The sequence below is a fragment of the Planctomycetota bacterium genome (assembly GCA_016125255.1).
Classification (GTDB): Bacteria; Planctomycetota; Phycisphaerae; order Phycisphaerales; family Zrk34; genus RI-421.
In genome coordinates this window covers 1-114,011 of record WGMD01000009.1, presented here as the reverse complement: position 1 = coordinate 114,011, position 114,011 = coordinate 1, and the positions used below count along the sequence as shown (strand labels likewise).

The following is a 114,011-nucleotide window of genomic DNA, read 5'->3' as shown; positions in this document are numbered from 1 at the left end:
CAACTGCGTCGCGGCGCGGAACAAGCGGAACTTTCGGCTCTGGAACGTCGGCGGGGATGCGGATCACCCGGCGAAGCTGACCAACTGCCTCGGCGTGGCGAGTCTACGCCGCGGCGGCATCGGGTCGAGCGTCGGATTGTGGACCTGCGGGGCGGTGGTGGCGGAGCGATGCACATTCGCCGACAACATGGAGCACGCCGTCGCTGTTGAAAACAACAAGCACGCGGGGAACATGACGCTTCGTCGGTGCATCCTCAGCAGCGCGACGGCGCAGAAGCTCATCCTGCAGGAGTCCGACACGCAATTTTCCGCGGAGGAAACGGTGATGTTCACGCCTTCGCAGCCCGGCGAGGGCGACCCGCAGTTCGTCGCGCCGGCGAAGGATTGGTCGGGCGAACCGGCCAATGCGTTTGACAGCCGGCGGTATCCGGAGCGGGGGTACGTCGCGCCCTGATGTGGGGGAGCGCTAAGCCGCAAGCGGCTGAGGCGGCGCCTCCGCCGGGCGGGCGAGGACGAGGATCATCAGGGACCAAAGACACTGCACGACGTTCTGAATGGGCAATTGCAGCGCCAGCGGCAGGCAGTAAATGAGCACCACCGCCGGCAGCCACACGCCCCAGTTGGACACCATCAGCGGCATGACGTAGAGGCGATACCAGTGACCGATCGGCCGAATGCGCATGCGACGCCGATCGTAACCCGCATCCTTGAATTGATACACCAGCACCGTCAGCGGCAGTGCGTAGATTGTGGTGAACAGCCCCTGATCGAACGCGACTTTCGACACGACCGCCCGCACGCCGCTCTCCCCGAACGCCCACGCCTCGGCTCGGTAAAGCCCATCGACCTGCAAGCCGACCAAGGCCCAGAAGCACGTCAGATACACGATCGACCGCCGGGCCGCGATGACCTCCGCACGATGGCGTCCGCCGGGCATGATCGACGCCAGCGCGATCGGCAGGAGCGAACCGAAGCATGCCGTGCAGACGACGGAGTAGATGTATCCGTAGCGTGTTTTGAGCTGGGCGACGTGCTCGAGCAGATCGTGGCCGGTCTGGGTGAAATAGTAGCTGAGCACGATCGCCGCGGCGGCGAGTTGCAGCAGCGTCCCCGGCAGCACGTTCACCTTCGCCGCGTAAAACCCCATCCGAATCGCCTGCCCGAACGTCGGCGCAGCCGGGGGCGCCGCCGGCGTTGCGGCGGCGGGTAGCACAGGCATGGGTGAAACCGTCTGCGTCATGCGGCGATCATAGCCCCCCGCCGCTCCGCTTTCCGTCCCACACATATCCGGGTCATCCGCTATGATGCTCCGCACCATGAAACGCTACTTCGCCGAAGCCATCGGAACCTTCATGCTCGTCCTCGCCGGATGCGGCGCCATCGCCGTCAACCAGCTCAGCGACGGCGCCATCACCCACCCCGGCATCGCCCTGACCTTCGGCCTCGTCGTCATGGCCATGATCTACGCCCTCGGCGACACCTCCGGAGCCCATCTCAATCCCGCCGTCTCGATCGCCTTCCGCGTCGCCGGACGACTCCCCACACGCGACATGCTCGCCTACATCCTCGCGCAATGCCTCGGCGCCATCGCCGCCGCCGCGCTCCTCAAATGGCTCTTCCCATCCAGCCAAACCCTCGGCGCCACCCTCCCCGCCGGCTCGAACGCTCAGTCCTTCGTCCTCGAACTGATCATCACCCTCATGCTCATGTACGTCATCCTCGCCGTCGCCACCGGCGCCAAGGAAAAGGGCATCATGGCCGGCATCGCCATCGGCTCCACCGTCGCCCTCAACGCCCTCTGGGCCGGACCCATCTGCGGCGCCTCCATGAACCCCGCCCGATCGCTCGCCCCCGCACTCCTCTCCGGCCACACCGAGTCACTCTGGCTCTACCTCCTCGCCCCCACCCTCGGCTCCGTCGCCGCCGTCTTCCTCTGCCGCCTCACCCACGCCCCCGGCACCTGCTGCACCCCCGACACCGCCTGCACCTGATCGCCCCCGTTCAGCGACGCCGCTTCCTTGCGGTAAGCCCGTCGAACGGGCGGCGGGCTTCCCCATCCCGCGCACCGGCGCGCACCATCCCCCGATTTTCGCCCGCCCCGCGCGCCCCCGTTTCCACCTCCCAAATCCCGCAAAACCCTCGCCCAACTCGCTTTCCCGCGCGCACGGGCGCGCCGATGCGCACCGCCATGGCGCGCCCCGACACGCCTGTGCGACGCATTGACTGGACTTACAAAAACCCGTGCGCACACGACGGGCAAAGATGACGCGCCCATGCGCGATTCGCGCCGCCCCCGTGCGCCGCCCAACCCCTGCGCCTCATCACGCCATGCACGCACACCGCCGTTGCACCGAGCCCGGTCAACATTCGGATGCCCCTCATCCAATCCCCGACCCGCTCGCGATCGGTCCGGAATATGACACGGAAAACACACGACGCCCGATGGATCATCGATGAATATCAGGAATCATGATCCTGCGGGCGGCTCGCTGCGGAGCTCCGTTTGGCGTCCGGCGCGCTGACACGAGGTTGTCACCGGCGTTCGCTAATCTCAGCTCATCATGGCCAACGAACCGAAAAGCAATTCGTTCACTGTGCGCAGCGCGGACAATTTTCACTACATGGACGACGACGAAACGGACACGCTCGGGGTGTTCGGGACGTGGGAGGCGGCGGTGGAGGCGGCGCGGTGGATCGTGGACCGCTCGCTGGATCAATCGTATCGGCCGGGGATCAGCGCGGCGGAGTGGTATGACCACTACACCTCGTTCGGGGAAGACCCGTTCATCACCCCGGAGCCGCCTGGCGAACATTTTTCGGCATGGAATTACGCCCGCAAAAGGTGCGAGGACCGGTGCGCGCCAGGGGCGTGAACCGTAGCGCTCGATGGCGATCCGCCGGGCGGGGTATACTCCCTTGCGCGTCCGCCGCGCGGGCGGCGGACGCGGGGATGTGTCGCCCGCATGGGAGAGGTTTGAGCAATGGGTCGATCCGCGGATCGTCAGTCGGTGGAAGTGCGGCGGCCGATCGCTTCGCTCATCAGCAAGTCGGAAAAGGCGCTCGGGAAGCTGGCGCCGGGGACGTGGCAGCATGACATGCTGCGCGACAATCTCAGGGCGCTGCATCTGGCATCGGCGCTATTGAACGGGGACAAAACGGCGGGCGAAGGGGTCACATCGAGCGATCTGCACCCGGCGCTGGCGGCGCTGGGGGCGATGATTCGCCGGGTCGAAAAAGCCCGGGCGGGTTTGGCGGCGGGGACTTCGCAACATACGTTGCAGCAGAACCGGCTCAAGGCGCTGCGTATCGCGCGGACGCTGGTGCGGGAGAAGGTTGAAGCGACAGCGGCCGCGCGGCGTGAGAAATTAAGTCGAAAAATTCAAAAAAAGTCTGGCCCGCGGCGGATGACACGGTAAATTATAACTATGGATTCTGCCGGTCCATCGGCTGCGGGGGGCTCCGCGGCCGCGAGGCACATTTCGGAGAATGAGACTATGCAACCACGAGGGATGTTCGCCCTGATCGTCGCGGCGATGCTGCTGGCCGGTGTGTCGGCGCAAGCGGCCGTCACCACTGTTTTCTTCGATGACTTTGACACGGACCCCGGGACGGCCGGGGCGGGCGGGCGCGGCGGGGTCGATCCGAATTTCGCCGATGCCTGGACCGAACTCGTCGATCACGGGTCCGACGCCGACGCCATCGCCGACATCCTCCCCACCGGAGCGGGCGAAGCGCAGTTCAAATCCGACGGCCCGTCGCACACGGACAACGATCAATTCTTCATCACCCGCACGATCGACGCCACGGGCTACAGCAATCTGCGCGTGTCCCTCGCCCTGCGCGAAAGCGACACGCTCGAAGTGCAGGACACCGTCAAGGTGCAGATCGACACGGGCTCGGGATTCTTCGATGTGGCCTCCGTCGCCGGCGACTTTAACAACATCACGCTCGGCCCGGCACCCTTGGGCACAACGGCCAACAACACGACGTTTCAGCTTCGCGTCGCGGGGGCGACGAACGTCGAGGACATCTTCCTCGACCGCATCGAAGTGACGAGCATCGATGTGGGCTCGGAGATTTATTCCGACACGTTCACGATCAGCCCGAACCCCGCCGCCGCCGGCGCGACGGGGCGCAACGGGTTCACCGATGGATGGACGATCGAATTGGGCGAGACGGGCGGGACGCGCTCGGTCGTCAACACCGCCGGCGACGCGGTGATGCACCGCACCGATTCGGATACGAGCCCCGATGAAAACGACTACGAGCAGATCACCCACACGTTCAGCACGGTCGGCTACCGCGACATCACGCTGGACCTGACCGCCAGCCAGACGAACACGACATGGGAATCGGATGACCATCTTCAGATTCTCTACAGCGTCGACGGCGTGAACTTCATCCCGCTGCTGACGGACTTCGGCATCTGGGACGGCGGCGGCCCGAGCGTCGGCGGCACCGGCAACACGACGCCGACCAACACCGGCTCGATCGCCATCGACGACCCCAACGCCAACAACAACCCCAACTTCGCCATCCGCATCATCGGCTTTCACAACGCCAGCTCCGAGGACTACCACATCCAGGACATCTCGATTCAGGGCTTCGCCATTCCCACCCCCGCCGCCCTCCCCGCCGGCCTCGCCCTGCTGACGCTCACGACCCTGCGCCGCCGGCGCGCGTAAGTGACGTAGGGCAGGATTTATCCTGCCTTACACAGAACGTGTGTGAGCAGGCGGAGTTTAACGAGCCGCGACCGTCAGGGAGCGGTCACGGCACCACTCATTGTTGCCTGTTTCGACCGCTCCCTCACGGTCGCGGCTCGTCGATCCATGGCCTTCCCGCACAGGTTCTCAGATGTTCATGCCCGGGGACGACGGTCCCCGGCCTTTATTGACGGCGCATATGATGGGGGATGAAGGACACGCGATGGATTTCGATCGGGCGCGCGGGCGCGGTGGTGTGGGTGCTGTGCCTTGCGGCGGCGGGCGTACGCGCGCAGTCGATCACGCTCGATGAGGCGAAGGCGCTTCATGACGATGCAACCGCGGCGCGGGAGGCGATCGAGCGCGTGGGGCAGACGGCGACGACGGCCGCGCAGCGGAAAGACGCGGGCGATGCGAAGGCCGCGATTGGGCGGGTGACGGAGCGCCTTGACGGGTGGATCAAGCAGCTTGAGGCGGAGGAAGCGGGGAATGCGGGGGATGTGTATGCGGGGGGAACGAAGTATCCGGCGGCGGCGCGGGTTCGGATCGAGCCGTTCAGCGTGCCGGTGGATGCGACGGTGGTGCATGTGCCGGTGACGCTGGACATGGCGAGCGTGAACACGGTGATTGCGTACATCCGCGTGTTCGACGGCGACGGCGGGCGGGCGGCCCCGGATACGCAGAAGTCGGTGATTTTTCGGCCGGGCGATCCGCTGACGAAAACGGTCCGTTTTCATGTGCGGAACATGAGCGCGGGCAATGATGTGCGGGCGGTGCAGTATGAAGTGGCGGACGGGGCGGACACCGAGGGCGGCGGCATCCGCATCACGGCGGAGGCGGGCGCGGTCAATGAGCCGATCGAAGGCGGACGGGCACCGATGCATTTCGAGCCGCACGGGGAGCTGACGTATTCGGCGACCGGCGCGACGATCCGGTACGACGATCAGGGCGGTCCGGGCGTTTTCGCCACGGGCTTGCCGCACGGGCGGACGCAGGTCGGCAATGGCGAAACCGGTTACTACGGCACGGTCGATATGGGCGGGTTCAAGCCCACGGACGACGGGCTGATGCTCATGTCCCGCCGGCTCGACGAGCCGGTCATGGTCGGTTCGCCGGCGACGGCGTATCCGTTTCTGGCGACCGTCTTGTCGGGGCGACACACACCGGAGACGTATTTCAAATATGGCAGTGTTGAGTGGGTCGTGAAGATGCCCAATCGGAAGGACTCGTGGCCGGCGCTTTGGCTGATGGCGGTCGGGGGCTGGCCGCCGGAGATCGATGTGTACGAGGGGTTCGGGTACAACGGGTCATGGCGTTTCGCGTCGAGCTTGTCATCGAATCTGCACGGCGGGACGAACGGGCGGCGAACCTTCACGCGCCCGGCGATGCGGATGTCCATGCAGAACTTCGGCCTCGACCCGACGCTCGACACCGCCTTCCACACCTTCGCCGCCACGGTCGAACCGGAGTGGATCACCATCTTCGTCGACGGCGTCGAAACGATGCGCTACGCGAATCCCTTCGCGGGCCAGACGTGGTTCCCCCTGACCAACGTCGCCGTCAAAGCGCCGGTCGAGTCAGCGTACGAGGATGGCACAGGCGCGATGACGGTGCGGTCGATCAAGGTGTGGCGCGCGGAGTGATGTAGGGCGGTTCATTGACCCGCGCCGATCGATGGACGTATCACGAAACGAAGACGCGGGTCGATGACCCGCCCTACTGAGCCGCACGCCAGCGTGTCATTTCGGTACATCGTGGTGAGCCAGACTGGTCGTGGGTTGTTTGGCGGATTGCGGCGTTGGGGTTGAGCGGGGTTTTGGACGAAGGGTCGGGGATCAGCGCAAAATATCTGACGGGGAGCAGGTTATGAATCGACGAGGCCGGGCGGTGTGGACGCGGGTCGGCGGGGCGAATCCGCGGCATGCGGTTTGCAAATACCCTGCATTGCGATGCGCCATGGGGCGAGCGATGCACGCATCGATCGTGCTTCGCGACGACTTCGGGTCCGTGTGACGGACTGCGGGTTGACGGGTATCGGCGCGGCGGCGTAGCCGCGGCGAACGGCTACCGGCGCATGGATTGGGGTTCGGTGCAACCATGTCGGGCCAATGCCCGAAGGAGTTATCATGTTCTCGTTGGTAAGGCGTCTGTCGGGCGTGTGGGTGATGGTGTTGATGTTGTGCATGGCGGCGTCGGCGTCGCAAGCGGCGACGATCGCGCAGTACACGTTTCCGGGCGACGGGCTGGCGCCGACCACAACGGGCGCGAATGTGTCGGTCGGTAACGTGAATTTCACGGGCAGCGGCGCGAGTCAAAATGTGATCGGCATCGGTGTTGTGGCGGTGAACGCGGCGGGAGGCGCCGGCAACGCCGCGACGGCGGTCAGCACCAACAGCTTCCTCCAGTTCACGGTCACACCCGACGGCGGATTCGCGTTGAACCTCGCCTCGCTCGCCTTCAAGAGCACCGTCGGCTCCACAGGCAGCGGTTACGTCGTGCGATCCAGCGTCGACGGCTTCGCGGCGACCCTGTCGACCAGCGTGGTGCCCACTTCGTTCCCCACTTTCACAGACTTCTTGATCGATCTGAGCGGCGCGGCGTTCCAGGGTCTGACCACCGCGACCACATTCCGGATTTACACATTCATCGGAGGTGGAGCTGGTAATCCGGCCCTGGCGTATGACGATCTGACGCTCAACGGCACCGTCGATGCCGCGGGCATCACCGCGCCCGAGCCGGCCAGTGCGACGATGCTGGGCCTGCTGGGTCTGGCCGTTGCGGCACGACGCCGCGGCGCGACCTCACGGTAAGACGATCATCAAAGATCCGCACGACAAGAGCCCGGCGATCGCGGTCGCCGGGTTTTTTCATGGACACTCATCGGCGGCGGATCAAGGGGAGAGCGGCGAGGGCCAGGAGTGCGAAGCTGGCGGGTTCGGGGATGGCGTCGAACTCGACGACGAAGGCGACGGGGAGCGGGCGGCCGCTGGTGGTGGCGTCATCGGGGTAGTCGTTCCATGTGTCGCCGATGAGTGCGCCGTGTCCGAAGTATTCGATGAAGTCTTCATTGCCGCCGAAGTTGTTGGGTTCGCCGGCGGCGAAGTTGGAGAAGCTGAACGGTTCGCCGGAGACCCATGCGAAGGATCCGCCGGAGCGGACGCCGCCGGTCCAGGGTCCGATGCCGTTGCTTGCGGCGTCGATGAGCCAGAGGTTGGCGTCGGCGCTGATGAGGGAGAAGATGAAGGCGTTTTCCTCGGCGGTGACGGGGGTGGCGAGGTATCCGCCGAGGGCGGCGGCGGCATCGGCGGCGGCGGTGCGCGTGATGCCGCGCGGGGCGGCGACGACGTCGTAGAAGTGCCCGTTATTGCCGGGGCCGCTGTTCCATTGGACCGGCACGGCGCGAGCGGCCGAAGCGCCGACGAGCGCGACGAAACACGACGCAACGATGGACATCACACGATGGGGCATGATTCTCACCTTTCAATCTATTTTGAATTCAAGGCGTCCGACCCGACACCGAACACGCTTCGATTTTAATGGGGGCCTTTCAAAATACAAGGAAAATAGGCGATGTGGTGCGGGCCGGCGATGCGGCGGGCGATGCGGGCGCATGAAAAAAGCCCACGGCGGAAGGCCGTGGGCTTGGGTTGGGTTGGGGTGTGATGGACGGATCAGACTTCGGCGGGGACCGGGGTTCGGTCGGGGGTGCGGGCGCGTTCGGGTTCGTTGTCCCATGCGATGACGCCGGGGATGAACGGGGTGGCCATCGCCGGGTTGCCGGGGATGACGCGGACGGCCATGCCGTGCTTGCCGGAGTTATCGACGGCGAAGGAGCCGGTGTATTCGTGGACGCCGGCGCCGAGGTCGTTGGTCTGCGACATGTCGACGCAGGTGCCGCCCTGAATGCGGCCCTCGACGTCGAGCGGGCCGTAGTAAATCTGCACGCGCACATCCGCCGGCGCCAGGTCGCCGAGGTTCACCTTGGCGATGACGTTCATGGGCTGGCGCACGCCCAGCGGCTTGCCGGTGTTGGCATTGATCTCCTGAATGCGGACCTGGCCCCAGTGCTGGTGCAGGTTGGAGATGTAGTGCGAGAGTTCGACGCCGCCCTTGAGGCCGTCGGCGGTGAGCTTGCGCGTGCGGCGATGCGCGGGCAGGTAATACTTCTGGACATAGTCGGCGACCATGCGATTGGTGTTGTACACCGGGCTCATCGCGCGCATCGTGTTCTTCATCCACTTGATCCACATGCGCGGAAGTCCGTTGCCGTCGCGATCGTAGTACATCGGCACGATCTGCTTCTCGAGCAGGTCATAAAGCGACTGGCTTTCGACCTGGTCCTGATAGTCGTAGTTGGAGTACGCCTCGCCGCGCCCGATGGCCCAGCCGACGTCCTTCGCCCACGCCTCGTCCCACCACCCGTCGAGAATCGAGCAGTTAAGCACGCCGTTGAGCGCCGCCTTCATGCCGCTCGTCCCCGACGCCTCCATGCCGCGGCGGGGCGTATTGAGCCACACGTCCACGCCCTGCACGAGGTAGCGGGCGACGTGCATGTTGTAGTTCTCGATGAACACGACGCGCGTCGACGCCCCGTTTTCCCGGGCGAAATGCACAATCTGACGGATCAGCTCCTTGCCCTGCGTGTCGGCGGGGTGGGCCTTGCCGGCGATGACGATCTGCACCGGGCGATCCTTGCTGCCGAGAATCCGCATGAGCCGCTCGGGATCGCGGAACAAAAGATTCGCGCGCTTGTACGTGGCGAACCGGCGTGCGAAACCGATGGTCAGCGCCTTGTGATCGAACAATTCGTCGATCGCGCCAAGTTCGGCGCTGGACGCGCCGCGGCGCTCCATCTGCTCCTTGTGCGTGCGGCGGAGCCAGTGCACCAGACGCTGGCGGCGATGACCGTGAATCCGCCATAGCTCCTCGTCGGGGATCTGCTTGATGCCGTCCCAGACGCTCTGATCGTTGGGCTTGAACTTCCAGTTGCGCGACAGGTAGCGATCGAAGAGCCAGATCAGATCGGGCGAGAGCCACGTGCGGGCATGCACGCCGTTGGTCACGTGACCGATCGGCACTTCTTCGTTGGGCAGCTTGGGCCAGATGTTCGCCCACATGTCGCGCGACACTTCGCCGTGCAGCTTCGAGACGCCGTTGGCGCCGTCGGAGGTGCGGATGGCAAGCACGGCCATGGAGAAGAACTCGTTGCGATTGGCGACGTTCTCGCGGCCGAGCGCGAGCAGGCCTTCCATGTCGAGCTTCAGCGAGCTGTGATAATCCTTGAAGTAGCGCTGGATCATCTCCGGGGGGAAGCGGTCGATGCCGGCGGGGACGGGGGTATGCGTGGTGAACACATGGCTCGCCGCGGCGGACTGACGGGCTTCGTCGAAGGTGAGGTTGTACTTTTCGATGAGCACGCGGATGTGCTCAAGCGCGAGGAATGCGGCGTGGCCTTCGTTCATGTGCAGCACGGACGGCTTGATCTGCATCGCCGTCAGCGCCCGCAGACCGCCGATGCCCAGCACCAGCTCCTGCTTGATGCGCAGTTCCATGTCGCCGCCGTAAAGCTGGCTCGTGATCCCGCGGTCGTCGCCTTCGTTGGTCGGCAGATTCGTGTCCAAAAGGAACAGGCGCGTGCGCCCGACCTTCGCCTCCCACACCGCGATGTTGAGCTTGCGGCCGGGCAGATCGACCGACACCGTCAACTGATGGCCGTCCGCGTCATGCACCGGGCGGATCGGCAGATTCGTAAAGTCCAGTTCGGGATAAAACTCCTGCTGCCATCCGTCGGCGTTGAGGTACTGCTGGAAGTAACCATTGCGGTAGAGCAAGCCGACCGCCACCAGCGGAACGGCCAGTTCGGAGGCGCTCTTGAGATGGTCGCCGGCAAGAATGCCCAGGCCGCCGGAGTAGACCTGCAGGCATTCGGTCAGACCGAACTCGGCGCAGAAGTACGCGACGCAGCAGTCGTTGGCATCGGGGAAGTTCCGCTGGAACCACCCGTCGGTTTTGAGATGATCGTTGAGTTCCTCTTCGACGCGCTTGATGGCGGAGAGGAACGATTCGTCGCGAGCCAGCTCTTCGAGCCGATCCTGCGGACACGAGCCGAGCAGGCGGACGGGATTGTGCTTGGTCTGCCGCCAGAGGTCGCCGTCAACGCGCATGAACAATTCGACCGCTTCGGGGTGCCATGCCCACCAGAGATTGCGCGCGATGGTCAGAAGCGGTTCGAGCGGCTCGGGGAGCGAGGGGACGACCTTGAACGGGTGGATACGGGCCTGCTGGGGTGAAAGCATGTGCGTCTATCCCTGATGAATGAAAATATCGGACCTACCTGGCGCGTCAAGCCGGATGGCTTGTTCGGGACGCTGATCGACGTCCCGACCTATCTTTCGACCAATCCGGGGGGGCGTCTTGATCGTTAGACGCTGGTCGTTATCGAAACCTTATGCGGCGGAGGATCACCGTGCAAAACGCAAAGCAAATTCCGGGCCGCGATGTCGCTCATCGCCGCGCGGGTCTGATGGGTCGCCGACCCGAGATGGGGGAGCAGAAGCGCATTGTCGCAAGCCGCAAGCCCCTGCTCAAGCTCAGGTTCCCGTTCATATACATCGAGCCCCGCCCCCGCGATCTGCCCCGCCTGTAGTGCTTTGACGAGTGCCTGCTCATCGACAACGGGCCCGCGAGCGGTGTTGATTAAATAGGCAGTGGGCTTCATCAACGCCAATCGACGCGCATCGATCAGGTGGTGCGTCGCCTCCGAAAGCGGCACATGAATCGACACGAAGTCCGCCTCCGATAGCGCCTGATCGAGCTCGACGCGGCGGGCGCCGAGCCGGTCGAACTCCCGCTTGTCATGTCGGGCGACGTATAGCAGCGGCATGTCCCAGCCGATGGACCGCTTGGCCATGGCATACCCGATCCGCCCCGCGCCGATGATCGCCAGCGTTCGCCCGGCGATGTCCGAGCCGAGCAGTTGATGGGGGTTCCACCCGGTCCACCGCCCTTCCCGCACCATGCGATCGCCTTCGCTGACCCGCCGGGCGATGCCCATGAGCAGGGCCCAGGCGATGTCGGCCGTGGCGTCCGTCAGCACGCCGGGCGTGTTGCAGACCGTCACCCCCCGCCGCTCCGCTTCCGCCACATCAATGTTGTTGAAGCCCACGGCGTAGTTGCTGACCACCTTCAGGCCCGGCCCCGCCGCCTCGAAAAACGCCCCATCGACCTTGTCACGCAACTGCGTCAGCACGCCGGCGCACCCGGCGATCGCCCGGTGCAGCTCATCGGTGCTCAGGAACCGCTCGACGGGGTTGACGATCAAATCGTGCGCCGATTCGCGCAGCAGCTCGATGCCCGGACCGGGGATGGGATAAGTGACGTAAATCTGCGGCACGGTCGCTCCTTCCGGGCCTCAAAGAGCCGAGTATACCACCCGCCCCGCCCGGCACAAATCCGCCCCAAAGGTCAAAAAAACGCTTGCGGCGGGTTTGATGGATCGTGTATCATCCTCGATGCAAGAGGATTCGCCGGAGACACTTCGAGAAAACGCCCCGGCGAAAGAACGATACGCCCGACAAACCAGATTGAGGAAACGAGACATGGTGCGGAAGAACCTCGCTGTATGTGCGGCTGTTGTGGCCGTCGGTTGCCCGTTCGTGCTGAGCCAACGTGCTTGGGCGGCGGCGGTGACGTTGACGGGGAATGATCCCCTCGGCTCGTCCAGCTGGAACACCGGACTCAACTGGTCCGACAGCACCGCCCCCTCCGCCGCCAATGACTACACCGTCGGCAGCGGCCTGACCCTCCGCACGCCCGACAGCGTCGCCGGCACCGTCTTCGCCGGTAATAGTCTCACGCTTCAGGGCGGCATCCTCATGAAGCACAACACCAATACCTCCGTCAGCGCCAACCTGATCGTCTCCGGCACCAGCGCCGCGATCACCAATGGCGTCGGCGGAACCGATGAGGGCTTCGGCGGAACCATCACACTCAACGCCGCCAGTCTCCTGTCCTTCACCACCGCCGAAACCAACCGCACCATCTCGCTGTCCGCAGACGTCTCCGGCTCGGGCAACATCAGCAAGACCGGCGGACACACACTCATTCTCTCCGGCAACAACTCCTTCGGCTCCGGCACACTCAACTACGGCTCGGGCACCACGGACGCCGGCGCGATCCGACTCGCCTCCGCCAACGCACTCGGCAATTACACCACCGTCAACCTCACCGGCAACAACGGCGGCGCCGACCGCATCGAGCTGACCGGCTCCATCAACTTCAACACCTACAACATCACCACCTCCGGCCGCGCCAATCAACAAACCACCGGCGCGACCCTCGTCAACATCTCCGGCAACAACACATGGAACGGCAACATCACCATCAACAACACCGGCGGGGCCTACGGCATCCGTTCCGACGCCGGCACGCTGACCATCGCCGGCAATGTCCTTAACGGCATCGCCAACACGCGCACATGGGACCTGGGCGGCGCCGGCAACATCCTCGTCAACGGCATCATTGATGAAAACGGCGGCGCGGGGAACCTGGCCCTGACCAAGTTCGGAACCGGCACGCTGACACTCGCCGGCGCCAACGCCTACAACGGCTCGACCGTCATCTCCGCCGGTACGCTCGCCGTCGGCAACGGTGGAACGACCGGCCAACTCGGCGGCGGAAGCGTCACCAACAGTTCCGTCCTGACCTTCAACCGCTCCAACGCCATGACCGTCGGCAACCTCATCGCCGGCGCCGGCGCCGTCAATCAAAACGGCTCGGGCGCCACCACGCTCACCAACGCCAACTCGTATGACGGACTGACCACCATCAACGACGGCGTCCTGGAAATTCAGAACGCCAGCGCCCTGGGCTCCACCGCCGCCGGCACGCGCATCGTCGGCAACAGTGCTGATGGACAACTCGCACTCTCCGGCTCGATCACCACCAGCGCCGAGGCACTGACCCTCGAAGCACGACAGGGCGCCGCCATCAACGCCGCCCATCTCGAAAACCTCAGCGGCAACAACACCTTCTCCGGCGCGATCACCTTCGACGTCGGCGGCTCCGACTACAACTTCGACTCCGCCTCCGGCACGCTCACCCTCACCGGCGGCATCGTCTTTACGCCCGGCTCCGGCACGCGAAACATCAAGCTCACCGGCGCAGGCAACGGCGTCTTCTCCGGCGGCGCGATCGCCATGAACCCCGCCGCAACCACCAACGCCATCTACAAGTCCGGCGCCGGCACATGGACGCTCTCAAGCACCATCACCGGCGTCGACCTCGTCAACGTCAACGGCGGAACGCTCAAGATGGGCGCGGAGAACATCATGGCCTCCGAATCCGCCCTCTCCCTGAGCACCGGCGCCTTCGACGCCAACTCGCTCAACCAGACCTTCCAAAGCATCCGCTTCGCCGGCGGCTCCATCGCCAACGCTGCCGCCTCCGGCAAAACACTCTCCCTCAACGCCACCGGCGACGCCATCATCTACGCCACCGGCGCCGGCCCCACGCTCAATGCGACCCTGACCGGCGCGACCGGCGGACGCGTCGTCACCAGCGGGTTCTCCGGCAGCGCCTCCTACGATGGTTCCCTCGACCTCGGCGGACAGATTCGCGAATTCTCCATCGCCGACACCAACGCCGGCGGATCGGACATGTTCTTCAACGGCAAGATCACCAACGGCGGCATCCTCAAAACCGGCGCCGGCACGCTCAAATTCCTCTCGACGTCCAACTCGTTCTCGACGCTGGAGATTCAGAACGGCGCCGTCTTCGTGCAGTTCGCCGGCAATCACCTGCCCGACAACCTCGCCGTCAACATCAACGGCGCCTCCGCCGCGCTGAGCATTACCGCCAATGACGAAACCGTCGGCACGGTGAAGCTCACCGACGGTTTGATCACCGGCGACAGCGTGCTGAGCGCGACCAGCTTCGACGTCCGCAACGGCAGCTCGGTGATCGTGCTCGGCGGCGCGGCGGCGACGCTGACCAAGAACACGAGCGGCACGGTCACGCTCTCGGCCGCCAACACCTACGGCGGCAACACCACCGTGAACCTGGGCGTGTTGAACGTCACCGGTGCGCTGGCCAACAACGGGTCCGACAAGGTGTTCATCGCCGCCGATGCCGAGGGTGATTTTTCCAGCGGGACCGAGGCGACGCTGTCGCGGGCCGTGGCGGCCTCCGCTTCGTACACCGGGCTCGGCTCGTCGATCACCAGCTCCATGATGACGGCGGCGGACCTGCTGGGCGGGACGAACGGCACAGCGGGGACGCAGACATTGAGCATGGGCTGGCGCGACAAGGCGAGCACGAGCGGCGAAGTGCACGCAGAACTGCTCCTCAGCGATGTGCTGAGCGTCACGGGCATCGACGGGTCCGTGTTCGTCCTGCAGATGAACTACGCCGACTTCGCCGGCGACGTGTCGCTCGCTTCCTCGGGCCTGCTGCATCTGGCGTGGCTGGACACCAGCGACAACACCTGGAAGAACGCCATCGAAGGCAACCACGGGTCGAACATCGGCGCGACGAATGTGTTCGGCTCGTGGGCGGGCGCGGGCGGGAGCACGCTGGCGCTGGGGGCATGGGGCGTGGATACGGACAACAACGTGGTCTGGGCGGTGCTCGACCACAACAGTCAATTCGCCGTGCTGGCGCCGACGCCGTTGGCCCTGCCGGCGGGATTGATGCTGATGGGAGCGCTGGCGATGCGGCGTCGGCGCTGAGTCGTGAGGCAAAACCCGCGCCCGTAAAACCGGCTTGTGAGGCAAGCCGGTTTTTTTATTGATGCGAATCCCGGGCCCCATGTCGGATACGAAGAATCCGAACGCTCGATTCGTGGACTTGGTACATGATCCGATAGGAACCGACAAAAACCTCGCGCATCATCGGATCGCCGATTTCAGGAATCACACGACCGCTGTTCGGGAATCTTCCCACCTCGATCGCCCGCTCGCGAATCCGTTGAACGAAATGGGCGGCATTTTCGGGTGAATCTTGCGCGATGAAGGCCGCGATCTGACGAAGGTTCTCCACGCCCGCATGGAGAAGACTACTTGAGCCACTGGGCGAACTCCCTCTCAAAGTCCGCCATCGTCAACGACTCGCCGGCTTCGATCTGCCGAATGCCTTCGTCAAGCTCCAGCCGAATCGCGATCGCCTCCACGATCTGACGCGCCGTCGCGTTGTCAGGCAGTTGATCGATGACTTGCTGGAACTTCTGTTTTGTCGTCACTGTCATTGCTCCAGGGGATTGGAGAATTATACGCCCAAAAAAAATAACCGGCCGCGCGGGCGGCCGGTGGGAAGATGAAGATGGGAAGCGGATTTAGCGCTTGGAGAACTGGAATCGACGGCGGGCGCCGGCCTGGCCGTACTTCTTGCGTTCGACTTCGCGGGCGTCGCGGGTCATGTAGCCGTTGTCGCGGAAGGTCTGCTCCAGCGTGGGGTCGTAGCTGGAGAGGGCGCGGGCGAGGCCGAGCAGGATGGCGCCGGCCTGGCCGGTGATGCCGCCGCCGGAGACGCTGACGAAGACGTCGATCTTGCCGGCGGTGTTGGTGGCGGTCAGCGGGGCCTGGGCGTCGGTGCGGTGCTGAATTTCGGAGAAGTAGTTGTCGACTTCACGGTCGTTGATGAGGAACTTGCCGGAGCCGGGACGGACGCGGACGCGGGCGATGGCGGACTTGCGTCGGCCGGTGCCCCACCAGAAGCCGAATTTCGGCTTGTCGGCCGCCTTGGGTTCAGTCGTTTGCGGAAGCGTTTGAGTCTGAGTCATCTGGATACCTTTGCATGAAGCCCGCCGGCCGCATCGGCCCGCTGAGGCGATGGAGTCCTTAGAGTTCGACCGCCTGCGGGGCCTGGGCCTGGTGCGGATGATCCGTACCGGCGTAGATCTTGAGCTTGGTGAGCATCTTCACGCCCATGTGCCCCTTGGGCAGCATGCGGCGGACGGCCAGCTCCAAAAGACGCTCGGGATGCTTGGTGCGCATTTCGCCGAAGCTCATCGACTTCTGCCCGCCGGGGTAGCGGCTGTAGGTCTGATGGAAGTTCTGCTCCGCCTTGCGGCCGGTCAGAACGATCTTCTCGGCGTTGAGCACAACGACGAAGTCGCCCACGTCGCAATGAGCGGTGTACTGGGGCTTGTTCTTGCCCTGCAAAATCGTCGCGAGCTTGGCGGCCAGACGCCCGAGGACCTTGCCCTCCGCGTCCACCATGAGCCAGCGCTGTTCCACTTCACCGGGCTTGGCGAAATAAGTCTGTCGTTCCATGATCCACCTAAAAGGGTCTGCTGGGGAGAATCGCAAAGTTTAGCCGGTTTCGGCGCACTGTCAAGCCGCCGGCGGGGAGAAATGACCAATGATCAAGCACCAAATCGCAGGGCAATGACCAATGCCCAAATCCCAATGACCAAGGAAGGAACGGCCTGCGGCCTTTGATTTTGACATTGTGCCTTTGAACAGTCCCTTGGTCATTGGTGCTTGGTCATTGGTCATTTCTCCCGGATTCTCCAGCTTGACCGGGTCGGACCGGATGCTACACTTACGGACCGTTTCCCACGAGGGAGCCGACCGTGACGAGCCGATGGCGAGGCGCGGTTATGGGCAGGCCTGCGGCACAAGTGGCCAGTCCCGCTCCGGTGAAACGAGCCGCGGAATCGTTCGTGTCGCGCCCTTCTCGATGACGGGCCTGATCGACGGACGCCGCGATTGACGATCGAGGCGACCGGCGCGGATCGGGCTCGTGCCCTCTCCAACCCAAAAGCCGACAACCCAAGCCCGTGGTGTAATTGGTAACACACCAGGTTTTGGTCCTGGCATTCCTGGTTCGAGTCCAGGCGGGCTTGCTTGGACATATGGTGAAGTCGTGATGTGGTGAAATGGTGAAGCGGCGACGATCGGCTCGATATCGCCACATCACCCCTTCGCAATATCGCCACTTGAATCGCGAGCGACTGTACGCATGACTGACGACTGCCAACAACCTCAACGTCCCGTGCAGGCGATCATCCTCGCCGCCGGCAGGGGCACGCGCATGGGCAGCGACATCGCCAAGGTGTTGCACCCGGTGGCGGCGAGGCCGATGGTCGAGTGGGTCATCGACGCGTGCGAGGCGGTCGATTCACAGCGTCAGATCATCATCGTCGGACATCAGGCCGACCGCGTCCGTTCCGCCCTGTCGGACCGCGAGCGCTGCCTGTTCGTGGAGCAGACGCAGCAGCTTGGCACGGGTCACGCGGTCATGATGGCCGAACCGTGCTTTCCGAAGAATGATCGCAACTATGATGTGCTGATTCTCTGCGGCGACGGCCCGCTGATCGAGGCGGCGACGCTGCACACGATGCTCGAGCGTCATCGCGCGACCCGCGCTGTCGCCACGCTCGCGACTTCCGTCATCGACGACCCGACCGGCTACGGGCGCATCGTGCGCGACGCGGCCGGCCGATTCGAGCGCATCGTCGAGCACAAGGACGCCACCGAGGCGGAGCGTCAGATTCACGAGATCAACCCGAGCTACTACTGCGTCCGGGCGGACGCCTTGTTCGATGCCCTTTCGCGCATCGACAACAAGAACGCCAAGGGCGAGTACTACCTGACGGATATTCTGGGGATTTTTGTGGCGGACTCTGAGCGTGTCGAGGTGATCGACGCGGTGCCGCCGCGGGATGTTTTGAGCATTAACACGCCCCAGCAGCTCGCCGAGGTGGACGCGATCCTGCGTCAGCGTCTCGGACTGGAGGTCAGTCGATGAGTCGGGCCGACGCCAACGATATCAAGGTCTTCTGCGGCCGCGCCAGCCGTGATCTGTCCGAGGCGATCTGCCGCAACCTCGATGTGCCGCTTGGACAGGGGCACACGGAGATGTTCCCGGACGGGGAGATCATCGTGAAGCTCGAAGAGGACGTGCGCGGGCGCGACTGCTTTGTGATTCAGTCGACGCACCATCCGGTGAACGCCCATCTGATGGAACTGCTCATCTACATCGACTGCCTCCGCCGCGCTTCGGCGCAGCGCATCACGGCGGTGATCCCCTACTTCGGCTACGCCCGGCAGGACCGAAAAGACGAGGGCCGCACGCCGATCACGGCCAAGCTCGTGGCGAACCTGATCACGGCGGCGGGAGCGAACCGCGTGCTCGCCATCGACCTGCACGCCGCGCAGATTCAGGGCTTCTTCGACATCCCCGTCGATCATCTGCTGGCCGTCCCCGTCTTCGTCGAATACATCCAGTCGATCCGCAAGGACCTGGGCGACACCGTCGTGGTCAGCCCCGACGTCGGCAACGTCAAGACGGCCAACATGTACGCCAACCTCCTCGGCGGCGACCTGGCCATCATCGACAAACGCCGCAAGTCCGGCTCCGAAGTCGTCTCCTCAAACATCATCGGCGAAGTCAAAGGCAAGACCGTCCTCATGTTCGACGACATGATCTCGACCGCCGGCACCGTCTGCGAAGCCGCCAAGCTCGTCATGAATCAGGGCGCCAAGGACGTCATCGTCACCGCGACGCACCCGGTGCTCGTGGGTCTGGCGATGGAACGGCTTCAGGACGCGCCCATCAGCAAAATCATCGTGTCCGACACCATCCCCTGCGGACAGCGCTGCGAGAAGATCGCCGACAAGCTCGTCGTGCTCTCGGTCTCGAATCTTCTGGCGCAGGCGATCCACCGCATTCACCACCACCAGTCGGTCAGCGCCCTGTTCCGTCCGGGCACGGCCGGCAAAAGATAAACAGCCAACAAACTCGGAGATCCACCCATGTCCCACGAACGCCCCAAACTCAAAGCCACGCCCCGCGATCGCCTCGGCTCCAAGTACGCCGCCCGCCTTCGCGCCACCGGCCAGCTCCCCGCCGTCGTCTACGGCCACGGACAGGACCCGGACCACGTGGCCCTCGAAGCTGAGTCCTTCCTGCACTCGCTGCATGAAGGCGCTCACCTTTTGGACCTTGACGCCGACGGCAAGGCGCAGACCTGCCTCATCAAGGATGTGCAGTACGACTATCTCGGCACGAACATCATCCACGTCGACCTGACGCGCGTCGATCTCTCGGAAGAGGTCGAAGTGTCGGTGCCGATCGAGCTCAAGGGCGAAGACAAGAGCCCCGGCGCCAAGGCGGCTAACGCGGTGCTCGAGCAGCCGATCGTGGACCTGGAGGTCATCTGCCGCGCCGACTCGATTCCCGATGCGATCTACGTCGACATCAGCGCGATGAACGTCGACGATGCGATCACGGTCGGCGACCTGAAGCTGCCCGAAGGCGTGCGGACGGAAGTCGACGCCGACGCGGTCGTCGTGTCGATCTCGCTGGCGGCTGAGGAGACCGAAGCCGCGCCGACCGAAGGCGCCCCGACCGAGCCGATCGTCCTCACCGAGCGCAAGGAAGAAGCGCCCCCGGCTGCGGAAGGCAAGAAATAAACAGGCCGCAAGCGGCCTCGCTCAACGGCGGGCCGCTTGAACACGGAGCCCGCGCGGACCATGAAACTGATCGTCGGACTCGGCAACCCGGGCGCTCAGTACCGCAACACCCGGCACAACGCCGGCTTCATGGTCGTGGAGCGATTGGCGGTGCGTCACGGAATGGACGCACCCAAGGAAAAGTTTCACGCCGCCTGCATCGAAGGCCGCATTGGAAACGAACGTGTCATGCTCATGCAGCCGCTCACTTACATGAACCGCAGTGGTCTGGCCGTCGGCGAGGCCCTGTCGTTCTACAAGGCCGATCGGGACACGGACCTGCTCATCGTCGTCGATGATCTGGCCCTGCCCATCGGCGCGGTCCGCGTCCGCAAAAGCGGCGGATCGGGCGGGCACAACGGGCTGGCCGACATCGAGCGGGCGCTGGGCACGATCGCCTACCCGCGACTGCGACTGGGCATCGGCGAGCCGTTCATCAATGGCCAGCGCATCGCGATGCACGACTACGTGCTCGGCGCTTTCACCGCCGAGCAGGCCGAGCCGCTCGCAAAAGGCGTCGAAACCGCCGCCGATGCCGTGGAATGTTTCCTCGCGTCGGACCTCGCCACGGCGATGAACCGTTACAACCCCAAACTCAACACCCCCAACTAAGACAGCACACATTCAACGACTGGAGCAACCCATGGCTACGCAGACCAAGACCGCCAAGACCCGCATGTACGAAGGCATGTTCCTGCTCAACCCCGCCGCGATCAATTCGAGCGTGGGCAAGGCCACCGAGATCATCGCCGAAATCCTCAAGCGCGCACACGCTGAGGTGGTTTCGATGAGCAAGTGGGACGATCGCAAACTGGCCTACAAGATCGAGGGGCAGAAGCGCGGCCTGTTCATCCTCGCTCACTTCAACGCCGACCCGTCGCAGGTCGCGCACATCGAGCGCGACGTGAATCTGTCCGAAACCGTCCTGCGCTGCCTGATCATCCGCGGCGAACATCTGGGCGAAACCGAGATGCAGATCTTCACCGACGCGCAGAACGTCACGCGCGACGCCATCGCCCTCGAAGCGTCCAACCCGCAGCCCGCCGCCGCCAGCGATGACGACGACAGCGATGCCAGCGATTCGGACGTCGATACCGACACCGAGTCGGAAGAAGAAGCCGAGTAAGCCGACGTCGGCTTGAGCGGTGATCGTTTACAATCGTGCCCGCCCTACCAAGACGCCAATAGATAAAAGGAAACGACCAATGGCTGGCAGTTACAACAAAATCCTCCTGATGGGCAACCTGACGCGCGACCCCGAGCTCAAATATCTGCCTTCCAACACGCCCGTCGCCGAGTTCGGTCTGGCGTGCAACCGCAAGTTCAAGCGGCAGGACGGCGAGATGGGCGAGGAAGTCCTCTTCGTCGACTGCACCGCGTTCGGCCGCACCGCGGAAGTGCTCAACCAGTACTTCAAGAAGGGCCGACCCATCTTCATCGAAGGCCGCCTCAAGCTCGACCGCTGGCAGGACAAGGACGGCGGCAACCGCTCCAAACACACCGTCGTCATCGAAAACTTCCAGTTCTGCGACTCCCGCGAAGGCGGCGCTCCCGGAAGCGGCGACTCGGGCGGCAGTTCCGGCGGCGGCCGCTCCTACTCCCGCTCCGGCGGGGGGTCCGGCGGCGGTTCCGGCGGTCCTCCCATGCCCGAACCCGACATGGGCGGCGATGACATCCCGTTCTGAAAACGTGAATACAATCACGCCGCAAGCGGCGTCGCTAAACTGGAAATTCCGCACTCCGAACTCTACACTCCGCACTCCCCATGATGACGCCCCGGCCAGCGTGGTCCCCGGCGTCTAACTCCCAACCCGATTGGAGGACATCATGTCCACGAAGAAGAACGTCAAGCTCCTGCTCACCGAAAACATCGACAACCTCGGCATCGTCGGCGACGTCGTCAACGTCCGGGCCGGCTACGCCCGCAACTATCTCCTCCCGCACAACCTCGCGACCAGCCCCACGCCCGGCAACATGAAGAAGGTCGAAGCCCGCCGCGCCGAGGTCGAGAAGCAGATGCGCGAGCAGCGCGCCCAGCGCGAAGCTCTCCTCGCCAAGCTCGAGGGCTTCGAGATCTCCCTCATGCGCGCCGCCAACGAAGACGGCATTCTCTACGGCTCCGTCTCGCAGCACGACATCGCCGTCGCGCTCCAGGAAGAGGGCTTCGCCATCACCGACCGCGACATCCGCATCGGCGACCAGATCAAGCGCCTCGATTCCTACATGATCCCCGTCCAGATCGAGCGCGACCTCAAGACCGAAGTCAAGCTATGGGTCGTCTCCGACAAGCCCGCCGAGAACCTCATGGCCGAAGAAGACGCCAAGCACCAGGCCGAGGAAACCGAAGAAGCCGAGGCCTGAGCTTCGCATTCCAGTTGACACACCGCCGCCGGCTCCCGCATGGGCCGGCGGTTTTTTTATGCGCCGCGCCGATCAGCGTGAGGATTCATCCGCCTCCGCTTCAAGCCGCTGGATGCGTTGCGCCCAGACTGAAATTTCCTCACGCTGAATCTCCAGATTGCAAGTCAGGCACTTCCCTTTCGGGCGAGGCACACACGCCCGCACCTTCTTCGCTTCGTAAAGCGCCGCCTCCCGCAGACCCAGCGCATTGCACACGTAATACAGCGTCGCCCGCCCGTTGTATTCCGCGTCCTTGAAAAACAGATAGGCCCCGATCACCGTCACGAACGAAACCGCCCAGATCAGCTTGTCCCGCCGGTGCGTGCTCATATCGATAAGGACGCCCCGAGGCGACGCCGGTTCCCGCGCCCTTGACGAACGGGCACAAGCGTCGAGTATCATGGTCCCGCCCGCACATCCATCTTCCGAAAGGGACACCCATGCGACGTCTTGCCCGGCGATGGTTCATCGTGATGTTCTGCTTCTTCGCCGCGATCGCCCTGGCGGCCGACGAGGGCGTCAAGGAATACGAAGTGCCCAACCACGGCTCGCTCAAGCTCGCGCCGCCCAAGACGTGGAAACAAGCCATCCGTCCCGCGCCGCCCGGGCTGCCCGTCGGCCCGACCGTCGAATTCTCCGACCCCGCCGGCAAGGACTTCAAGGTCCTCATCTCCATCGTCCCCGACTTCAATGGCAATCCCGACTTCAACTCCCCCGCGTCCCTCAAGGCCATGGTCGAAAAACTCAAAGCCCACTTCCTGCCCGGCGCGAAGGAGAAGGACGTCCAAATCATGGAACTCAAAGGCCCGCACATGGTCGGCTACTACTTCATGGTCACCGACAAAGCCCCCAAACCCGGCGAGTACGAATGCATGACCACCGCCGCCCTCGGCGTCGGCGACCTGCTCCTGCCCGTCACCATCCTTCACCACGCCCCCGACACCCCCGACCGCCAGGCCGCCCTGACCATGCTCAAAAACGCCGAGCAGGCCGCGAAGAAATGATCTACACCATAAAGCCCGGGGACGGCCGTCCCCGGGCTTTATCCATCAACACACATCAGCGTTTCAGCGCTTCGCGAATCCTCTCGGCAAGAAGCTGCGCCATCGCCTGTTTCGCCTCGTCATTGAAGTGAATGTGATCCTCGTTGATCCATTCCTTCACATGCGGCTGCGTCAGGGCGTAGAGGTCGGCGATCGGGACATGGTGCGATTCCATCAGCTTCGCCGCCGCGGCGTTGTAGCGCTGGGCGTTGGAAAGGTACAGCGGGAAGCGCGGGATGAGGTTGTCGCTGATCGTGCCGGTGCTGGCGACCCAGATGGGTTTGGTGCCGTACTGATCGAACACGGCGAGCACCTGTTCGAGGCGCTTGGCGTAGGCGGCTTCGGAGCCGGGCTGCGCGGCGGCGAATTCGTGGATGCCCATGTTGAAGGTGATCACGTCAAAGTGCTCGCGGCTGGCGAGGAAATACTTGAGTTGATCGTTGGCGAGCGAGCCGGTCGTCGTGTAGCAGCGCGGGCCCATGCTGCGCCATCCCTTGCCGTCGGCCTCGCCGATCACATTGGCTTCGTCCTTGAGCAGCGTGCGCAGCGGTTCGTGGTACCCGCCGCTGATGGAGTCGCCGATGATGAGCACGCGCGGCAGGCGGGGGTTTTCGATGTAGAGGGCCTTGCGCGTGAAGTAACGGTCGACGGTGTCGGGCGCGGTGATCGAACCGGTGTAGGTCGGATGCGTGTCCGTGCGGAAAGGTGCGGCGGGCAGGCCGTTTTTGCCCATCAGCGTCGGCCGGCGATCGGGCAGATCCTGATAGGCGTAGCGCACGCCCTCGGGCTTGTCGACGCCGGGCGCGGTGACGATGAGCGTGTCGCCGTCGATCTTCACATCCGCCCAGACCCACCGATACATCGAACTCGCCAGCGCGATGTCGCGCGGCTTGTCGGCATCGAAGACGAGGCCCCCGCCGGTGTGCGTGAATGAGAGCGTCGTTGTCGCGCCATCGACCTTCACGGACGCGAGGCGCGGGCCGACGGGGTCGGTGTCGGTGCGCTGATATGCATCGAAGAGCGCGATGCGGGCGAGTCGATCGGCGAGCGCGATCGCCGGGGTTTTGCCGGGCAGGTCGACCGTGTTGGCGACGAACACATGCGATAGCTCACGCTCCGCCATTGACTGGCCTTCGCGCAGCTCCGCCCCGCAGCGGTCATCGAACTTGCCGAAGCGCTCGGGGCGAAGTTCGACGAGGGCGAAGGTCATCGCCTCATTGGCGAAGGCGCGGCGCCAATCGGCGATCAGCACGGGGAGCAGGCGGCTTTCCTGCACGCCGTGCATGACGCTCTGTTCGTTGTCGCCATGATCGAAGACGACGCCGCGGAAGGCGAGCCCGGCCAGCGGCGCGATCAGGGCGTTGTACACGCCGGCGGGCCGCAGGTGACGATCGTCGATGCGCTTGCCCGGCTCGGGCTTGGGCGGCGGATCGAGCGGGAGCGACTGACGGATCTTCATCCATTCATCAAGCTTCTGCTGATAAGCTTCGTCCGCCTTCTTGTTCCATCCGCCGTCGGCATAGAACTGGAGAATCGGCTTGGCGGCGGGCGCAGCTTCGAGCGCCGGGTGACTGATCCATGCTTCGATCGGCGAGCCGGGGAACGGCGCGGCGAGGACGATGACGCCGACGGGCGCGTCGAGCGCTGCGCCAAGCCGTTGTGCGAAGAGCATCGCTTCAGCGCTGAGCAACCGGGCCGCGCCGGCGTTGACCGCTTTCCATTCCCCCGCCAGTTGATCCTTCGGTTCGTCAGCAACGGCGGGCGAAGCATCATAGATTCGAATCGGTGATTCACCGACGAGCGCCGCCAGCTTGTCGCTGTCATTTTCAAAGCGCAGATCGCGCTTCATGTCCGCCCCACCGGCCATGACCCACACTTCACCGACGAGGACATTCGAGAGCGTGATGCGATTGGACGCCGCGACTGTCAGCGTCATGGGCTTCTTCGAGGCGTTCATCGCAGGCAGTTCGGCGGCCCAGCGCCCGTCGCGATCGGCGCGCGCGGTCGCATGCGCATCGCCCAGCGTCAGGTCGATCGCTTCGTCCGCCGCGGCGCGGCCCCAAAGATGAATCGGCTTGCCCTGCTGAAGCACCATGTTCGAGGCGAACACCGGCGAGAGCGTCACTTGGCCGTGCGCCCGCATCGAAAACACCACGAGCGCGATCAGAATGAAAAGGCATAGCAGGACGTTCTTGCGCATCACGTTTTGCATGGAAAAGCTCGCAAAAAGGCGGGAAGATCAGTCGTCGGCGTCGCGGGTCCACATCCCCTTGGCGCCATCGTCATCGCGCGGCGGGCCGCCGACCCAACCGGAGCCGACCGTGTCGGCCGGGAGCATCAGATCGACGTGACCGTCGCAGAAGAGGTAATTCCATTTTTTGAAGTCGTCATGCCACGGCGCGCTGGGGCCCCATCCGACGACGCCCATACCGACCTGGTTGTACGGACTCGTCACTACGGCTCCGCGCAGGTTCGAGCCGAGCTTGTCGACATCGGACTCGCCGATCTCGATCGTGGCATGCGGCAGCGGGACATCGGTGAGGCGCACGGAGTGCTGCGCCGACGCAATGCCGACGGGCGGATTGGTCGTGCCCCATTGTCCGCCGTTGATCCCGTAGCATCGGCGGAAGGCGTCGGCGCCCTTGTACTCGGGGCAGCGGTAGATGGCGTTGTACTTCTGAACGTAGGGTTCCTTGGGCAGCCCGTCGCGCAGCCAGCGTTCGAGCATGCCGGCGCGCCCGAGGCGTCGCCCGTCATAACCGTATCCGCCCAGCAGATCGTCATACGAAATGAGACTGCCGCCGACCGGCGACCACGGCGCGTTCTCCGTCGGAAACGCCTGATACGCGTAGGTGTAGTAGTTTTTGTTGTCGCCGCAGTAGAAGGTCATGGCCAGATGGAGGGTCTTTTCGTTGGCGGCGCACGTGATGATGCGCGCCACGGCACGAGCGCGGGCCAGCGACGGAAGCAGAATCGCGATCAACAACGCGATGATCGCGACGACAACGAGGAGTTCGATCAGGGTGAACGCGCGGCGGTTGGCGCATTTAGCGGCGGGGCTTGCCCCGCGCGGCTCAATGCGCCGACCGCGCGGGGCAAGCCCCGCCGCTAAATGATGCGCGCGATGGACACGGGTGCATGTCATTTGCGTCGGAGCGTCACCAGCGCCAACAGCGCCACGCCGGCGGGCAGCGCGGCGGGCGCGGGCACGATGGTCAGCGTCAGCTTGACGGGATTGCCGGCGCTGGGGGCGTTGAAACGGAAGCCGCCGTGATCGCCGGAGGCGTCGGTGTTGACACGGATGACGAGATATTTGCCGGCGACGTTGGCGTAGCCGAGCGTGTCGTAGAGGTTCTTGATGTAGGAGCCGATGCTGATGCTTTGTGCGGTCGTGGTCGTAGGCGTGCCGGTGACGAAGACGCCGGAGGCGATGAAGTTGTCGACGAGCTTGGCGTGCCCGGAGACGCCGTCGGTGTTGGATTCGATGAACTGGGTGTTGGAGCGCGTCGGCGTGGTCTGAAGTCCGAGGGACCAGATGTCGGCGTTGGCGCCCGAGAGCGTGCCGGTGTTGCTGACGGGGAAACTCAGGACACCCTTGTTCACAAACTCAGTGGGCGCGAGCGTCGGGAGCTGGAAGAACATGATGCCGTTGTAATTGACGGAGCCGGTGGAGAATCCGACGATGTGATTGGTGTTGCCGAAGTTGGCCGCGGCACGGACCCACCCGCCGGTCGAGTCGGTGTTGATGGTGACGATGTCCGCGTCGGCTTGTCGATTCACCAGCGATGCGGCGACGAGAACGAGGATGAAAGCGGCTCTTTTCATGATCCATTGCTCCTTTGCAGGGATTCGGTGGACTGTGCAGGTTTGATCGACAGGTCGTCGAGATACGCGCGGCCGGTGGATTTGCCGCCGTCGCGATAGATGAGCGAGATGAGCATTTCCTGAGCGCCGGGCGGAATGTCGAAGACGTCGCGCGTCCAGCGATAGTCGTCGGCGGCGTCCTTGGGCGAAAGCAGCGTGAACTCGACGTTGCGGCCGACGGCGTGCGCCCGTGACTCGGCGAAGAAGCGGATGCGGACGGAAAGCGACTGCGCGGAGTCGGCGGCGAGCGGGTCGTCGGCGTCATGCCGGGCGTAGGCCTCGAAGATCGCCATCGAGCCGGCGAGCGAATGCACGTCGACGCTCTGCCATGCCGTCACCACGCCCCCGCCGCTGGTGAACAGAAGCGCGGACTTGCCGGTGCGGACGTGATCAGTGGTGCGGCGAACGTGATCGTTGAAGCCGGCCCAGCCCCTGGCGTCGCCCGGACCTTCGAAGCCCGGATCGCGCAACAGTTCCTGCGGCTCCTCCGCGCTCGGATCGGCCAGACTCCACTGCCGCACCTGACCCTCGCGCACGAGCACCGCATCCATCGCGGTCAATTCCATCACCGTCCCCGACACATCATGCGGATGCACGCGGACCCGGCCCTCCCAGACGCGCACTTGCGTCGCGCCCGTCGGAGTCACATCGACGTTGAACCGCGTGCCCAGATCGACGCAGCGGGCGGCGGGCGTTTCGATGGCGAAACCCGCCGCCTGATGCGGCACGTGCACGGACAGATGCCCTTGCGAAAGACGCGCCGCCCGCGGATCGCGCAGGTCCAGATCGCACGGTCCGATCAGCGTCACGATCGCCCCGCTGGCGAAGGCGATTTCCGCCTGTCCCTCCGGCAGATGCACATACCCGGCGTAAAGGTCATCGCCGACGGCCAGAGCGGCGTCGCGCTGCGTGATCGACGCGGTCGCGCGCGTCAGCCGGGCGATCGGTACGGGGCGCTGCATGTAGACGAACACGCCGACCGCCAGCAGCACCCCCGCCGCCGCGGCGAGACCGCGCAGCGGGCGCCATTGACGTTGCGACATGATTGTCCGCGAGCGCGCGGATGACGCAGCGTGTCCGTCGGCATGCTCCCATTCGAGCAGCGCATCAAGCTGCATCAGCGCGACGTACGCATCGCGCTTCGCCGGATCGTCGCGCAGCATCGCCGTCAGGTTCGTCCGACCGGCGGCATCGAGTGTGCGGTCGATCAGGGCCGCCAGCAGCGACTCGAAGCGATCGGGATGTGGCGACGCGGCATGGCTCATCCGCCGGCGCTCCCCATGGTGTGCGTGATGCATTCCTGAAGTTTGCGGCGGATGCGGTTGAGCGCGACGGACAGCGCGTTGGTCGAACGCCCGCTCAGTTCGGCCATGCGCTGCACCGAGCCCTGCGGGTGGTATCGCTGGCGGATGAGTTGGCGCTGGTGATCGGTGAGCTTGGCCAGGCACAGGCGCAGCGCCGCGGCGCGGGCTTCGCCCAGGTCCGCCTGCGCCGTCGCCCGCTCAGCCAGGTCATCGAGCAGGGCTGCATCGAGGAACAGGTGCCGATCGCGCCCCCGGTCGCGCGCCCATGCGAGCACCTGACGCTTGGCCACGCCGCACGCCCACGTCGTGAACTTCATCGACGGGTCATATTCGCCCGCCCGACGCCAGAGCACGACATTCGTCTCCTGAAGAATGTCGTCGGCGTCGTCGACGTCCATGACCAGCGTGCGGATGTACCCCACGAGCACCTTCTGCGAAGCGGCGATCCGCTCCACAAAAAGCTCCGCGCGGCGGGCATCAATCGGCTGACCGGGGTTGGATTGTCCTTCTAAACGCTCTGCATCAGACATTTTGCGCCATCCACACTCACAAACCGCCTCCGGTTGACGCACAAGGCCTCTTTTCCGTACTACTGATTACCGCCTTGCCCGGCGATCTTAGCATGCGGACCACAAAAAATGCATAAATTTCGGCGAGGGCGAGGGATGAATCGCTTGGCGCACAAAAAAACCGCCGCGGCGGGGCGGCGGTTTGGATGCCTCCCCGGATGGGGGGCATCGTTCATGGAGGCGATGAATTATTTGCCGGAGAGGATGGCGTCGATGTCCTGCTCGAGCGTTTCCTTGAGTTCGGGGCTGAAGCCGATATGCACCGCGCGGACGATGCCGTCCTTGTCGATGACGACGGTCTGGGGAATCCCGCTGACTTTGAAAAGCTGACCGACTTCGCCCTTGGTGTCCAGCAGCACGGTCACATCGAGGTTCTGCTTCTTGAGGAACGCTTCGATCTTGTCCTTGCCTTCCTGCTGATTGACGGCGTAGAGGACGACGTGACGATCCTTGTACGCTTTGGCGACTTCGTCGACGAGCGGCATGGCGCGCACGCAAGGCCCGCACCACGTCGCCCAGAAATCGAGTATCACGATGTCCTTGCCCTTGTGGTCCGCCAGATTGATCGGCGCGCCGGTGAGCTGATCGAGCGTGAACGGCGAGGCGGCCTTGCCCACCAAGGGGTGCTTGGGCTCGGCGCTCTGATAGAAGCTGTCCACCTTCTCCGCCCCGAGCGGCGCCTTGAAGGCGAATGTGTCGTCGGCCAGCGCGGGATTCTCCTTCATGTCCTTGAAGAAGATCGTCAGCGTGATCTTGACATCCTGCCCCGCACGCCGGGCCTTGTCCTCCATCTCCGACATGTCCGGCTTGACCTGCACAAGCTGGGGCTTGTCACCGGTGGCGATCCACGCGTCCCACGCTACCTGCGCTTCTTCCGCACGGATGTGATGGCACTCGACGCCCTGCATCTGCTCGGTGCCGACGTACTTGGCCTTGACGACGTTTTTGAACATCCGATCGTAGGGGTCTTCGCACATGAGCGAGCCGGCGATCTTGCCCACCTGGTTGGAGAGCATGCCGACAAGCCGATTGTTCACGACGCTGTCGAGGTCAGCGGGGCTTTTTTCGGTGGTGTACTTGTTGTAGCGCGCGATGTAGATGCTCAGGTTGTCGCCGTCGCTGATGATCTGGCCCCATCGCCCGCTGCTGATGCCCGTGGGGCGCATGGCGAAACGGTTGGGGCGCTGGAGGGCGAATTCGAATTCGTTGGTGATGTTCTGGCTTTGGCCCTGAAACTGGCGGCCCATCTCGACGGCACCGGTCAGCGTCAGACTCTTGAGCCCTTTGTAGTAGTCGGCCATGGCGTGCCCGACCTGCGCCGCCTTGGCGTCGATCTGCCCCGCCGCCGGCTCGTCCGCCGCCCGCGCCCCGGTGCCAATGCTCAGTGCCAGCACAATCGCCGGCGCCATCCATGAAATTCGACGGGTCGCTCGCTGCATGGTAATCGTCTCCGTATCTGTCACGGCGTAAAAGACCGATATGCGTCCTGTCCCGCGCGTGGTACGTTCAGAGTGCATCGGCAGTTCATCTCAGTCACATGATAGCTCAAACGACGCATTTCACCGCCCCGCCGATAAATGCACCGGCGAAGGGTCATCCCCTACGATCCAAACCGCGCCTCGGACGTTCAATAGATAGAGGCACACGATGACTTACTCCCGCCGTATTCGAAGACCCCAACCGCGACAATGAGCCGGTGCTCGCTTTTCGCGCATGAAAAAACCCGTGGTTTTGGCCACGGGTCCGCTCCCTGTTGATCGGAATCAAATGATGGCGTTGACGACCTTCCGGTACAGGCAAAGCCCAGGGAGCGCACACAGGGCCCGCGATCCCCTCCGCCCCTTTCAGGACGGGCGGGACCCCGTATGCCCTGCCTCTTCCGCACGGTGTGCGGCTCTTTCTTCCCACACCGCCCGCTTCCACATCGATACATAACGCAAGCACCGTGCCAGAGGTCCGATACCCCGCCGCGGGGGCAGTTCATCTTCGTTTTTTGTCTGATAATGCGGTCGGTGGAGTTGCGATAGAACAAGACATGGGGAAAATTCCCCACCCCATGTTCAGACCCGATGGGGCAAATCACCCACCGTTGGACGGGCTGAGGTTGTACTTTTTGATGCGATAGCGCAGATGATCGCGGCTGATGCCCAGCTTGCGTGCCGCCGCCGACTGATTCCAATCCGCTTCGTAAAGCGCTTTGGCGATCAAGGCGCGTTCGTGGTCGGCGAGCTTGGACCCGGCGGGGGAAGGACGCCCGTCGCTCGAAGCGGATTCGCCCGCGTCCGTGGCCGCGCCTTCGACGATCTCGCGCGGAATCACTGAGAGCGTGATCGCGCCCTGCCCGCTGGCCAGCAGCGTGCAGCGCTCGATGACGTTGCGCAATTCGCGGATGTTGCCCGGCCAGGGATACTGCATCAGCGCCATCATCGCATCGTCATCGACGCTCATCGCCTGCACGCCCAGACTCGGCGCGATCTGCCGGACGAAATGCTCGACGAGCAGCGGCAGGTCCTCGATCCGGTCGCGCAGCGGCGGGAGCGTAATCGGGAACACATTGAGCCGATAGTAGAGGTCTTCGCGGAATCGGTCGGCCTGCATCTCCTGCCGCAGGTCCCGGTTCGTCGCCGCGATGATGCGGACATCGCAGGTGATCGTCTGCGTTCCGCCGACGCGGACGAACTCGCGTTCCTGCAAAACACGCAGGAGCTTGACCTGAATCGCCGGGCTCAGCTCGCCGATTTCGTCAAGGAAAAGCGTGCCTCCATCGGCCAGCTCGAAGCGTCCGAGCTTCTGCCCGGCCGCGCCGGTGAACGCGCCCTTCTCGTGACCAAAAAGCTCGCTTTCCAGCAGGGATTCGGGCAATGCGGCGCAGTTGATGGCGATGAACGGCTTGTCGCGCCGGGCGGAGAATTCATGCACCGATCGGGCCGCCAGTTCCTTGCCCGTCCCGGTTTCGCCATAGAGGAGCACGGTCGCGGAAGACAGGGCGACCTTGCGGCACATCTCGATGACTTGTCGGACCGCGGCGGAGCGCCCGATGGTCTGCTCGGCCCGGCGCGATTCGACATGACCTTTGTTCTGCTTGGACACTTTCGCATAGGCCTGCGCGTTGGCGGCGGCGGCGCTGACGAGGTTGGCGAAGACTTCCAGAAGCTCCAGATCGCGCTGAGTGAATTTGGGGCGGTCGATGGGATTGAGCACTTCGACGACGCCGAGCACCTGATCCTGATGAATCAAGGGTGCGGCAAGGATGCTGCGGGTGCGCATCTGGGTCTTGGCGTCGATGCCGGCGAAGAAGTGCCGGTTCTGGCGCACGTCGTCGACGCACATGGCGCGGCCGGCCTTGACGCACTGACCGGCGATGCCCAGGTCGGCGTCGAATCGCTCGCCGATGAGTTGATCGGCGCCCGGACCGATCGCCGCCTGAAACACGAGCTGAGCGCGCTCGGCGTCGAAGATCAGCACGCTGGCGCCCTCGGCGGCGAGCACCGACGCGGCATGCTCGGCGAGTCGCTTGAACACCTCGTCCAGGTCGAATTCGCTGATGATCGCCCGGCTCGCATCGACGAGCGCCATGAGCGTCTTGCGGTCCAGTGAGGCGGGTTCGGCGGCCATGTACTAGTCCTCGGATGGGCGAAATTCCCCAACTGGGGATACGACCATTATATGAAATATTCCCCAATCGGGCGCGGGAAGGGACGGCTTTTCGGCGGATATTCAGAGCCATGCGAACGAACCCCCGCCGATAAATAGTGTCGGAAATGCGGTTGATGTGGTACGTTTGGGCGATGAAACACATCATCGCAATGGTCATACTGTCGCTGGCGGGGTCGGTTCACGCGGGCGACGACTGGCCGCAGTTCCGCGGGCCCACGGGGCAGGGGCATGTCACCAGCGACGCGGAACTGCCGCTGCACTGGAGCGCGACGGAGAACGTGACGTGGAAGCAGACGATTCCGGGACGCGGGTGGTCCTCCCCGATCGTCGTGGACGGCAAGGTGTATCTGACGACGGCGGTGCAGGATGACACGGGTTACGCCCTGCGCACGCTCTGCCTCGACGCCCGTGACGGCAAGACGCTCTGGGACACGGCTGTGTTCGAAGAGCACAAAGGCGCAGCCAACATTCACAACAAGAACTCGCACGCCAGCCCAACCCCCCTGCTCGTCGGCGACAAGCTGTTCGTTCACTTCGGGCACATGGGGACGGCCTGCCTCGCGCTGGACGGGCGCGTGATCTGGCGCAATAACGTGCTGCACTACACGCCGGTGCACGGCAACGGGGGGTCGCCGGTGCTTGTCGGCGAGGCGCTGATTTTCAGTGCCGACGGGGCGAACGATCCGTTCGTGGCGGCACTGTCGGCGAAGGATGGTCATGTGCTTTGGCGCGTGCCGCGCAGCGAGACGGAGGCACGGAAGAAGTTTTCGTTCTGCACGCCGCTGGTGATCGAGGTCAAGGGACAGACGCAGGTGATCCTGCCCGGCAGCGGCGCGGTGTTCGCGTATGACCCGGCGAACGGGAAGGAGATCTGGCGCGTGCGTTACGGGCAGGGGTATTCGGTGGTGCCCCGGCCGGTGTTCGGGAACGGGATGATTTACGTGAGTTCCGGCTTCGATCGGCCGATCGTGATGGCGATCCGCGTGGACGGGCACGGGGATGTGACGGATACGCATGTGGCGTGGACCGTGCAGCGCGGCGGGCCGAATACGCCGTCGCTGCTCTTGCGCGGCGAGGAGCTTTACATGATCGCCGATCGCGGGATCGCCACGTGCGTCAACGCCCTGAACGGCGAAGAAATCTGGCAGAACCGCATCGACGGCAATTACTCGGCTTCGCCCATCGACGCCGGCGAACGAATTTACGTGCAGAGCGAGGAGGGACTGGGCGTCGTGCTCAAGGCGGGCAAGCAGTTCGAGGTGCTCGCGCGTAACGATCTGGGCGAGCGCAGTCTCGCGTCATATGCGGTCAGCGACGGCAGTCTGTTCATCCGCACCGAAGAACATCTGTATCGCATCGGTCAATAAAAAGCGGGGGGACTGAAGTCCCCCCGCCTCGAATTGCAAATGCGGCGCGGATTACTTGCTGAGGTTCTCGGCGGCCTTGTCGAGTTCCTTCTTGGCGTCATCCGCGGCGGCGGCGCCGGTCTTGGCGGCGTCGGCACCGGCTTCCTTGGCCTTGTCCAGCGCATCGCTGGCGGCGCCTTCGGCCGGCTTCGTGTCCGGCGGCGTGACCGACGGCGGGGTCATCGGCTTGGGCTCTTCCTTGTTGCAGCCGGCGACGCCGAAGCTCATCGCGCCGGCCAGCAGGCCCATGCAAAGCATCTTGGACAGGTTCATGGTCATACTCCTTCTGGAGTCTCGCAGCCGCCGCGTCGCACGCCGACGCGACCAGCCACATCTGTTGAAATCGGCCACCCTCATGGGAGCACACGCTCCCACTGAATTGATCCGGCGTGCGGATTACTCCTCGATATTATACTCGATTGTGTAGTTGGGGCTTTCCTTGGTGATCGTGATGTCATGCGGATGGCTCTCGGCCAGCGACGCGCCGCTGATGCGGCAGAATCGCCCGTTGGCCCGAAGCTCCGCGATCGTCGGCGTCCCGCAGTAGCCCATCCCCGCCCGAAGCCCGCCGACGATCTGATACACAAAATCACCGAGCGGCCCGCGATACGGCACGCGGCCCTCCACGCCTTCGGGCACGAACTTCTTGCGCTCCGTCACGCCCTTCTGCCCGTACCGGTCCGCCGACCCGCTCATCATCGCGCCTTCGGAACCCATCCCGCGATACGACTTGTACCGCCGGCCCTTGTGAATCACCATCTCGCCCGGCGATTCGTCGAGCCCCGCGAACAGCGAGCCGAGCATCACGCATGACGCCCCCGCCGCCAGCGCCTTGGTGATATCGCCCGAGTGGCGGATGCCGCCGTCGGCGATGACGGGAATGTTCGAGCCGTCGGCGGCCTTGCAGGCGTTGACGATCGCCGTGATCTGCGGCACGCCCACGCCCGACACGACGCGCGTCGTGCAGATCGACCCGGGTCCGATGCCGACTTTCACCGCATCCGCCCCCGCTTCGATCAGATCGCGCGCGCCTTCGGTCGTCGCCACGTTGCCGGCGATGACGTCGATGTCGAACTGCTTTTTGATCGCCTGCACCGTTTCGATCACGTTGGCGGAGTGACCATGCGCGGTGTCGACAATGAGCACATCGACTTCCGCGCCGATCAGCGCCGCGACGCGATCGAGTTGATGCACGCCCACCGCCGCCCCGACCCGCAGGCGCCCGCGCCCGTCGCGGCACGCCCGCGGGAACTGATGGAGCATGTCCACGTCGCGCATCGTGATGAGCCCCCGCAGGTGCATGCCTTCATCGACGAGCAGCAGCTTTTCGACCTTGTTGGCGTTGAGGACGTATTCAGCGCGTTCGAGCGTCGTGTCGGGCGAGCCGGTCACGAGATTGTCGCGCGTCATGACTTCGCGAATCGGGCGGTCGTCGTGTTCGAGGAATTTGAGGTCGCGCCGCGTGAGGATGCCGACGACTTTGCCGTGGGGCTGGCCGTCTTCGGTGATGGGCACGCCGGAGATGTTCTGCTCGCGCATCAGCCGCCGCGCATCGGCGACGGGCGCGGTCGGGGGCAGGGTCTGCGGCTCGGTGATGATGCCGTTGGCGGAGCGCTTGACCTTGACGACTTCGCGGACCTGCTGCTCGATGGTGAGGTTTTTATGGATGACGCCCAGGCCGCCTTCCTGCGCCAGCGCGATGGCGAGGGCGGCTTCGGTGACGGTGTCCATCGGGGCCGAGAGCAGCGGGATGTTCAGTTGGATGCGGCGGGTCAGACGGGTCGTGGTGTCCGCGTCGATCGGGACGAAGTCGCTTCGGGCCGGAAGGAGCAGCACGTCGTCGAAAGTAATGCCGTCGAGAATGATCTTGTGTTCCATGAAACATAATTATCGGGTCATGGGGTGCATGTCAAGGTTGCGCGGCGTGCGCCGATGAAAGCACAGGCATGGCCATGCCTGAGCTTTCGCGCGATTGTGTGGGCGGCATTTGCAATGTGCGAACAGCGCATGAAAAAACCCCGCGTCCGGTTGGACACGGGGCTTTGTCTTGTGTCGATGGACGACGCTGGGATTACCAGCGGTCGCGACCACCACCACCGCCGCCGCGGTGACCGCCGCGGGAGCCGCCGCCGCCACCACCGCCAGCGCGGGGCTCGCGCGGACGGGCTTCATTGACGGTCAGGGTGCGACCTTCGAATTCCTTGCCGTTGAGGGCTTCGATGGCGGCCGAGGCGCCGGCGTCGTCCATGGTGACGAAGCCGAAGCCGCGCGGACGACCGGTTTCACGGTCCGTCACAATCGCCACTTCCTGCACTTCGCCGTACTCGGCGAAGAGTTGCTCAAGGGATTCCTGGGTCGTCTTGAAAGACATGTTACCAACGTAGAGCTTCACGATGAATCTCCGAAACAGGTGACGGCAGCTTGCAGGTCAATCCGGAGAACATCGGGAAGGACGTTGGGCCTGGGTCACGGGAACAGGTTTGCCGGGCGAACGCTCGCTCGGACTTGCCTCTATTATATCCGGGCAGTCAAGTAAAGCGAGAAACATGCGCTACATCATCGCCACCCGCCGCCGCCGGGGTATCCGATGGGGGGTTTGGACATGGGTAGGCCGGTGGTGTACCCTTTTCGTTCACCCACTCCAAGGAGCGTTTCATGGGTCTGATGGACGGTAAGAAGGGCATCGTTTTCGGGATCGCCAACGAGCGGAGCTACGCCTGGTTCATCGCCCAGGCCCTGATCCGTGAAGGCGCCCAGCTCGCCTTTACGTATCTGCCGCTGGGCAAGATGGAAAGGCGCGTCGGCAAGGCCATCGAAGCCCTCGGCGTCACCGAGCCCTGGCTCGAATCCTGCGACGCCGGTTCGGATGCCGACCTGGACCGGGTGTTCACCAAGCTTGGACAGGATTGGGGCAACATCGACTTCGTGGTTCACTCGATCGCCTTCGCCGACCGCGAATACCTCCGCCCTGACATGTTCCATAAGACCCCCCGGGCGGCGTTTACGCAGGCCATGGACGTCTCCGCCTATACGCTCGTCGCCATGGCTCAGCGCGCCATGCCGCTCATGCCGAGCGGCGGGTCCCTCGTCTCGCTCTCCTACTTCGGCGGCGAAAAGGTCGTGCCCGGCTACAACGTCATGGGCGTCGCCAAGGCCTGCCTCGAACACACCACGCGCTACCTCGCCTACGAACTGGGCGACCAGAACCGCAACATCCGCGTCAACTCCATCTCCGCCGGCCCGTTCAAGACCCTCGCCGGCGCCGGCGTCGGCGGCATGGATGAAATGATCGCTCATCAGGAAAAGAAAGCATCGCTCAAACGCGCCAACACCGGCGAGGAAGTCGGCAACGCCGCCGTCTATCTGCTCAGCGACATGTCCAGCGGAACGACCGGCGAAATCCTCTACGTCGACTGCGGGTTCAACATCGTGGGAATATGATCGACTGTCCCGCCATCCCGCCGCTTGCGGCTAAGCAGCCCCGAGGTCGCGCATGACACAACGCATCACCGGCGCTCTCGTATGTATGCTCCTGATCGCATCGTTTGTGTTCGCCGCCAAGGATGATCGCACCGCCGACGGCCCGCCGCACAATGATCCCATCGGCAGCTACGAAGTGATGCAGGTCGAGGGATGGACCCTGCGCGTGTCGCATCGGTACGTGGATCACGCTGATGACAAAAAGCGCGTCCTCGACGAAATCGCAGCGCAACTTCGCCGCATCACACTCGTGATGCAGCCGGCCCCGCTCGCCCAGATGCGCAAGACTGAAATCTGGGTCGAGTACGATTACCCTTGGCGCGGACAGTATCATCCCAAGGACAACGCCAAGTGGCTCGTCGATCATGGGTACATTCCTGAGAAGGCCGGGACGATCGAAGTCGCCTCGGCGAAGAATCTCATGGAATGGGCCGGCAGCCCGGTGATGATGATCCTTCATGAACTGACCCATTCGTATCACGACAAAGTGCTCGGCTTCAACGACCCGCGCATCATCAAGCTCTACGAACAAGCCAAGGCCTCGGGCAAATTCGACAAGGTCATCCGCGACAGCGGACGTGAAGAAAAGCACTACGGGCTCACCACGCCGCAGGAATACTTCGCTGAGATGTCCGAAGCGTATCTGTGGGTCAATGACTACTACCCCTTCGTCTACGGCGAACTGAAGGAAGCCGACCCCGACATGGCCAAGCTGCTCCACGAAATCTGGGGCGACCGCCGCCACTGATCCTCAGCCGCTCGCGGCTTAGCACGCCTCTCTTCTTCGATGCCCCAAACCCTCACGCAGATCAAATCCCTCCTCGCCGAACGCGGCCTGACCCCCCGCCACCGCTTCGGCCAGAACTTCCTCCACGACGCCAACAAACTCGCCGCCATTCTCGTCGCCGCCGACCTGTCCGCCGACGATGTCATCCTCGAAGTCGGCCCGGGCACCGGCGTGCTCACCGAAGCGATGCTCGAAGCCGGCGCGCGCGTCGTCGCCGTCGAACTCGATCGCGACATGGTCATGCTCCTGCGCGACCGCCTCGGCCCCGACTCCGATCGATTCACGCTCATCGAAGGCGACGCCCTCGATGGCAAGCACGCCCTCAACACCGCCATCGACGCCGCCCTCGGCGGGCGGGGCAAGCCGTTCAAGCTCGTGGCGAATCTGCCTTACAACATCGCCTCGCCGCTGCTGGCGATTCTCGCCGCCGACTGGCCCGGCATGACGCTGGGCATCGTCATGATCCAGCGCGAAGTCGCCGACCGACTCGTCGCCGCGCCGGGGTCGAAAACCTATGGCCCCATCAGCGTGATCCTGCAAGCCATGTGCGAACTGGACGTCGTCACGAATCTCTCGCCGCACTGCTTCTGGCCCAAGCCCAAAGTCGACTCGGCCGTCGTGCGACTCCGCCGCCGCGCAGCGCCGCTCTGCGACGATCCGCATGCGCTGTCCGCCTTTTTGCAGACGCTCTTTTCCAAACGCCGCAAACAGATCGGCGCCATCCTCGGGCGCGATCAGCCGATGCCCCCCGGACTCGATCTCTCGCTCCGACCCGAACAACTGTCGGTCGAGCAGATCATCGCGCTTTGCAGCTTGCACATGAACCGGTAGGATCGATGGCGAATCAGCGGTCAGTCGTCAGCTTTCAGGGGTCAGCAGGGATGTTTTCGCTGACGCCTGACCGCTGATCGCTGACACCTTCCTCTGGAGCTTTTCATGTCAGATGTGAAGATCGGCCTCATCGGCGGCAGCGGACTCGGCGAAGCGCTGGGCGCGCGCGAAGGCGAGCGCCACGACATCGACACCCCCTTCGGCAAACCCAGCGCCCCGCTGGTGACAACGAAGTGGAACAACATCGACGTCGTCCTCTGTCAGCGCCACGGCGAGGGCCACGTGCTCAACCCCTCGCAGGTCCCCTACCGCGCCAACATCTTCGCGCTCAAGTCGCTGGGCGTCACGCATATCGTCGCCAGCGGCGCGGTCGGCTCGCTGCGCGAAGAGATCAAGCCCCGCGATCTGGTCATCGCCGATCAGGTCATCGACAAGACCACGAAGCGCGCCAATACGTTTTACGAAAAGGCGGCCGTGCATGTGGAGTTCGCCCAGCCGTTCTGCCCGATCGTGCGCCGCTGGCTGATTCAGACGCGGCGGCATGCCGTCACCGACAAGCGCGCCACCCCCCTCGACTTCATCACCGTCCATGAAAAGGGAACCTACGTCTGCATGGAAGGCCCGGCCTTCTCGACGATCGCGGAGTCGAATATGCATCGAAGCTGGGGCGGCGATCTGATCGGCATGACCGTCATGCCCGAAGCGAAACTCGCGCGCGAAGCGGAGATCGCCTACGCGCTCATCGCCCTGCCGACCGACTACGACTGCTGGCGGCCCCATGACATCACCGCCACGCCGCAGCAGCTCCTTGAGGAAATCATCGGCAACCTCGAAGCCGCCACCGCCAACGCCATCGAACTCATCCGCAGCGCCCTCGAAGACATCACCGTGCTTCAGGAAAACCCCAGCCCGGCGCACGAAGCGCTGAAGCTGGCCATCTGGTCCAACAAGAAACACATCCCCACTGATGAAATCGAACGTCTCGCCGTCCTCTGGGGCCGCCATTTCAAATAAGCCGCTCGCGGCTTCGCAGGAGTCCTCCACCGATGTACAAATCCATCAAAATCACCGACAAAATCGCCAAACCCGACGCCCTCGCCGTCGCGCTCTTCGACAAGACGAAGAAACTGCCCGCCGCGTACGACAAGCTGGACAAATCCTGCGGCGGGGCGCTTTCGTCGGCGATCGGGCGCGCGGAGTTCACCGCGGGCGCGGGGAGCGTCGCATGCGTGTACACCACCAAGGGCCCCGGCCGGGTCTACATTCTGGGGCTCGGCGAAAAAGGCAATGGTGACCTCGTCGCCCTGCGCAGCGCCGCCGCTTCGCTCACCGCCGCCGCGGCGCGCGCGAGGGTGAAGTCGATCGACATTCATGTCACGCCCGCGCTCGACAAACCGGACGCCGAGTTGGTCGGCCGAGCGCTCGGTGAAGCGCTCGAATTGGGCAACCTCGCCTTCGACGAGCGCAAGGGCAGCACTTCGCCGAAGAAGGACGGGCTCAAGTCGTTGACGGTCGCGGTGGAGAAATCGCTTTACAAGCCGGCGAAGCGCGGCGTGACGATCGCCGAGTCGGCCAATGCGTCGCGCCGGCTGGCGGCGACGCCGCCGAATGTGTGCAACCCCGGGTACCTCGTCAAATACTGCAGGAAAATGGCTCAAAAGACGGGACTTTCGTGCTCGGTCATCGACGCGAAGAAGGCGAAGGCGATGGGCATGGGCGGGCTCACGGCGGTCGGTTCCGGGGGTTCGACGCCGCCGGCGCTGATCTGCCTGGAGCACAAGCCGCGCGGCGCGAAGAACAAGAAGCCGCTCGTGCTCGTGGGCAAGGCGATCACGTTCGACACCGGCGGGTATTCGATCAAACCGCCGACAAGCATGGTGCGCATGAAGTACGACAAGTGCGGCGGAATGGCGGTGCTGGGCGCAATGCATGCGGCCGCGACGCTCAAGCTGCCGGTGCATGTCGTGGGCCTGATCGCCACGGCGGAGAACATGATCGACGCGGCGAGCTATCGCGTCGATGACATACTGACGATGTACAACGGCGTCACCGTCGAGATCACCAACACCGACGCCGAAGGCCGCCTCGTGCTCGCCGATGCGTTGGCGTATGGATGCAAACATTACAAGCCCGCCGCGATGGTCGAGCTTTCAACGCTGACCGGCGGCGTCGTCGTCGCGCTGGGCGAATACTGCGCCGGCGCGTTCTGCAATGACGAGAAGCTGCGCAAACAGCTTTTCGACGCGGGCGCGGATGTCGGCGAGCGGCTCTGGCGTCTGCCGCTCTGGAAAGAGCACCGCCGGCTGATGCGCTCCTCGCAGGCGGACATCGTCAACAGCGGCATCCGCGAAGCGCACCCGATTCAGGGCGCGGTGTTTTTGTCGTATTTCGTCGAGGAAAACGTGCCTTGGGCCCATCTGGACATCGCGGGCGTGGCGGACATCGGCGCGGATCGCGACTGGACCGGACTGTTCCCGAAGGGCCCGACGGCGTTCGGCGTGCGCCTGCTGGTGCGGGCGATGGAGCAGTGGAAGTAGCCCGCGGAAAGGAAAGCTGAGGCATGGCGATGCCTGAGCTTTCGGGCGGGGGTCATTGGGGGTCGGGGAGGTTTTGGCAGAAGGCGGCGAGGTCGGCGAGGGTGGGGCTGGCGGCGTTGCGGACGTAGGAGCCGCTGGTGGCGGTGCCGACGCAGAGGGCTTGTTCGATGGGGAGGCCGGCGATCATGGCGGTGCAGAACCCGGCGTTGAAGTTGTCGCCGGCGCCGGTGGAGAGCTTGGGTTCCTTCACCAGTGGGCCGGCGAAATAGGCGGCGTCGCCATTGATGGTCGCGGCGGCGGCGCCGGCGCGCGGATGGATCACGACGGTGTGCAGGCCGACTTTTTCGCGGATCGCACCGGCGGTCTTGACGATGTTCGCTTCGGGGTCGGAGCCGACGTCGATGCCGAGGACCTGGGCGACCTGCGTGGATTCCTTGAGGTTGCAGCCGAGGATGGTGTCGGCGTATTTCTGAAATTTACCGCAGAGTTGAAGTGCGCCGCGGAGGTCATCGCGCGTGCGCTTCTCGGGGTCGGTCAGATCGATGAAGACCCATCGCCGACCGGCGACCTTCGGCAGGACATCCGCGAGCATGTAGTTCCAGATTTCGTTGAGGCGGGTGAGCATGGCCCAGTTGACCATGCCGATGAGCACGGACTTGCCCATGATGTCGCGCAGACGATCGTCGCCGACGACCTGGCGAAGCTGCTCGGCGTTGACGTCCTTGAGCGAGCTGTGCTTGCCCATCATGAGCTTGCCGTCGGTGAACTCGAGCGCATCGGTGTAGCCGGGCTCGGCGAAGCTGATGCACGTCGCCTTTTCGGCGAGCGGCTCGAAGGCCGGGTGCACGGCGGGGTAGCCGACGTTGCCGATGTAGGTCACGGGGAAGCCGATGGTCGCCATGGCGTTGGCCATGATCGGCCCGTTGCCGCCGAGCTTCTGAAGCTTGGTGACCAGTTCGTAGTTGGAGCTTTGACCGGCGGCGGCGAGGACGCGTTTGCCGAAGGCGTCGATGGTGGCGAAGGGCGTGTAGTGATCGGCGTCGGTGCGCTGATCGACGACGGCCATGATCGAATCGACGAATCCGTCGAACCCGATGGCGACGGGCGATTGGGTCATGCGTGCGGCGAATTGCTTAAGAGCGTCGGCGGCCTGACGGGCGATTTGAGCGCGTGGGTTCATGCCCCGATGATAACGGAATTGTCAGTTCTCCGCCGCCCACGTCCGCATCCGCGGCAGGACGACTTCGACCATCAGAATCTTGCCGCACGCCACGATCGGAATACACAAGAGCAGCCCGTACAGCCCGCCGACCGCCCCGCCGACGAACACGGCGATGAGGATCGTGACCATCGACATTTCCAGACTCTGGCCCTGAATCCACGGCGTAAGCACCCACGCTTCGAGCATCTGCACGACGATGTACACGACGCTGGGCCAGACCATCACCACCCACATATCGAAGCCCGCCGCGTCGTCGCCGCTCGTGACCGCGAGCCACTTGAGAATGACGGCGAGCGGCCAGCCGATCGCCGACGCGTAGGGAATCAGACTCAAAAGCCCGCTGCCCATGCCCAGCAGGAACCAGTACGGCACGCCGAACCACCACCATCCGACGGAGAACAGCACGCCCATGATGATGGCGATCGTGACGCGGGCACGGAAGAACGTCGCCACGGTTTTGTCCATGCGTCCGAGGATATCGAGAATGCGCTGGCGGCGCGAGGCCGGCAGAAACTGCTCGAAATACCCGACGAGCGGGCCGAACTGCCATGCGAAGAAAAAGAAGTACAGCGGGATGAGCAGGAGCGTGACGACGATGTAGGTCGTCGTTCCGAGCACGCGGCCGACGACGTCGACGGCGTGCCCGGTGCCGGTGAACAGGAGCATGGCCTTGTCCGCCAGAAACGCGCGGGGATCCTTGCCGACTTCCTCGGCGAACTGGCGCACCTGCTCGCGCACGTCGATGTTGTAACGATCGGAAAGTATCTGCGCGTAGCGGGGCGCATCGTGGACGAACTGGACGAGCTGGTTGATGAACTTGGGCGCGAGCCAGGCCATGAACCCCACGCCGCCGAGGATCATCACGGCGAGGATGACGGCGATCGTCGCCGGGCGCGGCATATTCCATCGGCGCTCAGCGAGCGTGATGATCGGATGAAACAGATAGGCGAGGGCGAGAGCGACGAGGACGGGCGTGAAGATGGCGCTCAGCTCGTAGCCGAACCAGATGAAAAAGACGACGGCGGCGATCCAGATCAGGTCGCGCACGGGCTTGATCTGCCAGAGGTGGCGATCCGGCCAGGGTCGGATTGGCGGTTCAGTTCGCTGCGGCAAAACGGATCAACCCTGCTGCACCGGATCGGGCTCGAAGCCCTCGGCCGGCACGCCGTCGACGGAGACCTGAAGTTGGAATGCGGCGTCGAAAGGAAAGATGCCGTCAAAGTCGCGGACGGAGTCGGACTCGGTGGCCTGCATGAGTCCGCCTTCGACCATGGCGAAGACGACCTGTCCGAAGTCCTCGGTGCGGTGAATGTTCCATCGCGCCAGCACGGTGCGGGCGAGCAGGCCGTATTGGTCGATGGCGAAATCGCGGAGGCCTTCGGAGAGTTGGCGACCGGTGACGTGTCGCTGCTGCTCGGTGAGGGCTTCAGGGTTTTCGTGGATGCGGTGGACGGTGAAGTCCAGGCCGCGTCGGATGAAGTGGAAAGCGTCGAGCGGGTAGCGCGTGGCTGCGGCGATTTCCTGGAGACTCTTGGGTTCCATTTCGGCCATAAAAATACCCCATTGGGACGCGTAAGCATAGGCCCCGCGGTCGTGGTTTTCGAGTATGATGCGACGCCATGAGTCAAGACCCGTTCATGGCGGCGGCCATCGAAGAAGCCCGCAAGGGACTGGCCGAGGGCGGTATTCCGATCGGCTCCGTACTGGTCCGTGACGGGCAAATTATCGGGCGGGGCCACAACAAGCGTGTTCAGGACGGCGACCCGATCACGCATGCCGAGATCGACTGTCTCCGCAACGCCGGCCGCATCGGCTCCTATCGCGACACCGTGCTCTACTCGACGCTGATGCCCTGCTATCTTTGCAGCGGGGCCGTCGTGCAGTTCGCCGTGCCGAAGGTCATCGTCGGCGAGTCCGTCACGTTCCCCGGCGGACCGGAGTTCATGAAACAGCACGGCGTCGAAGTCGTCGATCTTGGCGATGAAGAGTGCATCGAGATGATGCGGAAGTTCATCGCCGAGCGGCCGGAGCTTTGGAACGAGGACATCGGGGAATTGTGAACGTGATGATATTTCAAAAGAAAAAGCGGGGTGACTGAAGTCACCCCGCCTTGTCATTTCATGGGGTTGTGCATCACTCGGCGACGGTCACGGAGAAGTGGACGGGGCCGACGCTGATGCTGTCGCCGTCGTGAAGTTTGGCTTCGGAGACGGGGCGGCCGTTGTGGAAAGTGCCGTTCTTGGAGCCCAGGTCGCGGAGCCACAGTCCGTCGACCCGCTCGATGATGTGACAATGCTCGCGGGAGACGGTGCTGACGGGGACGCGGAGCCGGCAGTGCGATTCGCGTCCGATGAGCGTGCAGGCGTCGCTGAGCGGAACGGGGCGCTGCGAACCCTGCGGTCCGTAGACGACGAGCGTCGTCTGCGTCGCCGAGAGGCAGGCCGCAGGAGCAACGGGCGTCGGCAACACGATCGACGCCGGGGCTTCGGTGGCGACGATCTTCGCCTGCATCGCCGCCCGCTGCTTGAGCAGGCCGCGCATCTTCACCAGCCGGCGGCGGCGCTGCTCGAGCTTCGCCGTCGTCGAGCGAACCTTGTCCTGCTGCGCCGCGATCGCCGTCCGCTCCGCCGCGATCCGCCGGCACAGTTCCTCTTTTTCCGTGCGCTCCGCCGCGACGGTTTCCAATGCTTCCTCAAGCTCGCGCGTCAGACGTTCGATGCGCAGCCGCTGTTCGATCAGCGTTTCATCATCGACCGGCGCCGCGCCTTCGAGCTTGGCGAGCCGCTCCGCTTCCGCGTCCAGTTCCGCCTGATGCCGCGCCAGCGTCGCCTGCCGCTGCTCCAGATGCGTCAGCCGGCCGGTCAGTTCCGCTTCGCGCTCGTCCAGTTCCTGCGTGCGGGTCTGAAGCGCGGTGCGCTGCTCGGCGATCGCCTGATGCTCGTGCGCCATGGCGATCTGATGAGCGTCGAGGCGCTCCTTGAGGGCCGCGCGCTCCGTCGACACCGCTTCGCGTTCGCCAGCGATGGTCTGCCGTTCGTCCGCGATCGCCGCTGCTTCGTCGGCCTTCTGACGCCGCCAATGGTCCTGCGCCGTCGTCAATTCGACGCGCTCCAGCAGCAGCGCCGCCATGTCCGCTTCGAGCTTCTGCCGGCCCGAAACGAGCTTGGCGACGTCGGCTTCAAGCTTCTCCCGGGCATCATCGAGCGAGCGGCGCACCGTTTCCAGCCCCGCCTGCTCATTGGCCAGCGACTCGCGCTGCCGCGTCAACTCGCGCAGCTCGATCTCGACACGCTGATGTTCCGCGATCATGTGCGAAGCGTCCGCTTCCGTGGCGGGCGAAGCGGCCCGGTCGGCGATCGCCTGCCGATACGCCTTGAGCCGCGACGCACGCGCGGTCAGGCGTGTCGCCATCGCGTCGAGCGTCGCCTGTTTGACCGCGATCTGCTTTTCCCAGTTGATCGTGACCTTGCGGCGGTGCTCGATCTCGACCGACTCGCGGTCGAGCTGATCGAGCCGCAGGCGCAGGGACTGGGTCAGTTCGACCGCATCGGCGGCGGCGGTGCGCTGCGTGTCGATCGTCGGCTCCGCTGGCGGAGTTTCCTCCAGCTCCGGCATCGAGAGCCGCACAATCGCATACAGATCGCCACGCCGCCCTTCTTCATCAACGAGCCCCGCCCGACGGACAAGCAGTTTTTCTCCGCCCTGCGTGCCGCGCGGTACGTTGAGCTCCAGTTCGCCTTCGAGCGTGCCCGCCCGGACACGGCCGCCGCGCTTGGCGACGTCCGTCGGCACGGTCACATCCATATACAGATCCAGCCCGTCGCGCTTGAGGCGCGGATGGGCCTTGACGTTCACCAGCAGGATCAAATCGCCGGCATGTTCGCCCGGCGCCTTGCGCAGACCCATGCCCGGAATGCGAAGCAGCGTGCCTTCCTCGATCCCGCGCGGCACGCGCACCTCGACGCGGTCCGGCCCGGTCGGTGCGAGCCGCTCCACCGATACGCGACCGCCCAAAGCCGCCTGATCGAACGTCAGCGAGAGCATCTGATAGATGTCGTCGCTTGTGACCGGACGCGCTTCGGTGATGTCCATCAGCGCCCGGTCATAACTGGTGCGCAGATGCGGCTGCGTCAGCACGCCGTACGCCTGTTCGATCTGCCTCAGTGCCCGCGCATCGCCTTCGCCCTGCTCCGGTCGATACCGCTTCAGCAGTGTGCGGTACGCACGCGTAATGGTGATTTCCGGCTCGGTCCGCTCGACGCCCAACACCTGATAATAATCATGCGACATGACCGTCTCCGCTCACAACCGGCCGACACTCTCCGCGCGGCCGATCATCTCTATGCACACTCAGCATCGTCTCTCCCGCTGACAGACGAGCCCCTCAAAACTTCCGCAACCAGTATAACCTGCGTGGACGAAACGTAAATCTATTTCCGGCTCACATGCGGGTTTCCCCGGACGTAGAATCGCAACATCTTGTCCGCCCAGTCTTTAGCATATCCCACGCCGATGCGCTTGGAGCGAATAATTTCCTCGTTCCCCGCCAGTCGCCCCCGCCGCAGGTAAAGTCGCGGGTCCGACACGAGGTCGATCCCATCGAGCGAACGATCGATGTTCATCGCCTGCGTGAGCTTCGCCGGACCCGAGCAAAGCTCGCCATCTGCGCGGCCGCCCCGCCGCTCGCGCATCAACTCGACACCCTCGATCGGCTCCAGCGCACGGATCAGGCAGGCCGTCGGAACCTCCGCCGCGTCCGCGGTGATGTTCACGCAGTAGTGCATGCCGTACGTGAAGTACACATACGCATGACCGGCATCGAGGTACATGCTCTCATTGCGCGCCGTGCGCCGCCCGCCGAACGTATGCGCCGCCCGGTCGATGACGCCGAGATACGCCTCCGTCTCGACGATCCGCCCCGCCATCACCTCGCCCGACTCGAGCACGCGCACCAACACCTGCCCCAGCAGCGCGATCGCCAACGACTCGGCATCCCGCCGAAAAAACCGCCGACCGAGTCGTTCACTTGTGCGCGATGCGCCTCTCATGCCGACATGATACCGCCGCGACACCCTCCCCCTCCGAGGGGGAGGGCTGGGTGGGGGTGAATCGTGTCAGTCAAATGATGCAACGCAACGATGCGCGCCGCGAATCGTGATGCGCTCATACTGATGCGCCTCACCCGCCCCCCGCCCCGCCCTCAAGGGCGGGGAGTTTACATATTGCGCAACATCACCACATCGCCCTTCGGCTCGTCGCGCGACTCCGCGAAACTCCGCCAAAGATGGCGCGGCATCAGGCCCAGGGCGATGATGACAAGCTGGCTGCACACGAAGACGATGAGCCAGAAGGCGACGGAGCTGATGAAGCCGTAGCTGTGCAGGCCCACGCCGAGCTGGTTGACGCCGAACCATGACCAGCTTGTGACGATATTGCCCATGACGGCGAGCACGGCCAGGCCACGCGATTTGACCATGCCGCCCCAACGGGCGTGCAGAATCAAAGCGTTCCACAGCACGATGATCAGCGCCCCGTTTTCCTTGGGGTCCCAACCCCAGAATCGGCCCCATGAATCATCGGCCCACAGTCCGCCCAGCACCGTGCCGACGAAGCTGTTGAGCAGCGCGAAGCAGACGACGCCGTAGATCATGCGCGTGAAGATCTTTTCGAGGTTCTTGTCGATCGTCGCGGTGAGCGTGCCGCGGATGATGTAGACCATCGCGATGAACCCGGCGAGGTAGGTCGCCACGTAGCCGAGGTTGATGATGATCACGTGCGTGGCGAGCCAGAATTTCGTGTCGAGCACGGCCTGCATCATCTGAAGCGTGTCGCCGTCGAGCGAGAGGAAATGCGCGATGAGCAGCGTCGTGAACCCGATCACCGCGGCGACGAGATTGCCCACGCCGATTGGGTACAGGAACTCCAGCAGCACGCCCAGAAGGACGCAGCCCCAGCCGATGAAAATCGCCGTGCCGTAGAGGTTCGTGATCGGCGGATACCCGCTGATGTAGATGCGCGAGCCCAGCGCGAAGGTGTGCCCGATGAGCGTCACGACGATTAACCCGAGCGCCGCCTTGTTGAGCACGTCGCCCCAGACCAGCCACGCGAAACACACCAGCACCAGCGCAACCACATACAGCACCGCGCACTGATAGAACGGCTCGAAGTGGTTGAAGAACGTCTCGTAGCTCAGTTTGCCGATGCGGTCGGCGGGGAACCACGACTTGGCGAGCCGCTGGCAGTTTTTGACTTCGCTGTTGAACGTCGCCACATCGCCCCGGCCCCATGCGTCGATGATCGTCGCCAGCGACTGCGTATACGGATTCGGCGCCGCCATCGACAGCCGCGCCCGCAGATCCGGATCGCTCGCCAGCATCGACTCCAGCGACGCCCGCATGAACGGCTTCCACTTCTCCTTGGCGTCCCGCGGCGGGATCGTCAGCGGCAAGGGAAACTGCTCGAGCTGCGTAAGCCGCGCCATCATCGGCTGCAAATCCGCCGCAGACTGAATCGGGGGCGTGCGGCTGGACTCGACGATGCGCGAAAACAACTGCACGTGATCCGCGAATTCGAGAATCTGCTTGTCGAACGCATCGCGCTGTGCGTCCTCCAGCGCGTGCGCCCGGTTGCCCTGCTTGTCGAGCTCGGCGATCTTCGGGGCGAACTCCTGAACGCTGTAACGGAATCCCGGACGCGACTCCAGCCCCATCACCTCGAGCACCTGCGGGTTCTCGACGCGGAAGACCTTGGCGGAGAAACCCGCCTCCGACTGCGACATGATGTTCAGCAGCCACGTGATCGCCGGCTGTTCCTTGTCATTTTCGTCGCGCCATGTCTGGCGGTCGGAGATGATCGTCAGACTGTTGCGGGCGAAGGTGTCGAACGGCTTGACGCGCCCGCCGTAGACCATCGGCAGCTTGCCGAACGCCTGCACGTCCATCGTGCCGATTTCGTCCGTGGGCGGCACGGCGACGCTGATCAAATAGGCCGCGCCCAGCACCGCCGTCACGATCGCCGCGAACCATGCCATCGACTTATTCATGCCTTGGCCCTCCTGCGAAGGAAGCTCAGCAGGTTCATCCCGAAATGCACCGCCATGCCCGTGCCGACGATCATGCACGCCACATACGGCACCATCCACCCCGCGTTCTTGACCACCTGCAGAATCGTCACGCGGTCGCCCGGCTCAAACGACGACTGGTAGAACGTCTCGCCCTGATAGCGCAGCGGGTTGTTCATCCAGATCTTCACCTGCCGGTCCACGCCGCGGGTCGAGTCCATCAATCGCACCACGCTCGAAAAGTCCTTGGGCGTGTTGGTGCCGATGTAGGTTTCATGGTTGAAATCGACGAGATAAACGGAGTACGGCTTGTACGTCCGGGCGAATCGCAGGTACAGGTCATAGTGCTGATCGCCGAAGTCGACGTGCTGGGGAATGTCCTGAAAGCTCAGCCAGCCGGACACGAGGTATTTGCCGACGGGTTGGCCGGTCTTGCGATCCTTGACGGTGATGTAGGCGGAGGCGATGTCGATGTTCTGATCGGGATTCGTGCCGCTGACGGGATCATCGGGATGTGCGACGGCTTCGAGGCCCGAGCCGGCGGTGGCGGGGTTGGCTTCATCGCCGTGCGCGCCCACCTTGTCGATATGCGAGTTGGCCATCCACTGATCGACTTCGATGTCGAAAGGCAGATCGTCGACGACGATGTCATGCCCGCTGGTGAGCATCTTCTGCGGAATCGCATGCACATCGTCGGTGGTTTCGTCCTCGTGGCGGATGACGGCCAGCTCGAAGGAGCGGGTGTGGTAAACGTAGTTGACGGTGTGGCCTTCCTCGATGCGCATCTGTCCTTCGACGGCGAAGAGACCGGTGATCAATTCGGACAGGAGCATGAGGATGATCCCGCCGTGCAGGAGGACGATGCCGGCGCGTTTGTTGAAGAGCATGATGCAGGCGACCATGAGGACGATCGCCGCCACGCCGCCTTTGATGAGTCGGATCGCGACGCGCCAGAAGGCGGCGTTGTTCGTGGTGGCGACATCCTGCTGGAACACGCCGGCGAGTACGAGGCCGGTCAGCGTGACGCCGAGGACGAGGACAAGCAGACCAAGCCAGAGCCGCGTGCCGCGGGCTTTGATGGTGAAGCGGACGGTGTGGGCGGCGAGGATGTTGACGAGCAGGAGGCCGCCGATGAGCCATCCGCCGGGGAAGTAGAATCCGCCGGGGACGTCCCAGGAGCGGGGGAAGAAGATGCCGAATCGGATGTAGGCGAAGGCGGTGCGGAAGTAGGTGTCGACGACGGTCCAGATGCCGTGGTCCACCTGCACGAGCGTGCCGGCGAAGACGAGGAAGACGGACAGCGCGAAAAGGATCACGGTGAGCTTGAGCGAGGCGAGCGGTTCGAGCACCCGCTTGACGATCTCCCACAGCGACACGTCATGCACTTCCCCCGCGGCGGTCGGATGCGTCATCGCATCGACGGGCGCGGCGGACTGAGCGGCCTTGGCGGCGGAACGGGTCATGGAGCGCCTCCGCCATTAAGCCGGATCGACGCGAGCCACTGATCGAAGGCGCTCTTCTGCACGGCGACGACGTCGGCGGGGCCGGTGATCTTGAAGAACCAGACTTGTCCGACGACGGGGAGCATGGCGGCGATGGTGCGCTTGCGGTTGGGGCCGTCGGATTCGGGGCCGATCATGTCGAAGTACATGGCGTCGAGCCCGCTGATCTTGACGGTCTGCGTGGCCTTTTTGAGTTCATCATCGGACGCGAGCGGCGGGAGGCCGAGCTGGCCGCGCCATCGGTTGACATTGAGGATCGGATCGGCGGCGGCGGGCGGAAGGGTGCTGGCGGAAATGTCCGCTTCGCCGGCGGCGAAGGAGGCGAGGCGCATGGCCGACGGGGGCTGCGGGAACCAGCCGTCGGGCGTCGTCGCGGTGAAGGGCGCATCGGAGGCGGGCAGCTTCGGCGCTTCGGCGGGCGCCGGGCCGAGGATGTTGAAGTACGAGGCCTTGAGTTCGCCGACGGGGATCGTCTGCGTGATGGCGGCGAGTTCATCGGGCGTCACGGGCGGGAGCGATACCTGATTGCGCCAGCGATTGACATTGGAGATTTCATCGCCGGCGGCGGGCCCCAGCGCGGTGACGGAAATGTCAACGGGCGGACCGCCGGTCGAAGGGGGAATCAGCGTGGCGAAGCGCATGCCCGATGCGGGCTGCTGCGTCCAACCGGCCGGGAGGGTCCAGTCTGCTTGAGCGCCGTCGGGCGTGAACTTGGTCGAGGCGATGAGCTTCTTGAAGTCGGCTTCGATGGCGGTGACTTGCCTGGCGGGGCCCAACGCCTTGAAGAACCATGTGCGCTGCGGATGCGGCACGATGGCGGCGAGCATCTGCATCTGCACGCCGGGCACATTCTGCACCGCGGGCATCGGTCCGTTGGCGAAAGGCGCATTGGCCATTGGTGCACCCCCCGGGTGCGCCGCGGGCGCTTGCGCATGCGCGGCCGGCTCATCCTTGGGGCGTTCGACCTTGTAATGTTGGACTTCCTGCTTGTCGCAGCCGACGAAGGCGAGGCCGCAAGCCGCGAGGATCAGCAGATGGATACGCATGTGATTCAATGGGGAAACCTTTACGGAGGGAGGGACGACCGGTGCGTCAGGCCGGTCTGCGATTTTAGGCCTTTGCATAGGAAAAGTCGCCCAGCTTTTCGAACACGCGGCTGATGGCCTGCGTGCCGCTTTGACCATGACCCATCGTCGCCGCCGCCCGGAACAGCTCGGCCGCGAGGTTCAGGCCGGGCATCGGCAGCCCGAGTTCTACGCTCTCGTTTTTGACGATGTTCAGGTCCTTGTTGATGAGGTCGATCATGAAGCCGGGGTTCATGTCGCCGGCGGCGATCTGCGGTCCGAGATTGGCCAGCGACCACGACCCGCCCGCTCCGGCCGTGGTGACCGCGAGCATCTTGGCGAGGTCCAGTCCTTCGCGCTGCGCCAGCGCCATCGCCTCGCAGACGCCCAGAAGGTTCAACGCACAGAGCACCTGATTGCATGCCTTGGTCGCCTGACCGGCGCCGCTGGGGCCCACATGCGTGATCGCCCGCCCCACCGCTTCAAAGATCGGCTTGCATCGCTCGAACACCGCTGCCTCGCCGCCGACCATGATCGACAGCGTCCCCGCGCGGGCGCCGACGTCCCCGCCGCTCACCGGTGCGTCGAGCATCGCCACGCTCTGCTCCGCCAGCCGCGCGGCGAACTGGCGCGTCGCGGCCGGGCTGATCGTCGAGTGATCGATGATGACGAAGTCCGCCGCATCGCCGGGGTTGCCCTCGATGATGCCGCGATCGCCGAAGATGACCTGCTCGACGTCGGCGGTGTCGGTGACGTTGATGCAAACGGCCGTGACGAACTTCGCCAGCGCCGCCGGCGACTCGGCCCACTTCGCCCCCGCCTTGACGAGCGCGTCAGCCCGGCTCTTCGTCCGGTTCCACACGACGACTTCAAACCCCTTCTTGAGCAGGTTCGCCACCATCGCCGAACCCATGATGCCCAACCCGATGTATCCGATGCGTTTCATGACTGACCTCCATGCAAAACAAGCAACACATCATCGACGTTCCCCCCCCTCATTGCAACGCGACGCCGCCAATGAAAAACCACCCGCACGGGGTGGCTGTTGGATCGATCGATCAACTTATTCGGATCAGTGGGTTCGACGCCTCGATACGAGCGCCAGCCCGCCGATGGCCAGCAGCGACAGCGACGCCGGTTCGGGAGCCGCGACGATGACGAGGGTTCCATCGACCGCGGTCGGCGGATCGCCCGACACGGTGGCGGCCGAACGAATGGTCAGCACGGCTCCGGTGATTGCGGCGAGATCGAAGGCCTGACCGCCGACAAAATGCACATCGTAGAAGGTGAAGACGGCCGAGCCCGCCACAGGGAGGTCGCTTTCGATGTACAGGTGCGGCTCGCCCAACAGGTCAACCCGGTCGATGTGACCCGCAACGCCACTGGCGTCCGGCAGCGGCTGATGTTGGGCATCGGACAGGAAGAGCGACCCGGGGCCGTGCAACGTGTCATCGCCGCTCCCATCGGTCAACCCATACAGAATGACATCGACGTGCGCGTCGGTGCCGGCGGGCACGCTCACCTGCAACGCCTTCCCCTGCGTGAAACGGATCGAGATCGAGTTCTCCAAGCCGTCGAGCGTGAAATCCGGCAGCGGGATCGCGATGCCTGTGTTTCCAAGGGGCAACGGGCCGATCTGCGACGGATCGAGGTCGGCGTTGAGGATCAACTCAGCCCTTGCGGTCGAGGCAATCACGACGCCCAGCAGCAAAGCCGACAACACTGCACGAATAGGGCAACCGATGATCATGAGAGACTCCCGGTCGAGAGATGTTTGCGGTTTCTGACGACAACACGCCGTCGGACAAGCAGCAGCCCGCCGATCGCCAACAGCGACAGCAACGCGGGTTCGGGGACGCAAAGATTGGGTGCCAGCGCGTCGACGTTGGGGCTTGAGGAGCAGAGCAGAGGTGCTGCAATAGGCAACCACGCAAGTGCAAACCGGCCGCCAGACAAGGGGATCACATTCATCACCGCACGAACCTCCGCCAGATATCGCCGCAATTCCGCGCCTTTACGAGCAGAGCGCGAGCGAATCTCAAGGGCCATGATGCGACACGGGCCTGGCGCCGTCAACTAAAATTTTCAAAATCATCGCATCCTCACGGATCCGCGGTCGGCCCCGCTCCAACAGCGGCGTTAAGACGACATGACACCTTCGAGCACGCGCACCGAAGGCCTGTCCAAAGCGGAGAGGATCTGCCGCAGCGGGTCCTTTTGATCGTTCGCATCGTAACGCAGCGCGATGAGTCCGGGCGCGGCGCCGGGCGTGAATGCGGCATCTTTCTCGTTGAGTGCGAGTCCGCGCATGCCGTTGACGGTCGCCATCTTCAGCAGCGTCAGCGGGTCGGTGGCGTCACGCTGATGTAGATGACGCATCTCGTCGAGGATGCTCAGGGAGCCGTGACAGACGATCGAGTCGGTGCCGAGGCAGACATTGACGCCGGCGGCGAGCATGTCGCGGTAGCGGTGATCACGGTGCCCGAAGTAGTCGGACGCGCGCGGACAGTAGGCGACGGACCAAGGGCGCTGGGCGAGCATTTCAATGTGGACATCATCTATATAGTTGCAGTGGGCGAGCAGCCAGGCCGCTTGCGGCTTGGCCACGCTCGCGAGCCACGCCACCGGATGCAGCCCGCGCCCGTAATCTTCGAGCATCGCATCGTTCCACTTGCCCATCGATTCGAGCAGCATACGGAACGGGCCGGTCGCATGGGCGACGAATTCGAGCTCGGCGGGCGTCTCGGCGAGGTGCGTGCAGATCGGAAGGCCGCTCGCCGCCGCCTCCTCGTAGATCGCCGGGCCGGTTGAATAGGGGGCGTGGGCTTCGATGCCCTGCCTGATCGAACCGCGCGGCGATCGGGCTGCCCGGTCGACCGGCTGACGCCCGAGGTGTTCGACGTAGCTGACGCCGCGCAGGGGTGCGCGTGATAATCGTTCATGCGCCGCGGGGCTGCCGGCGATGTCGCCGACGGTCAGCACGCCCGCCGCCGTGCTCAGGTCGATCCCCCGCCGCACCGACACGCCGATCGCCCCGGCGTCGGTGGCCCGGTCGCGCATGACCATCCGGACCCATTCGATGAAATCCCCGCCGTAAGGGCGCGGACCCATGTGCGTCAGGTCCAGGTGCACATGCGCATTGACCAGCCCCGGCAGAAGCAGCCGGTCGGGCAAATCGATGATGGGCGTATCCGCATCGACGTTGGCGAGCACTTGATCGGGGGTTCCCGCGCGGACGATGCGCCCGCTTCGGATCGCCACCGCTCCGGGCTGCGCGTCGAGCCCCGCCGCATCCCGCACCGCGCCCGCCCGGTACACGCGCACACCTTCCCCAATCCCCCCGCCGCCGTGCGAAAAATCGTCCGCGCCGGACGGGTGGTGCATTTGATTTATGGCTCCGTTGCGATACATTGATTGTCCGGACCGATCTACAAATGAAGGATCATCGAACCATGAAGACCAGTCTACACGCCCTGCTCCTGACCGTCCTGATCTCGCTGACCGGCGGCTGCGTCGCCCAGAGCAAATACGATCAGCTCAATGAGGCCTACCGCAAGGTCCTTGAGCAGAACACGCAGCTCCAGGCCCGCGTCGACGAGCTCAACCAGCAGATCAAGCTGCTCGAGTCGGGGCCGCGTGATGACAAGGCCCGTGTCGCCCAGCTCACCGAGGAGCGCGATCAGCTTCTCAAGCAGCTCGACGAGCTGCGCTCCCAGTATGCCGGGCTGGCCAAGGGCGGTGTCGTGATGCTGCCCCCGGAAGTGGACCAGGCCCTGCGTGATTTCGCTTCGCAGAACCCCGACCTCGTCGAGTACGACGCCGCCAGGGGCATGATCAAGTTCCGCAGCGACCTCACCTTCAAGCTCGGCAGCGCCGACCTCTCCGACGCCGCCAAAGCCACCCTCGCCAAGTTCGGCACCCTGCTCAACAACCCCGCCACCAAGGGCTACGAAATCCGCATCGTCGGGCACACCGACTCCGTCCCCGTCAGCCGCCCCGACACCAAGGCCAAGCATCCCAACAACTGGTACCTGTCCGTGCACCGCGCGATCGCCGTGCGCGACGCCATCGAAGCGTCCGGCGTCGCCCCCGTCCGCACCGAAGTCGCCGGCTACGGCATGTACCGCCCCGTCGTGCAGAACACCAAGAGCGGCGCCGAACCCAACCGCCGCGTCGAGATCTACCTCGTCGGCATGACCCCCGTCAACGAGCAGTACCTCCCCGCCGCCGCCGCCCCGGCCCCCGCTCCCGCTCCCGCCGCCGGCATCCCGCTCAAGTAAACGACCGCCTCACCTCACAACCCCCGAAGCCCACGGCCCGACGCCGTGGGCTTCTTTTTGCCTTTCACTCCGCACGCCCAACGCCCCACCCCAAACTTTTCAAAATTTCCCTGTCCAAATCCCCCGCCCGCGCGCGTAATTAAGTGATGACCCACCCCGACCGCGTTCAGGATTTTCTCCGCCTGCTCTCCCGGCACGAGTCGGGCCTGCATGGTTTTGTTCATGCCATGCTTGCGAACTGGTCCGATGCCGAGGATGTGCTTCAGGAGACGCACCTTCTGCTCTGGCAGAAGTTTGACACCTTCGAGCCCGGCACGAATTTCCACGCCTGGGCCTGCCGCATCGCCTATCTGGAAACCCTGCGATTCCGTCGCAACGCCGACCGCAAGCACCTGAAATTCTCCGATGATTTTCTCAAGGTTGTGGCTGACGAGACGATCGAGATGGAGCAGGAACTGGCGGAGCGGCGTCAGATGCTCGCCGAGTGCATCGAGCGCTTGAAGCCCGCCGACCGCGACCTGCTCAAGCTTCGCTATACGCCCGATCAGACCACGCCGTCGATCGCCGCCGCCGTCGGGTCGAGCGTCGACGCCGTCTACAAATCCCTCTCGCGCATCCGTGCCGCGCTCGCCGCCTGTGTGCAGCGCAAACTCGCGGGAGGCGGCTCATGACGCTCACCGCGCACGACCTGATCGAACTGCTCATCGAAGATCGCATCGCCGACGATCAGCTCGCCGCGCTGGAGAAAGCCGTGCTGAGCGACCGCGCCGCCGCGCGTGCCTACATCACCGCCCTGCACCGCCACGCCGCCATCGCCCGCCTGATGCACCCCGCCGACCCGGCGCATCGGCTCGACGCCGGCTCACCGTCAGCGTGGCGCGCTACGGAAGTCACCCCCAGCAAACCCACGCCGACGCTGAGCGGCGCTTCGCCGCGAAGCGTCTGGTACGCAAAAGGGTTCAGGGTTCAGGGGTCAGGGTTCAGCTTCAAGGCACGGGCCGCCCTCGCCGCACTCATCGTCATCGCCGCCTCGCTCCTGTTTGACTTTCTGCCTTCCACTCCCCACTCCCAGCTCCCCGCTCCCCACTCCGCCGCCCCGGCGAGCTACGCCATCCTCAGTGACCTCTCCAACGATGCGCAGTTCGCCGACGGCGAGCGCTCCCTTGGCGAAGGCCTCACCACGCCGATCCATCTCACCGCCGGCCGCGCCCAGCTCATGTTCAAATCCACCGCCGTCGTCGATCTGACCGGGCCATGCGAGTTTGAAATGATCGGCCCCAACCGGGGCCGCCTCAACGCCGGCAAGCTAGAGGCCTACGTTCCGGAAAACGCGCACGGTTTCAGCGTCGCATTGTCCGACGGCAGCCGCGTCGTCGATCTGGGCACGCGCTTTGAGATCACCGCCACCGAAGATCACCGCTCCTGGGTCAACGTCACGCAGGGGCGCGTGCGGATCGAGCCGCGCGTCGGGGCGATGCAGATCGTCGCGGCGGGCGGTCAGATGCTCATTGATGATGGACGCTGCATCATCGGCGAGCCGATCAATCTGCCGCTGGTCAATGCCGACTTTGAGGATGCGTCACTGGACGATGGACAGATTCTCGCGCGACAGACGATCGCCGGATGGAACCTGATCGGCGACGCGCCGGTCGGTGTGTTCAATCCCGGATCGCGGCAATACGGCGAAGGCGAATCGCAAGGCGCGGAACCGATCGCACCCAGGGGCCTGTCCGGGTCCAACGCAGGATTCATTTTCAACGGCGGACGCGCCGGCCTTGAGCAGACGACGCCCTATTTCGTCGAGTCCGCTCGTCAGTATGTGCTTCGCGTCGCGGTGGGTCATCGCTCGCAGAATGTCGCCGCCACCGGCTACCGCATCGAACTGCTCGCCGGCGACGCGGTGCTCGGCTTCGTCGAAGCCCGCTCGCCCGCCGGTCCGCGCGGACGATTCACCGATGTGATCGTCACCGTCGAACCGTTGCCGCCGGACGATCCGCGCGTCGGTCGGCCTCTGATCATTCGCCTCGTGAAACAGAACGGCGCCGGCTACTTCGATTTCGACAACGTCCGACTCCAATCGTTCCCGCCGAACGCCAGTGAGGCATCGCTCGATCCCGGCTCTTCTTCAGGACGCATCCCGACAAAGGAGAATTCCCAATGAAAATGGTCAATGTCATGCACACTTTTGCGCTGGCGGCGCTGTTCGCCGTTCAAGCCAACGCCGGCGTGATCACCGGCATCACGGCCTCGGCCTCGTCGCAGTACAACGCCAACACATCCGCCGCGCACACCATCGACGGCAGCGGGCTGACGGGCGACCAGCACGATGTGAACTTCCAGCACGCATGGTTCAGCGACGACAGCGCCGGCACGGCGCTGAATCAGGAATGGATTCAGTGGGACTTTGGACAGGGCTACGTGCTGGAATCGATTCAGGTATGGAACCTGAATCAGAACACGACCGGGGCGCCGGGCAACCTGACCGCCAACGGCATCAATCAGGTGGACATCTATATTTCCTCCGTCGCTTCGCCCGGCGATCCCGAAGGCGCGGGCGCAGCCAACTGGACCGTGCTCAAGGCGAACGCCGTGTTGGCCAAAGCGTCCGGTCTGAACACGTACACCGGATTCGACCTGGCTACGCAGATCGGCGTGGCGCTGCCGAACACGGCGATCCGGTGGGTGCGATTTGAAGTCGACACGGCATTCACCGGTCGGAACACCAGCTTCGACGTCGGCCTGTCCGAGATTCGATTCATCGCCGTTATTCCCGCGCCCGCGGCGCTGCCGGCGGGTTTGGGGCTGTTGGGTCTTGTTCTGTGGCGCCGCCGCTGAGGTCGCCGCGAGGATGCTCACGATGCGCCGAGAGGCCTTTACGCTGATCGAATTGCTGGTGGTCGTGACGATCATCGCACTGTTGATGGCGATCCTTGTTCCGTCGATCACGATGGCCAGGGAGGCGGCGCGCCGCGTGGTCTGCGCATCGAACATCCGCCAGCTTGATGCGGCCAACTTCGTCTACGCCGGCGACAACTTCGGTCAGACCGTTCCCGGCACGCCCTCCGTCACATTCACCGGCGAATGGGGCGTGTATGACCGGACCCGAGCCGAGCTTCAGCCGTGGGACTATTTCTTCGGTCACGGCATCCTCTATCAGCAGCGCCTGCTGCCCAACGGGCGGCTGATGTACTGCCCCAGCAACACGCATCCGATCTATCAATACGACTCGCCGGAGTGGAGCTGGCTCAGTGGCACCAATCCTCTTCCCACGACCTACGCCATCCGTCAGCACTACTTCTACCGGGCGGGTTACGGTCACATCAACACCGTCAAGCGCGGCCGCAATCTTCGCATGACCGACCCCGGCAGCGAAGCGCTCATGGCCGATGGTTTCGCCATCAACACCGGATCGGCGGAAATGCTGCAAACGGTCGGCGTCGATCTGGCGCACAAGACCGGATACATGGTCGGTCGGCTCGACGGCTCCGTCAGCTTCTTTAACGATCCCGACCACCGCATCGGCGACATGCGCGTGTCGTGGGTCGACTACGGCATGCAGGAATTGGTCTGGGCCAACGAGTTCGCGCGGCCCTGACATGTTTTTCCAATCACAGTGACCGCGCGTGGGTCATTTCACCCGCTTTACGCCGCGCGCATGGTGCGCACCGGCGCGGAAACAATCGCACGATCGTGTCGCGACCACGATGTAAGTCCCGCAAAAGCGCGCACCCGCTTGTCAACACTCTCCGCGCTGATGCGCACCGCGCGGGCGAAGCGGCGGAAGCGACCCATGTGGTGCGGGAAATGTTGCGATTTTGGGCTGCGAATACGGGCGCACGGCGGCGGTCGAAAAAGCGGAGGCGCGCCGCGCCGGTGTGAATGGATAACGTGACACAGGCGCGGACGCTATGAAGAAGCCCACGGCGGCAAGCCGTGGGCTTCAGGAAATCGCGGGCGAGGCGCTGGGACTTCAGTCTCCGTGCCTTGCGGAGGTCAGACGCCGAGGACGAACTTGTTGAGGTTGCTGACGATTTCGGTCATGCGGTCGCGCTCGCCGCCGCCGACTTCGGCGGCGCAGAAGCCGTAGTAGTTGATCTCATCGAGGGCCTTGCGGACATCGGGCCAGTCGATGTCGCCTTCGCCGATCTTGGTGAATTTGTTGTTGGCGCGGGAAAATCCCTTGGCGTCGAGTTTGACGATGCGCTTGCCGAGCGTGCGGATCCAATCGGCGGGGTTGCAGTATTTTTGGTGATTGCCGATGTCGAAGTGGACGCCGACCCAGGGATTGTGGAACTGGTCGACGTACTCCTTGAACTTGTCGGCGGTCTGGTTGGCCGGGCCGTTGTGGTCATAGAGGAACTGGTTCCAGACGTTTTCGAAGGCGATGACGACGCCGTAGTAGGCGGCGAGAGGGATGGCCTTGGCGATGTTTTCGCTGGAGCGCTGCCAGACTTCTTCGGGGCTTCCATCCTTGCCGTGACCGACAACGAGAAGCACGGTGCCGCCGCCGACGGCGTGGGTCTCACGGATGGACTGCTTGAGATCTTCGAGCGCCTTGGCGCGGACATCGGGGACGGGATCGGAATGCCGGACGGACCAGTGGGTGCTGATGACGGTGCCGTCGACGGGGAGCCCGGAGGCGTCGCGTGCGGCGATGATGTCAGCGACGTTGAGGCCGGGCGTATCGAGTTCGACGGCGTCGAAGCCGACTTCCTTGAGCAGCTTGAATCGCTCGGTGGTGGAGCCGTCGTGTTTGAGCATGCCGTACTTGAGGGATTTAAAGATGCGCCGATCGCCGGGCGGGTCGGGAATGTCGGCGCGTGCTTCGGCGGCGAGGTTGGTCGACACGGCGGCGGCGGAGAGCGCGGCGACGGAGGCGCCGAGGAACGAGCGGCGCGGCATGCTTGGAGACGACATTCGGAAACTCCTTCAAAAAAGCGACGTTAGAAAGCCGGCGGGATGTCGGTTATTATACGTTTATCCCGCCTGCTTTGATCCAGCGAATTTGTGGAGACCATCATGTCGGATTCGACTCCCTCGCGTCGTCAGTTCGTCAAACAGTCCGCCGCCCTCACCGCCGCCGGGGCGCTGGCCGCCAATCTCAACTTCGCGCGCAGCGTCTACGCCGCCGGGTCGGACACGATCCGCATCGGTCTCGTCGGCTGCGGCGGACGCGGAACGGGCGCTGCGGGGCAGGCGATGACGGCGGGGAAGGACGTCAAGCTTGTCGCGCTGGGCGATGCATTCATGGACAAGGTCGAAGGCACGCTCAGCAACCTGACGAAGGACTTCAAGGATCAGGTGGACGTGCCCAAGGAGCGCTGCTTCGACGGGTTCGATGCATATAAGAATGTCATCGACAACGTCGACGTCGTGCTGCTGGCGACGCCTCCGGGTTTCCGTCCGATTCATCTGAAGTACGCGGTCGAGAAGGGCAAGCACGTGTTCTGCGAGAAGCCGGTGGCGACGGATGCGCCGGGCGTGCGGGATGTGATCGAGACGGTCGCGCTGGCGAAGCAGAAGAACATCACGATCGTGTCGGGCCTGTGCTATCGGTATCAGCACGCCAAGCAGGAGACGGTCAAGCGGATTCACGACGGGGCGATCGGCGACATCCTCGCCGCCGAGACGTACTACTGGACCGGCGGGCTCTGGCACCGCGGGGACAACGAGAAGTGGTCGCGCATGGAGTACCAGATGCGCAACTGGCTCTACCATACGTGGCTCTCCGGCGACCACATCACCGAGCAGCATATTCACAGCATCGACAAGATCGCGTGGGTCATGGGCGATGAGCCGCCGGTAAGCGTGCAGTCGATGGGCGGACGCATCGCGCGCACCGATCCCAAGTACGGCAACATCTATGACCACTTCTACAACGTCTACGAATGGAAGAACGGCATGAAGCTCCACAGCTCCTGCCGCCAGCTCGCCGGCAACAGCAAATGCCACAACGGCGTCAACGATTACCTCATCGGCAACAAGGGCAAGGCCGAGCTTCAGTCGCATTCGATCACCGGCGAAAACGAATGGAAGTTCAAGCTGGAGCGCGGCGTGTCGGACGACATGTACCAGAACGAGCACAACGAACTGTTCGCGGCCCTGCGTGCGGGCAGGACGATCAACAACGGCACGTACATGGCGCAGAGCACGATGATGGCGATCATGGGCCGCATGTCCGCCTACACCGGGCAGAAGCTCACCTGGGATCAGGCCCTCAATTCGCAGGAGAAGCTCGTCCCCGACACGTTCGCCTGGGGCCCCGCGCCCGAGCCGAAGGTCGCCATCCCCGGCGAAACGAAGTTCGCCTGACCGCCCCGCTGCTTTCAAATCACAAACCCACGGTGCCGCACCGTGGGTTTTTTCATGGCGTCATGCGGCGGAAATTCAATGTGTTTTGCCCCACCAGTCGCCGGTGATGGCATTGTGCGAATAGGAGGCCAGCTCCGTGTCCGCGCTGTGGTTGTACCAGCGGACGGACCCGTCGGCGCCGGAGCTGTTGAGGCCTTCGGGGCCGAGCGTCGAGAACTCGTGATCGCCCAGCACGCGCGAATGACTGACCAGCCGCCACGACCCCAGCGGCACCGTCTTGTCTTCCGCGAAGTCCGTCCACAACTGATCGCCCGCCTTGACGTCCATCACGGTGCTGATGACGTTGCGGCCGGGTCGCCAGGTGCCCAGCGATGAATGAATGTTGCCGAAAAAGTTGTATCCGGCCTGATAGCGGAAGACTCCGGCGGTGTTGTGCGGCCAGCGCTGACGCGGATAAAGCGCATCGAACGGCCAGGGATTGCTCGGGCACCAGAACAGCGTCGATCCGCCGGCAACGGTGTAATCGGCGATGTAGCCCTTCCACAGCGCGCGATCATCGGTGAACCCGCTCGTCCACCAGGTCGCGGGGTTCGGGTCCGAGGCCGCTCCGCGGTAGGGATAGTGCCCTTTGAAGTCGGTCGTGTAGTAATAGGTGCTCAGTGAAAGCTGATGAAGATTCGAAGCGCACGCGGTGCGCTTGGCCAGCTCGCGCGCCCGGCTCATCGACGGAAGCAAAATCGCGATGAGCAGAACGATGATGCTCACGACGACGAGCAGTTCGATCAATGTGAATGCACTTCTTTTCATTTGCGTCGGCGCATCGCGGCAATACTCAACATCATCAACCCCGCAGGCAGCGCCATCGGCGTCGGCACGGTGGCGACGGCGTGGTCGAACACGATGCCGTCGAGCGCGGTGCGGTCATTGGTGGATGCGGCGCGGTCGCGGACCTGTGCGAAGATGTCGAACTTGGTGCCGGCCGTGGCGCCGGTGATGTCGAAAAAGGCCCAGTCCAGTTCGGGCGCGGCGGGCATGACGAGACTGGCGATCGTCGCCGTGCCGCCCCCGCCGTTCTGCGAAATACGGATGGCGGTCGGCGTGAAAAAGTCATTGATGTTGCCGAAGAGAATACCCACGCGGAAGGTGCTCGGCGATCCGGCGGCAACAGTGAACGAGAAAATATTCTGATATGTCCCGACCGTGGTTCCATCACCGAGGGGCCCCACGCTTCCGCCAATGCGTGCGTCGGCGACCGTCGCGGCGGAGACAAGCCGGGGGTCGTCACCATTGGCGTATTGGGGCGTAGAAACCGTGGCGAAGTTCGCGGCGGTGCTCGTGTAACTGGTTCCCGCGGACAGGGATGAAATGTAGCTGGGCAATCCCGAGGCGTAGGCGCCGGGCGAACCGCTGGTGCCATTAAACACGGTGACACCATTGTTGTTGCTGGCGGAAAAGGCGTCTCCGAACGCGGTGGTGCTGTAGCCATGCGACGATGTGGGTATGCCGGTGTTGTCCGCCTGATTGGTCACGCCGAAGATCACATATCCGTCGGTGCCGTAGCGATTGTCGCCGTCGGCGTCGAACGATTTGGCGACGCCCGTCGAATGCCAGCCGGGCTGATTCGTCACGGTGCCGACGGAGGTGACGGTGGCGGCTTGTGCGGCGGAGGCCGCGGCGATCATCGTGACGAGAACCAGACGTTGCGTCTTCATGGTTGCCTCTCCTTAGTGATTCGCGGTTTGGGTAGCACATCGAAGGTCATTGCGGAAATGACGGTGGATTTCAGATCGCCCCAGGGGATGACGCGAAGCTCGATTTCATCGCCGGGCCGGGCCTCGAGAACGTCGAACAGCAGCACGTCGCCCACGCCGTCGAGCGTCTGCTCGTCGACTTCGGCGGTCGCGCTGGACTGGCCGCTCACGAGACTGAGGCGGCGCGGATTCAGATGCGTCTTGTCGGTGCAGTCGATGAGGACGCCGAGGCGGAACCCCCCCGCCGGCACGTCCCGTCCGACCACCAGCCGCACCATCGTCAGCGCCTGCGCGTCGCCGCTCACCGAATGCACGAGCATGCCCGATTCGACCTGCGGCATCGACTTCGACAGCGGCGCCTGCGGATCGTCGATCGGCGCATATCCGAAGTCGCGCGCCGCCGTCGTGTCCGGCGACTCCACAAGCTGCGCGATGAACGGCGGAAGGCGCAGCCGGCGATTGGCGGCGGGCCGCTCGGCGTTATGACCGTTAAGCGGGCCATCGGCGGAGGCGATCGGCGTCGTGTTCCAGTAAACGTGCCCGGCGGAGCCGTACAAGTTGTCGCCGTCGGCGTCGAGGTGCTTGGGCACGCTGCCGGTGCGCAGATGCGCGCCGACGCCATGATCGACGCCGACAAACGCGATCAACGGCAGCGTCGTAATCCGCGGGCGACCCGAGGCATCGAGCACCAATTTCTGTCCCGCCGCGAGGGTCGTCTTCATTCCGACCCCGCCCGGCGCGGTGAACTCGACGCGACCGGTCATGACGTCCAAGCTGGGCCGGCCCGCGTCATCGATGGCCAGTTTGAATCGGGTGCCCAGATCGACGGCCTTCATTCCGTTGGGGCCGTCGATCGTGAATCCGCGGGCGTTTTTCGGCACGTATGCCTCCAGCGCGCCCGCGGCGAGTTTGCCCCGGTTTGGGCCGGTCATCTCGAACCGGCACGGCCCGGTCAGATCGACGACGGCGGTGGAACTGAACATGAGCTGAGCACGCCCGGCGGTCAGTTCAATCGGACCGGTGAGGCCTTCGCCGAGGGGGCGATCGCCGTCGGCGAATTGCGCATCGGAGGAAAGGTCACTGAGGATGGCGAAGGATACGGGGGAGTGGGGAGCGGGAAGTTGGGAGTGCGGAGTCGGAAGCAGGTACCAGTAAGTCAGTGCTGCGGCGAGCGTGATCAGTGCGGCGATCGCTGCCTTGAACCTGAACCCCGAACCCTGAACCCTGAACCCTTCTTCCCGGCTCATCTCGCGAACCTGACCCAGCACATCCCCCGCCGTCTCCGCCAGCAGACTCGTCAGGTAGCACAACTGCACGTACTGCCGGCGGGAATCGTCATTGGTGTCGACCCATGCAGCGAACTCACGCAACTCATCAGCAGACAGTCGGCCGTCCAGATACGCGGCGAGCAGTTCGGGCAGCGGGTTGTCGGCGTTGTGATTCATTCGGCGTTGAGCCGGTAGCGCACGCAGTCGCTCAGACTGCTCAGGATGCGCGACAGGTTGCGATACACTGTCCGGCGAGGCAACTGCACGGCTTCGGCGAGACGATCGCCGGTCAGATTGTTTGCGTAACGCTCACGCACCAGCGCCAACGATGACGGCGACAACTTCTCCAGACACGCCTTGAGGGCGTCGGTGGCGTGCGCGTGATTGCGATCGTCCAGTTCGGCCCACGCCTGATCGAGCCGGGCCATCGCCGCGGCGCTGAACGCGCCGGGTTCGTGCTGGGCCTTTTCGATCATGCGCAGAGCGATGAACCGCCCGGATGTGCGAAGCCAGCCGGACAGGTGATCCGCGTCCGCGATCTCCTCGCGCTTCTGCACCGCCAGCAGACTCAGTTCCTGCAACGCATCCTCGACCATGGACTGATCCCGCAGGATGGACCATAGGTACGAATGCATCGCAATGCGTTGCCTGACAATGGTTTGCACAATCTGTTCGTTACTGACCGCCATACGGATTTTCTCTTGGAACCACAAGAATATCCGCCGGCGACGCGTCGCGTGCCGGAAAAATGAAATGTTTTTTGCGTGTCAACTCACCCCTTGAAGAAACCCGGGGCGCGACACCCTGAGTTTCATTGGAGCGCGAAGGTGATCACCCGATCGGCGGCAGGGACAACGCGAGGCGGCGGAAGTCGCGGACGCGGTGGAACGTCGCACAGTCGGCATCGTGCTGGTTCGGCGCATCGACGCTCGAGCGGGCGATGACGAGGATGTCGTCGCCGGCGATCACCGGGCGCGGGTACATGAACGATTGCCGCACGCGCGGCGCCAGCGCGATGCACCCGGCGGGGAACCAGTTCATGGCGTCGATCGAGTACATGAGCATGAGCAGCCGCCGGTCGTTGCCGCCGTGACCGGTGAACTCGTTTGCCTTGCGCGACTTCTCGTACCAGTCGTGCGTCTCCTGACTGTCGATGCACCAGTTGGAGGTTGCCCAGAACAGGCCGGACGGCTCGTCGCGGAGGATCGTGAACTTGAGGTGTCCGCCGGGCATGGAGAAGAACTGCGTGAAGCTCAGCTTCAGGTCCTTGCCGTCGTCGTCAAGATCGAAGACCGCCGCGATGTTCGAGGTGGTCTGCGAGCGGATTTTGACGGTGGCGGTCATGCGAAGCCGGTCGCCGACTTTGATGATGTTGGATTCGAGCCAGTGATCGGTCCAGCCCTTGACGGTGATGCTCGTGTTCTGCCACGCTTCGGTCATGCCGGGGAAGGGAATCAGATTCGACATGCGCCAGCTTGCGGCGTTCATCGGGTCCGCCGCCAGATCGCACACGACGGCGCGCGGCGAGCGGTGGCTCGTACTGCCGTTGATCAGATCGTCGATCGCCCAGTGGAGCCGGCCGTTGTGTTCGACCATGGCGGTGTGGCAATTCCAGTAATGTCCCTCGAAAATGCGGGCGGGCGGAGCCCATGTTTTCCCGCCGTCGGTGCTTTTGGTGATCATCACATCGTCATTGCGGTAGCGCGTGCCCATCGTGAAAAGGATCAGGTAGAGCGCGCCGTCATGCACGAACGGAGCGGCGGAGTAATAGGGCAACTCGCTGAGCGGCTCCCATGTCGCTCCGCCGTCGGCGCTGCGGACGATATGGATGGCGGTCGGTCCCTGCTTGGGGACGCCGCCGCGCGGGACGACCGGGACGACGGCCACGATATCCCCGCCGGAAAGCGTGATGAGCCCGCAACCTTCGACGTACGTGCGGGGATTGTCGCGCTTGTGAACGAGTGAGTAATCGGGCGCGAGAAGCTGGGCGCGATTCGCCGGCGCGGGCGCGGCCGGTTCATCGGCGCGGGCGGTCGGCGCGGCGTGCGTCGAAAGGCCGACGGCGGCGAGCATCGAGGCGCCGAGGGCCTGGCGACGCGAGAAGGCGGGATCGGTGGGCATGGGGGATCACTCCAAGTTCAAAGTTGCGGGACGAAGCGGCGCGTCACTGGGCGGGCAGAAGGTAGTTGAGCGTCACGCCGGCGGAGCGCTCGTGCACGTCGATGAGGGCGGGGTCGGTCGCGTCGTAGCGGCCGACGTGACCATCGACGAAGACATAGTCGGCCCGGAAGGGCTTGCGCGGATCGGTGACAGCGTTCGAGTAGAGTTGCGTCGTGATGGCGGGGACGGCGGCGGTGGGCTTCTGCGAATTGTTGAGGATGAACGAGTCGTCCGTGACATGATTGACGCGGGCCGGCTCGGTGACGTTCGGATCGAAGCACATGCGATCCCCCGCCAGCACCTTCAGCTCGCGCCCGTTGTACGTCCACCGATCCAGCGACCGGGTCCACGGCTGACCCGACGCCGGCGGATCCGTCACGACGAACCCCTTGTCCCCCCAGAAGCCCATCGTCAGCACGTAGTCGCCGTACACGCGCGCGGTCGTCGTCGGCGTGGTCTTGACGCTCATGTCCAGAAACGGAAGGAACGGACAGTTCATCACATTCAGCGACGTGTACCGCTCCCACATCGGCCGCACATCCCAGCCGGGCGACCCGTCGCTGGAAAACTGGTAGGGGCGGTGATTGCCGCCGTTGTTCTTGTCGATGTAGCGTCGCCATTCCGAATGATGCAGCGGCATGCGGCGGTTGTCGCCTTCGTACATCATCGCGATGATGCCGATCTGGTGCAGGTTGGTGCCGCAGACTGTTTCCCTGGCGGCCTGCCGTGCCTTGGTCAGCGACGGAAGCAGAATCGCGATGAGCAGCGCGATGATCGCCACGACGACGAGCAGTTCGATCAACGTGAAGGCGCGGTGTCGCATGAGACGTTGTTCCCGATAGCCGCCGCTCAACGAGCGGCGCGTCGCGCGACACGTTGTGTCGCGGCTGTTTTCACTTGCGCCGCCGCAGCATCATCGCGCCGGCTCCGATGATGAACGTCATCATCGACGCCGGTTCGGGGATCGCGAAAGGCGAAAGCAGGTACAGCTCCTGCACATCCGTCGCCGTCGAAATCACGCGGTTGTAGACGCGCACGTCGTCGATGAGTCCCTGAAACGAACGCGCCGTGTCGGCGACGCGGCGGCCGATGACCCATTCGTGCGTCGTGTCGATAGCGGTCGTGATGTTCGCGCCGCTCAGTTCGATGATGCCGTCGACGAGTAGTTTGACGCCGCCGGTGCTGTTGCGCGTCACGCCGACGAGGTGCCAGTCGCCGTCGGCGACGTTGGACGTCCCGTGCACGGTCGTGCTGTCGATGCCGAAGCCGATCGTGCCGGTGGCGTCGATCTGAAAGATCGTTCGCCCGGCCTGCGAGGCGATGTAGTTGTCAAAAATGTAGCGGCCATTGGCGCCGACGGCGACGTTCGTGTCCCACTTGATCCACGCAAAAATGCTCATTTCCCCCGTGGAAGGCACGATATTCGTCAGATTCGTGCCGACGATATCGCCGGTCGAATCGAACTGATACGCCTTGCCGACCGCGCCCGGCTGATTGATCGTCGCGGCGGTCCCTCCCGAAGCGCCGGTCGCCTGACCGTTGTCGCCGGAGGTCGCGCTCGAGCCCGTGTTGATCACCGGGCCCGCGGTCGCTTCGTCCAGCGCCCAATGACCCACGAGCCCCGTCGTAATGTCCGCCGACGCGCGAGGCGCGCCGATCATCATCACCGCCGCCGCCAGCAGCATGAGCCAAAGGGAACGACGTTGGTTGGGGACGATCGTCATCGTGGTGCAAAAGCTCATGCTAGTCTCCTTCGGATTGAAAAGTGGATTGGGAAGCGTCATCCGACCCGGATGTCGGCCGCAGATCGAGATTCCTGTAGAGCGCCTGCACTTCGCGCGGCGTGGGCTCGCGGTCAAAAACAACAAGCTGGTCGATCAGGCCGTGGAAACTGCGCTCCTGATCCATCGCGCGACCGCCCAACAGCCACGCATCGCCATCGCCGCCGACCGGGTCATCGCACTTCCCGCCGTGATGCGCCCGCCCGTCGATCCAGAACGTCATCGTGCCGTGATCGTCGCGCGTCAGGCCGACGTGGTGCCACTGCCCGTCGTTGATGGCGACGCGCGTCGATTCCTGCCATCCGCCGCAGAAGGCCGCGAAGCGGCCGTCGCGCATCGCCAGCGCGAAGCGGCCGGGGTGTGACGACACGTAGTTGCTGATCAGATATTGGAACGGTTGATCGTCCGGCCCGCGTTCGGTCCGCATCCACATGAACATGCCGAACGGCCCGCGTTCCGGGACGAGCCGGGTCGTGTTCAGATCCACGCGATTGCCGCGCCCGTCGAACGCCACCGCCTGTCCGCTCACGCCGCGCGGATCCGCCGTCGCGCCCTGGAGCATCGCCGGACCGAAGCGCTCCGTCATCTCCGCGCTTGTGCCCTTGTCGAAGTGATCGAACGTCCATATCCCGTCCGCGCGCACCGCCGCCAGCCTCACCGTGACCTGACCGGCAGCGAGCGACAGCGCCTGACCGGCGACGAGCGTCACCGGACCGCGCTGCGCCGCTTCGCCATACTCCGCCCGGAACAGCACCTTGCCCTCGATCACATTCACCTCCGCATGCATCGCGTCATGCACGTCCAATTCAAATCGCGTGCCCAGGTCGATGACAGTCAACCCCGGCCCCGTCACCGTGAACCCCCGCGCCCGCTCGCCCACCAGCGCATGCAGCTTCCCCGAATGCAGCACCCCCCGGTTGGGCCCGTCCAACTCAAACGAGCAAGGCCCCACCAGATCGACCACCGCCGTCGAATTGAACATCACCTGCGCCCGACCCGACGCCAGTTCGATCACGCCTGGTTTCAGCGCGCTGCCCAGTGCCGGCGCGCTGCCCGACTCCGAGAATACCGCGTCCTGCGCATCGGTCAGCATCGCCACCGAAGCCGTCGTATCCCGGACCGCACGGGGCGCCGCGCTTTTTTGCGATGGCGCCGCCCTCATCGACCACAGCGCCGCCGCCAGAAGCACCATCCCCGCCAGAAACCCGCCGACCATCGCGCGCGGACGCCGCCATCGTCGAACTCCCTCCAACGTCGCCGCCGGCGCGACATCATCCGCCTCCGCCGGCTCGACCGCCACTTGTGTCGAAATCACCAGGTCCGCGTGCAGCGCCATGTGCTCGATATACGCCCGGCGTGCCGCCGCATCGCTCGACAGCATCGCGTCGAGCTGTGCCCACTGCGCGGGCGCGAGCTCGTCGTCGAGCATCGCAGCCAACAGATCATGCGCCGACGCGTCATGCATCGCTCAGCCCCCCGCCCTCGGCCAGCTTCATGTTGATGCAGCGCAGCAGGCGCTCGCGGAGGCGCTTGAGCCGCTTGTAGAGCGTGTCGGCGGGATGACCCTCCGACTCGGCGAGCGCCTTGATCGACTGCTCGGACTGATAGCGCTGCTCGATGAGCCGCCGATCGTCCGGTGAAAGGCGCGACAGGCAATCGTTCAACGCCGCGAACCGCCGCTCGAGCATCGGCTGCTGCGCCGCCTGTTCCTCCGCCACAAGCCGGACCACCGCCTCCGACAACCGCGCCCGACTCCGCGCGTACTTGCGGCGATGATTGAGCGCTTCCAGATATGCGAACTGCCGGGCCCACGGCAAAAACGCCGCCGACGGGTCGAATGAATCCATCTTCCGCCACAGCGCCACGCTCGTATCCTGCAACACCTCCTGCGCATCCTGCACATGCGGAATGAGCGTCAGCACGTAGCGGTACAGGTCGTGATAGTGCGCCGCGTATAGCCGAGCGAATCGGTCGCGCAGTTCGTTGTCCGGCGTCCAACTCATGAACACATCCATCCGTCGACATGGGTCAAAATCGTCGCGCCTCTGACTTCTTTTCTGCCGCAGCTTCCCAAATCAGGAACCCTTGGGCAACATTTTTTGAAATTCGCGACCTCATGCCGGCCAATGACTTACAAAGCCCGCGTTCCTTGATGCAACCCGATGGGCCCGCCGAACGTATGATTTAGTGATGCGTTTGACACCGATCGCATGGATATGTCTGACCATCGCAGGGCTCACGCTGTCGTCTCCCCTCTTGGCACTCGAAACCGACCAGTTCACGCTGCCGCCTAAACCGCTGGCCGACATCGGCCCCGAAGTCAGCGCGCAGATCAAACAGGTCATCACCGACGCCATGGAAAAGGCCAACCGCAAGATCATCGTCCTGCGCCGCAAGGCCCAGACGACCAAGGATGATGACCAACGACTCGAGTACCAGAAGCGCATCGACGAACTGCTCGATGTGTCCGCCATCACCGGCGCCCTCTATGAGTTCACCGGCGACGGCATGCCCGAGTCGCATCTGGAAGCGTGGCTCAAGGAGCATAAGTTCGAAGCGCAGCCGGCCGTATTCGAAGTCGAGACCGGCGACTCGATCTATGGCGACTGCCTCCTGTACAAGCCGCTGCTCATGCTGGCGATGGCGCCGGAGGTCAATGTGCATGGTGTGTATCAGGGCACGGACAAGCTCGGACATTTTTTCCAGCAGGGCTACACGTACTTTCAGAAGTACCGCGCTGCCATCGCCGCCGGCAAATCGCCCGATGCGGCGAGGAAGGGGATCGTCGATTGGGGGCGCGAAATGGAAAAGACATGGGGCGGGTTGTGGTGGACCGGCGCGTACTCCAACGCCGATCTGGCCGCCAACTATGCGGGGTTCAAGTTCTTTTTGAATCTGACGGAGCCGGTCGCGTTCGATGGCGTGACGCATCCGCCGATGGTGATTCAGAAGGATGGGCTGTGGCAATGGAACCCCGAGGCGAGCGATGATTGCCTGGCGGCGTACATGAGCGAACACTTCAGCGAAGCGTTCAACCCCGGCTGGTACGACGAGCCGATGCGCGAGCCGCTGGCCGAATCGATTCGCAAGCGCGGCAAGGCATGGGTCGAAAACGAACACACGACGCGCGAAGCGGAAGTGAAGCGGCTGCGCTCGCTGCGCACCTGGCACGGCGAAGACTACGGCTACCGCGGCCCCGATGACCTGATCACCATTGTCAACGCCTACTTCGATCCCCCCGCCGCCCAAACCGCCCGCAAGTAGCCCCCGCACGCCGAGCCCACTTACCGGGAAACCTTCAGAATCACCGGCAATAGTCGATTGTTTTGATGTATACGTTATTTAGCTTTTAGCCTAAATGCGAAATTAAGTGAATGTTGCACGACGAACGCCCGGCGTTGGGCGGCGGGGGCACGGGTTGTGTGCCGATCACTTTTTAACTGCGTGTCAGTTGGCGGCGGGGAGTTGGACGGCGGCGGCGCCGATGATCGGGCCGAGGTCGGGGGACTGCACGTAGGCGATGATGGACCCGTGCGTGATTTCGGGGCGCGTCAGGGTGAGGTTGTCTTCGAGATGATCAGCGAGGGGCATGGTTTTGAAATCACGGGTGACGTTGGCGTGGACGAGTTTGCGGCCGCCGTTCTCGCCGCGGTCGGGATTAGACTGGACATGGGTCTGCACGTAGGCGATGTGCAGGACGGCGCCTTCAGGGGCGCTGGCGACTTTGTAGCTGACGTGAATCGTTTTGCCATCGCCATCAGTGGCGGCGTTAAGGGTGATGTTGACGGGCGCTTTGACGGCGAGTGCGGCGGCGATGGCGCGATCGGCGTGCGCGCGATCGGAGCCGACGAACTGCTCGGTCCCGTTGACGATCATCTGCGGCGTGTAGATGTTGGGCAGATTCATCTGATGTCCGTACGCGCGCTGCCGACGGGAGAATGCCGGGTCGGAATACGGGTCGGCCCAGCCCAGATGATTCCAGTAGTCGACATGCATCGAAAGGCAGTACACATGCTGCGCCGATTTGCTCGCATCGTCGATGATTTTCGCGAGCAGCGCATCGGCGGGCGGACAACTGGAGCAACCCTCGGAAGTGAACAACTCGACGACCGCCACGCCTTCGGGGTCCGCCGCGACGGTCGGTGCGCAGGCGGAAACGAAGGCGAGTATGGCGATGAGCAGTGTGATGATCGGGGTGTGGGACATGGGGATCGGGGGTCAGGGGTTGGGGATCAGGGTGAAAATGACGAAGGCGTGCTGAGCCGCGAACGTGTTAGGGGGCTTGCCATTTGATGGATTGGTTGTCGCCCCAGACGATGGCGGAGCCGTGTCCATCGCGGTCGCCGACGAGGAGCAGGCCGGTTTTCGTCTCGCCCTGCTGCGAAAGCTGAATCGACCCGCCCCATTTACCGGGAAAACACGAGGCGATGGCCTTGTTGTCGTCGATGAGCTGCCACGTGCCTTTGCCCGAGTCTTTGTCGGAGCCGACGACGAAGACGATTTCGTTTTTGTCGTTGTAGACGAGCAGTTTTTTGGTGCGCAGCGTCGCCATGATTCCCGCAGGCGATTGGGCCATGGTGAAGATCGCCAGCAGCGCCAGGCCCATCGTCATCATGATCCAACGCTGGCGGCGGGCACGAAGTTCGAGTTGCTCGATGCGTTGGGTCAGCGCGTCCATGGAGGAGCTCCGGGAATGGGGATCGGGGGTCAGGGATCGGCGAAGATGAAGCCTGCTAAGCCGCAAACGGCGGAAGGCGGCGGCAGCGATCGTCAGTCGTTCATCGGCTTGTCGCAACGGAGGGCGGCGTCGCGCCAATGGAGATCGAGGGCGCGTTCGCCGCGGAGGAACGGGGCGATGAACGACTCGACGATGATGCGTCGCCAACCGTGTTTGAGTTTACCATTGGGTTCGCCGCCGGCGGTCAGGGCGCGGAAGGCGTCGGCGAGTTCCTGGCGGTTGGTGACGAGCGTCGGGTCGATGCCGCGCGCCATGCAGAAGCTTTGCACGGCAATCCAGAGGGCATCGATGCGGAATCGTTCGCCGGGGCTTTCGTTGTTCTCGATTTCGGCGGGCCAGTCGCTGCGGTCCAGCGCGGCGCCGCGCTGCATGGCCTCGATCAGCGCCCGTCCGTATTCGGCGGCGACGGGGCGGGGCATGCCGCGCACCTGTGCGAGCTTTTCAAGATCGCGCACCGGGTGTCGGGCCAGTTCGACCATGACCTCATCGCGCAAAAACGAGCGCGGTGGCAGATCGTGCTTACGGGCGCCGGTGTCGCGCACGACGACCATCTCGCGGAGAATCGCACGCTGTTTGGCGGTGAGCGTCTTGCCGCCCCTCACGCGTGCCATCTGCACCGACGGATCGAACACGTACAGCGATGCGTCGCAGAGCGTCGCGCATTCCTGCTGCGCCCAGTCGGCATGCCCGCGATGGGCGAGTCGCTCTTCGATCGCCGCCGCCAGGGCCGGCAGATAACGCACATCGTCCGCCGCGTAGCGTCGATGCGCAGCACTGAGCGGGCGTTCGTCCCAGCTTGTGAAGGTCAGCCCCTTGCCCAGCCGCACGCCCAGAAGCTCGTCCACCACCTTGCTCAGCGCGACCGGATACGGCAGCGCGGCGAAACCGGCGGCGACCTGCGTGTCGATGACGTTCGCCGGCGGGCGGTTGAGATGGCGCACCACCGGCTCCAGGTCCTGCATTCCCGCATGCACCACGACCTGCACCGTCGAGTCCGCGATCAACTCCCAGACCGGCGTCAGATCGATGCCCGCCTGCGCATCGATCACCGCGACGCGCTCGGTGGTGCCCATCTGAATCAGACAAAGCTTGGGGTAGTAGCTCAGCTCACCGATGAACTCGGTGTCGTAGGCGAAACGGCCGAGCTGACGCACATGCGCGATGAACTCGGCGAGGTCGGCGGCGGTGTCGATCCACTGCGCATCGCCCTGCGGGATGAGCGGGTGATCGGGTATGGCGACGGCGTGATGGGCGTCGCCGGCGGCGGCGTGATGCGAACGGGCGCGCCGGCTCGGACGATGCCGACGACGACGCGAAGATGTGGGTTCAGGTTGATTCATTCACAAAAGTCACAAACACGACAAGACGGGAAACTCAGCGCCCTTCGGACTCCGCGGCGCTCTGCTGGAGCATATCACTGAGAATCGATTCCTTCAAAAACGCATAATGCTCGAAGAGCTCCTTGCGGCGACTTTCATCGGCATCGAATTGATTGATGACCTGGGCGGCGAGGGCGTTGGCGCGGGCGGTGATGGCGGCGAGAATCTCGACCTTTGCGCGCGCGTCGTCGCCAGCTTCGAAAGCTTCGGACGGCAGGGCTTCAACGCCGACCGACTCCTCGTCGGCGTCGAAGACGGCCCGGATGGCCAGGCTCACGATGGTCTCGCCGCTCATAAATGCAACTCCTGCATGGCACTCGAACGCATTATACCCGTTGACGGAGGCTGGCGGACGTCGCCTGCCGCCAAAAACACGGCAAAAGCACCAAAGCGCAACTTCGCTATTGCGGTGTACGTCGGCGGTGGTACACTAAAAGCGACGTCGGCGGGGTCGGCGGCGTATTGCCAGCGTGTGCAATGATCAGGGCGATGACGATCCAGGATTGATCGTTCGGGTAAGCTGAGGAGCAGTATCTGTGTCGACCATGTTCAAGATTTTCATCGGGAACCTCAACTTCAAGACGACCGAGGAACAGTTGCGGGCTGTGTTTGAGCCGCACATCGTCATTGAGGATCTTGTGATCGCGCGCGATGAGAAGACCGGCCAGTCGCGCGGTTTCGGTTTCGTCATGACGCGCGATCCGGAAAAGGCGCGCATCGCCCTTCGCCGCATCGGCAAGGTCATGATGGACAATCGACTCGTCTACTTCAAAGAAGCGCACGGCAAGAAGATCGGATACAAGCCGCGCCCCACGCATCGACCGCAGCGCAGCGGACCGCGCGGCAACATGCGGCGCCCCGGCCCCGGCGGTCCCCCGCCGCGACGCGACGCCGGACCCGGCGCGCCCCGCACGACGCACAGCCCCAAGCCACCGCTCGATCCGACCATCATTCGTGAAAACCTCGGCGGGTATTCCAACCCCGGCGCCGACGCCGCGCAGCCGCCCCGCCGCTCTGAAGATTGATCGGTTCAAACGCCTGACGTTTGCGTAAACGCGCCGCCGGTCGGCGTGTCATGAGTTGTCTGCGTGGATGATTCCATGCGTGCAGTTTCCATCGCGAACCAGCATCAGGGAGGTGCGGCATGGCCATCGAACTTCTTCGTCCCACGCGCCGTCTTTTCATACGGCAGGGCCTCATTGGCGCCGCGGCGATCGGCGTCTCGACCGGTTTGTGGGTTCCCGGCGCTTTCGCCGAGGAACTCGCCCGCACGCCGCGGCAGACCGAAGGCCCCTTCTATCCCGATCATCTGCCGCTCGACACGGACAACGATCTGCTCATTGTCAACAACGCCATCACGCCCGCCGTCGGCACGATCACGCATCTGTCGGGGCGAGTGATGAGCACCAGCGGCGAACCGGTGCGAAACGCGGTCGTCGAAATCTGGCAGGTCGACGGCAACGGCGTGTACCTGCACTCGCGCAGCCCCAACGGAGACAAACGCGACCGGAACTTTCAGGGCTACGGCCGATTCACCACCGGGTCCAGCGGCGAATACTACTTCCGCACCGTCAAGCCCATTGCGTACCCCGGGCGCACGGCGCATATTCATGTGGCCGTCAGCCGCTCGTCCAAACGCGTGCTCACCACGCAGTGCTACATCAAGGGCCACCCGCTCAACGAACGCGACGGCGTGCTGCGCCATGTGCCAGAAGCCTCGCGCGACATGGTCGTCATCGACTTCGCGCCGATCAAGGACTCGAAGATCGAAGAAGTAGCCGCACACTTCGATCTGATCATCGGCAACACCCCGGAAGAACCCGGCGCCGACCGCTTCCGCTGAATCCGGCCAGGCGAGCGGGCTTTTCGTGCATCAATCATTTAGCTTTTAGCCTAAATGCGAAATAAAAAGAGTGTCGTACATGCGTGCGGCGATGTCGTCGTTATGGTGCGTTATGACCCGCGTTGCTGCATGGTTGTCGCGCCGTCGCTTTGGCGCATTGCCAAAGATTGTCGTGCGACGGTCGCAACGCGCGGTGAGTATCGTCCGCGGAAATAAAAAAGCCCCGCGGACCGTGCAGAGCGGTGAACGCGGGGCTGTGGTGTGTGGGCTTAAACTGATTTACTGGGAGACGCGCTCCAAGGCGGAGACGGGCTTGAACTGCGACTCGGCCTGTGCCCCGTCGGCGGGCTGGACCTGCTCGACGTGCTGGGCGGCGGCGGGGGCTTGCTCGGACGCCTGGGCCTTGGTGGTGAACGAGGCGATGGCGGCGAGCTGATACAGACTGAACAGACCGGCGAGGATGCTGGCGGCGATAAAACCGGCCTGCACGACGCGGGCCCGCTTTTCCTGCCGACGGCGGCGGCGTTCGTGACGCCCCGGTGCCGGACGACGATAGGAGGGCATCACCACCACCGGTCGGCCGTACCCGTACGTCCGCATCGTGCGGCGATTGGTCGGGCCGGTCCCCGGCGTCTCGACGGCATCGCGTCCCTGCGTCGCCGCGGGAGCGGGGTCGATGGTGATCGGCTCGTCGATGAGCCCGCGATCGACCGCAAGCACATGATCGTAATCAAGCCGCAGTTGCGGATCGATGAGGGTCTCGTAGGCACGCTGCACACGGTAGAACTGTTCGAGGGCATCGGGCGCTTTGTTCACATCCGGATGCACCATCCGAACGGAGCGTCGATACGCCTTTTCAATTCTGCGAGGTCCGGCTGCGCGCGAAACGCCCAATACGTCATAGTGAGTATCGTTCTGCGCCATCTTTCCAATTGTCCACTGCAGACCTTTTTTTCTGATTCGATCGCCGCAAACCGACTTGCGAAACTGGTCAGCTTCTCTCAGGGCCGTTCCATACCCAACTGACCAATCGCCCCCAGGGACCACATATCGAATCAGCTACCAGTATCCTTCATCGGCCAAAATCTGTCAAGTCCCATAATGGAATTCTCACGCAAGATCGAAGCCCGATTGCGATTGCCGCACCTACCGGCGATGACTAGACTTACGCCCGCCACGCGCCAATTGCAGACCACAAATTTCACGATTGTACAATTAAGATGATGATCAACACGCAGACTCAACGGGATGTGGAGGCGGCGGTTCGTCAGATCGGCAAAGATCTTTTGTCCGGCGGGCGGGCGCGGCGAAGCTGGTGGAATCGGCTCACGCAGGAAGACATTCTGCTCGACCGGCTCATGAATGACGAAGCCATCCGCGTCGCCTCGCTGCGCTTCGTCGACGTGCTGCCCGCCCTCGATGATGATGACAATCTATGTCGTCACCTTGAAGAATATTTCGGCGACAAGGATCTGCATCTGCCCTGGCCGGCATTGGCGCACTGGGGACTGCGCCATGCGCGTCGGGGGATCGCGCCGCATGTGATCGCGCCGATGGTGCGGGCGGTGGCGGGGCGCATGGCGCGGCGTTTCATCGCCGGGCACAACGCCGCGACCGCCGCACGCACGCTCGCTCGCCTGCACCGTAACGGCATGGGGTTCACCATCGACCTGCTCGGTGAAGCGGTCGTCTGCGAAAGCGAATCGGAGCATTATCAGGGGCTGTACCTCAAAGTGCTCCGCGAGCTGGACCCGATCGTCAGGCGCTTCCGCTCAAAGAGCGCGACCGACGCGATCAATGGGCGCGTCAGTCCGCGGCTCAACCTCTCCGTGAAAATCTCGGCGATGTTCAGCCAGATCGATCCCGTCGATCCGGCCGGTTCGACCGAAGCGATCAAGGCCCGGCTGCGTCCGATTCTGCTGGAAGCGAAAAAGCGCGGCGCGTTCATCACGCTCGACATGGAGCAGTACGACACGAAGGACATCACGCTGCGCGCCTTCCGCGAGATACTGATGGAGGACGGTCTGCGTGATTGGCCGGATGTGGGGCTGGCGATGCAGGCGTATCTGCGCGACACGCCGCGCGACATCGATGCGATGATTACGTGGGTCAAGGAGCGCGGCACGCCGGTGACCGTGCGCCTGGTGCGCGGGGCGTACTGGGATTACGAAACCGTCATCGCGCAGCAGAACGACTGGGAAGCGCCGGTGTGGATGCACAAAGGGGAAACCGATCTGTGCTACGAGACGTGTCTGGCCAAGCTGTTCGCGGCGCATCCGTCCATCGAAACCGCCGCCGCCACGCACAATGTGCGCAGTCTTGCATTGACGATCGCGTTGGCAAAGGAGCACGGACTCGCCACGGATCAGTACGAAATGCAGATGCTCTACGGCATGGCGGACGAACTGAAGCAGAAGCTGGTGCAATCCGGTCAGCGGCTCCGCGTGTATCTGCCGTTCGGCGAGCTTTTGCCGGGGATGGCGTATCTGGTCCGCCGGCTGCTCGAGAACACGGGCAGTCAGTCGTTCGTGCGCATGGGGGCGCAGGAAAACGTCGCGCCGGAGGTGCTGCTGGCGCCGCCGGATGTGCGGTCGATCCCACAGCCCAAGCCGCGCAAACCCGGGTTCGTCAATGAGTCCAACCACCGCTGGACCGATCGGCGGGAGCGGGATCAGATGGACGCCTCGCTTGCGCAGGTCCGCTCGGAACTCGGCGGCAAGTTCCCGCTGATCGTCGGCGGGCGCGACGTTGCGACGACCCGCGAGCTGCGCTCCGTCAACCCGGCGAATCCATCGCAGATTATCGGCGCCACCGCCTCCGCCGAGCCGGCCGATGCCCATCGCGCGATCGATGCGGCCGAAGCGGCGCTGACCAAATGGCGTCACACCTCCATCGCCGAACGCAATGAAATCCTCCGCCGGGGGGCGCGATTGATGCGCGAGCGGCGGGACCAGTTCGCGGCGCTTCAGATGCTCGAAGCGGGTAAACCCCGGCGTGAGGCCGACGCGGACGTCACCGAGGCGATCGACTTCATCGAGTATTACGCACACGAAGCGGAGCGACTTTCGGGCGGGCACAAGCTGCATGTGCCGGGCGAGACGAACGATTATTTTTACGAGCCGCGCGGGGTCGGGGCGGTGATCACGCCGTGGAATTTCCCGCTGGCGATCCCGGTGGGCATGTGCATCGCTCCGATCGCAGCTGGCAACACCATCGTGTTCAAACCCGCGCCGCAGACGCCGATCATCGCGGCGAAATTCGCCAAGCTCATGCACGAAGCCGGTCTCCCGGCGGGGGTGCTCAACTATCTGCCCGGCGATGACGAGGCGGGCAAGGCACTCGTCGCCCATCCCAAGATCAGCTTCATCAGCTTCACCGGCTCGCAGTCCGCGGGCGTATCCATCAACCAGTCGGCGGCGAAGCTGGCGGACGGACAAGAGACGGTCAAACACGTCGTGGCGGAACTGGGCGGGAAGAACGCCCTGATCGTCGACGATGATGCGGACCCGGATGATGCGGTGCTGGGCGTGGTGCGGTCGGCGTTCGGTTTCGCCGGTCAAAAGTGCAGCGCCTGCTCGCGCGTGATCGTTATCGGCGCGGGGTATGACGCGTTCGTGAAGCGGCTGTGCGAAGCGGCGGCGAGTCTGAAGATCGGCGACCCGGTCGACCCGGCGACGTTCCTCGGCCCGGTCATCGACGCGGAGGCGTACGAACGCATCAACCGCACGATTGACGAAGCCGGCAGGCGCCACATGCTCGCCCTCCGCACCGATGTGTCGCATCTCAAAAACGGCTACTACATCGGCCCGACGATTTTCCGCGATGTCGATCCGGCATCGGACCTGGCCCGCAACGAAATCTTCGGCCCGGTGCTGGCGGTCATGCGCGCCAAAAACTTCGACCACGCCCTGCAAATCGCCAACAGCTCGCGCTACGCCCTGACCGGCGGCCTCTACTCCCGCAGCCCGCATCACCTCGCCCGCGCCCGGCGCGAATTCCGTGTCGGCAATCTCTACCTCAACCGCAAGATCACCGGCGCCATCGTCAATCGTCAACCCTTCGGCGGATTCAAGCTCTCGGGCACCAACGCCAAAGCCGGCGGCCCCGATTATCTGATGCACTTCCTCGAAGCCCGCTGCGTCACGGAAAACACGCTCCGCCGCGGATTCGCGCCGTCCGAAGAAGACTAAGCCCTCACATCGCCAAACATCGCGCCACGCCCCAACCATGCGATAGCCGCAATTCAACATTCTCACATTCTTGAGAATGTTGGAATGTTTACAAGCGGCTGTTATCATCATCGCATGGGCACAAAGTCACCCCCTCCGCGTCCCAAAAAATCGGATCGGCAACTTGAGCGCATCCTCAAGGGTTGCGCCAATCACCGGCGAATTTCGATCATGCTTCTGCTGGAGGCGGAACCGGAGTTGTCGCTGCTGGAGGTTTCTCAGCAGCTTCGCATCGACATCAAGACCGCGAGCGAGCACATGCGTCGTCTTGCGATCGCTGGTCTGGTTCTCAAACGAAACGAAGGCCGCTGGGTGCGACATAAACTGACCGAGCGCGGAGCACACATTCTCACATTCTTGAGAATGTTGGAATGATGGGTGATCGATATCCGGCTTATCCGGTTGTAAGACATTCTCACATTCTCAAGAATGTGAGAATGTTGTCTGAACCACTGCATGGTTGGTGGGCGATCACCATGCTTTGATCATGGCGTCCACATCGGCGGGGGTTTTGAGTTTGGCCAGATCGTCGGACAGGTCGCGGGAGCCGTCGGCGGCTTGTTCGATGACCTTGCCGAGGGCGGCGTCGGGGATGGGGTTCGTCAAGACGGTGACGCCGGTGGGGGTAACGATTCGGAGGAAGTCGGAGCCGGGCAGAGGCAGGTACTGCACCGCGCCGGCGTCGTCCACGACGGCGAGTTGGGTGATGTCGCTGGTGGAAGCGGCGGTGTCGATGCCGACGACGACGCAGAGGGGTTTGCCGGCGTCATCGTACTGGGCGAAGACGAAGTGCATGGCGACGTGGTATTCCTTGTTGACCTTGCCATCGGTGGCGAATGTGGAGGCGCCGCCGCTGCCGCCGGTGGCTGTAAAGGAAGAGGAGGAAGATGAGACGGATGGGCCGGGGACGAGGGCGGTTGCGAAGAAGAAGCCGAACAGGAGGAGCAGGAGTCCGGCGACGATGATGACGCCGGCGATGATGGGCAGCGCGGTGTTGAGGCCGGAGGAGGATTGGGGTTGTTCGGACATATGGGCGAGCCCCGAAATGGGAAATGGATATGTGGAGTGTAGGCGATGCGGGGAGAGACCGCTAAGCCGCAAGCGGCTGTGGGGAGAATGGGAAGGGAGGCGGGTCGGTTGACATGGGTGAAAATCGGCTATAATTGGGGCCTCACCCCAGCGGGACGGCTTTGCCACCAAGCTCATAGAACTCGATACAGAGGTTTGCCATGCTTCCAGTCACACGTACACCCAAAGGGCGCAAGCTGCGGCGTCGTTCGCATCACGCTCTTAAGCCCGTCCAGACCGTGGTTTGCCCGCACTGCGGGTCGCCGCGCATGCCTCACGCCGCCTGCAATAATTGCGGCTACGTTCGTCCGGGCCTGTCGCTCAAGTCCAACTCGGAAGACTAAGCTACATGCGCATCGCCATCGACGTGATGGGCGGCGATCATGCGCCGGACGCGATCCTCGATGGCGCACTGGCGGCTCTGGAGCTGCTTGCGCCGGACGATCAGATTGTCCTCGTCGGCGACGGGGCGATCATTCGTGACATGGTGCGCGAGCAAGGTCTGGCGAGCGACCCCCGACTCGTCATCGAGCCGACGACGCAGGTCATCGGCATGGCCGAGCCCCCCACTTCCGCCCTTCGCAACAAACCCGACAGCTCGATCGCCAAATGGGCATGGCTCGGCTCGCCCAAGGCGGAAGCGGATCGCTGCGAGGTGATCATCTCGGCAGGGAACACGGGCGCGTGCGTCGCCGCGGCGCAGATGCGCATGCGGCGGCTGCCGGGCGTGCATCGACCGGGCATCGCAGTGACGATTCCGACGTTCTATGGTCCGCTCGTCCTCTGCGACGTCGGGGCGAACATCGTGCCCAAGCCGATGCATCTGTATCAGTATGGTCACATGGCGGCGATCTACGCCCGCAAGGTGCACGGCATCGAGAACCCGCGCGTCGCCGTGCTCTCCGTCGGCGGAGAAGAGGGCAAAGGCACGGACCTGACCAAAAACACGCACAAGCTCATGCGGGCCGACCCCTCGCTCAACTACATCGGTTACGTCGAGGGCCGCGAACTTTTCGACGGCAAGTGCGACGTGATCGTCACCGAGGGCTTCACCGGCAACGTCGTGCTCAAGCTCGCCGAGGGCTTGGCCGCGGGTCTTTTCAAGACGATCGCACACGAAATTTTCGAGCACGACCCGGACCTGGCGATGCGCTTCGAGCCGGTCGTCAAGAGCATCTACAAGAAGCACGACTATCACGAATACGGCGGCGCCCCCCTGCTTGGAGCCAACGGCACGTGCATCATCTCGCACGGGTCGTCCGAAGCGCGGACCATCAAGGCGGCCGTCGCCGCCTCCATCAAATTCGTCAATCTCGGCGTCAACGACGCCATCGTCGAAGTGCTCGGCAAGCACGCCGGCTCCGATGAGGAGGCGGCATGAGCCCCGGTCGACGGCGACCGACGGCTCGTGGCGCGACCATCTCCGGCACCGGGATGGCGGTTCCTCCGCGCATCATGACCAATGCCGACATCGAAAAGCTCGTCGAAACCTCCGACGACTGGATCACGCAGCGCACCGGCATCAAGCAGCGCTACGTCAGCGACCCGGACATCATGACCAGCGATCTGGCGGCGACGGCCGTGCGCGAGGCGCTTCAGATGGCCAAAGTCGCGCCGCATGAGTTGGACCTTCTGATCTGCGCGACGATGACGCCGGACATGATCTGCCCGGCCAGCGCCGCTCAGGTCGTGTCAAAAGTCGGCGCGACGCCCTGCGGCGCGATGGACATCAACCTCGCCTGCACGGGTTTTGTCGCCGCGCTGAATCTCGCCGCCAACTGCATCGGCAGCGGGTTTTATAAGCATGTCGCAATCGTCGGGGCGGAGCAGCTCAGCCGGGTCGTCAACTGGGAGGACCGCAATACGTGCGTGCTGTTCGGCGACGGAGCGGGCGCGGCGATCGTCAGCGCGGTCGATGACGAAACGCGCGGGTGCATGCACCAGAGCATGAACAGCGACGGAGGCAAATGGGTCGAGCTTTATTGCCCGCGCGGCGAAGCGGGTGTGCCCGACGGCGCGACGTTCAATGGCAAGTGCAACACGCTTCAGATGAACGGGCGCGAGGTCTACAAGTTCGCCGTCACGACCCTGATGCAGTCCATCGAAGACGCCCTCAAAGCCAGCGAACTGGACATCAAGGACGTCAAGGTCATCATCCCGCACCAGTCGAATGTGCGCATCCTCGAAAGCGCCCGCGAGAAACTGGGGCTTGACGAGGACAAGCTGTACATCAATCTGCCGCGCTACGGGAACACGTCGGCCGCAAGCGTGGGCATCTGCCTGCACGAATTGATGAAAGCGGGCAAGGTCGGACCGGGCGACATCGCGTTGTTCGTCGCGCTGGGCGGCGGGCTGACATGGGCGACAAGTGTCTGGAAGCTGTAGGAATTGCAAATTGGCCATTGAGAATTGCAAAATGCAAATTGGCAAAGGCATGACACCTTCCGACCTCTCCGAACGCCTGCTGGACTTTGCGGCACGCGCCGGGCGCGTGACCGATGCGCTGCCGGAGACACGGCTGGGGCGGCATATCGCCAATCAACTGGTGCGATCCGGCACTTCGCCGGCTCCGAATTATGAGGAAGCATGCGCTGCGGAAAGTCGCGCCGATTTCGTTCACAAACTGAGCATCAGTCTCAAGGAACTACGCGAGTCGCGCTCGTGGCTGAGACTCATCATCCGATCGCAACTTCTGCCCAACGAAAAGCTGGCGGACCTGCTCGATGAATGCGAGCAACTGTGCAACATCCTCGGGCAATCGATCATCACCGCCAAGACGAATCAGGGACCATGACTTTCATTTTGCAATTTGCATTGGACAATTTGCAATTTGCAATGCATTGAGACGCACGATTCATGAATCAGGAAAGCAACATCATTCTTTGCCCCGGCCAGGGGGCGCAGCACACCGGAATGGGCAAGGCGTGGGCGGACGCTTCGCAGGCGGCGGCGGCGACGTTCGCGCAGGCGGACAAGGAACTGGGCGAAGCGCTTTCGAAAGTTTGCTTTGACGGGCCGGATGAGAAGGTCAATCGGACGGATGTCGCCCAGCCGGCGATTTATGTGACGAGCATCGCTTGTCTGCGCGGGCTGGAGGAACGCGGGGTCATCGATCTGTCGAGCCCGGCGGCGGTGGCGGGGCTCAGTCTCGGCGAGTACACCGCCCTGCACCTTGCGGGCGTGTTCAGCTTCGAAGACGGGCTCAAGCTCGTGCAGCAGCGCGGCCGGTTCATGCAGGAGGCGGCCGAGGCGAGCGATTCGTCGATGGTCGCGCTGATCGGAGTGGACGAAACGCAGGCGACGGAACTTTGCAAAGCCGCAAGCGGCGGCGATGTTCTGGTGCCGGCGAACTTCAACTGCCCCGGGCAGATCGTCATCAGCGGGACGAAAGCGGCGTGTGCGCGGGCGCTGACGGAAGCGGAAATGATGGGCGTGCGTGCGACGGCGTTGACCGTGGCGGGCGCGTTTCATTCGCCCCTGATGCGGCCGGCTGCGGAGCGCATGGCCAAAGCACTCGACGAAGTGACGTTCAATCCGCCGCGCGTGCCGGTGCTTTCGAATGTCACGGGCGCGGTCCACGGGTCGGACACGGCGACGATCAAGCGGCTGCTCGTGGAGCAGATCACCGGCGCGGTGCGGTGGGAGCAGAACGTGCGCTGGTTGATCGGACATGTGCAGGGCCGGTACATTGAGCCGGCCCCCGGAAAAGTGCTGTCAGGTTTGATGCGGCGCATCGACCGGGCGATCAAAGTCGAAAACTTCGCGGAACCGCAGTAAAAAGATTGGACTTGAACATGATCGAGACAACACAGAAGCGCATCGCGGTCGTCACGGGGGCGAGCCGCGGCATCGGCGAAGCGATCGCCCTGGCGCTGGCCAAGCAGGGTCGGCACGTGGTGCTGGTGGCGCGCGATGCATCGAAACTCGAAGCGGTCAAGTCGGCGATCGAAGCGGCGGGCGGCACGGCGAGCGTCAAGCCCTGCGACTTTTCCGACGGGGCGGCGGTGGGGAAGCTCATCGAAGAAGTCGCCGACGAATTCGGCCGGCTCGACATCCTCGTCAACAACGCCGGGATCACCCGCGACAACCTCATCCTCCGCATGAGCGAGGAGGAGTTCGACGCGGTGATGACGGTGAACCTGCGAAGCGTGTTCATCGCATGCAAGACGGCACTGCGGCCGATGATGCGGGGCAAATGGGGCCGCATCATCAATATCAGCTCCGTCGCCGGGCTCGTCGGCAACGCCGGTCAGGCCAACTATGCGGCGACGAAGGCGGGTGTGATCGGGCTGACCAAGTCGATCGGCAAGGAACTTGCGGCCAAGAACATCACGGCGAATATCGTCGCCCCGGGTTTCATCGAGACGGATATGACCGGCGGCTTGCCGGACGCGGTGAAGGAAGGGGCGAAGGGAGTGACCCCGCTGAAGCGCTTCGGCAAGGCCGAGGAAATCGCGGCGGCGGTGGCGTACTTCGCATCGGAAGAGGCCTCGTACACGACGGGCCAGGTATTGGCGGTGGACGGGGGCATGACGATGTGCTGATTGGTGGCTAAGATAGACGCCCGTGACCGGCCGGTGTAGGTCGGTTGCCTGCTTGGCAGGCCGCGGGCGAACCGCTATATTTGCAGCGGGGTGCACGTTCGCCCCCCGCTCTCGGAACTTGTTTCTTCAGGAGACGCGCCCATGGGCGAAGCCGAAATCGAATCCAAAGTCATTGACATCGTCGCCGAGCAGATGGGTGTCGACAAGGGTGAAATCAACCGTGACACCCACTTCATCAACGACCTGAACGCCGACAGTCTCGACACCGTGGAGCTGGTCATGGAATTCGAAGACGAATTCGAGACCTCGATCCCGGACGAGGAAGCCGAGAAGATTCAAACGGTCGGCCAGGCGATCGAGTACATCAAGAGCCACATGGACAAGGCCGCCGGCTGAGCGGTGAAGCGGCGGTCGCCGTCGCTCGAGGCGGGCACGGCGACCCGAACGTCCGGGCAGCGACGCGGTCAACCCCGCGCGCGCTGGTTTTCTGACGTTGCGCAGCCGCACCGCCCTGTCGAGACCTCGCATGGATAAAAGACGCGTTGTCATCACCGGTTTGGGCTGGGCCACCAGTCTCGGGCTTGAAGTCGAAAAGGTCTGGGGCGATCTGCTCAAAGGCACCAGCGGCATTCACGCCATCACCCGCTTCAACACCGACGAATACTCGGTGAAGTTCGGCGGCGAGCTGTCGTTCTGGGACGGCTCGCCGCACCTGGACAGCCGCGACTGCAAGCGGATGGACCGCTTCGCGCAGTTCGCCCTCGGCTCGAGCATTGACGCCGTCAAGGATGCGGGCATCGACTTTGACAAGGAAGACCGCGACCGCTGCGGCGTGATCATCGGGTCGGGCATCGGCGGCATCGAAGAGTTCGAAGAGGGCCATGCCAAGATGATCGAAAAGGGCCCCCGCCGAGTCAGCCCTTTCATGATCCCCAAGCTCATGATCAACGCCGCGTCGGCGAACGTGTCGATGCAGTTGGGCCTGCGCGGCGTCAACACCGCCGCCGTCACCGCCTGCGCCTCCGCCGGGCACGCCATCACCGACGCCGTCAAAGCCATCGTGCAGGACGAAGCGGACGTGATCATCACCGGCGGGTCCGAAGCGGCGCTGACGAAACTCGGACTCGCGTGCTTCATGACGATGCGCGCCCTGTCGACGCGCAACGACGATCCGACGAAGGCCTCGCGCCCGTGGGACAAGGATCGCGACGGATTCGTGCTTTCCGAAGGCGCCGGATGCATGGTCGTCGAGGAACTCGAACACGCCCGCAAGCGCGGCGCCCGGATCTACGCCGAGTTGATCGGATACGGCATGAGCGCCGACGCCGGGCACATCACCCAGCCCGACGAACAGGGCTCGGGGGCGCAGATGGCCATGCGCCGCGCGATCAAGATGGCGGGCATCGGACTCGAAGACATCGGCTACATCAACGCGCACGGCACTTCGACGCCGCTGGGCGACAAGGCCGAGAACAACGCCATCAAGAACCTCTTCGGCCCCGCCGCCTACAAACTCGCCGTCAGCTCCACCAAGAGCATGACCGGTCACTTGCTCGGCGCCTCCGGCGGCATCGAGACGATCATCGCGGCCAAGGCCCTCTCGACCGGCGACATCCCGCCGACGATCAATCTCGAAAACCCCGATGAGGGCTGCGATCTGGACTATGTCGCCAACGAAGCGCAGCATCGCGACCTTAAGTACGTGATGACCAACAGCTTCGGCTTCGGCGGGCACAACTCCTCGCTCGTGCTCGGCAAAATCTGAGCGCGGCGGGTTCGCAAGTGAATCGGCGCCGACGCACCCGTTTGGCGAGGCCGCTTGCGGCCTGTGTCTGTTTTCGGGAAGTCCGACCATGACGACTCGTCGCCTTTGTCGCATGACGGCGCGGATGATGCTCTGCATGGTCATCTGCGCGGCGGCGACGGCTTACGCACAGCGGACCGAACGCGATCAGTCCGTCTTCGACCGACCGCTCCGCGTGGGCATCAGCGACGACTTTCCCCCATTTGAGTACACGGACGACGACGGTGAGCCGGCCGGTTACGACGTGGACATGATGCGCGCGGCGGCGAAGGTCGTCGGGCTCGATCTCGAATTCAAGGCGGCGCAGTGGAGCGAAGTGCGCGGCGATCTGGAAAGCGGCAAGCTCGATGCGCTGACGGGGATGCTCTATTCGCGCGAGCGCGATCGCACGGCCGACTTCTGCGAGCCGCTCATGCGCGTGCTCTACACCAGTTTCGTCCGCAAGGGCTCCCCGCCGATCCATGACGAGTCGGACCTGACGAACAAGACGATCATCGTCGAATCGCGCAGCCGCATGCACGATCAATTGCTCAAGCTCAACATCGCCGGTCATATCATCGAAGCGACGTCGGAGCCGGAGGCATTAAGGCGGCTCGCCGCCGGCGAAGGCGACGCGGCGCTCGTGCCCCATCTTCAGGGCCTGCTCATCGCCCGGCAGTACAAGCTCACAAACGTCCAGCCGGTCGGTCCGCCGATCTACAGTCTCGATCTGTGTTTCGCGGTGGGCGAAGGCAATCGCACGCTGCAGTCGATGCTCAACACCGGCCTGGCCGTCATCCGCCGCACCGGCGAAGCGTCGAAGATTTACGATCAATGGTTCGGCGGGGTGGCGGAGACGACCCGGCGCGTCGAGTTCGGCGAAGTCGTGCGCGTGCTGGCGTGGCTGGTCATCCCGCTGGCGGTGGTGCTTTTGATGGTGCTGGCCTGGTCGCGCTCGCTGCGGCGCACGGTCGCCCAGCGCACGGCGGAGCTGCGGCAGGAGCTTGCCGACCGCCGGCGCGCCGAGGAGCGCTACCGCACGCTCGTGGAGATCGCCCCGCTGGCGATTGAGGAGCTGGATCTGGCCGGCCGCATCATCTCGATCAACCCCGCGGGGCTTTCGATGCTCGGCGCCGCCGATCCGCGCGAGGTGCTGGGCCGAACCTGCTCGGACCTGGCGATGGTGGCGGATATGCAGCGACTTGACGAGTTGTTTCGCCAGTCGCGCGATGGGCAGGTGTGTCACTTCGAGTTCACGCTCTCGGACGGCCGATCGCTGGCGGCGTCGTTCGTGCCGATCTTCGATCAGGAGCAGGCGCAGGTGGTGCGCGTCATGGGCCTGGCGCGCGACATCACCGAGCGCGTGCGTCACGAACAGCGCCGCCGCCTGCTTATGAGCGAACTGGACCACCGCGTCAAAAACAATCTGCACGCCGTGCTGGCGCTGGCGGCCCAGACGATCAGTTCGACCAAGACGCTGCCGGAGTTCGAGGCGGCGTTCATCGGTCGCGTCCGCGCCATGGCGCAGACACATGAAGCGTTGGCGCGAAGCCAGTGGACCGGGGCGGATCTGCACATGGCGGTCCGCAACACGCTCGGCGCCTTCCTCGACACCACCCCGCCGCGCATCACCTTCGACGGCCCGCCGGTGACGCTGCCGCTGCGGGCGGCGATGCCCGTGTGCCTGGCGCTGCACGAGCTGGTCACCAACGCCACCAAATATGGCGCCCTGTCAAATCTGGAGGGCCATGTCACGCTCACCTGGTCCGTCACCGATCAAACCGTCACGCTGCGATGGATGGAAACCGGCGGACCCCGCGTCGGCGACACCACCCGCCGCGGAGCCGGCATCCGTCTCATCGAAGGACTCATCGGCTACGAACTTCAGGGAAATGCCGAAATTCTGTTTTCACCGCATGGACTCGTCTGTATACTGGCCTTCAGCATTCGTGAGTCGGGCGTGGATCGTGCCCGGTCGACTGAGGTGTCGTGAAAATCTGTAATCTGTGGTGTATGACATGTCGACATTCACGCCAGTGAATGACCCGTCTCAGCGCGAATTGACGATCCTTCTCGTCGAGGACAATTACCTCGTCGCGAACATGCTCAATCGCATGCTCGACACACTCGGCTGCCAGGTCGTTGGCCCGGCGCCCTCCATCGACCGGGCCATGGACCTCGCCCGCGATCACCAACTCTCCGGCGCCATCCTCGACATCAACATCATCGGCGGCACCAGCGCTCCCATCGCACAGTTCCTCAAGGAACGCGACACCCCCTTCGTCTTCATTACCGGCTACGCCAGCCCGCAGGGCCTGCCCGACGACTTGGCACACATCCCCAAACTCACCAAGCCCATCGACCCCAACGCCCTCGAAAAAGTCATCCGCAAACAGTTCGGCGTGTAGGGGATCAGGGATCAGGGATCAGACTCTATTCCGCGCGCGGCACGCCCCGCTTCAGCGGGGCGTGTGCCTTTCACCCCGATCCCCAACCCCCGACCCCTGATCCCCGATCCCCAACCCCCGATCCCCAACCCCCGATCCCTGATCCCCGACCCCTGATCCCCGACCCCCGATTCAACCCCCCGCCTTGATCTGTCCGATAAAGCCCTTCATGGGCCGTGATGTACAAACCTTGCTGAAGTTGCGCGTGCCGGTGATTGTGCGGCTCGGGCACCGCGATCTTTCGCTCTCCCGCGTGCTGGCCCTGATCCCCGGGGCGATCATTGAGTTGCCCCAGCTCGCCGACGAGCCGTTGGATCTGATGGTCAACAACAAGGTGGTCGGCAATGGCGTGGCGGTCAAAATCGGCGAAAACTTCGGCCTGAAAGTGACTTATATCGGCGACCCCGCCCAGCGTGTCGCCGCTCTGGGCGGGGGCCAACCTAAGCCCGACGAGAAGCCGGCCGAAACGCCGGAGCCCGCCGCCGCCACCTGACTCAACTTTTTTTGATGCTGACCCGCAAACTTCCGTGGTTTCCGCTATGTCATGGTGGAGCGCGGAACGTTCATGGATATCAAGCCCGACCGACACGACGCCTTCATGCGGCTCTTCATCGAGCATCAGCCGCGCATTTACGCCTATCTCCGCACACTCGTGTTCAACCGCACCGATGCGGAGGAACTGCTTCAGGAAGTCGCCTCGGTCCTCTGGCGCAAGTTCGACGCCTTCGAACCCGGCACGCACTTTGACCGCTGGGCCTATCGCATCGTCTTTCATCAGGTGCAGTACTACCGCCAGCAGCGGGCGCGCGATCGCATGTGCTTCAGCCCGGAGCTGATGGCGACGCTCGCCGACGAGACGCAGGAGAAGACGGACACCTTCGACGCCGAGCGGGCGGCCCTGCATGAGTGCATCGGCAAGCTGCCCGATCAGGATCGCGAACTGGTGCGTCAGCGTTACGAGCCGGCGGCGACGAATCGGAGTGTCGCGCATGCGGTCGGCCGCAGCGAGTCGGCGGTGAGCCGGGCGCTGTCGCGCATCTATGTCGCCCTGCTCGAATGCATCCGCCGCAAACTCGACGCGGGAGGGCAGCACGCATGAACAGCGAACTGCTGCGCTTGTGCACCGCCTGCGTCGAAGATCGCCTCACGCTCGAAGATGTCGCGACGCTCGAAGTCCTGCTGCGCGATGACCCGGACGCACGCGATCAGTACATCCGTTTCATGCGACTCAACGCCCTGCTGGAGCGCTACAACGACGACGACGCGTACCAGACGCTTCGCCCCAAGGCGGGCTCAGCGTCGGCGTGGGGGTCAGCGGAAGTCGCCCGTAGCAAACCCACGCCGACGCTGAGCCGCGCTTCGCGGCGAAGCGTCTGGTACGCCGCCGCGGCGCTGATCGCGCTCGCGGTCGCGGTCGCGCTGACGATCGCGTTCCGCCCCGCCGCGATCAAGACCGCGCCCGACGCGCTCGCGGCCGTGGCGCTTTTGTCGGATGTTTCGGACAACGCACAGTTCAGCGGAAGCTCCGCCGCCCCGTCGCTCGGATCGGACCTGATGCCCGGCATGCTCGCCCTCGAAGCCGGGCACGCGCAGGTGATGTTCCGCTCCGGCGCGGTCGTGGACCTGTCGGGGCCGTGCCAGTTCGAAATGACCGGCGAAAACCGGGGCTTTCTGCATGGCGGACAGCTCAGCGCGATTGTCCCCGCGCAGGCGCACGGGTTCACCATCGACGCCCCGCGCGGCGCTCGCGTCATCGACCTCGGCACCGAATTCGAAGCGTTCGTGGATCAGCAGCAGGTCATGGACGTCGCGGTGCTCGACGGGCACGTGGCGGTGACGGGCGATGGACAGACGCCGGCGATGCTCGCCGCGGGCGATTCGCGGCGGATCGAGCGCGGCGCGATCCGCACCACCGCCGACCTTTTGGATTATGCACGGTGGCGCGTGACGAGCCGCGAATTTCGACATGATCCCGCGCTGCTGGCGTACTACGCATTCAGTCCCGCCGCCGTGTCCGCGACGCGCATCGCCGACGAATCGGAGCATCATCAGTCGCTGGAGCGCCTCGGCGGCGTGATCGAGCCCGGCCGACTCGTTCATACCTCGGCCATCGCGCTCAACGGCGTCAATGACGCACTGATCGGCCGACTGCCGTCGCAGTCGGTGCATGCGATGACGCTGCTGATGTCCGTCCGCATTGACAAAGTCGGCCCGGACCTTGGCGCGCTGCTTCAGACCGACGGCTGGGGCACGACCGGCCTGCATGTGAATTTCGACGAGCGCGGCGTCGTCACCGTCGGCCTCGGCGCGGGCGGTCCCCTGCTGCAAAGCCGACCGGTCATTTTGCCCGATCATCTGGGCAAATGGATGCAGCTTGCCCTTATCGCCGACCCCGATCAGCGCACCGTCACGCTCTATCTCGACGGCGAAGCGATCGGATCGCTGACGAATGTCGCTTGGCGCACGCTCTCGCTCAACGCATTCGCCGTCGGCGGCTGGTACCGCCAGAGCGGCGGCCCGCTGTCGCGCCCGCTCAGCGGCGCGATCGATGAACTTGCCATTTTTGATCGGGCGCTGCCGACGCAGTCGCTCGCTGCGTGGTGGGCTGTGCCATCGACGCAGATTCCCGTTTCCGTTTAACCCGCCAAAGGAGAATTGCCATGAGTTTGAAGATGACCCCGCTTCGCTGGGCCGCCGTCGCCGCGGTCGCATTGCTGATCGCCTCCGCCGTGCGAGCCGACCTGATCACGCCGGTCGGCGTCGCCGGCAGTTCGTTCTACGGCTATGGTCAGCATCCGCTCAACATCATCAATGACGCGAGCGTGACCTCCGCCAGCACGAGTCTCGCCGTCGGGTCGAACTTCTGGCACGCCGGCGTCGGATACAATTCCGGCGGCGCCGCGCCCGTCGTCGCCAACCAGTCGCTCATCTTCACCCTGCCGGGCGTCTTTGATCTGACGCAGGCCGACATCTGGCAGATGAATCAGTCGGGGCTATTCGGCCGGGGCATCAAGAACTTCAACCTGCTCGTGTCCTCCGACGGCGTCAACTACACGACCATCGTCTCCAATGGCACGCTCGCGCAGGCCACCGGCGCCGTCACCGCGCAGACCGAAACCATCGCCGCCACCGGCGTCCGCTTCGTCAAGCTTCAGCCGCTCAATACTTGGAACGGGACGGCCAACGACTACGTCGGCCTCAACGAATTCCGCGTCGAAGGCACGCAGGTTTCCGCCGGCCCGCTTCGCACCGTCGCCGCCGCGTCCACCAGCGCCGGCCTCCCGGAACAGCCGTCGAGCATCGATCTTTTGCAGGGCAAAGTCGGCACGTCCTCGCTGGGGTTTCAGGCCGGCAACACCGCCATGCTCACCGACGGCATCGGCTCCAACAGTCTCTCGCATCGCGTCATCGGCACCGACACCTCCGCGACGACCGTCTGGCACATCACCTATGACGCCACGAGTCTGGGCCTCAACGTCGGGGACACCATGAAGCTCAACAAGATCAATGTCTTCGGCTACAACACCGACGGCCGGCGCATCCTCGACTTCGACGTCGAATACACGCTCGACGGCTCCAACTGGCAGTACCTGTTCATCGGCGCGGCCACGGGCAACATCAGCGCCGTGACGTTGGCGTCGCTCGCCAAGGCGGACCTGTCGTACATGGCCCAAGGCGTGCGCGGACTGCGATTCGATTTCCGCCCCGTCGACGCGACCCTGCGCAACAGTGCGCTGATCGAGATCGATGCGTTCGGCGTCGTGATCCCGACGCCGGCGGCGCTGCCGGCGGGGTTGGGGCCGCTCACGCTGGTCATGGCGCGGCGAAAGAGCGGACGACGGTAAAAAGCATCGCGCGCCTGCGGGAACTCTGGCGGGTTCAAGCTCGAACGTTTCGAGCAGGCGGCGCGCGATGAAATCAGCGTTCGATCGATGAGAGTCGATCGAATGCTTTGCAGGTCGGATGGTCGGGACGGGCCGCTCGTTGAGCGGCGGCAATGCGAGAGCACGTATGCGACGCAGATGCGCGTTTACCTTGATCGAGCTACTGGTGGTGATGACGATCATCGCGCTGCTGGTGGCGATGCTCCTGCCTTCGCTGAGCCGGTCGATGCAGACTGCGAAGGCCGCCGTGTGTATGGCGCGCCAGCGGCAGATCGCCGTCGCATGGCTGAGCTACGCCACCGATAACAACTCCCAGCTTGTCGGGTCGCACTGCAGCGTCAATAGCACATACGCATGGACCAATCCTCACAGCGGACATGTCCCCGAAACCGAGCAGGACCTCAAGGACGGCAAGCTCTGGACCTATCTCAACAACGTCGACATTTACCGTTGCCCGGTCGATCCGCGCGGATATCTGCGGAGCTATTCAATGAGCATGTACGTCGGCGGCATCGGCGGCTGGTACATCACGCCGGTGCAGTCGATGGGCAGCGTCATCGGCGCATCGCGACGCCTGCTCACGCTCGACGAAGCCGACCCGCGCGGCGCGAACCTCGGCGCGTGGGCCATCTATCCCGCCACCGATCCGACCCACAAGGAATACTGGATCGACTGGCCCGCGTCCTGGCACTTCGATGACTCGAACGTCATGAGCTTCTGCGACGGGCACGTCGAGTTTTATCGCTTCCAGAACCCCGCGACGACGAAGATCACCGGCTTTTACACCTACGCGCCCAACAACGTGGACCTCGATTATTTTCAGCAGATTTACGTGCCGTGAGGTCGCGGGGCGGAATGACCAATGTGCAAGCACCAATGACCAAGGTTGGAACGGCCTGCGGCCTTTCATTTTGACATTGGGCCTTTGAGCATTCCTTTGGTCATTGGGATTTGGTCATTGGTCATTTCTATCGACGGCCTCACGCCGCCCAGCGCGTGGGGCGCAGCGGCAATAGCGCGCCGGCGAGCTGATAGCGCAGCATATCGAGCAGGACCAGTTCGTCGGGGCGGCCGATGAGGTCGTTCTGCTGGCGCGGGTCCTTGACGATGTCAAAGAGCGAGCGCGGCTGATCGGTTTCGATGTCGAAGACGACGCGGTGCCGCTGCGTGGCCAGCAGCAGCCGCGTGCCGTATTCGCTGATGACGGACTCGCGGCCGACGGGGCGGTTGTGCATCGCCGGCAGAAGACATTGACCGCGCGAGCCATGCGGGGCGTCGACGGCGCCGATCATGCAGAGCGTGGCGGCGAGGTCGGTGGTGCTCATCAGTCCGTGCTGGGGCGGATCGGGGAATCGCTTGACGCCCTGCGGCGGCAAAAGCCACAGCGGCACTTCGACCGCGGGTCGAAGCATCGAGCGATGCCCCAACAGACCTCGTTCGCCCAGCAGCTTGCCGCGGTCGGACGTGATGGCGACCCATGTCCGCTCGCCGTGCCCGCAGCGGTCGAGCGTGTCGGCGAGCAGGCCCATCATGTTGTCGAACATGGCGACACGGCCGAGATAATGGTGACGGATCGTCGCCATCGTTTTCGTATCGAGTTGCTGCAACAGCGCCCGGGGATACGGACAATCGGCGTAGTCGTCGCTGGAGCGCTGATCGAGCGGGACGAATCCGCCGCCAAGTTTGTCGGGCTTGACCTTGGCGAGGTAAGCCGGGGGCGCGGGCAGGTCGTTGCCGGGGCCGGTGTAGGCGATGACGAGGATCCAGGGCTTATCCTGCGGGAGACTCTCGATGAGCATGAGGGACTGTTGTGTGATGAACCCGTCGACGTCGTCGCTGGGCGCGGTCAGGCCGAAGTTGTCGTAGGCGAAGGGCTTGGTGGAGAATCGCTGGTTGCGCTGCTTGGTGACGCGGTCGACGAGGCCGCGCGATTTGAGGTAACGCATGTAGGCGCACTGGCCTGACCACGGGGAGGCGATGTCATTGACGACGGCGGCCTCGTTGAGGTGGTCGGCGATGAGGGCGACGCGGCCGACGCCGGCGGTGTAGTAGCCGGCTTCGACGAATCGACCGAGCCAGCCGTGCAGCCGGCCCACCGTCGCCCCTTCGTCCAGTAACCCGTGCTGGCGGGGGTGAAGCCCGGTAAAAAGACTCACCAGCGAAGGCGTGGCGGCCGGCGAAGCGGCCATCAGGCCCAGCTTCAGCCCGTCGGCGGCGAAGGCGTCGAGATTCGGCGTCCGTACGGCCCACGTCCCCGTGCCGAACGCCACATCCTGGCGTAATCCGCCACCCACCACCAGCACAATGTTGCGATCTTTGCGCATAGAACGACCCGTCTAGCATTTTTCGGCGTTTGGACGCCGCCGCTTGACCGGAAAACCGGGCGGTCGGATCGGCGGGGCGGAGGTCGTCTTCCCGAAAATTCCTTGCGTAAAATGAGCCGGACTCAGCGTGTTCATTTCAGAAGCGCCACGCAGACAGGACCCGCGGATGGCCGGACTGGAACAGATTTACACCGAGCATCGCCAAGGCCTGTTCACGCTGGCGTTGACGATCACGCGTCGGCCGGAGCTCGCCGAGGACGCGGTGCATGAGGCGTTCGTTCGCCTCTGCCGTTCGACGAGCCAGCGGAGCGGGGATCCGGTGGCGTATGTGTTCGCCTCCGTGCGCAACGCCGCGATCGATCAGCTTCGCCGGCGCCCGAAGGACCGCAGTGAGTCATCGATCTTCGCCGCCCCGGTTTCGCCCGCGGCGACGCCGATGCATGAAGCGGCCGACGCGGAGCGGGATCGGCTGGTGCGCGAAGCGCTGGAGCAATTACCGGATGACCAACGACAGGTCATCGTCATGAAGCTCTACGGCAACCTGACCTTCGAACAGATCGCCGCGGCGCATCAGGAGCCGCTGTCGACGATCAGCAGCCGGTACCGCCGGGGATTGGACCGGCTGCGTGCAAGCGTGGAGAGTCTCGTATGAACTGCGACATCGAAAACCTGCTCAAGGCCCAGCCGCTCGTCAAGCCGTCCGCATCGCTCGATGAGCGTGTGTCGGCGACGGTGGCGAACAAGCCGCCGCTTCCAGGGGCGCCGCTGCGATGGCGTCCGCTATTGATCTTCGCCGCCGCGGGCACGGCCATGGCCGCGTCGATCGGTTTCGCCATGATGCTCAACACCGCCGGCGTTTCGACGCAGCCGATGACGCGCCCCGTCGCCGTCGCGCCCGTCACCGCGCCGGACCAGAACACGACGACCGCTTCGCAGGCCGACGAATTCGACGCTGACGAACCGATCCGCATCGACACGACCTACGAAACCGCCACGCCCGGCGACCTGGTCTACGTCGATGACAATGTGCCGATGATTCCCGTGGTGCACGAGAGCGTTCGCACCACGGCGTGGATTGACCCCGTTCACAACGTCCGCATGGAGATGACGATCCCCACGCAGACGGTCATCTTAACCGCCATGTCCGTCGATTAAGACGGGCCAACATCCGAAAGGACTCGACATGAATCGCTGGCTCAAACAAGCCGCCGTGGTGACGTTCGCACTCAGCACGTCGCTCGCCTTCGCCGCCCCGCCGCCGCCGCCGGAGGGCGGACCTCAGGACGGACCCCCGCCGCGCGACGGTCGTCCGCCGCGCGGACCCGAAGACGGACGCGGAGGCCCGGGCGGTCCCGGGCATGATCACGATGGCCCCCCGCGCCAGCGCGAGGTGACGTACCTGGGCATCGCCACCGGCCCGTTGCCCGCCCCGCTGGCGGCGCAGCTCAAGCTCCCCGAAGGCACCGGCCTGCTCGTCGAGTATGTCGAGGACGGCTCCCCCGCCGCCGCCGCCGGCATCGCCAGGTTCGACGTCCTTCAGAAGCTCGGCGATCAACTGCTCGTCAACCCCGAACAGCTTCGCACGCTCATCCAGTCGCACAAGGAAGGCCAGGACGTCAAGCTGACGATCATCCATGCCGGCGAGGCCAAGGATGTCAGCGCCAAGCTGGCCAAGAAGATGATCGAGGATCGTCCGCCGATGCAGATGTTCGGTCCCGGCGGCGGTCCGGAAGGGCGCGGGCCCGGCGGACAGGGCCCTGACGGCCGCGGGCGTGATGGACACGATGGTCATGACGGGCACGGCGCTCCTGGCGCGCCAGGCGGTCCGGGAATGGACCATCGCATGATGGGTCCGGGCATGATGCCCATGAACCCCGAGATGCGCAACAAGATGCTCGACGAAATGCGCGATCGGCTTCGTGAATCCGGCCTCAGCCGCGAGCAGGTCGACCGCATCATCGAACGCATGCAGAATCAGATGGGCAACATGCGCGGACCGGGCATGATGCGCGGCGGCGCCGACGGCGGACGCCCCGGCGACGACCACGCACGCCACGAACACGGCGGCCCCGGCGACTCCGTCATCGGCGTCCAGTCCATGTCGCTCAGCTACTCCGATGATGATCACACCCTGTCCATCACCGTCAACGACGGCAAGCGCTCGCTCGTCGCCAAGGACAAGGCCGGCAAGGTCCTCTTCGACGGCCCGATCAACACCGAAGAGGAACGAGCCAAGATTCCCGCCGAGGTCCGCGACAAGGTCAACCGACTCGAACGCCAGGCGCACATCAGCGTGCACGTCGACGGCGAAGGCGATCGCCATGAACATCCGCGCGACGGCCAGCGCCCCGATGGCCCGCCCGATCGCGAAGGCCCCCCGCCGCCCCCGCGCGGCGACGGCCCGCCACCGGCCCTCTGAGCCGACTCAGCAAACCAGTTCCCCTCCGCACCCGGGCGCATCGGTAAAAACGATGCGCCCTTTTTCCAGGCGCGTCCCCGTCGCAACGTCCTCCGCCAAAAGCGTCGCCCCATCCATGTCCGCATAGTCCAGGAGCGGAACAAGCTGCGCCGCCGCACTGATGCCGATCGTCGTCTCCGTCATGCATCCGACCATCGTTCGCAATCCCAACTCGCGTGCCCGCCGCAGCATCGCCAGCGCCGGCGTCAGCCCGCCGCTCTTGGTCAGCTTCACATTTACGCCCGCGAACCGCCCCGCGCATCGCTCCACATCCGCCATCGATAAACAGCTCTCGTCCGCAATGATCGGCAGCGCCGACGCCGCATGGACCTTCTCCATCGCGTCCCACTGGTCCGCCTTCATCGGCTGCTCGATGAACTCGACGTTCAATGCCGCCAGCGCCGCGGCGTTCTCAACCGTCTGCTCGGCGCTCCATGCGCAGTTCGCATCGACGCGCAACACCGCGTCCGTCGTCCCCCGCAGCTCGCGCACGATCCGCACATCGTCGTCCGTCCCCAGCTTGATCTTGTACACCGGCCAGCCCGCGTGATCGGCGAGTTTCCCCTTCATCGCCTCCAGCGTGTCGAGCCCGATGGTGTAATCGCTGACCAGCCCGCCCGGCGCCGCAAGCCCCCAAATTTCCCACAGCGGCTTGCCCATCGATTTGCCGTGCATATCCCACATCGCCTCATCCAGCGCGCACAGCGCGAACGGATGTCGCGACAACGGTTCGCGCAGCGCCTCATAAAAGTTCCGGGGATCGAGCGGGGCGCGTTCGACAATCTCCCGCACCGATTCGATCGCGGCGAGGGTCTTGTCGGGCGTCGCATTGAAGTAAAAATTGTCCGGCGCTTCGCCGTATCCGCGAAGTTCGCCGTCGGCCAGTTCGACAATCACGGTCTGCGCATGCGTCTTGGAATGATGCGCCGTGGTGAAGGCGTACTCAAGCGGCAGCGTGTAGGTGCGAAGGGTGAGCTTCATGATGAAAAGACCAAGCCGATTGGCCGCCGAGACGCTGAGAACGCCGAGAAATCCCTCATAGCATTTTTCCTCTGCGTCCTCTGCGTCTTGGCGGTTCACTTTCCCAATTGAGCTTTGAGCGACAACACCGCATCGACGAGCTCGCCGGGGCCGTGTCGAATCGGATCGCACACCGGCAGGCCAAAGCGATGCTTCATGCGATCGCGCTCCGCCGCTGCTTCGTCATCGGTGCATTTGCGGCTGTTCATGGCGATGGCGATCACCTTGCTCGGGTGCATCAGGTTCGCCATCCGCTCGTACGTCTCGATGATCAACTCCAGCGGCGGAATCTCGATGTGCGTCATGTTGTGCACGCGCGTGCGGCCGACTTCGTAGCACATGATCATCCCGTGCGGCATCGACCCGTGCAAAAGCCCCAGCGTGACCGACGAATACCGCGGCTGCACCAGACTGCCCTGCCCCTCGATGAGCATCACCTGATGGTGCTGGTTCGCCTTGACGAGCTTTTCCGCGGCGCCGTTGACGAAGTCGGCGACGACGCAGTCGATGGGGCAGCCGTCGCCTTCGACGAGGATGCCGGTCTGGCCGGTGGCGACGAACTTGGCGTCGACGCCGCGGCGGACGAGGTCGTTGGTGACCTCGACGCTCGTGATCATCTTGCCGCAACTGCAATCGTGTCCCACGGTGGCGATGCGCAGGCAGCGTTCGTCGATGCCCTGCCGGGTCGACACGTCGCGCTCCGAATTTTTGCGCACGTCGCGCAGCGTGGACCCGCTCCGTTTGGCCGCGGCGACGAACTCTACATCGTCGGACAGGAACTGGTGCAGCCCCGCTTCGATGTTCCACCCGCGCTCGATCGCCTTCATGATCGTCGTGCGCATCTGCGGCGGAAGCTTGCCGCCGCTGGTGGCGATGCCGATCAGCAGCGTGTTGGCGTCCGGGGCTTCATCGAGCGACGCGATCATCGGCAGGTCGCCCCCGACGCCGAGCACGTCGCCCGTCGTCCGCCCGGCGTTCGTCGAATCGAGCACCGCGACGACCTGCTCGCGGCGGTAACGGAGGATGCACACGGCCGTCTTCGCCCCAATCGGGTCCGACGCGCCTTCGGTGAGAATGACAAGCTTGCGAATCATGGGCGGCATTGTAGCGACAACCCATTAGCGCGTGGGAGGGGTCGGAACGTAGCCACGAAGGCGCGAAGACGCGAAGGAATGCAAACCGATCGACCTGAATTCAGATCATGGTCTTTGTCTTCCTTCACGTCTTCGCGCCTTCGTGGCCCATTCGTTTCCGCTCGATTCGGCAAGCGCATCACACAACCCGAACGACGAGCGTTCCGGTTGTGTGACCTTGGCGGGTTCAGGCCGAATTGTCAGCTAAAGAGCGGAGCGATGGGAGCGCCCATGTCCGTGATCGGCACGGGGCGATCGCCATCATACAGCGTTTTGGACGGCTTGATGCCCAAAGCGTTGAAAACCGTGGCGAAAACATCGGGGACGCCGACGGGGTCGGAGACGATTTCCTCGGCGAATTCGTTGGTCTGCCCGTAGGCGCCCATGTGATTGAGTCCGCCGCCGCCGAGGACGACGGTGAAGGATTTGCCGTGATGTCCGCGCCCGCCGCCGCCGTCGAAGTGGCCGGGCCGGCCGAACTCCCCGGCGACGACGATCAGCGTCTTGTCGAGCATCTTGCACCGCTCCAGGTCCGTCGTGAGCGTCGACAGCGCGGCGTCAAGCTGCTTGATGAGCACATGCTGATTGAGGATGCCCTTGTTGTGCACGTCCCAGCCGGTGCCGTTGACGAAGTTGAGGTTGTGCGAGACTTCGACGAAGCTCACGCCGGCCTGCACCAGGCGGCGCGCCAGAAGGCAGCGCTGGCCGAACTCCTCGCCGTAGGACTCGCGCAGCGACTTGGATTCCTCTTTGAGATTGAAGACGTCCATGAACTGCTGGCCGGAAAGACGGAAGGCCTTGTCGCTGGTGGCGCTGTAGGCGGCGACGGCTTTTTCGGGGCCGATGCGCTGCGTGTAACCGGCTTCGAGTTTTCCGAGCAGGGCCTGTCGGCGTGCGGCGCGGTCGTCGGGAATGTCATCGGGGCGCGTCAGGCCGACGGGGCCCGAGTCGGTGTCGATGAGGTACATGTAGCTGTGCTGAGCGCCGAGGAAACCGGGGCCGCGCGTCAGGTTCGGGTAACCGGCGACGACGTAGGACGGCACAGAGGCGGTGGCGTCGCCCTTGCAGGCGGCGACGATGGAGCCGATCGACGGATAGACGATCGCGCCGCTGGTGGGGCGGCCGGTGTGCATGCGATTCACCGCGGCGGCGTGCTCGTCGATGACTTCATGATGCACCGTGCGCACGGCGGTGAAACGGTCCATCAGATTCGCCGTCTTCGCCAGATGCTCGGTCACTTCGACGCCTTTGACGGCCGTGGCGATCTTCGGGTAGTACGAGCCGGCCTGCTTCTTTTCCGGATTGCCGAGCTGTTTGGGATCGAAGGTGTCGATCTGCGAGAATCCGCCGCCGAGCCAGATCATGATGCAGTGATCGGCCTTGCCCAGCGGGACCTTCGACTTGCTCGCCTCAGCGGCGCGGAGCAGCGACGGCGCCGCCAGCGCGGACGCCGAGGCGGCGGCGGAAGCGGCAAGGAAACGGCGGCGATTCAAATGTTGCGATGACATACGCACCTCGCAAGTCAGGGGATGAAGACGAACTCGGGATTGTTGAGCACGGCCCAGACGGCGTCCTCGGCCCGCATGCGCCAATCGGGCGAAAGCCGGGCGGTCGGGCGATCGCCTTCGCGGGCGATCTTCTCGACTTCGAGCTTGATTTCGTTGGCCTCGGGCGTCAGATGGTTGGACCATGACACCGCCAGCGCGCGATTCGGAAGCGGCCGCTCGCCGGTCGGCGGAGCGTCGACGAGGCGATGCTCGAACCCGTCGGCGATGAAAGGCACAAGCACATCGCGCTCCGTCTTCGTCGGCGGACGGGTCATGAGCCGTTCGTACACGCCGTCGATGAACGCCTCAGGCGTCGACGCGGTCAGGGCCAGTTGGGTCAGCGCATTGTCATCGCTCAAGCCGACGATGCGCCGGGTGACGACGCCGTTGGCGAGTATCGCCGGCTGCTGCACGGTCGGCGTGTCGTCGCGGCAATTGAGCGGGTTCTGCCGCGACTGCCTCCAGCCGAACGTCGAAAGAACGTCGACGACGCTCTGGGCATACGGCAGCGAAAGCGACGGGCGGTCGCGCTCATTGGAAAGCGAAGTGAACTCCCATGCGTAGCGCGGAGCGCCAAGGTTGGTCATCACCGATGCGGTCCGGCGATCCTCCGGGTCCATGGTGAGCATTTCGCTCTTGAAGCGTTTGCCCACGGCGGCGAACATCGAATCGACGATCTGCTCGGCGGTCATGCGCCGGTGCATGGGCGAAGCGAAGTAGTGCACATTATCCGAATTCGGCTCGCACTTGCCGGCGACGATCTGCCGCTGGTAGGTGTTGGAGTTGAAGATCAGCCGGGCGATGTGCTTGAGGTCGTAGTCATTGGTGACCAGCTCGCGGGCGAGGTAATCAAGCAGCTTCGGATGCGAGGGCTTGAGATCGGTCCAGTCCTCGACGCGCGACATGATGCCGAACCCGAGATAGCGGGCCCAGAGACGATTGACGATCACGCGGGCGAAACGCTGGTCCTGATACCAGGTGATGCGGGCGGCCAGATCCTCGCGGGAATCCTTCGGATCGCGCACGATGCCCTCCGGCAGCGGCGCATCGGCGGCGATGAGTTCGCCGAAGGGCCACTTGGGCTGCACGGTCGAGCCGGGCTTGAGGGTGACTTCGACGATGAGGCGTTTGATGGCTTCGGGGTCGAGCGGGATGGACGAAGTCAACGGCACTTTCTGTCCGCCCCGCTTGAGCATAGCGGCGACGGAGAAGGTGTCCTCCTGCACGACATCGCTGTAGGGCGAGTCATGGCAGCGGGCGCACTTCATCTCGATGGCCAGAAACGCCTGGCCGACGACGTGGGCCTTCGCCGCCATGGGCACGTCGTTCTGCGTCGCCATCTCGAAACCCTTGGGCCCGCCGAAGTATTCCGAGCCCTCCATCATGATCAGCTCGGTGGTGAAGCGGTCGATGGGCTTGTTGTCGATGAACGATTCACGGATGAAATAGCGAAAGGGCCCGGTGTTGTTGAGGGTCGCCTTGAGAATGGCGGGGTTCTCGGCGAGCACGTCCTGCCAGTAGGGAACCCAGTTGTCCGCCCATCGCCGATCAGCAAGCAGGCGATCGATCGCCTTGACCCGCCGCGTCTCGGGCGGGTCGGCGTAAAAACGCTTGATCTCGGCGGGCGTAGGGAACACGCCGACGGTGTCGATGTAAATGCGGCGGAGGAAGGTGTTGTCATCGCACAGCGGGGCTGGTTCGATGTTCTGCTCTTCGAGCTTGGCCTCGATGAAGCGATCGACATCGTTGAAAACGGCGCTGGTGCTCTTGACGGCGGGCACGTCGATGGGCGGCTCCTTGGCGACGGCGGCGCGCGTCAGGTCGTGGCGATGCTGCCAATAGGCCGCCTCGGCCTTGCCGACTTCGCGGCGGCGCTGGGCGTTAAGTTCGACCATGCGGTCCTGCTCATCGCGGGCATACGCCTCCCAGTCCGCATCGGTCATCTGAACATGCACTTCGTCCCGCGGGCTGACCAGGCAGAACATATCGTCACCCATGCGTGTGCTGACGGACAGTTCGCCGATCTCCGGGCGGTATTTTTTTCCGCCGAGGAAGGCGCGGACTTCGATCACATGGGGCTGGCCATCGGAGACGAACGTGTAGACTTTTTCCCCGTGACCGGCGGCGAGGACGCGCATGCCCGTGCCCAAAGCATCGGACATATCGGGCACTTTTTCATATCCGTCGCCGCTGCCGCGCGTGAAAGGCGTCTCGGCGACGACGTGGCCGTCGATGAGGAGGCGTGCGCCGTTGAGCGAGCGGAGCAGCAGGTCATGTTCACCGGCGGGCATGTGAATCGTCGCCGCGGCTCGGAGCATCTGCGTCGCGCTGCGGTCGATGATCAGGCCCTTGCTGTTGTACTTGCGCGTGATGAAGGGAAAGCCGAAGGCGTCGGATTCGTAGGCGTCGGTGACGCGGATTTTGGACGAGTCGAACTTCCATGTCAGATCGGAAAGGCCTTCGATAACCTGCACGTAAACATGATCAGAGGGCAGCGCGGGCAGCGACGGAAGGACGCCGGTGCTTGCGTCGGCGAGGCGCTGGCTGGGCGTGCGCTTGCCTTCGAAGGCGAAGCGGGCGGCGACCTGGTCGGCGGTCAGGGCCTTGCGGTAGATGGCCACTTCGTCGATCCCGCCGTCGAAGCTGCTGTTGGGGGACCCGCCCATGGACGAGCCGATCCAGACCTGATCGTTATCGATGACGGGCGGCTCGGTGCTGGGTCCGCCCATGTCCCAAAGTCCGGTGACCGGTTCGCCGTCGATGTAGCCGCGCAAGCCCGTCGGGTCGCCGAAGGGGTAGACGAGCACGAGATGATGCCAGCCGGTGGCGACGGGCACGCCCGTCTCGCTCGTCCAGCGGTGCCAGTCGCTGGACGGGTCGGCCTGATTGGTCACACGATCGTGATACACGAACGTCAGCAGCGCTTCGCCTTCGCGGTTGGTCAGGCGCATGGCCCAGTTCTGATTGTCCGGCGTGACGCCTTTGCGTCCGGTGCGGCCCTTGCCGACGATGTAGAGAATCTGCGAACCGCTGAAGCGCTGAAGATCGACCCATGCTTCGAGGGTGATCGTGTCGCCATTGTCGAAGTCGAACGGGCTCTTGTCGCCGGGGTCATCGATGACGATGCGGCTGCCCTGCCCGTCAAACAGGGCGGCCCGGTTCTGATCGTCAAAACGGGGGAACCCGTTGCCGGGCTGCGCGCCGCTGATGCCCAGCACGACGCCATCGACCGTCTGCCCGTCCCCACGGTCAGCCAGCAGCGTGTGCCGGTCGTTGAGTATGCGATTGGCCCCCTTGTCCTCCTCGAACCGATACCACGCCACGGGCCCGTCCGCCGCCACCAGATCGGCGTAATGTTGCGCCGCCGCGTCCTTTTCCTTGTCCCCCGCGATGGCTCCGCCGGCGATCAAACCGATCGCAGCGATGGCCAATGAGCATTGCAACAGATTTCGCCATAACACCTTACGATTTTGCATGTCTTGCACCTGATCCGGGTGGGAATCGTCGCGTGTCTATGACTCAATACCGCGCCTGCGTCGAATCTTACGCCGAATTTTCCATCGAATTTTTTTTCGTTTGCTGACAATTTGCCGTGAGATGCCTCGCGCGAGTGGTATTTAGAAATGGCGAACGTGCAGTAGAGCATGATAGGCGTCGTATCCGTTTGTTTGCGAGATGAGATCGCGTTGGAACAGGACACCTCCACAACCCGGATGGCGGCTCTGATTACCGAGCATCAGAGCATGTTGTACGCCTACATCATGACGCTGGTGGGCAATCCCGTCGTGGCGTCGGATGTGCTTCAGGAGACGAATCTGGTGCTCTGGCAGAAGGCCGAGCAGTTCACCGAAGGGACGAGCTTCATCGCCTGGGCCCGCAAGGCGGCTTACTTTCAGGTGCTCGCCTACGCCCGCGACCGCAAGCGCAGCATATTCATTTTCGACGACGAGCTTCTGGGCGAGATCGCTGAGGAGTCGGCCAAGAAACTGGCGGCGCATGACCGGCAGCGGAGTCTTTTGCATCGCTGCCTCAAGCGTCTTTCACCGCGCAATCGCGAATTGATTCAGCGCCGCTACAGCCCCGGCGGATCGGTCGCCAATCTCGCCCGCGAGTTCGGGCAGTCGGTCGGCGCGATCTCGCAGGCGCTGTACCGCTCGCGGCAGGCGCTGATCGACTGCACGCGTTCGATTGCGGAGCAGGAGGAAAACGCGTGATGCACGAGCATGAGGACAACCCGATGCCGCCGGATGCGATCAGTCTGATCAACGCCATCTGCGACGAGCGCGCGACCGATGAGGACCGTCAGCGCCTCGCCGAGATGCTGCACAACGACCCGGCGCTGCGCTCGCACTACATCGATACGCTGACGATGGACGCCATGCTTCGCTTCGAGCAGGCGGCGGAGCTTTCCTCGCCGATGCCCGGTGAGATTCGCCCCGCCAAACGACTCCGCCGCACGGAAATCGAAGCGGAGGCCCCGAGCCGATGGCGCCTTTCGGGCACGCAGATGTCCATCGCCGCGGCGCTGATCCTCGGTCTCGCAGCGGCGATCGGCATTTACAGTTCGATCGGCCGCGTCGATCCGATCGCGACGCCGGCGAAAACGGTGGCGATTCTGCTCACTTCGCAGGGCGCGATGTGGGACGTGCAGGACCCGCCGATGCCCGGGTCGGACATGCATGTCGGTCGTTACCGGCTCAACGACGGCATCGCGCAGGTGCATTTCCTCGATGGCACGGAAATGCGCGTCGAGGCCCCGGCGGTGTTCGATCTGCTGTCTGAAAGCCGGGCGGCCCTGCACAGCGGATCGATCGTCGCCCGCGTCGCACCGGGGCACACGGGCTTTCAGATTGATGCGCCGTCCGTGTCGGTCGTGGACCTGGGGACGGAATTCGGCGTGAGCGTCGGCGCCAACGGGCTCAGCCGCGTGTATGTGTTTGAAGGCGTGGTCGAAGCGCGCGTGCCCCAGCCGGCCGACGCCACCGCCCCGCCGCTGCGTGTGCGGCTGTCGCGCATGCAGGCCAAGGCCTTCGATCAAGCGACCGGCCTGATTCAGGACATCCCCTTCGACGCCGTGCCCTTCGCCGATGTCGTCTCCGCCACCGCCGCGTCGGGCGACCTGATCGATCTGACGACCGCCCCCAAGGATGCGATCAACTTCACCGGCAAGAAGCTCATCAACGTGCCCATGCAGGACGGACAGCACGGCTGGCCCACCGGCGCGGTCGTCATGCACAACGGCCGCACCCTCCAGCTTGCCGGCAACGCATGGAAAGCCATCCCCATCAAGTACAAGTTCACCCCCAACACGATGCTCGATTTCGAGTTCCGCTCCGACCGCGTCGGCGAACTCGTCGGCATCGGATTCTCCAACAAATCCGAACTGGACACGATTTCCCCGCCGGTGTTCCTCGTGCAGTTCCGCGAGCACATCAAGAATTTCATCGAGGAATACGCCAATTACGACGGCATCGACTGGCAGCATTATTCGATCCCCGTCGGCAAGCACATGACCGGCACGATGAACTTCATGATCTTCGTCGCCGACGACGACACGACCGGGCGATGCAGCGCGTACTACCGCGATGTGCGCCTGTACGAGGCCGATGAGAAGGCCGCCCCGAAGAGCAACGAAACCGAGAAGACCGCCACACCCCCCGCGAAGGAGAACGCAGAATGAAGATCCGCAGCAAGCAACAACGATGGGCCATCGCAGTTGTTTTCGCCCTCACTTCTCCCCTCGGCGCTTTGGCCGCTCAGACCACCGCGAATTTCGACACTGACTCTTTCCCGGACGCCGCCGGCGACGGGTGGGTCAATGCATGGGCCAAGTCCGGCGGGACCGCAACGATCGTCAACACCACTCCGCTCGACGGCGGCGACAATTACCTGAGTTTCGTCCCCAGCGGCATCGACGCCATCGTCTCCCGCGAGTACACCGACAATGGCGACGTCCTGACGACCGGCTCGCACACCATCGAGTGGGACTTCCGTCTGGATAAGGCCGACCTTTCGACCTTCACCGCCAACACCGATCGCGTCACCTTCTTCGGCCGCAATGGGCAGCAGCTCACCGCCGACACCAACAATACCGACAGTTGGATCATCATCGCCGCAGGCACCGCGTCCGGACTCGGAGCCGGCACCGCGCCCGTGACGCAGCAGTTCGGCATCTACGACCGCGGACCCAGCGATGACTTCAGTTCGTCCAACGTCCTGAGCTCCGGCATCCCCCTTATCGCCGGCGACGTCTATCACATGGCCGTCACGCTCCACCCCACCGAAAAAACCTACTCCGTCGTCATCACCGATGTGAACACCGGGCAAAAATTCGGCTCGTCTTTCAATCACGAGTTCCGCAATCAGTCGAGCCCCGGCTCGCAGTTCACCGACATCCAACTCGGCACCAAGGGCAGTGCCAGCGGTGAAAACCCCTTCTCGCTCGACGCGCTGAGCATCACCAAGGCCCCCGCCATCAAAGCCGACTTCTACTCGTCCGACGAAACCTTCGATCAGGACAGCGACGGCTTCGCCACCGCGGGCTCCGGCGATGGATGGAACGCCGGCTGGGGCTACACTGGCGGCGGATCGGGCACGACGACGACCACCGCTCCGCTCTCGGGCACGAACGATCCGTACCTGAAGGTCACGCAGACCGGCACCGGCCTCGTCCGCCGGCAGATGACCAATTATGACGATGTCGATCTGTCCAAACAGCACATGATCGAGTGGACCTGGCGCTACGACGGCACGCAGGCCGACGTCGATGCCATGAATAATTTCAACAACCGCATCAACTTCTTCGGCGACGACTCGCTCGAAGGCAGCACCAGCGCCTCCAACAGTTGGCTCATCGGCGTCGTCGGCGCCGACAGCGGCGGCAATGATGTCTTCGAGAAGGACTGGTACTTCTTCGACAACAACGGCTCCACCGCCTTCAACAAAACCAACATGGTCGATGTCGGCTTCGGCCTCACCGCCGGCGCGACCTACTCCTTCAAGGTCATCCTCAACCCCAACACCGGAACCTACTCCGCCTACATCTCCGACGGCGTCAACTCCTTCTGGGCGGACAATCTGACCTACCGCAACGGGCTGACCAACTTCATCTCCAACGAACTGCACTTCGGCATCAACGCCAATACCGGCTCCGACGTAACAAGCTTCTCGCTCGATTCCGTGCACATCACGGCCCTCCCCGCCCCCGCCGCACTGCCGGCCGGGCTCGCATTGATGGGCATGCTCGTCGGTCGGCGTCGTCGCTGAAAAGGATGAAAACTTCTACTTCGGAGACCGGGTTTTATGATTCGCATTCACGCAATTGTCCTGATCATCGCTCTGAACCTCGGCGCCGCCGCGGCGCAAGCCAGTCTGATTCAAAACGGCGATTTTGAAAGCAGCCCGAATCTGACGAACTGGACGGTGGAACCCAATTCCGGCGCGATCACGACGACGTCCGTCATCTCCGGCGCCAAGTCATTGATCATCAACGACACCAACGCCGGCGCAGGCGTCTCGCAGAGCTTCACCGGACAGGCCGAGGTCGTCATCAAGGCCGACTTCGCCGTCTTCGCCTCGACGGTCGAAGGCGCTCGCACATTCAACATGACCCTCCGTGCCCCCGACAACACGCTCCGCATGAACTTACGGGTCGTGCTCGACAACGGCAATCAGGCGCTTCAGGCCTACAACGGCTCCGCCTTCGTGAACCTCGGGTCGCTCACCGCCAACACGACCGTCGATGTCGGCGATGACCACCTCTGGTCCGCCGCCGAGTCCATCGTCATCAACACGCTTGTGGTCCATGCCCACATGGCCCCCAGCGGCTCCAACTACGACGTGACGCTCAACAATCAGACCGTGACGGGGCTCTCGCTGTTTCAGTTCAACCCCACAACAACCAATTTCAAAATCGGCAACGTCCGCTTCCAGAACTTCAGCACGACCGACTCGCCGTACCTGGTGGACAACGTCTCCGTTAACGTCATTCCCACGCCCGCCGCTCTGCCGGCCGGTCTGGCGATGATGGGCCTTTTGACGATGCGCCGACGCAAATGAAAAAGAAACACACATTCCGCGATTCGCATTTAGCGGCGGGGCTTGCCCCGCGCGGCTCGATGCACCCGACGCGCGAGGCAAGCCCCGACGCTAAATGGATCATTCGTGACGCACATGCCTTTACCTTGATCGAACTGCTAGTTGTCGTGAGCATCATCACGCTGCTCATCGCGATTCTCCTCCCTTCGCTCACCAAGGCGCGCGACACCGCCCGCATCGTCCACTGCGGCGCGAACCTCCACCAGATCGGCATCGGCGTCACCACCTACAGCGTCGAATACAAGGGCTACATCCCCCCCTACAACGGCGGCGGAGCCAACCCGTTCGTGACCTATTGGATGTGGGACACATCAACCCCCACCAAGCGCAATCCCGTCAACCTCGGCCATCTGTTCCGCTACTCCAAGGACCCGGGCATGTACTTCGACGTCTCGCTCGACCCCAAGCGCGACAGTCTCGCCTTCAACGGGCCGGACAATCCGTGGAACGACGGCCAGGGAGACTCCATCGCGCGCCTCCGCTCGTCCTACCCCGCACGATCCCTTCAATTCAAGTACGGCACCGGCACGCATTACTGGCGCATGGACGAATTCAGCCACAACGTCATCTACAGCGACTTCGTCGGTGTGGACAACTGGAACGGCGGCGGCATCATCCTCGGCACCATCAACAAGCCCCACCGCGGCCTGGGCTACAACCGCCTCTTCGCCGAAGGAGCCGTCCGCTGGATCAGCAGCCAGGACGTCGACCGCTATCGCCCCGTGACCAATGTCCAGCCCGCCGTCGCCGCGCAGTACAACTATTACGAGCAGTGCCTGGACCTCGTGCCGTAACAACACCCGCCCGCCCCAGTTGTCGGCCCGTCACGGACGGGCTATCATGCTTCCCCCACCGCCCGCCGCCCCTCGGCCGGGCCGTCTCGACATCTTCGATAAACGCCAAAAACGGGGCGTAGCGCAGCTTGGTAGCGCGTTTGACTGGGGGTCAAAAGGTCGTGGGTTCAAATCCCGCCGCCCCGATTCGGTTTTTAGAGCAGAAACGCCGACACAACCTCGAGTTATGTCGGCGTTTTTGATTTTGCTTGTGCAAGTATGTGCCGGCTTGTGCAGCATTGTGT

109 protein-coding genes and 2 tRNA genes (1 of these 111 running past the window's edge) are annotated in these 114,011 nt (G+C 64.0%); 59 read left to right on the top strand and 52 right to left on the bottom strand.

Translation table 11 applies throughout. The annotated features are described in order from the left end of the window. Positions 1-454 carry the end of a hypothetical protein gene (locus tag GC162_09230; GenBank protein ID MBI1368819.1) on the top strand. Its footprint begins 902 nt before the window's first position, so the window shows 454 of its 1,356 coding nt (coding positions 903-1,356); its start codon lies beyond the left edge, outside the window; it ends in the stop codon at positions 452-454. A gap of 12 nt (positions 455-466) precedes the next feature. Here GC162_09230 and GC162_09225 read toward each other — a convergent pair whose 3' ends face one another. Further along, positions 467-1,240: a hypothetical protein gene (locus GC162_09225; GenBank protein MBI1368818.1), complete on the bottom strand. Its 774-nt coding sequence runs from the start codon at positions 1,238-1,240 to the stop codon at positions 467-469. A 64-nt stretch (positions 1,241-1,304) separates the two neighbouring features. On the opposite strand from GC162_09225, the gene GC162_09220 reads away from it, so the two are divergent. The 6 genes from GC162_09220 to GC162_09195 all read left to right on the top strand — a co-directional run bounded on the left by GC162_09220 (position 1,305) and on the right by GC162_09195 (position 7,516). Continuing rightward, the gene (locus GC162_09220) at positions 1,305-1,991 is read left to right on the top strand and encodes an aquaporin (protein ID MBI1368817.1); all 687 of its coding nucleotides are present in this window, start codon (positions 1,305-1,307) and stop codon (positions 1,989-1,991) included. A gap of 630 nt (positions 1,992-2,621) precedes the next feature. Beyond that, positions 2,622-2,873, top strand: a complete 252-nt coding sequence (locus tag GC162_09215) for a hypothetical protein (protein ID MBI1368816.1) — start codon at positions 2,622-2,624, stop codon at positions 2,871-2,873. A 108-nt stretch (positions 2,874-2,981) separates the two neighbouring features. Further along, entirely contained in the window at positions 2,982-3,416 is a 435-nt protein-coding gene (locus GC162_09210) for a hypothetical protein (protein ID MBI1368815.1), read from the top strand. A 78-nt stretch (positions 3,417-3,494) separates the two neighbouring features. Continuing rightward, a complete protein-coding gene (locus GC162_09205) occupies positions 3,495-4,685 on the top strand; it encodes a hypothetical protein (GenBank protein MBI1368814.1) in 1,191 nt (396 codons plus the stop codon). 230 nt (positions 4,686-4,915) lie between these two features. Continuing rightward, positions 4,916-6,349 (top strand): family 16 glycosylhydrolase, encoded by a 1,434-nt coding sequence (locus GC162_09200; GenBank protein MBI1368813.1) that lies wholly within the window; start codon positions 4,916-4,918, stop codon positions 6,347-6,349. A gap of 483 nt (positions 6,350-6,832) precedes the next feature. Beyond that, complete coding sequence (locus GC162_09195; GenBank protein MBI1368812.1) at positions 6,833-7,516, top strand: hypothetical protein; 684 nt, start codon at positions 6,833-6,835, stop codon at positions 7,514-7,516. Between the two features lie 67 nt (positions 7,517-7,583). On the opposite strand, the gene GC162_09190 is transcribed toward GC162_09195, so the two are convergent. From GC162_09190 to GC162_09180, 3 genes are all read right to left on the bottom strand, one after another. Further along, a complete protein-coding gene (locus GC162_09190) occupies positions 7,584-8,174 on the bottom strand; it encodes a hypothetical protein (protein MBI1368811.1) in 591 nt (196 codons plus the stop codon). Between the two features lie 203 nt (positions 8,175-8,377). Next, positions 8,378-11,002 carry an alpha-glucan family phosphorylase gene (gene glgP, locus GC162_09185; GenBank protein MBI1368810.1) on the bottom strand — a complete coding sequence of 875 codons (2,625 nt, stop codon included), beginning with the start codon at positions 11,000-11,002 and terminating at the stop codon, positions 8,378-8,380. A gap of 125 nt (positions 11,003-11,127) precedes the next feature. Then, entirely contained in the window at positions 11,128-12,099 is a 972-nt protein-coding gene (locus GC162_09180) for a D-glycerate dehydrogenase (GenBank protein ID MBI1368809.1), read from the bottom strand. Positions 12,100-12,304: 205 nt separating this feature from the next. On the opposite strand from GC162_09180, the gene GC162_09175 reads away from it, so the two are divergent. Then, positions 12,305-15,433 (top strand): hypothetical protein, encoded by a 3,129-nt coding sequence (locus tag GC162_09175; GenBank protein MBI1368808.1) that lies wholly within the window; start codon positions 12,305-12,307, stop codon positions 15,431-15,433. A gap of 55 nt (positions 15,434-15,488) precedes the next feature. Here GC162_09175 and GC162_09170 read toward each other — a convergent pair whose 3' ends face one another. The 4 genes from GC162_09170 to rplM form a co-directional block, all read right to left on the bottom strand. Beyond that, the gene (locus GC162_09170; protein MBI1368807.1) at positions 15,489-15,791 is read right to left on the bottom strand and encodes a type II toxin-antitoxin system RelE/ParE family toxin; all 303 of its coding nucleotides are present in this window, start codon (positions 15,789-15,791) and stop codon (positions 15,489-15,491) included. Further along, complete coding sequence (locus GC162_09165; GenBank protein ID MBI1368806.1) at positions 15,760-15,948, bottom strand: hypothetical protein; 189 nt, start codon at positions 15,946-15,948, stop codon at positions 15,760-15,762. The genes GC162_09170 and GC162_09165 overlap by 32 nt, the downstream gene beginning before the upstream one ends. Before the next feature lie 87 nt (positions 15,949-16,035). Then, positions 16,036-16,482 (bottom strand): 30S ribosomal protein S9, encoded by a 447-nt coding sequence (rpsI, locus tag GC162_09160; GenBank protein ID MBI1368805.1) that lies wholly within the window; start codon positions 16,480-16,482, stop codon positions 16,036-16,038. Between the two features lie 58 nt (positions 16,483-16,540). Next, positions 16,541-16,975 carry a 50S ribosomal protein L13 gene (gene rplM / locus GC162_09155; GenBank protein MBI1368804.1) on the bottom strand — a complete coding sequence of 145 codons (435 nt, stop codon included), beginning with the start codon at positions 16,973-16,975 and terminating at the stop codon, positions 16,541-16,543. Positions 16,976-17,478: 503 nt separating this feature from the next. On the opposite strand from rplM, the gene GC162_09150 reads away from it, so the two are divergent. From GC162_09150 to rplI, 8 genes are all read left to right on the top strand, one after another. Next, positions 17,479-17,550 (top strand) — tRNA-Gln (locus GC162_09150). A 116-nt stretch (positions 17,551-17,666) separates the two neighbouring features. Further along, positions 17,667-18,455 (top strand): NTP transferase domain-containing protein, encoded by a 789-nt coding sequence (locus GC162_09145; protein MBI1368803.1) that lies wholly within the window; start codon positions 17,667-17,669, stop codon positions 18,453-18,455. Next, positions 18,452-19,435 (top strand): ribose-phosphate diphosphokinase, encoded by a 984-nt coding sequence (prs, locus tag GC162_09140; GenBank protein ID MBI1368802.1) that lies wholly within the window; start codon positions 18,452-18,454, stop codon positions 19,433-19,435. The genes GC162_09145 and prs overlap by 4 nt, the downstream gene beginning before the upstream one ends. Before the next feature lie 27 nt (positions 19,436-19,462). After that, positions 19,463-20,122 (top strand): 50S ribosomal protein L25, encoded by a 660-nt coding sequence (locus tag GC162_09135; protein ID MBI1368801.1) that lies wholly within the window; start codon positions 19,463-19,465, stop codon positions 20,120-20,122. A gap of 60 nt (positions 20,123-20,182) precedes the next feature. Continuing rightward, positions 20,183-20,773 carry an aminoacyl-tRNA hydrolase gene (locus tag GC162_09130; GenBank protein ID MBI1368800.1) on the top strand — a complete coding sequence of 197 codons (591 nt, stop codon included), beginning with the start codon at positions 20,183-20,185 and terminating at the stop codon, positions 20,771-20,773. Positions 20,774-20,804: 31 nt separating this feature from the next. Beyond that, complete coding sequence (gene rpsF, locus GC162_09125) at positions 20,805-21,287, top strand: 30S ribosomal protein S6 (GenBank protein ID MBI1368799.1); 483 nt, start codon at positions 20,805-20,807, stop codon at positions 21,285-21,287. Positions 21,288-21,366: 79 nt separating this feature from the next. Further along, entirely contained in the window at positions 21,367-21,846 is a 480-nt protein-coding gene (gene ssb, locus GC162_09120; GenBank protein MBI1368798.1) for a single-stranded DNA-binding protein, read from the top strand. Positions 21,847-21,988: 142 nt separating this feature from the next. Beyond that, entirely contained in the window at positions 21,989-22,522 is a 534-nt protein-coding gene (gene rplI, locus GC162_09115) for a 50S ribosomal protein L9 (GenBank protein MBI1368797.1), read from the top strand. A 72-nt stretch (positions 22,523-22,594) separates the two neighbouring features. Here the strand turns inward: rplI and GC162_09110 are convergent, their stop codons facing one another. Continuing rightward, positions 22,595-22,891, bottom strand: coding sequence for a hypothetical protein (locus GC162_09110; GenBank protein MBI1368796.1), 297 nt, complete (start codon positions 22,889-22,891; stop codon positions 22,595-22,597). A gap of 110 nt (positions 22,892-23,001) precedes the next feature. On the opposite strand from GC162_09110, the gene GC162_09105 reads away from it, so the two are divergent. Then, positions 23,002-23,565, top strand: coding sequence for a hypothetical protein (locus GC162_09105; GenBank protein ID MBI1368795.1), 564 nt, complete (start codon positions 23,002-23,004; stop codon positions 23,563-23,565). 55 nt (positions 23,566-23,620) lie between these two features. Here the strand turns inward: GC162_09105 and GC162_09100 are convergent, their stop codons facing one another. The 7 genes from GC162_09100 to GC162_09070 all read right to left on the bottom strand — a co-directional run bounded on the left by GC162_09100 (position 23,621) and on the right by GC162_09070 (position 32,956). Then, positions 23,621-25,816 (bottom strand): hypothetical protein, encoded by a 2,196-nt coding sequence (locus GC162_09100; GenBank protein MBI1368794.1) that lies wholly within the window; start codon positions 25,814-25,816, stop codon positions 23,621-23,623. Positions 25,817-25,843: 27 nt separating this feature from the next. Further along, positions 25,844-26,749, bottom strand: coding sequence for a prepilin-type N-terminal cleavage/methylation domain-containing protein (locus tag GC162_09095; protein MBI1368793.1), 906 nt, complete (start codon positions 26,747-26,749; stop codon positions 25,844-25,846). Further along, positions 26,746-27,429, bottom strand: a complete 684-nt coding sequence (locus GC162_09090; protein ID MBI1368792.1) for a hypothetical protein — start codon at positions 27,427-27,429, stop codon at positions 26,746-26,748. Before GC162_09090 ends, GC162_09095 begins: the two co-directional genes overlap by 4 nt. Then, positions 27,426-28,766 (bottom strand): hypothetical protein, encoded by a 1,341-nt coding sequence (locus tag GC162_09085; protein ID MBI1368791.1) that lies wholly within the window; start codon positions 28,764-28,766, stop codon positions 27,426-27,428. Before GC162_09085 ends, GC162_09090 begins: the two co-directional genes overlap by 4 nt. After that, complete coding sequence (locus GC162_09080; protein MBI1368790.1) at positions 28,730-29,302, bottom strand: sigma-70 family RNA polymerase sigma factor; 573 nt, start codon at positions 29,300-29,302, stop codon at positions 28,730-28,732. The genes GC162_09085 and GC162_09080 overlap by 37 nt, the downstream gene beginning before the upstream one ends. Positions 29,303-29,529: 227 nt before the next feature. After that, positions 29,530-30,858, bottom strand: a complete 1,329-nt coding sequence (locus tag GC162_09075) for a DUF2092 domain-containing protein (protein MBI1368789.1) — start codon at positions 30,856-30,858, stop codon at positions 29,530-29,532. A gap of 562 nt (positions 30,859-31,420) precedes the next feature. Then, positions 31,421-32,956, bottom strand: coding sequence for a GAF domain-containing protein (locus tag GC162_09070; GenBank protein ID MBI1368788.1), 1,536 nt, complete (start codon positions 32,954-32,956; stop codon positions 31,421-31,423). A 173-nt stretch (positions 32,957-33,129) separates the two neighbouring features. On the opposite strand from GC162_09070, the gene GC162_09065 reads away from it, so the two are divergent. After that, entirely contained in the window at positions 33,130-34,365 is a 1,236-nt protein-coding gene (locus GC162_09065; GenBank protein ID MBI1368787.1) for a PQQ-binding-like beta-propeller repeat protein, read from the top strand. A 51-nt stretch (positions 34,366-34,416) separates the two neighbouring features. Here the strand turns inward: GC162_09065 and GC162_09060 are convergent, their stop codons facing one another. The 3 genes from GC162_09060 to GC162_09050 form a co-directional block, all read right to left on the bottom strand. Then, positions 34,417-34,677, bottom strand: a complete 261-nt coding sequence (locus GC162_09060; protein MBI1368786.1) for a hypothetical protein — start codon at positions 34,675-34,677, stop codon at positions 34,417-34,419. A gap of 123 nt (positions 34,678-34,800) precedes the next feature. Continuing rightward, positions 34,801-36,282: an IMP dehydrogenase gene (guaB, locus tag GC162_09055; GenBank protein ID MBI1368785.1), complete on the bottom strand. Its 1,482-nt coding sequence runs from the start codon at positions 36,280-36,282 to the stop codon at positions 34,801-34,803. A gap of 193 nt (positions 36,283-36,475) precedes the next feature. Continuing rightward, positions 36,476-36,775: an RNA-binding protein gene (locus tag GC162_09050; protein ID MBI1368784.1), complete on the bottom strand. Its 300-nt coding sequence runs from the start codon at positions 36,773-36,775 to the stop codon at positions 36,476-36,478. Positions 36,776-37,059: 284 nt separating this feature from the next. On the opposite strand from GC162_09050, the gene GC162_09045 reads away from it, so the two are divergent. From GC162_09045 to GC162_09025, 5 genes are all read left to right on the top strand, one after another. Continuing rightward, entirely contained in the window at positions 37,060-37,845 is a 786-nt protein-coding gene (locus GC162_09045; GenBank protein MBI1368783.1) for an SDR family oxidoreductase, read from the top strand. A 52-nt stretch (positions 37,846-37,897) separates the two neighbouring features. Continuing rightward, the gene (locus GC162_09040; protein ID MBI1368782.1) at positions 37,898-38,632 is read left to right on the top strand and encodes a metallopeptidase; all 735 of its coding nucleotides are present in this window, start codon (positions 37,898-37,900) and stop codon (positions 38,630-38,632) included. Between the two features lie 39 nt (positions 38,633-38,671). Beyond that, on the top strand, positions 38,672-39,502 hold the full coding sequence (gene rsmA / locus GC162_09035; GenBank protein ID MBI1368781.1) for a ribosomal RNA small subunit methyltransferase A: 831 nt from the start codon (positions 38,672-38,674) through the stop codon (positions 39,500-39,502). A 105-nt stretch (positions 39,503-39,607) separates the two neighbouring features. Further along, the gene (gene mtnP / locus GC162_09030; GenBank protein MBI1368780.1) at positions 39,608-40,516 is read left to right on the top strand and encodes an S-methyl-5'-thioadenosine phosphorylase; all 909 of its coding nucleotides are present in this window, start codon (positions 39,608-39,610) and stop codon (positions 40,514-40,516) included. Positions 40,517-40,548: 32 nt separating this feature from the next. Next, positions 40,549-42,039 (top strand): leucyl aminopeptidase, encoded by a 1,491-nt coding sequence (locus GC162_09025; GenBank protein ID MBI1368779.1) that lies wholly within the window; start codon positions 40,549-40,551, stop codon positions 42,037-42,039. A gap of 52 nt (positions 42,040-42,091) precedes the next feature. Here GC162_09025 and GC162_09020 read toward each other — a convergent pair whose 3' ends face one another. From GC162_09020 to GC162_09010, 3 genes are read right to left on the bottom strand one after another with little or no spacing between them, the layout of a single operon-like run. Continuing rightward, positions 42,092-43,219, bottom strand: a complete 1,128-nt coding sequence (locus GC162_09020) for a carbohydrate kinase family protein (GenBank protein ID MBI1368778.1) — start codon at positions 43,217-43,219, stop codon at positions 42,092-42,094. A 21-nt stretch (positions 43,220-43,240) separates the two neighbouring features. Then, positions 43,241-44,374, bottom strand: coding sequence for an AI-2E family transporter (locus tag GC162_09015; GenBank protein MBI1368777.1), 1,134 nt, complete (start codon positions 44,372-44,374; stop codon positions 43,241-43,243). A 6-nt stretch (positions 44,375-44,380) separates the two neighbouring features. Next, entirely contained in the window at positions 44,381-44,812 is a 432-nt protein-coding gene (locus tag GC162_09010; protein ID MBI1368776.1) for a hypothetical protein, read from the bottom strand. A 68-nt stretch (positions 44,813-44,880) separates the two neighbouring features. Between GC162_09010 and GC162_09005 the strand changes: the two genes are divergently transcribed. Then, positions 44,881-45,321: a nucleoside deaminase gene (locus GC162_09005; GenBank protein MBI1368775.1), complete on the top strand. Its 441-nt coding sequence runs from the start codon at positions 44,881-44,883 to the stop codon at positions 45,319-45,321. 73 nt (positions 45,322-45,394) lie between these two features. On the opposite strand, the gene GC162_09000 is transcribed toward GC162_09005, so the two are convergent. The 9 genes from GC162_09000 to GC162_08960 all read right to left on the bottom strand — a co-directional run bounded on the left by GC162_09000 (position 45,395) and on the right by GC162_08960 (position 56,298). Then, the gene (locus GC162_09000; protein MBI1368774.1) at positions 45,395-47,551 is read right to left on the bottom strand and encodes an FHA domain-containing protein; all 2,157 of its coding nucleotides are present in this window, start codon (positions 47,549-47,551) and stop codon (positions 45,395-45,397) included. A 140-nt stretch (positions 47,552-47,691) separates the two neighbouring features. Then, a complete protein-coding gene (locus GC162_08995) occupies positions 47,692-48,309 on the bottom strand; it encodes a DNA-3-methyladenine glycosylase (protein MBI1368773.1) in 618 nt (205 codons plus the stop codon). Between the two features lie 167 nt (positions 48,310-48,476). After that, complete coding sequence (locus GC162_08990) at positions 48,477-49,970, bottom strand: hypothetical protein (GenBank protein ID MBI1368772.1); 1,494 nt, start codon at positions 49,968-49,970, stop codon at positions 48,477-48,479. Between the two features lie 329 nt (positions 49,971-50,299). Beyond that, positions 50,300-51,784 (bottom strand): hypothetical protein, encoded by a 1,485-nt coding sequence (locus tag GC162_08985; GenBank protein MBI1368771.1) that lies wholly within the window; start codon positions 51,782-51,784, stop codon positions 50,300-50,302. Continuing rightward, entirely contained in the window at positions 51,781-52,869 is a 1,089-nt protein-coding gene (locus tag GC162_08980) for a hypothetical protein (protein MBI1368770.1), read from the bottom strand. The genes GC162_08985 and GC162_08980 overlap by 4 nt, the downstream gene beginning before the upstream one ends. A gap of 64 nt (positions 52,870-52,933) precedes the next feature. Further along, positions 52,934-53,833 carry an NAD-binding protein gene (locus tag GC162_08975; protein MBI1368769.1) on the bottom strand — a complete coding sequence of 300 codons (900 nt, stop codon included), beginning with the start codon at positions 53,831-53,833 and terminating at the stop codon, positions 52,934-52,936. A gap of 126 nt (positions 53,834-53,959) precedes the next feature. Then, entirely contained in the window at positions 53,960-54,637 is a 678-nt protein-coding gene (locus GC162_08970; protein MBI1368768.1) for a PEP-CTERM sorting domain-containing protein, read from the bottom strand. Next, positions 54,634-54,936, bottom strand: a complete 303-nt coding sequence (locus GC162_08965; protein ID MBI1368767.1) for a PEP-CTERM sorting domain-containing protein — start codon at positions 54,934-54,936, stop codon at positions 54,634-54,636. Before GC162_08965 ends, GC162_08970 begins: the two co-directional genes overlap by 4 nt. A 90-nt stretch (positions 54,937-55,026) precedes the next feature. Further along, on the bottom strand, positions 55,027-56,298 hold the full coding sequence (locus GC162_08960; GenBank protein MBI1368766.1) for an amidohydrolase family protein: 1,272 nt from the start codon (positions 56,296-56,298) through the stop codon (positions 55,027-55,029). A gap of 23 nt (positions 56,299-56,321) precedes the next feature. Between GC162_08960 and GC162_08955 the strand changes: the two genes are divergently transcribed. From GC162_08955 to GC162_08935, 5 genes are all read left to right on the top strand, one after another. Next, entirely contained in the window at positions 56,322-57,167 is an 846-nt protein-coding gene (locus GC162_08955; GenBank protein ID MBI1368765.1) for an OmpA family protein, read from the top strand. Positions 57,168-57,313: 146 nt separating this feature from the next. After that, on the top strand, positions 57,314-57,838 hold the full coding sequence (locus GC162_08950; protein ID MBI1368764.1) for a sigma-70 family RNA polymerase sigma factor: 525 nt from the start codon (positions 57,314-57,316) through the stop codon (positions 57,836-57,838). Then, complete coding sequence (locus tag GC162_08945) at positions 57,835-59,328, top strand: hypothetical protein (GenBank protein ID MBI1368763.1); 1,494 nt, start codon at positions 57,835-57,837, stop codon at positions 59,326-59,328. Before GC162_08950 ends, GC162_08945 begins: the two co-directional genes overlap by 4 nt. Then, positions 59,325-60,002 (top strand): hypothetical protein, encoded by a 678-nt coding sequence (locus GC162_08940; GenBank protein ID MBI1368762.1) that lies wholly within the window; start codon positions 59,325-59,327, stop codon positions 60,000-60,002. Before GC162_08945 ends, GC162_08940 begins: the two co-directional genes overlap by 4 nt. A 13-nt stretch (positions 60,003-60,015) precedes the next feature. Further along, positions 60,016-60,762: a prepilin-type N-terminal cleavage/methylation domain-containing protein gene (locus tag GC162_08935; protein ID MBI1368761.1), complete on the top strand. Its 747-nt coding sequence runs from the start codon at positions 60,016-60,018 to the stop codon at positions 60,760-60,762. A gap of 398 nt (positions 60,763-61,160) precedes the next feature. On the opposite strand, the gene GC162_08930 is transcribed toward GC162_08935, so the two are convergent. Beyond that, entirely contained in the window at positions 61,161-62,084 is a 924-nt protein-coding gene (locus GC162_08930) for a TIM barrel protein (GenBank protein MBI1368760.1), read from the bottom strand. 102 nt (positions 62,085-62,186) lie between these two features. On the opposite strand from GC162_08930, the gene GC162_08925 reads away from it, so the two are divergent. Next, positions 62,187-63,479 (top strand): twin-arginine translocation signal domain-containing protein, encoded by a 1,293-nt coding sequence (locus GC162_08925; protein MBI1368759.1) that lies wholly within the window; start codon positions 62,187-62,189, stop codon positions 63,477-63,479. Between the two features lie 75 nt (positions 63,480-63,554). Here the strand turns inward: GC162_08925 and GC162_08920 are convergent, their stop codons facing one another. From GC162_08920 to GC162_08880, 9 genes are all read right to left on the bottom strand, one after another. Beyond that, entirely contained in the window at positions 63,555-64,286 is a 732-nt protein-coding gene (locus GC162_08920) for a DUF1559 domain-containing protein (GenBank protein ID MBI1368758.1), read from the bottom strand. Beyond that, positions 64,283-65,191: a hypothetical protein gene (locus tag GC162_08915; GenBank protein MBI1368757.1), complete on the bottom strand. Its 909-nt coding sequence runs from the start codon at positions 65,189-65,191 to the stop codon at positions 64,283-64,285. The genes GC162_08920 and GC162_08915 overlap by 4 nt, the downstream gene beginning before the upstream one ends. Then, positions 65,188-66,675 (bottom strand): hypothetical protein, encoded by a 1,488-nt coding sequence (locus GC162_08910; GenBank protein ID MBI1368756.1) that lies wholly within the window; start codon positions 66,673-66,675, stop codon positions 65,188-65,190. Before GC162_08910 ends, GC162_08915 begins: the two co-directional genes overlap by 4 nt. Beyond that, positions 66,672-67,094, bottom strand: coding sequence for a hypothetical protein (locus GC162_08905; GenBank protein MBI1368755.1), 423 nt, complete (start codon positions 67,092-67,094; stop codon positions 66,672-66,674). The genes GC162_08910 and GC162_08905 overlap by 4 nt, the downstream gene beginning before the upstream one ends. 235 nt (positions 67,095-67,329) lie before the next feature. Further along, positions 67,330-68,619: a hypothetical protein gene (locus GC162_08900; GenBank protein MBI1368754.1), complete on the bottom strand. Its 1,290-nt coding sequence runs from the start codon at positions 68,617-68,619 to the stop codon at positions 67,330-67,332. Positions 68,620-68,662: 43 nt separating this feature from the next. Continuing rightward, positions 68,663-69,481 carry a DUF1559 domain-containing protein gene (locus GC162_08895; GenBank protein MBI1368753.1) on the bottom strand — a complete coding sequence of 273 codons (819 nt, stop codon included), beginning with the start codon at positions 69,479-69,481 and terminating at the stop codon, positions 68,663-68,665. Between the two features lie 70 nt (positions 69,482-69,551). Then, positions 69,552-70,442: a PEP-CTERM sorting domain-containing protein gene (locus GC162_08890; GenBank protein ID MBI1368752.1), complete on the bottom strand. Its 891-nt coding sequence runs from the start codon at positions 70,440-70,442 to the stop codon at positions 69,552-69,554. After that, the gene (locus GC162_08885) at positions 70,402-71,904 is read right to left on the bottom strand and encodes a hypothetical protein (GenBank protein ID MBI1368751.1); all 1,503 of its coding nucleotides are present in this window, start codon (positions 71,902-71,904) and stop codon (positions 70,402-70,404) included. The genes GC162_08890 and GC162_08885 overlap by 41 nt, the downstream gene beginning before the upstream one ends. After that, complete coding sequence (locus GC162_08880; protein MBI1368750.1) at positions 71,897-72,454, bottom strand: sigma-70 family RNA polymerase sigma factor; 558 nt, start codon at positions 72,452-72,454, stop codon at positions 71,897-71,899. Before GC162_08880 ends, GC162_08885 begins: the two co-directional genes overlap by 8 nt. A gap of 175 nt (positions 72,455-72,629) precedes the next feature. Between GC162_08880 and GC162_08875 the strand changes: the two genes are divergently transcribed. Further along, positions 72,630-73,703 carry a hypothetical protein gene (locus GC162_08875; GenBank protein ID MBI1368749.1) on the top strand — a complete coding sequence of 358 codons (1,074 nt, stop codon included), beginning with the start codon at positions 72,630-72,632 and terminating at the stop codon, positions 73,701-73,703. A 183-nt stretch (positions 73,704-73,886) separates the two neighbouring features. Here GC162_08875 and GC162_08870 read toward each other — a convergent pair whose 3' ends face one another. The 4 genes from GC162_08870 to GC162_08855 form a co-directional block, all read right to left on the bottom strand. Further along, entirely contained in the window at positions 73,887-74,645 is a 759-nt protein-coding gene (locus tag GC162_08870) for a DUF1223 domain-containing protein (GenBank protein MBI1368748.1), read from the bottom strand. A 67-nt stretch (positions 74,646-74,712) separates the two neighbouring features. After that, positions 74,713-75,117 (bottom strand): hypothetical protein, encoded by a 405-nt coding sequence (locus GC162_08865; GenBank protein MBI1368747.1) that lies wholly within the window; start codon positions 75,115-75,117, stop codon positions 74,713-74,715. Between the two features lie 92 nt (positions 75,118-75,209). After that, positions 75,210-76,517, bottom strand: coding sequence for a hypothetical protein (locus tag GC162_08860; protein MBI1368746.1), 1,308 nt, complete (start codon positions 76,515-76,517; stop codon positions 75,210-75,212). A 34-nt stretch (positions 76,518-76,551) separates the two neighbouring features. Then, positions 76,552-76,851, bottom strand: a complete 300-nt coding sequence (locus GC162_08855; protein ID MBI1368745.1) for a hypothetical protein — start codon at positions 76,849-76,851, stop codon at positions 76,552-76,554. Between the two features lie 241 nt (positions 76,852-77,092). Between GC162_08855 and GC162_08850 the strand changes: the two genes are divergently transcribed. Further along, complete coding sequence (locus GC162_08850; GenBank protein ID MBI1368744.1) at positions 77,093-77,581, top strand: hypothetical protein; 489 nt, start codon at positions 77,093-77,095, stop codon at positions 77,579-77,581. Positions 77,582-77,700: 119 nt separating this feature from the next. Continuing rightward, entirely contained in the window at positions 77,701-78,399 is a 699-nt protein-coding gene (locus tag GC162_08845) for an intradiol ring-cleavage dioxygenase (GenBank protein ID MBI1368743.1), read from the top strand. Positions 78,400-78,678: 279 nt separating this feature from the next. Here the strand turns inward: GC162_08845 and GC162_08840 are convergent, their stop codons facing one another. Next, the gene (locus GC162_08840; protein ID MBI1368742.1) at positions 78,679-79,323 is read right to left on the bottom strand and encodes a DnaJ domain-containing protein; all 645 of its coding nucleotides are present in this window, start codon (positions 79,321-79,323) and stop codon (positions 78,679-78,681) included. Between the two features lie 296 nt (positions 79,324-79,619). Here GC162_08840 and GC162_08835 point away from each other — a divergent pair, with 296 nt between their 5' ends. Both GC162_08835 and GC162_08830 read left to right on the top strand, forming a co-directional pair. Beyond that, positions 79,620-82,589 (top strand): aldehyde dehydrogenase family protein, encoded by a 2,970-nt coding sequence (locus tag GC162_08835; protein ID MBI1368741.1) that lies wholly within the window; start codon positions 79,620-79,622, stop codon positions 82,587-82,589. A gap of 84 nt (positions 82,590-82,673) precedes the next feature. Next, a complete protein-coding gene (locus GC162_08830; protein ID MBI1368740.1) occupies positions 82,674-83,003 on the top strand; it encodes a helix-turn-helix domain-containing protein in 330 nt (109 codons plus the stop codon). A gap of 96 nt (positions 83,004-83,099) precedes the next feature. Here the strand turns inward: GC162_08830 and GC162_08825 are convergent, their stop codons facing one another. Beyond that, positions 83,100-83,657: a hypothetical protein gene (locus tag GC162_08825; GenBank protein MBI1368739.1), complete on the bottom strand. Its 558-nt coding sequence runs from the start codon at positions 83,655-83,657 to the stop codon at positions 83,100-83,102. Between the two features lie 200 nt (positions 83,658-83,857). Here GC162_08825 and GC162_08820 point away from each other — a divergent pair, with 200 nt between their 5' ends. From GC162_08820 to GC162_08750, 15 genes are all read left to right on the top strand, one after another. Then, on the top strand, positions 83,858-84,040 hold the full coding sequence (locus GC162_08820) for a 50S ribosomal protein L32 (protein ID MBI1368738.1): 183 nt from the start codon (positions 83,858-83,860) through the stop codon (positions 84,038-84,040). Between the two features lie 5 nt (positions 84,041-84,045). Continuing rightward, positions 84,046-85,077 (top strand): phosphate acyltransferase PlsX, encoded by a 1,032-nt coding sequence (gene plsX / locus GC162_08815; protein ID MBI1368737.1) that lies wholly within the window; start codon positions 84,046-84,048, stop codon positions 85,075-85,077. Next, positions 85,074-86,081, top strand: a complete 1,008-nt coding sequence (gene fabH / locus GC162_08810; protein ID MBI1368736.1) for a beta-ketoacyl-ACP synthase III — start codon at positions 85,074-85,076, stop codon at positions 86,079-86,081. The genes plsX and fabH overlap by 4 nt, the downstream gene beginning before the upstream one ends. A 49-nt stretch (positions 86,082-86,130) precedes the next feature. After that, entirely contained in the window at positions 86,131-86,490 is a 360-nt protein-coding gene (locus GC162_08805; GenBank protein MBI1368735.1) for a four helix bundle protein, read from the top strand. Positions 86,491-86,552: 62 nt separating this feature from the next. Next, positions 86,553-87,473, top strand: coding sequence for an ACP S-malonyltransferase (fabD, locus tag GC162_08800; protein MBI1368734.1), 921 nt, complete (start codon positions 86,553-86,555; stop codon positions 87,471-87,473). Positions 87,474-87,490: 17 nt separating this feature from the next. Beyond that, positions 87,491-88,240: a 3-oxoacyl-[acyl-carrier-protein] reductase gene (gene fabG / locus GC162_08795; protein ID MBI1368733.1), complete on the top strand. Its 750-nt coding sequence runs from the start codon at positions 87,491-87,493 to the stop codon at positions 88,238-88,240. A 141-nt stretch (positions 88,241-88,381) separates the two neighbouring features. Then, positions 88,382-88,636: an acyl carrier protein gene (acpP, locus tag GC162_08790; GenBank protein ID MBI1368732.1), complete on the top strand. Its 255-nt coding sequence runs from the start codon at positions 88,382-88,384 to the stop codon at positions 88,634-88,636. Positions 88,637-88,766: 130 nt separating this feature from the next. Further along, positions 88,767-90,005: a beta-ketoacyl-ACP synthase II gene (gene fabF / locus GC162_08785; GenBank protein ID MBI1368731.1), complete on the top strand. Its 1,239-nt coding sequence runs from the start codon at positions 88,767-88,769 to the stop codon at positions 90,003-90,005. 88 nt (positions 90,006-90,093) lie between these two features. Continuing rightward, positions 90,094-92,016, top strand: coding sequence for a transporter substrate-binding domain-containing protein (locus GC162_08780; GenBank protein MBI1368730.1), 1,923 nt, complete (start codon positions 90,094-90,096; stop codon positions 92,014-92,016). Positions 92,017-92,041: 25 nt separating this feature from the next. Then, positions 92,042-92,431, top strand: coding sequence for a response regulator (locus GC162_08775; protein MBI1368729.1), 390 nt, complete (start codon positions 92,042-92,044; stop codon positions 92,429-92,431). 208 nt (positions 92,432-92,639) lie between these two features. Beyond that, positions 92,640-92,963: a hypothetical protein gene (locus GC162_08770; GenBank protein MBI1368728.1), complete on the top strand. Its 324-nt coding sequence runs from the start codon at positions 92,640-92,642 to the stop codon at positions 92,961-92,963. A gap of 51 nt (positions 92,964-93,014) precedes the next feature. Further along, complete coding sequence (locus GC162_08765) at positions 93,015-93,569, top strand: sigma-70 family RNA polymerase sigma factor (GenBank protein MBI1368727.1); 555 nt, start codon at positions 93,015-93,017, stop codon at positions 93,567-93,569. Next, entirely contained in the window at positions 93,566-95,110 is a 1,545-nt protein-coding gene (locus tag GC162_08760) for a hypothetical protein (GenBank protein ID MBI1368726.1), read from the top strand. Before GC162_08765 ends, GC162_08760 begins: the two co-directional genes overlap by 4 nt. Positions 95,111-95,130: 20 nt before the next feature. Then, a complete protein-coding gene (locus GC162_08755; protein ID MBI1368725.1) occupies positions 95,131-96,315 on the top strand; it encodes a hypothetical protein in 1,185 nt (394 codons plus the stop codon). A 118-nt stretch (positions 96,316-96,433) separates the two neighbouring features. Beyond that, entirely contained in the window at positions 96,434-97,195 is a 762-nt protein-coding gene (locus GC162_08750; protein ID MBI1368724.1) for a prepilin-type N-terminal cleavage/methylation domain-containing protein, read from the top strand. A 139-nt stretch (positions 97,196-97,334) separates the two neighbouring features. Here the strand turns inward: GC162_08750 and GC162_08745 are convergent, their stop codons facing one another. Further along, positions 97,335-98,678 (bottom strand): sulfatase-like hydrolase/transferase, encoded by a 1,344-nt coding sequence (locus tag GC162_08745; protein MBI1368723.1) that lies wholly within the window; start codon positions 98,676-98,678, stop codon positions 97,335-97,337. 166 nt (positions 98,679-98,844) lie between these two features. Between GC162_08745 and GC162_08740 the strand changes: the two genes are divergently transcribed. From GC162_08740 to GC162_08730, 3 genes are read left to right on the top strand one after another with little or no spacing between them, the layout of a single operon-like run. Beyond that, positions 98,845-99,330, top strand: coding sequence for a sigma-70 family RNA polymerase sigma factor (locus GC162_08740; protein MBI1368722.1), 486 nt, complete (start codon positions 98,845-98,847; stop codon positions 99,328-99,330). Further along, positions 99,327-99,833 carry a hypothetical protein gene (locus GC162_08735; GenBank protein MBI1368721.1) on the top strand — a complete coding sequence of 169 codons (507 nt, stop codon included), beginning with the start codon at positions 99,327-99,329 and terminating at the stop codon, positions 99,831-99,833. Before GC162_08740 ends, GC162_08735 begins: the two co-directional genes overlap by 4 nt. Positions 99,834-99,861: 28 nt before the next feature. Then, complete coding sequence (locus tag GC162_08730; GenBank protein MBI1368720.1) at positions 99,862-101,097, top strand: PDZ domain-containing protein; 1,236 nt, start codon at positions 99,862-99,864, stop codon at positions 101,095-101,097. 6 nt (positions 101,098-101,103) lie between these two features. Here GC162_08730 and GC162_08725 read toward each other — a convergent pair whose 3' ends face one another. The 4 genes from GC162_08725 to GC162_08710 form a co-directional block, all read right to left on the bottom strand. Next, the gene (locus GC162_08725) at positions 101,104-102,117 is read right to left on the bottom strand and encodes a dipeptide epimerase (protein ID MBI1368719.1); all 1,014 of its coding nucleotides are present in this window, start codon (positions 102,115-102,117) and stop codon (positions 101,104-101,106) included. 95 nt (positions 102,118-102,212) lie between these two features. After that, the gene (locus GC162_08720; protein ID MBI1368718.1) at positions 102,213-103,250 is read right to left on the bottom strand and encodes a DUF1611 domain-containing protein; all 1,038 of its coding nucleotides are present in this window, start codon (positions 103,248-103,250) and stop codon (positions 102,213-102,215) included. A 239-nt stretch (positions 103,251-103,489) separates the two neighbouring features. Then, entirely contained in the window at positions 103,490-104,797 is a 1,308-nt protein-coding gene (locus GC162_08715) for a DUF1501 domain-containing protein (protein ID MBI1368717.1), read from the bottom strand. Positions 104,798-104,811: 14 nt separating this feature from the next. After that, positions 104,812-108,312, bottom strand: a complete 3,501-nt coding sequence (locus GC162_08710) for a DUF1553 domain-containing protein (protein MBI1368716.1) — start codon at positions 108,310-108,312, stop codon at positions 104,812-104,814. A 168-nt stretch (positions 108,313-108,480) separates the two neighbouring features. Between GC162_08710 and GC162_08705 the strand changes: the two genes are divergently transcribed. The 6 genes from GC162_08705 to GC162_08680 all read left to right on the top strand — a co-directional run bounded on the left by GC162_08705 (position 108,481) and on the right by GC162_08680 (position 113,913). Then, on the top strand, positions 108,481-109,050 hold the full coding sequence (locus GC162_08705; GenBank protein MBI1368715.1) for a sigma-70 family RNA polymerase sigma factor: 570 nt from the start codon (positions 108,481-108,483) through the stop codon (positions 109,048-109,050). Further along, positions 109,047-110,516, top strand: coding sequence for a hypothetical protein (locus tag GC162_08700; GenBank protein MBI1368714.1), 1,470 nt, complete (start codon positions 109,047-109,049; stop codon positions 110,514-110,516). Before GC162_08705 ends, GC162_08700 begins: the two co-directional genes overlap by 4 nt. Beyond that, positions 110,513-112,102, top strand: coding sequence for a hypothetical protein (locus GC162_08695; protein MBI1368713.1), 1,590 nt, complete (start codon positions 110,513-110,515; stop codon positions 112,100-112,102). The genes GC162_08700 and GC162_08695 overlap by 4 nt, the downstream gene beginning before the upstream one ends. A 36-nt stretch (positions 112,103-112,138) precedes the next feature. Continuing rightward, a complete protein-coding gene (locus GC162_08690; GenBank protein ID MBI1368712.1) occupies positions 112,139-112,894 on the top strand; it encodes a hypothetical protein in 756 nt (251 codons plus the stop codon). Next, positions 112,891-113,727 (top strand): DUF1559 domain-containing protein, encoded by an 837-nt coding sequence (locus tag GC162_08685; protein ID MBI1368711.1) that lies wholly within the window; start codon positions 112,891-112,893, stop codon positions 113,725-113,727. Before GC162_08690 ends, GC162_08685 begins: the two co-directional genes overlap by 4 nt. Positions 113,728-113,839: 112 nt before the next feature. Beyond that, positions 113,840-113,913 (top strand) — tRNA-Pro (locus tag GC162_08680). Positions 113,914-114,011: the final 98 nt, after the last annotated feature.

Bases quoted from the DNA above. Each gene is read 5' to 3' on its own strand.
- GC162_09225 (MBI1368818.1), bottom strand. From the start codon at position 1,240: ATGACGCAGACGGTTTCACCCATGCCTGTGCTACCCGCCGCCGCAACG.
- GC162_09220 (MBI1368817.1), top strand. From the start codon at position 1,305: ATGCTCCGCACCATGAAACGCTACTTCGCCGAAGCCATCGGAACCTTC.
- GC162_09215 (MBI1368816.1), top strand. From the start codon at position 2,622: ATGGACGACGACGAAACGGACACGCTCGGGGTGTTCGGGACGTGGGAG.
- GC162_09210 (MBI1368815.1), top strand. From the start codon at position 2,982: ATGGGTCGATCCGCGGATCGTCAGTCGGTGGAAGTGCGGCGGCCGATC.
- GC162_09205 (MBI1368814.1), top strand. From the start codon at position 3,495: ATGCAACCACGAGGGATGTTCGCCCTGATCGTCGCGGCGATGCTGCTG.
- GC162_09200 (MBI1368813.1), top strand. From the start codon at position 4,916: ATGAAGGACACGCGATGGATTTCGATCGGGCGCGCGGGCGCGGTGGTG.
- GC162_09195 (MBI1368812.1), top strand. From the start codon at position 6,833: ATGTTCTCGTTGGTAAGGCGTCTGTCGGGCGTGTGGGTGATGGTGTTG.
- GC162_09190 (MBI1368811.1), bottom strand. From the start codon at position 8,174: ATGCCCCATCGTGTGATGTCCATCGTTGCGTCGTGTTTCGTCGCGCTC.
- glgP (MBI1368810.1), bottom strand. From the start codon at position 11,002: ATGCTTTCACCCCAGCAGGCCCGTATCCACCCGTTCAAGGTCGTCCCC.
- GC162_09175 (MBI1368808.1), top strand. From the start codon at position 12,305: ATGGTGCGGAAGAACCTCGCTGTATGTGCGGCTGTTGTGGCCGTCGGT.
- GC162_09165 (MBI1368806.1), bottom strand. From the start codon at position 15,948: ATGACAGTGACGACAAAACAGAAGTTCCAGCAAGTCATCGATCAACTG.
- rpsI (MBI1368805.1), bottom strand. From the start codon at position 16,482: ATGACTCAGACTCAAACGCTTCCGCAAACGACTGAACCCAAGGCGGCC.
- rplM (MBI1368804.1), bottom strand. From the start codon at position 16,975: ATGGAACGACAGACTTATTTCGCCAAGCCCGGTGAAGTGGAACAGCGC.
- GC162_09145 (MBI1368803.1), top strand. From the start codon at position 17,667: ATGACTGACGACTGCCAACAACCTCAACGTCCCGTGCAGGCGATCATC.
- prs (MBI1368802.1), top strand. From the start codon at position 18,452: ATGAGTCGGGCCGACGCCAACGATATCAAGGTCTTCTGCGGCCGCGCC.
- GC162_09135 (MBI1368801.1), top strand. From the start codon at position 19,463: ATGTCCCACGAACGCCCCAAACTCAAAGCCACGCCCCGCGATCGCCTC.
- GC162_09130 (MBI1368800.1), top strand. From the start codon at position 20,183: ATGAAACTGATCGTCGGACTCGGCAACCCGGGCGCTCAGTACCGCAAC.
- rpsF (MBI1368799.1), top strand. From the start codon at position 20,805: ATGGCTACGCAGACCAAGACCGCCAAGACCCGCATGTACGAAGGCATG.
- ssb (MBI1368798.1), top strand. From the start codon at position 21,367: ATGGCTGGCAGTTACAACAAAATCCTCCTGATGGGCAACCTGACGCGC.
- rplI (MBI1368797.1), top strand. From the start codon at position 21,989: ATGTCCACGAAGAAGAACGTCAAGCTCCTGCTCACCGAAAACATCGAC.
- GC162_09110 (MBI1368796.1), bottom strand. From the start codon at position 22,891: ATGAGCACGCACCGGCGGGACAAGCTGATCTGGGCGGTTTCGTTCGTG.
- GC162_09105 (MBI1368795.1), top strand. From the start codon at position 23,002: ATGCGACGTCTTGCCCGGCGATGGTTCATCGTGATGTTCTGCTTCTTC.
- GC162_09100 (MBI1368794.1), bottom strand. From the start codon at position 25,816: ATGCAAAACGTGATGCGCAAGAACGTCCTGCTATGCCTTTTCATTCTG.
- GC162_09095 (MBI1368793.1), bottom strand. From the start codon at position 26,749: ATGACATGCACCCGTGTCCATCGCGCGCATCATTTAGCGGCGGGGCTT.
- GC162_09090 (MBI1368792.1), bottom strand. From the start codon at position 27,429: ATGAAAAGAGCCGCTTTCATCCTCGTTCTCGTCGCCGCATCGCTGGTG.
- GC162_09085 (MBI1368791.1), bottom strand. From the start codon at position 28,766: ATGCATCACGCACACCATGGGGAGCGCCGGCGGATGAGCCATGCCGCG.
- GC162_09080 (MBI1368790.1), bottom strand. From the start codon at position 29,302: ATGTCTGATGCAGAGCGTTTAGAAGGACAATCCAACCCCGGTCAGCCG.
- GC162_09075 (MBI1368789.1), bottom strand. From the start codon at position 30,858: ATGCACTCTGAACGTACCACGCGCGGGACAGGACGCATATCGGTCTTT.
- GC162_09070 (MBI1368788.1), bottom strand. From the start codon at position 32,956: ATGGCCGCCGAACCCGCCTCACTGGACCGCAAGACGCTCATGGCGCTC.
- GC162_09065 (MBI1368787.1), top strand. From the start codon at position 33,130: ATGAAACACATCATCGCAATGGTCATACTGTCGCTGGCGGGGTCGGTT.
- GC162_09060 (MBI1368786.1), bottom strand. From the start codon at position 34,677: ATGAACCTGTCCAAGATGCTTTGCATGGGCCTGCTGGCCGGCGCGATG.
- guaB (MBI1368785.1), bottom strand. From the start codon at position 36,282: ATGGAACACAAGATCATTCTCGACGGCATTACTTTCGACGACGTGCTG.
- GC162_09050 (MBI1368784.1), bottom strand. From the start codon at position 36,775: ATGTCTTTCAAGACGACCCAGGAATCCCTTGAGCAACTCTTCGCCGAG.
- GC162_09045 (MBI1368783.1), top strand. From the start codon at position 37,060: ATGGGTCTGATGGACGGTAAGAAGGGCATCGTTTTCGGGATCGCCAAC.
- GC162_09040 (MBI1368782.1), top strand. From the start codon at position 37,898: ATGACACAACGCATCACCGGCGCTCTCGTATGTATGCTCCTGATCGCA.
- rsmA (MBI1368781.1), top strand. From the start codon at position 38,672: ATGCCCCAAACCCTCACGCAGATCAAATCCCTCCTCGCCGAACGCGGC.
- mtnP (MBI1368780.1), top strand. From the start codon at position 39,608: ATGTCAGATGTGAAGATCGGCCTCATCGGCGGCAGCGGACTCGGCGAA.
- GC162_09025 (MBI1368779.1), top strand. From the start codon at position 40,549: ATGTACAAATCCATCAAAATCACCGACAAAATCGCCAAACCCGACGCC.
- GC162_09020 (MBI1368778.1), bottom strand. From the start codon at position 43,219: ATGAACCCACGCGCTCAAATCGCCCGTCAGGCCGCCGACGCTCTTAAG.
- GC162_09010 (MBI1368776.1), bottom strand. From the start codon at position 44,812: ATGGCCGAAATGGAACCCAAGAGTCTCCAGGAAATCGCCGCAGCCACG.
- GC162_09005 (MBI1368775.1), top strand. From the start codon at position 44,881: ATGAGTCAAGACCCGTTCATGGCGGCGGCCATCGAAGAAGCCCGCAAG.
- GC162_09000 (MBI1368774.1), bottom strand. From the start codon at position 47,551: ATGTCGCATGATTATTATCAGGTGTTGGGCGTCGAGCGGACCGAGCCG.
- GC162_08995 (MBI1368773.1), bottom strand. From the start codon at position 48,309: ATGAGAGGCGCATCGCGCACAAGTGAACGACTCGGTCGGCGGTTTTTT.
- GC162_08990 (MBI1368772.1), bottom strand. From the start codon at position 49,970: ATGGGGCTGGAGTCGCGTCCGGGATTCCGTTACAGCGTTCAGGAGTTC.
- GC162_08985 (MBI1368771.1), bottom strand. From the start codon at position 51,784: ATGACCCGTTCCGCCGCCAAGGCCGCTCAGTCCGCCGCGCCCGTCGAT.
- GC162_08980 (MBI1368770.1), bottom strand. From the start codon at position 52,869: ATGCGTATCCATCTGCTGATCCTCGCGGCTTGCGGCCTCGCCTTCGTC.
- GC162_08975 (MBI1368769.1), bottom strand. From the start codon at position 53,833: ATGAAACGCATCGGATACATCGGGTTGGGCATCATGGGTTCGGCGATG.
- GC162_08970 (MBI1368768.1), bottom strand. From the start codon at position 54,637: ATGATCATCGGTTGCCCTATTCGTGCAGTGTTGTCGGCTTTGCTGCTG.
- GC162_08965 (MBI1368767.1), bottom strand. From the start codon at position 54,936: ATGGCCCTTGAGATTCGCTCGCGCTCTGCTCGTAAAGGCGCGGAATTG.
- GC162_08960 (MBI1368766.1), bottom strand. From the start codon at position 56,298: ATGTATCGCAACGGAGCCATAAATCAAATGCACCACCCGTCCGGCGCG.
- GC162_08955 (MBI1368765.1), top strand. From the start codon at position 56,322: ATGAAGGATCATCGAACCATGAAGACCAGTCTACACGCCCTGCTCCTG.
- GC162_08950 (MBI1368764.1), top strand. From the start codon at position 57,314: ATGACCCACCCCGACCGCGTTCAGGATTTTCTCCGCCTGCTCTCCCGG.
- GC162_08945 (MBI1368763.1), top strand. From the start codon at position 57,835: ATGACGCTCACCGCGCACGACCTGATCGAACTGCTCATCGAAGATCGC.
- GC162_08940 (MBI1368762.1), top strand. From the start codon at position 59,325: ATGAAAATGGTCAATGTCATGCACACTTTTGCGCTGGCGGCGCTGTTC.
- GC162_08935 (MBI1368761.1), top strand. From the start codon at position 60,016: ATGCTCACGATGCGCCGAGAGGCCTTTACGCTGATCGAATTGCTGGTG.
- GC162_08930 (MBI1368760.1), bottom strand. From the start codon at position 62,084: ATGTCGTCTCCAAGCATGCCGCGCCGCTCGTTCCTCGGCGCCTCCGTC.
- GC162_08925 (MBI1368759.1), top strand. From the start codon at position 62,187: ATGTCGGATTCGACTCCCTCGCGTCGTCAGTTCGTCAAACAGTCCGCC.
- GC162_08920 (MBI1368758.1), bottom strand. From the start codon at position 64,286: ATGAAAAGAAGTGCATTCACATTGATCGAACTGCTCGTCGTCGTGAGC.
- GC162_08915 (MBI1368757.1), bottom strand. From the start codon at position 65,191: ATGAAGACGCAACGTCTGGTTCTCGTCACGATGATCGCCGCGGCCTCC.
- GC162_08910 (MBI1368756.1), bottom strand. From the start codon at position 66,675: ATGAATCACAACGCCGACAACCCGCTGCCCGAACTGCTCGCCGCGTAT.
- GC162_08905 (MBI1368755.1), bottom strand. From the start codon at position 67,094: ATGGTCGAGGATGCGTTGCAGGAACTGAGTCTGCTGGCGGTGCAGAAG.
- GC162_08900 (MBI1368754.1), bottom strand. From the start codon at position 68,619: ATGCCCACCGATCCCGCCTTCTCGCGTCGCCAGGCCCTCGGCGCCTCG.
- GC162_08895 (MBI1368753.1), bottom strand. From the start codon at position 69,481: ATGCGACACCGCGCCTTCACGTTGATCGAACTGCTCGTCGTCGTGGCG.
- GC162_08890 (MBI1368752.1), bottom strand. From the start codon at position 70,442: ATGACGCTTCCCAATCCACTTTTCAATCCGAAGGAGACTAGCATGAGC.
- GC162_08885 (MBI1368751.1), bottom strand. From the start codon at position 71,904: ATGCATGACGCGTCGGCGCATGATCTGTTGGCTGCGATGCTCGACGAC.
- GC162_08880 (MBI1368750.1), bottom strand. From the start codon at position 72,454: ATGGATGTGTTCATGAGTTGGACGCCGGACAACGAACTGCGCGACCGA.
- GC162_08875 (MBI1368749.1), top strand. From the start codon at position 72,630: ATGCGTTTGACACCGATCGCATGGATATGTCTGACCATCGCAGGGCTC.
- GC162_08870 (MBI1368748.1), bottom strand. From the start codon at position 74,645: ATGTCCCACACCCCGATCATCACACTGCTCATCGCCATACTCGCCTTC.
- GC162_08865 (MBI1368747.1), bottom strand. From the start codon at position 75,117: ATGGACGCGCTGACCCAACGCATCGAGCAACTCGAACTTCGTGCCCGC.
- GC162_08860 (MBI1368746.1), bottom strand. From the start codon at position 76,517: ATGAATCAACCTGAACCCACATCTTCGCGTCGTCGTCGGCATCGTCCG.
- GC162_08855 (MBI1368745.1), bottom strand. From the start codon at position 76,851: ATGAGCGGCGAGACCATCGTGAGCCTGGCCATCCGGGCCGTCTTCGAC.
- GC162_08845 (MBI1368743.1), top strand. From the start codon at position 77,701: ATGGCCATCGAACTTCTTCGTCCCACGCGCCGTCTTTTCATACGGCAG.
- GC162_08840 (MBI1368742.1), bottom strand. From the start codon at position 79,323: ATGGCGCAGAACGATACTCACTATGACGTATTGGGCGTTTCGCGCGCA.
- GC162_08835 (MBI1368741.1), top strand. From the start codon at position 79,620: ATGATGATCAACACGCAGACTCAACGGGATGTGGAGGCGGCGGTTCGT.
- GC162_08830 (MBI1368740.1), top strand. From the start codon at position 82,674: ATGTTTACAAGCGGCTGTTATCATCATCGCATGGGCACAAAGTCACCC.
- GC162_08825 (MBI1368739.1), bottom strand. From the start codon at position 83,657: ATGTCCGAACAACCCCAATCCTCCTCCGGCCTCAACACCGCGCTGCCC.
- GC162_08820 (MBI1368738.1), top strand. From the start codon at position 83,858: ATGCTTCCAGTCACACGTACACCCAAAGGGCGCAAGCTGCGGCGTCGT.
- plsX (MBI1368737.1), top strand. From the start codon at position 84,046: ATGCGCATCGCCATCGACGTGATGGGCGGCGATCATGCGCCGGACGCG.
- fabH (MBI1368736.1), top strand. From the start codon at position 85,074: ATGAGCCCCGGTCGACGGCGACCGACGGCTCGTGGCGCGACCATCTCC.
- GC162_08805 (MBI1368735.1), top strand. From the start codon at position 86,131: ATGACACCTTCCGACCTCTCCGAACGCCTGCTGGACTTTGCGGCACGC.
- fabD (MBI1368734.1), top strand. From the start codon at position 86,553: ATGAATCAGGAAAGCAACATCATTCTTTGCCCCGGCCAGGGGGCGCAG.
- fabG (MBI1368733.1), top strand. From the start codon at position 87,491: ATGATCGAGACAACACAGAAGCGCATCGCGGTCGTCACGGGGGCGAGC.
- acpP (MBI1368732.1), top strand. From the start codon at position 88,382: ATGGGCGAAGCCGAAATCGAATCCAAAGTCATTGACATCGTCGCCGAG.
- fabF (MBI1368731.1), top strand. From the start codon at position 88,767: ATGGATAAAAGACGCGTTGTCATCACCGGTTTGGGCTGGGCCACCAGT.
- GC162_08780 (MBI1368730.1), top strand. From the start codon at position 90,094: ATGACGACTCGTCGCCTTTGTCGCATGACGGCGCGGATGATGCTCTGC.
- GC162_08775 (MBI1368729.1), top strand. From the start codon at position 92,042: ATGTCGACATTCACGCCAGTGAATGACCCGTCTCAGCGCGAATTGACG.
- GC162_08770 (MBI1368728.1), top strand. From the start codon at position 92,640: ATGGGCCGTGATGTACAAACCTTGCTGAAGTTGCGCGTGCCGGTGATT.
- GC162_08765 (MBI1368727.1), top strand. From the start codon at position 93,015: ATGGTGGAGCGCGGAACGTTCATGGATATCAAGCCCGACCGACACGAC.
- GC162_08760 (MBI1368726.1), top strand. From the start codon at position 93,566: ATGAACAGCGAACTGCTGCGCTTGTGCACCGCCTGCGTCGAAGATCGC.
- GC162_08755 (MBI1368725.1), top strand. From the start codon at position 95,131: ATGAGTTTGAAGATGACCCCGCTTCGCTGGGCCGCCGTCGCCGCGGTC.
- GC162_08750 (MBI1368724.1), top strand. From the start codon at position 96,434: ATGGTCGGGACGGGCCGCTCGTTGAGCGGCGGCAATGCGAGAGCACGT.
- GC162_08745 (MBI1368723.1), bottom strand. From the start codon at position 98,678: ATGCGCAAAGATCGCAACATTGTGCTGGTGGTGGGTGGCGGATTACGC.
- GC162_08740 (MBI1368722.1), top strand. From the start codon at position 98,845: ATGGCCGGACTGGAACAGATTTACACCGAGCATCGCCAAGGCCTGTTC.
- GC162_08735 (MBI1368721.1), top strand. From the start codon at position 99,327: ATGAACTGCGACATCGAAAACCTGCTCAAGGCCCAGCCGCTCGTCAAG.
- GC162_08730 (MBI1368720.1), top strand. From the start codon at position 99,862: ATGAATCGCTGGCTCAAACAAGCCGCCGTGGTGACGTTCGCACTCAGC.
- GC162_08725 (MBI1368719.1), bottom strand. From the start codon at position 102,117: ATGAAGCTCACCCTTCGCACCTACACGCTGCCGCTTGAGTACGCCTTC.
- GC162_08720 (MBI1368718.1), bottom strand. From the start codon at position 103,250: ATGATTCGCAAGCTTGTCATTCTCACCGAAGGCGCGTCGGACCCGATT.
- GC162_08715 (MBI1368717.1), bottom strand. From the start codon at position 104,797: ATGTCATCGCAACATTTGAATCGCCGCCGTTTCCTTGCCGCTTCCGCC.
- GC162_08710 (MBI1368716.1), bottom strand. From the start codon at position 108,312: ATGCAAAATCGTAAGGTGTTATGGCGAAATCTGTTGCAATGCTCATTG.
- GC162_08705 (MBI1368715.1), top strand. From the start codon at position 108,481: ATGATAGGCGTCGTATCCGTTTGTTTGCGAGATGAGATCGCGTTGGAA.
- GC162_08695 (MBI1368713.1), top strand. From the start codon at position 110,513: ATGAAGATCCGCAGCAAGCAACAACGATGGGCCATCGCAGTTGTTTTC.
- GC162_08690 (MBI1368712.1), top strand. From the start codon at position 112,139: ATGATTCGCATTCACGCAATTGTCCTGATCATCGCTCTGAACCTCGGC.
- GC162_08685 (MBI1368711.1), top strand. From the start codon at position 112,891: ATGAAAAAGAAACACACATTCCGCGATTCGCATTTAGCGGCGGGGCTT.